The organism is Streptomyces sp. NPDC048696, from assembly GCF_043198895.1.
GTDB lineage: Bacteria > Actinomycetota > Actinomycetes > Streptomycetales > Streptomycetaceae > Streptomyces.
In genome coordinates this window covers 226,953-339,618 of record NZ_JBICVJ010000001.1, presented here as the reverse complement: position 1 = coordinate 339,618, position 112,666 = coordinate 226,953, and the positions used below count along the sequence as shown (strand labels likewise).

The 112,666-nt window shown below is 69.4% G+C and carries 101 protein-coding genes and 5 pseudogenes (2 of these 106 only partly in view); 37 read left to right on the top strand and 69 right to left on the bottom strand.

Features of this window, described 5'->3' with window-relative positions:
* The 4 genes from ACGFRG_RS01580 to ACGFRG_RS01565 form a co-directional block, all read right to left on the bottom strand.
* Positions 1 to 302 carry the 5' end (the start) of an MIP/aquaporin family protein gene (locus ACGFRG_RS01580; protein WP_393260798.1) on the bottom strand. 436 nt of this gene lie to the left of the window's left edge, so the window shows 302 of its 738 coding nt (coding positions 1-302); it begins with the start codon at positions 300 to 302; its stop codon lies beyond the left edge, outside the window.
* Between the two features lie 211 nt (positions 303 to 513).
* The gene (locus ACGFRG_RS01575) at positions 514 to 972 is read right to left on the bottom strand and encodes a VOC family protein (protein WP_361416821.1); all 459 of its coding nucleotides are present in this window, start codon (positions 970 to 972) and stop codon (positions 514 to 516) included.
* Positions 973 to 1,111: 139 nt separating this feature from the next.
* Positions 1,112 to 2,224: an acyltransferase family protein gene (locus ACGFRG_RS01570; protein ID WP_393260234.1), complete on the bottom strand. Its 1,113-nt coding sequence runs from the start codon at positions 2,222 to 2,224 to the stop codon at positions 1,112 to 1,114.
* A 274-nt stretch (positions 2,225 to 2,498) separates the two neighbouring features.
* The gene (locus ACGFRG_RS01565; protein WP_361416812.1) at positions 2,499 to 2,999 is read right to left on the bottom strand and encodes a VOC family protein; all 501 of its coding nucleotides are present in this window, start codon (positions 2,997 to 2,999) and stop codon (positions 2,499 to 2,501) included.
* Positions 3,000 to 3,399: 400 nt separating this feature from the next.
* Between ACGFRG_RS01565 and ACGFRG_RS01560 the strand changes: the two genes are divergently transcribed.
* A complete protein-coding gene (locus ACGFRG_RS01560; protein WP_393260232.1) occupies positions 3,400 to 3,843 on the top strand; it encodes a hypothetical protein in 444 nt (147 codons plus the stop codon).
* 131 nt (positions 3,844 to 3,974) lie between these two features.
* Positions 3,975 to 4,361 (top strand): peptidoglycan-binding protein, encoded by a 387-nt coding sequence (locus ACGFRG_RS01555; RefSeq protein ID WP_393260229.1) that lies wholly within the window; start codon positions 3,975 to 3,977, stop codon positions 4,359 to 4,361.
* Positions 4,362 to 4,500: 139 nt separating this feature from the next.
* On the opposite strand, the gene ACGFRG_RS01550 is transcribed toward ACGFRG_RS01555, so the two are convergent.
* From ACGFRG_RS01550 to ACGFRG_RS01530, 5 genes are all read right to left on the bottom strand, one after another.
* Positions 4,501 to 4,959 (bottom strand): hypothetical protein, encoded by a 459-nt coding sequence (locus tag ACGFRG_RS01550; protein ID WP_393260226.1) that lies wholly within the window; start codon positions 4,957 to 4,959, stop codon positions 4,501 to 4,503.
* A gap of 124 nt (positions 4,960 to 5,083) precedes the next feature.
* Complete coding sequence (locus tag ACGFRG_RS01545) at positions 5,084 to 6,562, bottom strand: LCP family protein (protein ID WP_393260223.1); 1,479 nt, start codon at positions 6,560 to 6,562, stop codon at positions 5,084 to 5,086.
* 165 nt (positions 6,563 to 6,727) lie between these two features.
* Positions 6,728 to 7,192 (bottom strand): sec-independent translocase, encoded by a 465-nt coding sequence (locus tag ACGFRG_RS01540; RefSeq protein ID WP_361416797.1) that lies wholly within the window; start codon positions 7,190 to 7,192, stop codon positions 6,728 to 6,730.
* Positions 7,193 to 7,310: 118 nt separating this feature from the next.
* Positions 7,311 to 7,739, bottom strand: a complete 429-nt coding sequence (locus tag ACGFRG_RS01535) for a hypothetical protein (protein WP_361416793.1) — start codon at positions 7,737 to 7,739, stop codon at positions 7,311 to 7,313.
* A 144-nt stretch (positions 7,740 to 7,883) separates the two neighbouring features.
* Positions 7,884 to 9,611: a TIGR03767 family metallophosphoesterase gene (locus ACGFRG_RS01530; protein ID WP_393260219.1), complete on the bottom strand. Its 1,728-nt coding sequence runs from the start codon at positions 9,609 to 9,611 to the stop codon at positions 7,884 to 7,886.
* 577 nt (positions 9,612 to 10,188) lie between these two features.
* Between ACGFRG_RS01530 and ACGFRG_RS01525 the strand changes: the two genes are divergently transcribed.
* Positions 10,189 to 10,920 (top strand): phosphatase PAP2 family protein, encoded by a 732-nt coding sequence (locus tag ACGFRG_RS01525; protein WP_393260796.1) that lies wholly within the window; start codon positions 10,189 to 10,191, stop codon positions 10,918 to 10,920.
* 12 nt (positions 10,921 to 10,932) lie between these two features.
* Here ACGFRG_RS01525 and ACGFRG_RS01520 read toward each other — a convergent pair whose 3' ends face one another.
* The 21 genes from ACGFRG_RS01520 to ACGFRG_RS01420 form a co-directional block, all read right to left on the bottom strand.
* Positions 10,933 to 12,267 (bottom strand): glutamate-1-semialdehyde 2,1-aminomutase, encoded by a 1,335-nt coding sequence (locus ACGFRG_RS01520; protein WP_393260217.1) that lies wholly within the window; start codon positions 12,265 to 12,267, stop codon positions 10,933 to 10,935.
* Positions 12,268 to 12,274: 7 nt separating this feature from the next.
* Positions 12,275 to 12,826, bottom strand: coding sequence for a dTDP-4-dehydrorhamnose 3,5-epimerase (gene rfbC, locus ACGFRG_RS01515; protein WP_393260215.1), 552 nt, complete (start codon positions 12,824 to 12,826; stop codon positions 12,275 to 12,277).
* Positions 12,823 to 14,061 (bottom strand): polysaccharide pyruvyl transferase family protein, encoded by a 1,239-nt coding sequence (locus tag ACGFRG_RS01510; RefSeq protein WP_393260212.1) that lies wholly within the window; start codon positions 14,059 to 14,061, stop codon positions 12,823 to 12,825. The genes rfbC and ACGFRG_RS01510 overlap by 4 nt, the downstream gene beginning before the upstream one ends.
* A complete protein-coding gene (locus ACGFRG_RS01505; RefSeq protein WP_361416778.1) occupies positions 14,058 to 15,023 on the bottom strand; it encodes a glycosyltransferase family 2 protein in 966 nt (321 codons plus the stop codon). The genes ACGFRG_RS01510 and ACGFRG_RS01505 overlap by 4 nt, the downstream gene beginning before the upstream one ends.
* Positions 15,020 to 16,306: a hypothetical protein gene (locus ACGFRG_RS01500; RefSeq protein ID WP_361418266.1), complete on the bottom strand. Its 1,287-nt coding sequence runs from the start codon at positions 16,304 to 16,306 to the stop codon at positions 15,020 to 15,022. The genes ACGFRG_RS01505 and ACGFRG_RS01500 overlap by 4 nt, the downstream gene beginning before the upstream one ends.
* Before the next feature lie 5 nt (positions 16,307 to 16,311).
* Positions 16,312 to 17,595 carry a DUF4910 domain-containing protein gene (locus ACGFRG_RS01495; protein ID WP_393260210.1) on the bottom strand — a complete coding sequence of 428 codons (1,284 nt, stop codon included), beginning with the start codon at positions 17,593 to 17,595 and terminating at the stop codon, positions 16,312 to 16,314.
* Positions 17,583 to 18,608: an SDR family oxidoreductase gene (locus ACGFRG_RS01490; RefSeq protein ID WP_361416772.1), complete on the bottom strand. Its 1,026-nt coding sequence runs from the start codon at positions 18,606 to 18,608 to the stop codon at positions 17,583 to 17,585. Before ACGFRG_RS01490 ends, ACGFRG_RS01495 begins: the two co-directional genes overlap by 13 nt.
* Positions 18,609 to 18,611: 3 nt before the next feature.
* The gene (locus tag ACGFRG_RS01485; protein ID WP_393260208.1) at positions 18,612 to 19,262 is read right to left on the bottom strand and encodes a PIG-L deacetylase family protein; all 651 of its coding nucleotides are present in this window, start codon (positions 19,260 to 19,262) and stop codon (positions 18,612 to 18,614) included.
* On the bottom strand, positions 19,259 to 20,056 hold the full coding sequence (locus ACGFRG_RS01480; protein ID WP_393260206.1) for a glucose-1-phosphate cytidylyltransferase: 798 nt from the start codon (positions 20,054 to 20,056) through the stop codon (positions 19,259 to 19,261). Before ACGFRG_RS01480 ends, ACGFRG_RS01485 begins: the two co-directional genes overlap by 4 nt.
* On the bottom strand, positions 20,053 to 21,288 hold the full coding sequence (locus ACGFRG_RS01475) for a class I SAM-dependent methyltransferase (RefSeq protein WP_393260203.1): 1,236 nt from the start codon (positions 21,286 to 21,288) through the stop codon (positions 20,053 to 20,055). Before ACGFRG_RS01475 ends, ACGFRG_RS01480 begins: the two co-directional genes overlap by 4 nt.
* Entirely contained in the window at positions 21,285 to 22,493 is a 1,209-nt protein-coding gene (locus ACGFRG_RS01470; RefSeq protein ID WP_361416760.1) for a glycosyltransferase, read from the bottom strand. Before ACGFRG_RS01470 ends, ACGFRG_RS01475 begins: the two co-directional genes overlap by 4 nt.
* Positions 22,494 to 22,501: 8 nt before the next feature.
* Positions 22,502 to 23,800, bottom strand: coding sequence for an O-antigen ligase domain-containing protein (locus tag ACGFRG_RS01465; RefSeq protein ID WP_393260201.1), 1,299 nt, complete (start codon positions 23,798 to 23,800; stop codon positions 22,502 to 22,504).
* Between the two features lies 1 nt (position 23,801).
* Entirely contained in the window at positions 23,802 to 25,328 is a 1,527-nt protein-coding gene (locus ACGFRG_RS01460) for a right-handed parallel beta-helix repeat-containing protein (RefSeq protein ID WP_361416754.1), read from the bottom strand.
* A gap of 8 nt (positions 25,329 to 25,336) precedes the next feature.
* A complete protein-coding gene (locus ACGFRG_RS01455) occupies positions 25,337 to 27,295 on the bottom strand; it encodes an alginate lyase family protein (protein WP_393260198.1) in 1,959 nt (652 codons plus the stop codon).
* Complete coding sequence (locus tag ACGFRG_RS01450) at positions 27,292 to 29,481, bottom strand: bi-domain-containing oxidoreductase (RefSeq protein ID WP_393260196.1); 2,190 nt, start codon at positions 29,479 to 29,481, stop codon at positions 27,292 to 27,294. Before ACGFRG_RS01450 ends, ACGFRG_RS01455 begins: the two co-directional genes overlap by 4 nt.
* Before the next feature lie 16 nt (positions 29,482 to 29,497).
* Positions 29,498 to 31,432 carry an asparagine synthase (glutamine-hydrolyzing) gene (gene asnB, locus ACGFRG_RS01445; RefSeq protein ID WP_393260193.1) on the bottom strand — a complete coding sequence of 645 codons (1,935 nt, stop codon included), beginning with the start codon at positions 31,430 to 31,432 and terminating at the stop codon, positions 29,498 to 29,500.
* Positions 31,433 to 31,435: 3 nt separating this feature from the next.
* On the bottom strand, positions 31,436 to 32,998 hold the full coding sequence (locus ACGFRG_RS01440) for a Wzz/FepE/Etk N-terminal domain-containing protein (protein ID WP_393260191.1): 1,563 nt from the start codon (positions 32,996 to 32,998) through the stop codon (positions 31,436 to 31,438).
* On the bottom strand, positions 32,995 to 34,380 hold the full coding sequence (locus tag ACGFRG_RS01435; protein WP_361416739.1) for a Wzz/FepE/Etk N-terminal domain-containing protein: 1,386 nt from the start codon (positions 34,378 to 34,380) through the stop codon (positions 32,995 to 32,997). Before ACGFRG_RS01435 ends, ACGFRG_RS01440 begins: the two co-directional genes overlap by 4 nt.
* Positions 34,377 to 35,633, bottom strand: a complete 1,257-nt coding sequence (locus ACGFRG_RS01430) for a glycosyltransferase family 4 protein (RefSeq protein ID WP_393260189.1) — start codon at positions 35,631 to 35,633, stop codon at positions 34,377 to 34,379. Before ACGFRG_RS01430 ends, ACGFRG_RS01435 begins: the two co-directional genes overlap by 4 nt.
* Entirely contained in the window at positions 35,623 to 36,939 is a 1,317-nt protein-coding gene (locus ACGFRG_RS01425) for a nucleotide sugar dehydrogenase (RefSeq protein ID WP_393260187.1), read from the bottom strand. Before ACGFRG_RS01425 ends, ACGFRG_RS01430 begins: the two co-directional genes overlap by 11 nt.
* A gap of 76 nt (positions 36,940 to 37,015) precedes the next feature.
* On the bottom strand, positions 37,016 to 38,494 hold the full coding sequence (locus ACGFRG_RS01420) for a sugar transferase (RefSeq protein WP_393260184.1): 1,479 nt from the start codon (positions 38,492 to 38,494) through the stop codon (positions 37,016 to 37,018).
* Positions 38,495 to 39,045: 551 nt separating this feature from the next.
* Here ACGFRG_RS01420 and ACGFRG_RS01415 point away from each other — a divergent pair.
* The gene (locus ACGFRG_RS01415) at positions 39,046 to 39,186 is read left to right on the top strand and encodes a hypothetical protein (protein WP_393260181.1); all 141 of its coding nucleotides are present in this window, start codon (positions 39,046 to 39,048) and stop codon (positions 39,184 to 39,186) included.
* 323 nt (positions 39,187 to 39,509) lie between these two features.
* A pseudogene (locus tag ACGFRG_RS01410) lies at positions 39,510 to 39,806 on the top strand (aldo/keto reductase); the annotation flags it as partial.
* 83 nt (positions 39,807 to 39,889) lie between these two features.
* On the opposite strand, the gene ACGFRG_RS01405 reads toward ACGFRG_RS01410, so the two are convergent.
* Complete coding sequence (locus tag ACGFRG_RS01405; RefSeq protein ID WP_393260793.1) at positions 39,890 to 40,606, bottom strand: GNAT family N-acetyltransferase; 717 nt, start codon at positions 40,604 to 40,606, stop codon at positions 39,890 to 39,892.
* Positions 40,607 to 40,862: 256 nt separating this feature from the next.
* Entirely contained in the window at positions 40,863 to 42,047 is a 1,185-nt protein-coding gene (locus tag ACGFRG_RS01400; protein WP_361416724.1) for an acyltransferase, read from the bottom strand.
* A 305-nt stretch (positions 42,048 to 42,352) separates the two neighbouring features.
* On the opposite strand from ACGFRG_RS01400, the gene ACGFRG_RS01395 reads away from it, so the two are divergent.
* Positions 42,353 to 43,393, top strand: a complete 1,041-nt coding sequence (locus ACGFRG_RS01395) for a helix-turn-helix domain-containing protein (RefSeq protein ID WP_393260178.1) — start codon at positions 42,353 to 42,355, stop codon at positions 43,391 to 43,393.
* Between the two features lie 430 nt (positions 43,394 to 43,823).
* The gene (locus tag ACGFRG_RS01390) at positions 43,824 to 44,612 is read left to right on the top strand and encodes a class I SAM-dependent methyltransferase (protein WP_393260175.1); all 789 of its coding nucleotides are present in this window, start codon (positions 43,824 to 43,826) and stop codon (positions 44,610 to 44,612) included.
* Positions 44,613 to 44,663: 51 nt separating this feature from the next.
* Here the strand turns inward: ACGFRG_RS01390 and ACGFRG_RS01385 are convergent, their stop codons facing one another.
* From ACGFRG_RS01385 to ACGFRG_RS01370, 4 genes are all read right to left on the bottom strand, one after another.
* Positions 44,664 to 45,365: a metal-dependent hydrolase gene (locus ACGFRG_RS01385; protein ID WP_361416716.1), complete on the bottom strand. Its 702-nt coding sequence runs from the start codon at positions 45,363 to 45,365 to the stop codon at positions 44,664 to 44,666.
* A 97-nt stretch (positions 45,366 to 45,462) separates the two neighbouring features.
* Positions 45,463 to 45,966 (bottom strand): LURP-one-related family protein, encoded by a 504-nt coding sequence (locus tag ACGFRG_RS01380; RefSeq protein WP_361416713.1) that lies wholly within the window; start codon positions 45,964 to 45,966, stop codon positions 45,463 to 45,465.
* A 162-nt stretch (positions 45,967 to 46,128) separates the two neighbouring features.
* Positions 46,129 to 46,755 (bottom strand): hypothetical protein, encoded by a 627-nt coding sequence (locus ACGFRG_RS01375; RefSeq protein ID WP_361416710.1) that lies wholly within the window; start codon positions 46,753 to 46,755, stop codon positions 46,129 to 46,131.
* Positions 46,756 to 46,792: 37 nt separating this feature from the next.
* Positions 46,793 to 48,226, bottom strand: a complete 1,434-nt coding sequence (locus ACGFRG_RS01370; RefSeq protein ID WP_393260170.1) for an alkaline phosphatase family protein — start codon at positions 48,224 to 48,226, stop codon at positions 46,793 to 46,795.
* Positions 48,227 to 48,564: 338 nt separating this feature from the next.
* Here ACGFRG_RS01370 and ACGFRG_RS01365 point away from each other — a divergent pair, with 338 nt between their 5' ends.
* On the top strand, positions 48,565 to 49,443 hold the full coding sequence (locus ACGFRG_RS01365) for an alkaline phosphatase family protein (RefSeq protein WP_393260167.1): 879 nt from the start codon (positions 48,565 to 48,567) through the stop codon (positions 49,441 to 49,443).
* 1 nt (position 49,444) lies between these two features.
* Here ACGFRG_RS01365 and eno read toward each other — a convergent pair whose 3' ends face one another.
* Entirely contained in the window at positions 49,445 to 50,752 is a 1,308-nt protein-coding gene (gene eno, locus ACGFRG_RS01360) for a phosphopyruvate hydratase (protein ID WP_393260165.1), read from the bottom strand.
* Positions 50,753 to 50,961: 209 nt separating this feature from the next.
* Here eno and ACGFRG_RS01355 point away from each other — a divergent pair, with 209 nt between their 5' ends.
* The 3 genes from ACGFRG_RS01355 to ACGFRG_RS01345 all read left to right on the top strand — a co-directional run bounded on the left by ACGFRG_RS01355 (position 50,962) and on the right by ACGFRG_RS01345 (position 53,246).
* Positions 50,962 to 51,384, top strand: a complete 423-nt coding sequence (locus ACGFRG_RS01355; RefSeq protein ID WP_361418260.1) for a MarR family transcriptional regulator — start codon at positions 50,962 to 50,964, stop codon at positions 51,382 to 51,384.
* Between the two features lie 387 nt (positions 51,385 to 51,771).
* Positions 51,772 to 52,380, top strand: coding sequence for an antibiotic biosynthesis monooxygenase (locus tag ACGFRG_RS01350; RefSeq protein ID WP_361416701.1), 609 nt, complete (start codon positions 51,772 to 51,774; stop codon positions 52,378 to 52,380).
* A gap of 218 nt (positions 52,381 to 52,598) precedes the next feature.
* Entirely contained in the window at positions 52,599 to 53,246 is a 648-nt protein-coding gene (locus ACGFRG_RS01345) for a hypothetical protein (protein WP_393260160.1), read from the top strand.
* 39 nt (positions 53,247 to 53,285) lie between these two features.
* Here ACGFRG_RS01345 and ACGFRG_RS01340 read toward each other — a convergent pair whose 3' ends face one another.
* The gene (locus ACGFRG_RS01340; protein ID WP_393260158.1) at positions 53,286 to 54,818 is read right to left on the bottom strand and encodes an ABC transporter substrate-binding protein; all 1,533 of its coding nucleotides are present in this window, start codon (positions 54,816 to 54,818) and stop codon (positions 53,286 to 53,288) included.
* Positions 54,818 to 56,857 (bottom strand): hypothetical protein, encoded by a 2,040-nt coding sequence (locus ACGFRG_RS01335; RefSeq protein ID WP_393260156.1) that lies wholly within the window; start codon positions 56,855 to 56,857, stop codon positions 54,818 to 54,820. The genes ACGFRG_RS01340 and ACGFRG_RS01335 overlap by 1 nt, the downstream gene beginning before the upstream one ends.
* A gap of 453 nt (positions 56,858 to 57,310) precedes the next feature.
* On the opposite strand from ACGFRG_RS01335, the gene ACGFRG_RS01330 reads away from it, so the two are divergent.
* Positions 57,311 to 58,033 carry a dienelactone hydrolase family protein gene (locus ACGFRG_RS01330; RefSeq protein ID WP_393260153.1) on the top strand — a complete coding sequence of 241 codons (723 nt, stop codon included), beginning with the start codon at positions 57,311 to 57,313 and terminating at the stop codon, positions 58,031 to 58,033.
* 10 nt (positions 58,034 to 58,043) lie between these two features.
* Here the strand turns inward: ACGFRG_RS01330 and ACGFRG_RS01325 are convergent, their stop codons facing one another.
* Entirely contained in the window at positions 58,044 to 58,172 is a 129-nt protein-coding gene (locus ACGFRG_RS01325) for a hypothetical protein (RefSeq protein WP_393260150.1), read from the bottom strand.
* Positions 58,173 to 58,240: 68 nt separating this feature from the next.
* Between ACGFRG_RS01325 and ACGFRG_RS01320 the strand changes: the two genes are divergently transcribed.
* Positions 58,241 to 59,137, top strand: coding sequence for an aminoglycoside phosphotransferase family protein (locus tag ACGFRG_RS01320; protein ID WP_393260147.1), 897 nt, complete (start codon positions 58,241 to 58,243; stop codon positions 59,135 to 59,137).
* On the opposite strand, the pseudogene ACGFRG_RS01315 reads toward ACGFRG_RS01320, so the two are convergent.
* Both ACGFRG_RS01315 and ACGFRG_RS01310 read right to left on the bottom strand, forming a co-directional pair.
* Positions 59,134 to 59,462: pseudogene (locus ACGFRG_RS01315) on the bottom strand (hypothetical protein). The gene ACGFRG_RS01320 and the pseudogene ACGFRG_RS01315 sit on opposite strands and share 4 nt — an antisense overlap.
* A gap of 137 nt (positions 59,463 to 59,599) precedes the next feature.
* On the bottom strand, positions 59,600 to 60,088 hold the full coding sequence (locus ACGFRG_RS01310; RefSeq protein WP_361418257.1) for a DinB family protein: 489 nt from the start codon (positions 60,086 to 60,088) through the stop codon (positions 59,600 to 59,602).
* Between ACGFRG_RS01310 and ACGFRG_RS01305 the strand changes: the two genes are divergently transcribed.
* Both ACGFRG_RS01305 and ACGFRG_RS01300 read left to right on the top strand, forming a co-directional pair.
* Positions 60,005 to 60,574 carry a cupin domain-containing protein gene (locus tag ACGFRG_RS01305; RefSeq protein WP_393260790.1) on the top strand — a complete coding sequence of 190 codons (570 nt, stop codon included), beginning with the start codon at positions 60,005 to 60,007 and terminating at the stop codon, positions 60,572 to 60,574. The two genes, ACGFRG_RS01310 and ACGFRG_RS01305, sit on opposite strands and share 84 nt — an antisense overlap.
* A 168-nt stretch (positions 60,575 to 60,742) precedes the next feature.
* Positions 60,743 to 61,090, top strand: coding sequence for a DoxX family protein (locus ACGFRG_RS01300; RefSeq protein WP_361416682.1), 348 nt, complete (start codon positions 60,743 to 60,745; stop codon positions 61,088 to 61,090).
* A 96-nt stretch (positions 61,091 to 61,186) separates the two neighbouring features.
* On the opposite strand, the gene ACGFRG_RS01295 is transcribed toward ACGFRG_RS01300, so the two are convergent.
* Together ACGFRG_RS01295 and ACGFRG_RS01290 are read right to left on the bottom strand one after the other, a co-directional pair.
* Positions 61,187 to 61,567 (bottom strand): YybH family protein, encoded by a 381-nt coding sequence (locus ACGFRG_RS01295; RefSeq protein ID WP_393260143.1) that lies wholly within the window; start codon positions 61,565 to 61,567, stop codon positions 61,187 to 61,189.
* 22 nt (positions 61,568 to 61,589) lie between these two features.
* The gene (locus ACGFRG_RS01290; protein WP_393260141.1) at positions 61,590 to 62,372 is read right to left on the bottom strand and encodes an alpha/beta fold hydrolase; all 783 of its coding nucleotides are present in this window, start codon (positions 62,370 to 62,372) and stop codon (positions 61,590 to 61,592) included.
* A 175-nt stretch (positions 62,373 to 62,547) separates the two neighbouring features.
* Between ACGFRG_RS01290 and ACGFRG_RS01285 the strand changes: the two genes are divergently transcribed.
* Positions 62,548 to 63,519 carry a helix-turn-helix domain-containing protein gene (locus ACGFRG_RS01285; protein WP_393260138.1) on the top strand — a complete coding sequence of 324 codons (972 nt, stop codon included), beginning with the start codon at positions 62,548 to 62,550 and terminating at the stop codon, positions 63,517 to 63,519.
* A 99-nt stretch (positions 63,520 to 63,618) separates the two neighbouring features.
* On the top strand, positions 63,619 to 63,852 hold the full coding sequence (locus ACGFRG_RS01280; RefSeq protein ID WP_393260136.1) for a hypothetical protein: 234 nt from the start codon (positions 63,619 to 63,621) through the stop codon (positions 63,850 to 63,852).
* Positions 63,853 to 63,924: 72 nt separating this feature from the next.
* Here ACGFRG_RS01280 and ACGFRG_RS01275 read toward each other — a convergent pair whose 3' ends face one another.
* The gene (locus tag ACGFRG_RS01275; RefSeq protein ID WP_393260133.1) at positions 63,925 to 64,518 is read right to left on the bottom strand and encodes an NAD(P)H-dependent oxidoreductase; all 594 of its coding nucleotides are present in this window, start codon (positions 64,516 to 64,518) and stop codon (positions 63,925 to 63,927) included.
* Positions 64,519 to 65,066: 548 nt separating this feature from the next.
* Complete coding sequence (locus ACGFRG_RS01270; RefSeq protein ID WP_393260131.1) at positions 65,067 to 65,546, bottom strand: hypothetical protein; 480 nt, start codon at positions 65,544 to 65,546, stop codon at positions 65,067 to 65,069.
* Positions 65,547 to 66,271: 725 nt separating this feature from the next.
* Between ACGFRG_RS01270 and ACGFRG_RS01265 the strand changes: the two genes are divergently transcribed.
* Complete coding sequence (locus ACGFRG_RS01265; RefSeq protein WP_393260129.1) at positions 66,272 to 67,045, top strand: maleylpyruvate isomerase family mycothiol-dependent enzyme; 774 nt, start codon at positions 66,272 to 66,274, stop codon at positions 67,043 to 67,045.
* A gap of 524 nt (positions 67,046 to 67,569) precedes the next feature.
* On the opposite strand, the gene ACGFRG_RS01260 is transcribed toward ACGFRG_RS01265, so the two are convergent.
* Positions 67,570 to 68,121: a helix-turn-helix domain-containing protein gene (locus tag ACGFRG_RS01260; protein ID WP_361416655.1), complete on the bottom strand. Its 552-nt coding sequence runs from the start codon at positions 68,119 to 68,121 to the stop codon at positions 67,570 to 67,572.
* A 63-nt stretch (positions 68,122 to 68,184) separates the two neighbouring features.
* On the opposite strand from ACGFRG_RS01260, the gene ACGFRG_RS01255 reads away from it, so the two are divergent.
* Complete coding sequence (locus tag ACGFRG_RS01255; RefSeq protein ID WP_393260126.1) at positions 68,185 to 69,051, top strand: alpha/beta fold hydrolase; 867 nt, start codon at positions 68,185 to 68,187, stop codon at positions 69,049 to 69,051.
* A 192-nt stretch (positions 69,052 to 69,243) separates the two neighbouring features.
* Here ACGFRG_RS01255 and ACGFRG_RS01250 read toward each other — a convergent pair whose 3' ends face one another.
* On the bottom strand, positions 69,244 to 70,206 hold the full coding sequence (locus tag ACGFRG_RS01250) for an alpha/beta hydrolase (protein ID WP_393260123.1): 963 nt from the start codon (positions 70,204 to 70,206) through the stop codon (positions 69,244 to 69,246).
* Between the two features lie 154 nt (positions 70,207 to 70,360).
* Here ACGFRG_RS01250 and ACGFRG_RS01245 point away from each other — a divergent pair, with 154 nt between their 5' ends.
* Complete coding sequence (locus ACGFRG_RS01245) at positions 70,361 to 71,014, top strand: TetR/AcrR family transcriptional regulator (RefSeq protein WP_361416646.1); 654 nt, start codon at positions 70,361 to 70,363, stop codon at positions 71,012 to 71,014.
* A 404-nt stretch (positions 71,015 to 71,418) separates the two neighbouring features.
* Positions 71,419 to 71,600: pseudogene (locus tag ACGFRG_RS01240) on the top strand (IS5/IS1182 family transposase); the annotation flags it as partial.
* A 101-nt stretch (positions 71,601 to 71,701) separates the two neighbouring features.
* On the opposite strand, the gene ACGFRG_RS01235 reads toward ACGFRG_RS01240, so the two are convergent.
* The gene (locus tag ACGFRG_RS01235; RefSeq protein WP_393260120.1) at positions 71,702 to 72,466 is read right to left on the bottom strand and encodes a maleylpyruvate isomerase family mycothiol-dependent enzyme; all 765 of its coding nucleotides are present in this window, start codon (positions 72,464 to 72,466) and stop codon (positions 71,702 to 71,704) included.
* A gap of 201 nt (positions 72,467 to 72,667) precedes the next feature.
* On the opposite strand from ACGFRG_RS01235, the gene ACGFRG_RS01230 reads away from it, so the two are divergent.
* The 4 genes from ACGFRG_RS01230 to ACGFRG_RS01215 all read left to right on the top strand — a co-directional run bounded on the left by ACGFRG_RS01230 (position 72,668) and on the right by ACGFRG_RS01215 (position 74,989).
* Positions 72,668 to 73,237 (top strand): GNAT family N-acetyltransferase, encoded by a 570-nt coding sequence (locus ACGFRG_RS01230; RefSeq protein ID WP_393260117.1) that lies wholly within the window; start codon positions 72,668 to 72,670, stop codon positions 73,235 to 73,237.
* 136 nt (positions 73,238 to 73,373) lie between these two features.
* Positions 73,374 to 73,808, top strand: a complete 435-nt coding sequence (locus ACGFRG_RS01225) for a hypothetical protein (RefSeq protein WP_393260114.1) — start codon at positions 73,374 to 73,376, stop codon at positions 73,806 to 73,808.
* Positions 73,781 to 74,158 (top strand): hypothetical protein, encoded by a 378-nt coding sequence (locus ACGFRG_RS01220; protein ID WP_393260112.1) that lies wholly within the window; start codon positions 73,781 to 73,783, stop codon positions 74,156 to 74,158. Before ACGFRG_RS01225 ends, ACGFRG_RS01220 begins: the two co-directional genes overlap by 28 nt.
* A gap of 258 nt (positions 74,159 to 74,416) precedes the next feature.
* On the top strand, positions 74,417 to 74,989 hold the full coding sequence (locus ACGFRG_RS01215; protein WP_393260109.1) for a dihydrofolate reductase family protein: 573 nt from the start codon (positions 74,417 to 74,419) through the stop codon (positions 74,987 to 74,989).
* Between the two features lie 108 nt (positions 74,990 to 75,097).
* On the opposite strand, the gene ACGFRG_RS01210 is transcribed toward ACGFRG_RS01215, so the two are convergent.
* From ACGFRG_RS01210 to ACGFRG_RS01190, 5 genes and pseudogenes are all read right to left on the bottom strand, one after another.
* The gene (locus tag ACGFRG_RS01210; protein WP_393260106.1) at positions 75,098 to 75,835 is read right to left on the bottom strand and encodes a phosphotransferase family protein; all 738 of its coding nucleotides are present in this window, start codon (positions 75,833 to 75,835) and stop codon (positions 75,098 to 75,100) included.
* Positions 75,836 to 76,172: 337 nt separating this feature from the next.
* Positions 76,173 to 76,940, bottom strand: a pseudogene (locus ACGFRG_RS01205) (phosphotransferase).
* A gap of 333 nt (positions 76,941 to 77,273) precedes the next feature.
* Positions 77,274 to 78,548: a hypothetical protein gene (locus tag ACGFRG_RS01200; protein WP_393260104.1), complete on the bottom strand. Its 1,275-nt coding sequence runs from the start codon at positions 78,546 to 78,548 to the stop codon at positions 77,274 to 77,276.
* Between the two features lie 39 nt (positions 78,549 to 78,587).
* Positions 78,588 to 79,856 (bottom strand): sensor histidine kinase, encoded by a 1,269-nt coding sequence (locus ACGFRG_RS01195; RefSeq protein WP_393260101.1) that lies wholly within the window; start codon positions 79,854 to 79,856, stop codon positions 78,588 to 78,590.
* Complete coding sequence (locus ACGFRG_RS01190) at positions 79,847 to 80,500, bottom strand: response regulator transcription factor (RefSeq protein ID WP_361416617.1); 654 nt, start codon at positions 80,498 to 80,500, stop codon at positions 79,847 to 79,849. The genes ACGFRG_RS01195 and ACGFRG_RS01190 overlap by 10 nt, the downstream gene beginning before the upstream one ends.
* A gap of 119 nt (positions 80,501 to 80,619) precedes the next feature.
* On the opposite strand from ACGFRG_RS01190, the gene ACGFRG_RS01185 reads away from it, so the two are divergent.
* Positions 80,620 to 80,958: a DUF1801 domain-containing protein gene (locus ACGFRG_RS01185; protein WP_393260099.1), complete on the top strand. Its 339-nt coding sequence runs from the start codon at positions 80,620 to 80,622 to the stop codon at positions 80,956 to 80,958.
* 172 nt (positions 80,959 to 81,130) lie between these two features.
* Here ACGFRG_RS01185 and ACGFRG_RS01180 read toward each other — a convergent pair whose 3' ends face one another.
* Complete coding sequence (locus ACGFRG_RS01180; protein WP_393260097.1) at positions 81,131 to 82,234, bottom strand: hypothetical protein; 1,104 nt, start codon at positions 82,232 to 82,234, stop codon at positions 81,131 to 81,133.
* A gap of 400 nt (positions 82,235 to 82,634) precedes the next feature.
* Here ACGFRG_RS01180 and ACGFRG_RS01175 point away from each other — a divergent pair.
* Positions 82,635 to 82,865: pseudogene (locus tag ACGFRG_RS01175) on the top strand (MerR family transcriptional regulator); the annotation flags it as partial.
* A gap of 281 nt (positions 82,866 to 83,146) precedes the next feature.
* Positions 83,147 to 83,809 carry a deoxynucleoside kinase gene (locus ACGFRG_RS01170; RefSeq protein WP_361416608.1) on the top strand — a complete coding sequence of 221 codons (663 nt, stop codon included), beginning with the start codon at positions 83,147 to 83,149 and terminating at the stop codon, positions 83,807 to 83,809.
* A gap of 67 nt (positions 83,810 to 83,876) precedes the next feature.
* Here the strand turns inward: ACGFRG_RS01170 and ACGFRG_RS01165 are convergent, their stop codons facing one another.
* Positions 83,877 to 84,803 carry a DMT family transporter gene (locus tag ACGFRG_RS01165; protein WP_393260094.1) on the bottom strand — a complete coding sequence of 309 codons (927 nt, stop codon included), beginning with the start codon at positions 84,801 to 84,803 and terminating at the stop codon, positions 83,877 to 83,879.
* A gap of 80 nt (positions 84,804 to 84,883) precedes the next feature.
* Between ACGFRG_RS01165 and ACGFRG_RS01160 the strand changes: the two genes are divergently transcribed.
* Positions 84,884 to 85,798, top strand: a complete 915-nt coding sequence (locus ACGFRG_RS01160; RefSeq protein ID WP_393260091.1) for a LysR family transcriptional regulator — start codon at positions 84,884 to 84,886, stop codon at positions 85,796 to 85,798.
* Positions 85,799 to 85,874: 76 nt separating this feature from the next.
* On the opposite strand, the gene ACGFRG_RS01155 is transcribed toward ACGFRG_RS01160, so the two are convergent.
* From ACGFRG_RS01155 to ACGFRG_RS01145, 3 genes are all read right to left on the bottom strand, one after another.
* Complete coding sequence (locus tag ACGFRG_RS01155) at positions 85,875 to 86,678, bottom strand: GNAT family N-acetyltransferase (RefSeq protein ID WP_393260088.1); 804 nt, start codon at positions 86,676 to 86,678, stop codon at positions 85,875 to 85,877.
* Between the two features lie 246 nt (positions 86,679 to 86,924).
* Positions 86,925 to 87,095, bottom strand: coding sequence for a hypothetical protein (locus ACGFRG_RS01150; RefSeq protein ID WP_361416596.1), 171 nt, complete (start codon positions 87,093 to 87,095; stop codon positions 86,925 to 86,927).
* A 109-nt stretch (positions 87,096 to 87,204) separates the two neighbouring features.
* Complete coding sequence (locus ACGFRG_RS01145; RefSeq protein ID WP_393260085.1) at positions 87,205 to 87,591, bottom strand: ArsR/SmtB family transcription factor; 387 nt, start codon at positions 87,589 to 87,591, stop codon at positions 87,205 to 87,207.
* Positions 87,592 to 87,685: 94 nt separating this feature from the next.
* Here ACGFRG_RS01145 and ACGFRG_RS01140 point away from each other — a divergent pair, with 94 nt between their 5' ends.
* Both ACGFRG_RS01140 and ACGFRG_RS01135 read left to right on the top strand, forming a co-directional pair.
* The gene (locus ACGFRG_RS01140; protein ID WP_393260082.1) at positions 87,686 to 89,665 is read left to right on the top strand and encodes a heavy metal translocating P-type ATPase; all 1,980 of its coding nucleotides are present in this window, start codon (positions 87,686 to 87,688) and stop codon (positions 89,663 to 89,665) included.
* The gene (locus tag ACGFRG_RS01135) at positions 89,662 to 90,069 is read left to right on the top strand and encodes a (2Fe-2S) ferredoxin domain-containing protein (RefSeq protein WP_393260079.1); all 408 of its coding nucleotides are present in this window, start codon (positions 89,662 to 89,664) and stop codon (positions 90,067 to 90,069) included. The genes ACGFRG_RS01140 and ACGFRG_RS01135 overlap by 4 nt, the downstream gene beginning before the upstream one ends.
* A 20-nt stretch (positions 90,070 to 90,089) precedes the next feature.
* On the opposite strand, the gene ACGFRG_RS01130 is transcribed toward ACGFRG_RS01135, so the two are convergent.
* From ACGFRG_RS01130 to ACGFRG_RS01100, 7 genes are all read right to left on the bottom strand, one after another.
* Positions 90,090 to 91,592 carry a hypothetical protein gene (locus ACGFRG_RS01130; RefSeq protein ID WP_393260076.1) on the bottom strand — a complete coding sequence of 501 codons (1,503 nt, stop codon included), beginning with the start codon at positions 91,590 to 91,592 and terminating at the stop codon, positions 90,090 to 90,092.
* Positions 91,593 to 91,798: 206 nt separating this feature from the next.
* Positions 91,799 to 92,707 (bottom strand): glutathione synthase, encoded by a 909-nt coding sequence (locus tag ACGFRG_RS01125; RefSeq protein WP_361416581.1) that lies wholly within the window; start codon positions 92,705 to 92,707, stop codon positions 91,799 to 91,801.
* Complete coding sequence (locus ACGFRG_RS01120) at positions 92,704 to 93,435, bottom strand: hypothetical protein (protein ID WP_361416579.1); 732 nt, start codon at positions 93,433 to 93,435, stop codon at positions 92,704 to 92,706. The genes ACGFRG_RS01125 and ACGFRG_RS01120 overlap by 4 nt, the downstream gene beginning before the upstream one ends.
* A gap of 9 nt (positions 93,436 to 93,444) precedes the next feature.
* On the bottom strand, positions 93,445 to 94,398 hold the full coding sequence (locus ACGFRG_RS01115; protein WP_361416576.1) for a hypothetical protein: 954 nt from the start codon (positions 94,396 to 94,398) through the stop codon (positions 93,445 to 93,447).
* A gap of 39 nt (positions 94,399 to 94,437) precedes the next feature.
* Positions 94,438 to 98,178, bottom strand: coding sequence for a hypothetical protein (locus tag ACGFRG_RS01110; protein ID WP_393260073.1), 3,741 nt, complete (start codon positions 98,176 to 98,178; stop codon positions 94,438 to 94,440).
* A 3-nt stretch (positions 98,179 to 98,181) separates the two neighbouring features.
* Entirely contained in the window at positions 98,182 to 101,814 is a 3,633-nt protein-coding gene (locus tag ACGFRG_RS01105; RefSeq protein ID WP_361416570.1) for a hypothetical protein, read from the bottom strand.
* A gap of 149 nt (positions 101,815 to 101,963) precedes the next feature.
* Positions 101,964 to 102,905 carry a trypsin-like peptidase domain-containing protein gene (locus tag ACGFRG_RS01100; protein WP_361416567.1) on the bottom strand — a complete coding sequence of 314 codons (942 nt, stop codon included), beginning with the start codon at positions 102,903 to 102,905 and terminating at the stop codon, positions 101,964 to 101,966.
* A 412-nt stretch (positions 102,906 to 103,317) separates the two neighbouring features.
* On the opposite strand from ACGFRG_RS01100, the gene ACGFRG_RS01095 reads away from it, so the two are divergent.
* Entirely contained in the window at positions 103,318 to 103,500 is a 183-nt protein-coding gene (locus ACGFRG_RS01095; protein WP_393260071.1) for a hypothetical protein, read from the top strand.
* 111 nt (positions 103,501 to 103,611) lie between these two features.
* Complete coding sequence (locus ACGFRG_RS01090) at positions 103,612 to 103,893, top strand: hypothetical protein (RefSeq protein ID WP_361416564.1); 282 nt, start codon at positions 103,612 to 103,614, stop codon at positions 103,891 to 103,893.
* 92 nt (positions 103,894 to 103,985) lie between these two features.
* On the opposite strand, the gene ACGFRG_RS01085 is transcribed toward ACGFRG_RS01090, so the two are convergent.
* Together ACGFRG_RS01085 and ACGFRG_RS01080 are read right to left on the bottom strand one after the other, a co-directional pair.
* Positions 103,986 to 105,725, bottom strand: coding sequence for an AIPR family protein (locus ACGFRG_RS01085; protein ID WP_361416561.1), 1,740 nt, complete (start codon positions 105,723 to 105,725; stop codon positions 103,986 to 103,988).
* Positions 105,726 to 106,040: 315 nt separating this feature from the next.
* Positions 106,041 to 106,910 carry a hypothetical protein gene (locus ACGFRG_RS01080; protein WP_393260068.1) on the bottom strand — a complete coding sequence of 290 codons (870 nt, stop codon included), beginning with the start codon at positions 106,908 to 106,910 and terminating at the stop codon, positions 106,041 to 106,043.
* A 216-nt stretch (positions 106,911 to 107,126) separates the two neighbouring features.
* On the opposite strand from ACGFRG_RS01080, the gene ACGFRG_RS01075 reads away from it, so the two are divergent.
* The 3 genes from ACGFRG_RS01075 (at position 107,127) to ACGFRG_RS01065 (ending at position 109,888) form a co-directional block, all read left to right on the top strand.
* Positions 107,127 to 107,831: a Clp protease N-terminal domain-containing protein gene (locus ACGFRG_RS01075; RefSeq protein ID WP_361416555.1), complete on the top strand. Its 705-nt coding sequence runs from the start codon at positions 107,127 to 107,129 to the stop codon at positions 107,829 to 107,831.
* Between the two features lie 197 nt (positions 107,832 to 108,028).
* Complete coding sequence (locus ACGFRG_RS01070; protein ID WP_393260065.1) at positions 108,029 to 108,463, top strand: VOC family protein; 435 nt, start codon at positions 108,029 to 108,031, stop codon at positions 108,461 to 108,463.
* Positions 108,464 to 108,748: 285 nt separating this feature from the next.
* On the top strand, positions 108,749 to 109,888 hold the full coding sequence (locus tag ACGFRG_RS01065; RefSeq protein WP_393260062.1) for an alpha/beta fold hydrolase: 1,140 nt from the start codon (positions 108,749 to 108,751) through the stop codon (positions 109,886 to 109,888).
* A 44-nt stretch (positions 109,889 to 109,932) separates the two neighbouring features.
* Here the strand turns inward: ACGFRG_RS01065 and ACGFRG_RS01060 are convergent, their stop codons facing one another.
* Positions 109,933 to 111,249 carry a cytochrome P450 gene (locus tag ACGFRG_RS01060; protein WP_393260059.1) on the bottom strand — a complete coding sequence of 439 codons (1,317 nt, stop codon included), beginning with the start codon at positions 111,247 to 111,249 and terminating at the stop codon, positions 109,933 to 109,935.
* Positions 111,250 to 111,861: 612 nt separating this feature from the next.
* Between ACGFRG_RS01060 and ACGFRG_RS01055 the strand changes: the two genes are divergently transcribed.
* Positions 111,862 to 112,666 carry the 5' portion of a SagB/ThcOx family dehydrogenase gene (locus ACGFRG_RS01055; RefSeq protein WP_393260057.1) on the top strand. 320 nt of this gene lie beyond the right edge of the window, so 805 of the gene's 1,125 nt are visible here — the first part of the coding sequence; it begins with the start codon at positions 111,862 to 111,864; the stop codon falls past the right edge of the window.

Below are 112,666 nucleotides of genomic sequence, written 5' to 3'. Positions count from 1 at the left end.
GCCAGGACGTATGGGAGTACGGAACGGCCCGGGAACACCCTCAGCAGCCAGAGCACCAGGGTCACCGTCGGGTTCAGATGCGCGCCGGACCGGCGGCCGAGCGGGCTCACGATCAGGGCCGCGAGGAGGACGGCCACCAGCGCCCCGATGACGGCGAGAGCGAGGTGCAGGTTCGCGACGAAGACGGGCGACCCCGGATCGAGCAGCCAGCGCACCGCCGTCACCACGACGAACATCTGGGCGACCATCAACAAGAACTCCACGGCGGCGTGCCGCCACGGCGCACACCCCGGCGCGACCATCGCAGCACGCCGCCCCCGTAACGCGGCCGTCCGGCCACCCTCCACCGTCAAAGCGTCCTCATGGGACACCGACATCCCCCTCCGCCACAGAACGCGGCCGCGTCTCCGGCTGCCCTGCCACCAGCCATTCCCACCCCAACGGCAGCCATTCCCCGCGCATGCCGACGAAAGCCCCTAGGTGTGGGTCACACACTGCCCGGCGGATCAGTGCTCAGTGAAAGAGTTCGCCGGCGCGGCGGGCGATCTCGTCCGGAGCGAGGTCTTCCAGGTGTGCGAGGAAGACCCAGACGTGGCCGTAGGGGTCGCGCAGTATGGTCGTGCGGTCGCCGTGGAACTGGTCGGTGGGGGGTTGCAGCAGTTCCGCGCCGGCCGCGACGGCCTGCTGTGCGAGCGCGTCGACGTCGTCGACGTAGACGTGCAGTCCCACGGTTGTGCCGCCGAGGCGGGTCGGTGCGCCGAAGACGGGTCCCTCGGCGTCGCCCAGCATGATGGTGGATCCGTGAATGCTGACCTCGGCGTGCACGACACGTCCGCCCGGCCCGTCGATACGGAACAACTCCTTGGCGCCGAACGCGGTGGCGTAGAAGTCGATCGCGGCGCCTGCGCCGTCGAGCATGATGTGGGCGATCACGGTCTTGCGGTAGTTGTCGGGAACGGTGTGCGCGGTCATGGGGTGCCTCCATGGTCGGTTGCTGCTGATGACCATGAAGGTAGAAGCTGAAGCGGACTTGAGGTCAACTGCCGTGCGGCGCACGGCGCGGAGGTGGGCGGCCGTCCGCCCCCCGCTCCCCGTCGACGCCCGTTCCCAGTCAGTGCACCAGGCTCTTCTCGTGTTCCGGCGCGGCCGCGGGGGTGGGTGCGCCTCCCGCGACCATGTCCGGTTTCCCGTCCGGCACCAGCCACCGCGGAAGTCGCGGCTCCACCAGGGGCCGGGCCAGAGCCCGTACGGGTGGGGTCGACAGCAGCACCACCGCGGCGACCACGGCGACGGTGAGCACCACCTGCCCGGCAAGGTTCCACTCCCGAAGCACCTGGAACACCCCCGCTTGCTCGGCGATCCGAATCAGGATCCCGTGCAGCAAGTACGGGTAGAGGGTGACCGCGCCCAGCGCCGTGAGCCACATCCGGCGACCGGGCACCAGCGCGAGGAACGACGCCACAAGAAGCGCGCTCACCGCGAAGAGCGCCAGCCGAAGCAGCAGATACCGTGCGGGCGACACATGGAGCGCGCCGTATCCGACGTCCATGGAGAGCCAGTCGTCACTGGGCTCCGGCGACAGCCAGTAGGCGAGCGCGAGGGCACCCGCGAAGACGGGCACCGCGCACCGGCGGGCCGTTCTCGTACGCAGCCGGGCGAAGTGCTCGGGGCGCAGTCGCAGACCGAGCACGAACCACGGCAGGAACATCAACACCCTCGGCAGCGCCAGGTCCCTGCCGATCACCGTGGTTCCGGCGGCGAGCGAGACAACTGTGGCGAGGACGACCGGGTGGCGGACGGCGTTCCAGATGGGCGTGGTGATCCGCCAGACGAACAGGGCGATCAGGAACCAGCACAGATATGTGGGCGAGGTGGGAGTGATCGAGAAGTCGGTGCCGTGGACCCAGTGGTTGACCGCGGTGTAGATGACCTCGAAGATCAGATAGGGCAGCAGCACTCCGGAGAGCAGCCGACGGATCTGGTCGGGTCTGCCGGTGAAGCGCCGGGAGAAGTAGCCGGACAGCAGAATGAACGCCGGCATGTGGAAGCCGTACACGAGGTTGTGCGCGGCTCGTAGCGCATGGGTGTTGCCGCTGAGGATCTGCTCCCAGCTGTGACCGAGCGCGACCAGTGCGATCAGCAGGAACTTGGCGTTGTCGAAGTAGGGCCTGCGATCGGTGGCGGGCGGGGTGTGGGGACCGGGACGAGGGGCGGGGCTGGTCATTCGCTCCAATGTAGGGGCGCATGCGGGGCCCGTGGTGCCCACTTCGCAGTGTGCACGGGACGTTCCCCGGGGCTTCACCCGCAGTCGCCTTCGAGGTCGGCATGGATGCCCTTGAACCCGGGTGTCCTCCGGAGCCTCCCCGTGGCGCCAGGACGGAGCCCGCCGGGCTGCCCAGTGGGCAGCGGTCTGCGGCTCACGGCCCGGAACTCCACGCCGCCCATCGGCGCGGGAGTCTGCGGCGGGCCGTGAGCTGCTGGGGGCTGTGGATCGCCGGTCAGGTGGCGGACCCGGCGGCGGCGCCCGTCTTGAGGTCGGGCCCCCAGCGCTTGAGGGACTCTTCGAGGTCGAGCGCGCCGGGGCGGGTCTCTTCGGTTGCGGTCGGCCAGTCCTCGCGCGGGACGCGCCACATGATCTCGAATTCGTTGCCGTCGGGGTCCTTGGCGTAGACGGACTTCGACACGTGGTGGTTCGTGGACCCGACCATGGCGCCGCGCTTGTTGATCTTGTCGGCGATCTCGGCCAGTTCGCCGAGCGTCCCCACCTCCCAGGCCAGGTGGTAGAGGCCAACGCGGCCCTGCTCGGGTCCGGGGGCGTCCGGTCCGACGGAGAACAGGCCGAGGTCGTGGTCGTTGAGCGTGCCCTCGGCGCTGAGGAACGCGGCGCGGCCCGGGATGTCGACGTCGAGCCGGAAGCCGAAGACGTCGGTGTAGAACTCGACGGCTCGGGCGACGTCGCGTACGTAGAGCACTGCGTGGTTGAGGCGGCGTACAGGCATGAGGGGCCTCTCTGAGGGACGGCGAGCATGGGGTGGCAGTCTCGCTTGCGACAATAAAACAATGTGAGACTTCAAGTAAATACTTCGAATGCGTGAGCGTGGCGATACGTACGGTGACTTTGGCTCAAATGATGCCTGCCGAGGCGCATACCGCTCAGTGCGAGCCCGCCGCCCGCAATCCCGCGCGTCGCGTACCGCCCGCGTCCTCCGCAACTGCGGGACGTCCCAATCCGCAGGTCAGGAGTCTGGGAGCGGGACGAGACGCTGAGACACCGGATCGAGGTTGCAAGCGCCGAGCGCAACCCGGCACGGTGGAGCCGCACTTCAGGGGCCGTCTGCGCCGTGTCAGGCCAGGGGTGCCATCCAGCCAGTGCATCCACTTCACCCACGGGGGACACCCATGCGCAAGATGATCAAAATAGCCGTAGCGGGCGCTGCTGCGGTGGCATCCGTCCTCGGCGTGAGCGGAACCGCTTCGGCCGACACCACGGGCGCCTTGTCCCGTGGCCAGACCCTCAACGTCGGGGACTCGGTCATCGGCGCCACCGGCACCAGCACGTGGTTCCAGCTGATCATGCAGTCGGACGGCAACCTCGTCGAGTACCGCTGGGACGGCGACCCGACCCAGGGATCCCAGAGCCGTTCGGTGTGCTGGGCATCGAACTCGTACGGGTCCGGCGCCAACCATGCGACGTACCAGGGTGACGGCAACTTCGTGGTCTACACCCCGGGCGGTTACGCGGTGTGGGCGTCGAACTCCGTGGGCGGAGGGGGTTCGACCGTCGACATCAACTCGCGCGGCGACCTGTACGTCGGCTACAAGCTGATCTCCAGCGGGTGCTGACCAACCCGCCGAGCTGACTGACGAGTTGGTGCCGTCCCGTGAACCGCGAGGCGGCACCGGCCCGGTCAACCCGATGGAGATCGGCCCAACTCCACCATGCTCGATCAACTTCCCCTGATAAGGATCCAAACATGTTCAAGAAGTACGCCTCCCGCGCGGCAGCAGTGGCCGGCGCCACGATCTTCGCCGTAGGGGCCATGGCCGGCAGTGCCAGCGCCTCCACCGGCGCGTCCTACGTCGGCTATGGCCACGTGACCAGTGGCACGCCGGTTTGGTGTGTGCAGCACCTCGTGAACGACTACCGGCGCGCGGCCGGTGAGACTCCCATCTCCGAGGACAACTCCTGGGGCCCGCAGACCGACGCAGCGGTCAGGGAGTTCCAGAGCGTGGTGAACGGCAATTTGCAGGTGGACGGAGTTGTGGGACCCCAGACGGGGAACAAGCTGCTCAACTACGACTGGACCGATCAGTACGCCAACAAGGGCTACTGCTACGGGTACGTGCCCACGACCTGGTGACGAGTGGCGCCTCGGCGCCGCGACCGGCCCGCCTCTGACCTTCAGGTGGACCGAGGGTGCAACCTGATGGTGGCTGCGGAACCGCGGACTGTGCGGTTCCGCAGCCACCATCATGTGAGCAGTGCTGCTGGGTGCGAGTTCAGGAGCGGCGGCGGGAGAAGATGCGCTTCACGGCGCGGACGAGCAGCCAGATGAGCAGCACGATGATGAGGATGATGACGATCAGCACGATCAGCAGTGCTATGCCGAGCTTCTTGAAGAACCCGGTCTTCTTCTTGGGCTTGTCCGGGCGCGCCTGGGCGGTCACGGTCCCCTGCGCGTAGGACGTGTGGGTGATCCCGGCGGCTGCTTGGGCCGTGCCGGTGTCCAGTGTCCGGATGCTCGCGGTGCCCGCCGTCGCTGTCGACCGGCCCATACCCTCCAGGCGGACGTCCGCCTGCGCGGATGCGGGCATCACCACCCAAGCCAGGCCCAGGAGCAGACCGAGCAGCATGGTCGCACCGCGCGCCCGCCCGGGCTGTCCGGGCCTGCGGCCGCGTCCTGCTCCCTGTCGGTCGCCGTACTCCTGGCAACCGCCGTGGTCCTGCCTGGTGTTCACCTGTATCTCCTCGCTGTATGCGCCTGCGCGAAGTTCTTTTATTGCGCAAGAACGCAACCATTATGCATGCGGCCGTGCGAGGCGATTCTCCGAAGGGGGGCAGGCAGGACGCGTGCGGACGGGCCTACCCGTACGAGAGGTTGGAGCAGGGGTCGTCGTCGCCGGACCGGGCTCCGCCTGCCACGTCGGAGGGCACCGTGGTCGGTGCGGGCGAGGCGGCGGGCGTACCGGTGGCGGGGGTCGCGGCATACGTCGTGCCGAGGATCACGCTGATGCCGGTGGCGGTCGGGGACTGTTCCACGTCCGCGCCGGGGAAGAGGCGGGCGACGGTGTCGGCCTGGTCCTTGTTGCCGGACGCGTACTTGATCGCGGTGTCCTGGTGGCTCTGGCTGACGGCCGTCGCGGTGCTGGTGACGGTGAAGCCGTGCTCGGTGAGGGTGTCGGCGGCGCGCGAGGCCAGGCCCGTCACCGTGGTCCCGTTGTAGACGGCGACCGAGATGCCCTTGCCGGAGAGCTGGCCGGTGGCGCCCGGTGAAGGAGAAGCGGAGGCCGCGGCCTGCTCGTCGTGGTGGCCGCTGGCGTCCTGTCCGTCCAGGGTGCGGTCGGCCTTCAGCGCGGCCCACAAGGCCTCGGCGTCCGGATGGACGATGGCGACTCTCTCGCCCTGGTAGCGCCAGGGAACGGTGACGAACTTGGTGTTGTGCAGGTCGACGCTCTTCAGTGACATCGCAAACGAGAGCATCTTCCGTGCGGAGCCGAGTCCGGGGTCCACGGTCAGCGACTTCGTCGCCGCGTCGGCGAGCGGCAGCAGCCGGGTGGGGTTCAGGCCGTCGCTCTTCACCTTCTTCAGCAGAGCCGCGACGAACGCCTGCTGGCGCTTTATGCGCCCTATGTCGGAGCCGTCGCCGATGCCGTGCCGGATCCGCACGTAGTCCAGGGCCTTCTGGCCGGCCACCGTCTGCGGACCCTTGGCGAATATCTGATCTCCCCGGGTGGCCCGGTTGGGGTTGAGATCCTTCTGGTAGACGTCCTGGGGCAGGCAGACCGGGACACCGCCGACGGCCTGGGTCATCTTCGCGAAGCCCTTGAAGTCGACGACGACCGTGTGGTCGACGCGCAGCCCGGTCAGCTTCTCCACCGTGTTCTGCGTGCACGCCGGATTGCCCTTGGCGGTCTCCCCGACCGAGTAGGCCGAGTTGAACATGGTGTTGTGCTGTTCCTTGGTCCAGCTTCCGTCGGGCAGCCTGCACGGCGGGATGTCGACCAGGGTGTCGCGGGGGATCGAGACCGCGATCGCGTGCTTCTGGTCGGCGTAGGTATGCAGCACGAACGCGGTGTCGGAGCGGCCGATGTCGTCCTTGTCGCCGCCGCCCAGGTCGCTGTTGCCGTCCGTGCGCGCGTCCGTCCCGATGACCAGTACGTTCGACCCGCTCGTGGCGGCGGGAGGCCGGTTGTCGGAGATGCCGTCCGCGCTGAAGGTGTCGATGTTCCCGTCGAGTTTGACGTAGATCCAGCCCGCCCCCGCGGCGAGCAGGACCAGCACCGAGAGCGCTATCGCGAGCCCGATCTTCACCTTGCTGCGTTTCTTGGGCCTGCCTGCCATGTGTGCGCCCCCTCGTCTACGTGACTTCACCTATGAGGAGAGACGGTCAGCCACGCCCAATAGTTGTACAGTTGCGCAATATAGCAAGTGTTTTTGAGGGTGCTGCCCTGGTGAGGCGGCAAGGCAGACCCGCTTTCGGCGAGAGAAGCGGCGGACCTGACGTGCCTACGTCGCGTCGGGATCGAAGGCGGGGTGTGCGGGCGGCGCCGCTTGCCCGTCCTTCGTGAGTCGAACGGGGGCCGGTGCCGTCCCGGCCTGATCGGGGCCGGCCGAGGAGCCGCGCCCCGCAGCGCCATCGGCAGCCCCCCGCACGGCGTCGGCGACCTCCGCGAGTTCCGGGCGCGGATCGAGGGCGCTGCGGATCTCGTCCAGGCCCAGCATGTCGCCCTCGCCGTTCAGGACGTGCTTGCGTACGAACGTCTTGGGGTGCAGGTCCTCGAAGTCGAAGTCCTTGAACTCCGGGCCCAGTTCGGAGCGGATTTCCTGCTTCGCGTTGTCGGAGAACTCCCGGATCTTGCGCAGGAATCCCGTGACGTTCTGGATGACCTCCGGCAGCTTGTCCGGGCCGAAGAGGAGGACCGCGAGGACCGCGATCGTGACGAGCTCCATCGGACCCACATCAGTGAACACCCTGCTACTCCTCGGCCCGCACTGTCCCTGGCGCCCGGCGTGGGGCCGGGCGGCCATTCCCCTCGTAACACTTTAGAGGTTGCGCAACTGATGGAACCATAGGGGGCGCCCGGCGTTGTCAGAGGGTCGCGGACTTCGACGCCTCGGCGTATACGTGACCGGCGGCGTCGCGGGTCTTCACCACGAGCTTGATCTTGTCGCCCTTGTGGAGGGCCGTCCCCGCCTTCGGGGCCAGCTTCACCTCGGCGACATGGTTGCGGTAGTCGCAGACCACCTTGTCACTGGCGACGACGCCGGTGGCGACGGCCTTCTTGTTGACGGTCCTGGTCGCCACGCCTTCGATGCGCAGGGAGTAGCCCGTGTCGCAGGAGTAGGTGACCTTGACCTTGATCACCGGCTTGGGCTTGGCGGTGAAGGTGGCCTTGCTGACGCTGATGGCGTTCGCCTTGGCGAACGCAGGGGACGCGATGGCCACCGCGCCCGCGGTGAGGGCGACGGCGGCGAGCGCGCCGGCGCCGATGCGGGTGCGGATACGGGACGGCTTCATGGTTTCCCCCAGCGGTGTCGGTGCGTGGTCTGCGGTCCTGCTCTACCTGACGCATGGGAGGCATCCGTCAGGGGCAGAGACTTATGGATCATCACAGGTGGCCGGGAGACCGTCCAGGGGATGACTGGCCATTCGTACGCCGCGTCACCTGCCGGGGCGGGTCAGCAGCAGCTCGGTGTTGTGGTCGGCGGAGGAGCCGATCCGGGTGGCCGGGGTGGCGTACGGGTCGTTGTACGACAGCTCGCGGTAGAGCGCCGCGAGTCCCTGGTCGGAGGTGTCGGCGAAGTCCGTCGCGTACGGCGCCGCGGACTCGATGAGGGTGGTGAAGAGCGACAGGGTGCCGTCGCCGTTGTCCGCGATCTCGATGATCCGGGCATGCTGCGGATAGTCGATGTGGGACGCGGTGTTGATCTCCCAGAAGGCGCGCTCGGGCACGGTGTGGCCGTGCGGGGTGATCTTGTTCTCGTGGGTGTGCCCGTTGACCCACGCCACCACGTTCGGATAGCGCTGCAGCAGTGACACCAGGGCGTTGCCGTCGTGCCGCCCCTCGAAGGGGTGGTACGGGTCGGGCAGCAGGTTGCCCATGGTGGTGCTGGTGTGGTGGCTGAACAGGACGATGAGCGAATCGCTGGAGCCACCGCGCACCACGTGCCCGTCGGTGTCGTACCAGTGGCCGCTGTGCGACTTGAGAACCGACTCCAGCCACTTGAGCTGCGCGGTGCCGAGTGAACCGTCCGCGAATCCGGCCCGGTTGGTGGTGTCCAGGCTGATGCCGAGGACACCGCTCGCCAGCGGGAAGGTGTAGTAGAGGTGCCCGCTGCTCGCCGCGTCCGAGGTGAAGCCGTGGCCGACCGGGCCGGCACCGGTGCAGGCGGGGTTGAGGTGCGCCTTCGCGAACTCGGCGGGGGTGAAGGGGCGTCGGCGTTCGTCGGGGGTGACCTTGCGGATCGCGCCACCGTTGCCGAGCAACTGCCCGAGCAGCAGTACCGCCTGGGCCGGGTCGTGCTTCAGCGCGTAGGCGAGCTTCGCCGCGGTGGCGTCGTCGCAGCCCTCGATCTTGCGGTCGCCCGTGTAGAGGTCGCCCAGGAGGCCGAGGTCGGGCAGGCTGCCCTCGATGCTGTCGTCGTGGTTGCCCACGGTCGTGTACCACGGAACGTTCAGGCCGGGGGCGTCGAAGGCGCGGCCCGCGCCCGCCAGGAAGCCGGGGATCTGCGGGAGCCCCTTGGTCTTGTAGGAGTCCTGGAAGGAGGACTCCGGGTTCCAGTAGGACGCGCTGCCGGAGTTCTGTACGCCCTCGTAGCGCGAGGGGTCGCCGCTGCTCGGCGTGATCCGGCCGCCGCTCATGACGGACAGGTACCAGTCGAGCTCGATGAGCTCGTGGTTGTCGGTGTTGTCGCCGGTGGCCATCACCATGCCGAACGGCATCCCGGTGTACGGGCCTTGGCGCACCGCGTTGACCCGCTCGACCAGGGCCGAGGCGCCGCGCACCGTCAGAGCCTCCTGCGGGCGGTGCGCGCTGTCGTTGTACTGGGCCAGGTACTCGAACCGTACCGGCGACTCGGTGTCCGCCAGGTGCAGGTCGGTGAACTGCACGAACGAGGCGAGCCCGGTGCGGCGGTCGTCGCGGCCCGCACCTGCCCCGGCCAGCTCCCCGCGCACCACGAGCGGCCAGCCCGGGCCCGCCACGAGGCGCTTGTACGGGCCGCTGCCGACGGGCATCGCGGCCTGCTCCAATGTCGTTCCGCCGATGCGCACGGCCCGCGCGGCGGTGGCCGCGAGGGCCCGGTCCTGCGCCGTCACCGACCACAGGGCGGCGCCTGCGGCCGCGGCGGACATCCTGGACACGAACTGACGGCGGCTCATCCCGCGCATGGCTGTCCCCCTGGTGACACTGGTCGTTGACGCGCGGACGACGTCGACGCGCGGCGCACACACTACTGATGGGTAGTTGTATGTACAGGGGGTCGGACGAAAACTTGGGGGAAACAAGAGATCTCAAGTGTGTCGCTGACACGTGAGTGGGTATTTCTGTGAGGTTCGGCGGTTGCATGGGGCTTGAAGGCGGGTTGTCCGGTTTTTTTGAGGGCTTCACCGGCGCCCAGCTCGCACTGACCCCGGATCAGTCTGCCGGTATCGGCTGCGGCGGGCCGCCGTGACAACCGGAGGCTCACCGACGAGCCACATCTCTCGATCTGCCGGTTCCCGTTGCCCTTGTCCATTTCGCAGCCAGGCCCACGTCGGTGGGGGGATGCCGTCGCCTCAACTACCGTACGGAATGCCGTAGTTCGGGCACGTTCCGCACCTGGCGGTTTGCGTGACGGCATGGTTGGTTAGGGTGGCAAGCGGAGACCCAGCCGCGCGCAACCCGTACGTCTGACGATCCCGGCCATGTCGGCGGGTGGCATGGAGTCGGCCCCGACGGGAGGGGGAGGTGCATCGCATCTACCGGATGGTCTGCGACAGACTGCGGTCGGCGCGCGCGGTGCTGCCCCCGGCGCTGCGCGCGGTGCTCGGGCTGATCGCGGTGCTCGCCGCGCTGGTGGTCGTCGTGCTCGGGGTCCTGTACGCCGGGCACAGTGAGCCCGGCAGGGTGGACAGGTGGATCTTCGCGCCGACGGCGGACAGTGTGCGGCCGCCGTGGCGGCGTGTGGCTCTGGTCTTGGACTTTCTGGGGGAGCCCGCCGGATCTGCGCTGGTGGTGGGGGCCGTCGTCACGGGCTGTCTGCTGCTTCGGCGTCCTCGCGCGGCGGTGTTCGTCGTTGCCGGGGTCGGCGTCACCGTGGGGACTGCGACGCTGCTCAAGTCCCTGGTGGGACGCACCATCCACGGCGCCGGCAACCTGTCCTATCCGAGCGGCCACACCGCCTTCTTCACCTCGCTCGCCCTCGTGGTGGCGCTGCCCGCGACCGGTCGGCTCGGCGTCGGCAGGGTGGCCCGCACGTTACTCGTGCTCGCCGCGGCGCTGGTTGCCGGCGCCGCCATGGGCTGGGCGGAGGTCGCCCTGGGCGCGCACTACCCGACCGACGTCCTCGGCGGCTGGTGCACCGCGCTTGCGGTGGTGCCGGTGACCGCGTGGCTGGTCGACCGGACGGCCGACCGGCTGGTCGATCGGACGTCCGATCAGACCGCTGATCGGACGGTCGACCGGACGGCCGACGCCGGTCGGCGGGAGCGCCGCTGACGTCACGTCATGTCACGCCAAGGGGCGGAACACCGGCTTCACCGGTCGCCCGCCCAGCCAGGGAGTGGGGTCGGCGGCGTCCAGTGCCTTGCGGTACACCGCACATGCCTGGGCCACCACATCGACGGTGTGATCGATGTCGGCGTCGTCGAGCGCGCTGCTCACCACGAACGACGGGGCCAGTACTCCGCCCGCGAGGAGTCGGCGCAGGAACAGGGTGCGGTACTGCTGCGACGGCTGCCGGTTCTCGTCGAGGGTGGCGAAGACCAGGTTGCTGGCCCGGCCCCGGACGACGATGTGGTCGCCGACGCCCATGCCGGCCGCGACGTCGCGGACACCGGCAGCCAACCGCTCGCCGAGGGCGTGCAGCCGTGCGGTGATGCCCTCCTCCACATACGTGGTCTGCACGGCCATCGCGGCTGCCAGGCAGTGCGTTTCCGCGCCGTGCGTGGTGGACAGCAGGAAGACCCGTTCGCCGGAGTGACGCAGGCCGCCCCGCTCCATCAGATCTCGGCGTCCGGCCAGTGCGGAGACGGCGAATCCGTTGCCCAGCGCCTTGCCGAAGGTGGAGAGGTCGGGGACGACGCCGTACAGGCCCTGGGCGCCCGCCTCGGACCAGCGGAGGCCGGTGATCATCTCATCGAAGATCAGTACGCAGCCGTGCCGGTCGGCCAGTTCGCGCAAGCCGGCGAGGTAGCCGGGCGGAGGCTCGGTGTGGGTGGCGGGTTCGAGGATCAGACAGGCTATCTCGTCCTGGTACCGGGTGAGCAGTTCCTCCGTCGCGGCCAGGTCCCCGTACGGGAACACCACGGTGAGTTCGGTGGTCGCGGCCGGAATGCCGGCGGGCATCGGTGTGGTGCCGATGAACCAGTCGTCGACGGAGAAGAACGGATGGTCGGCGCAGATGGCCACCCGCGCGCGCCCGGTGACGGCACGGGCGAGGCGCACCGCCGCGGTGGTGACGTCGGAGCCGTTCTTCGCGAACTTCACCATGTCGGCGGTCGGCACGGTGGCCAGGAAGCGTTCCGCGGCCTCGACCTCCATGATGGACGGCCGGACGAAGTTGCTGCCGCGGTCCAGTTCCCGCCGCACCGCCTCGATCACGCGTGGGTGGGCGTGGCCGAGGCTGACCGACCGCAGGCCGGAGCCGTACTCGATGTAGCGGTTGCCGTCGACGTCCCACACGTGGGCACCGCGGCCGTGGCTGATGACCGGAGCCAGGTCCTCGGGGTACTGGTCGTCGCCCTTGGCGTAGGTGTGCGCGCCCCCGGGGATCATGGCGTGCAGCCGCTCGTTGGCCTGCCGCGACCGGGGCAGGCGGAGCTCTTCGGTGTTTTCGGTGGCCACGCCGACCTCAACTCTCTATGTGCTGAAGGACCTTGGCGAGGCTCGGTGCCTCCCGGTCCCGCTGGGACATCGATGTGACCGGCAGCGGCCAGTCAATGGCGAGCTCCGGGTCGTCGAAGGCGATCGTCACGTCCTCGGCAGGATCGTGCGGGCGGTCGATCCGGTACGAGATGTCAGCGGTTTCGGTCAGTGCCTGGAAGCCGTGCGCGCACCCCGCCGGGATGTAGAGGGTCGTCTGCGTCTCGCCGGACAGCTCGAAGAAGGCCCGGCCCAGGTAGGTCGGCGAGTCCGTCCGCAGGTCCACGACGACGTCGAAGATCTTCCCGTACGAGCACCGCACCAGCTTGGCCTCACCCGCGCCGGAGCGCAGGTGCAGGCCGCGCAGCACGCCCCGGACCGAGCGGGACAGGCTGTCCTGGACGAAGGCGTCCGGGTCGAGGCCCACCGAGCGGACCACGTCGGCGTCGAAGGTGCGGCAGAAGAAGCCGCGTTCGTCGGCGTACGGGGTCGGCTCGAACAGGTATGCCCCGGCGATCGCCTGGACTTCGGTCGCTTTCATGGTGTCTCCCGCATGGCGTGGGCATGGGCGTGGTTGGCCGCCGGGAACAGGGCCGTGGTCAATTCCGTGAATTGGTGGGCGAGTTGCCGTGTCGCGGTCTCGTTCCGCTCGGCGAGGGTCCGGCGCAGCTCCGCCGACCGTTTCTCCAGGTCCCGGAAGTGTTCGAGCAGCCGTTCGGCGTCGACCTCGCGGGCCGGGTGGCAGTACGCGGCAAGGCCCATCCGGTCCATGAGCGCGTCGCTCTTCGCCGCGTAGCTGAGTGCGAGCGTCGGCGTGCCGACCTTCAGTGCGCAGATCAGGTTGTGGTACCGGGTCGCCACCACGGTGTCGGCGGCGGCCATCTCCGTCATCAGGTCGGCAAGCGAGGCCGCCTCGGCGGCGGTGACCAGCGGCGAGTCCACCGCGTCGAGGATCGCGGCGACCACCGGCGCATCGCACTCGTCGCCGGTGAGCAGTCGGACCGGTCTGCCGTCCTCGACGAGCGCGCGGACGAACCGGGTCGTCCCGTCGAGGTAGCGCCGGTGGATCTCGTCGGCCCGGGCGCGGTCGTCGTTGCCGCCGTGGAAGGCCATGACACCGACGCAGACCTGGCCCGGCGAGGCAGAGGGTGTGCTCGGCCGGGGCGTCGGCAGGGCGAAGGCGAGGTCCGGGTAGACCTGGTCGCGCGCGGTGCGCACGCCCATCGCCCGCATCGCGTCGCGGGACAGGGCGTCCCGGTAGGAGCGGTAGGTGGCCAGCCGCGCCGACCAGCGCACCAGGGCCCGGGTCGGCCGGTCACTGATCGCGTCCGCGCCGACGCCGACCAGCGCGACCCGGGTGCCGAACAGCCGGCCACTCGCACAGAGCAGGAACAGGGCGTACGGGAAGCCCCACGGCCGCAGCGGCAGTGTGGCCTCCAGGACGCCCATGCCCGGCACGATCACCACGTCGTGCCGGCGCACCCAGGCGGCGGTGCGGACGGCGTCGACGAGTTTGCCCAGACCCTTGGCCGCGATCGCGCCCGCGCGGGACGCGGTCCGGTACTCGCCGCGGTACCAGTGCAGCCGCGTCGCGGGGATCCGGTAGCGGGCCGAGACGACCTCGGGTCCGCCGCACAGCGCGTCCACGACCGCCTCCGGGTGCTCGGTGCGCAGGTACCCGAGCACGGCCTCCAGCGACCCGTCGTTGCCGAGGTTGCCGGAGCCGAGCAGGCCGAACACCCCGACGCGTGCCAGAGTTTCGTGCGTGGACGTCACGCCTGCCTCCTCTCGCGACCTTCGCGACCTTCACGCCCGGCGACGACGGCGTCGACGGAGACGGTGAGCCGGGCCGGGTCGACGGGGGCGCGGTCCTCGACCCGCTCGCCGGCGCCCGGCCGGACCCGGCTGGCCATCCACGCGGCGAGGTGGCGGTAGCACGCGCGCCGGTCGGCAGCGGACAACGGTGCCCGCCGGATCGCCGCGACGAAGCCCCAGACGTACTCGGCGAGCAGCCGGGGCGTCGGGTGCAGCGGGCCTGCCCGGCGCGGGTCGAGGTTGGCGCACCGCGAGCGCTTGGAAGGGTTCGCCCGCTCGGCGCGGGTGGGGTGGTCGCGGCGGAAGTACAGCAGCTCCGGCACCTGGTGGAAGGGGCCGTGCAGAACGATCTCGGCGACGAACGTGCGGTCCGCGTGGTGGTAGCTGTCGTGCGGTTTCACCCGGCGCAGCACGTCGGCCCGCATCACCCCGTAGAAGTCGTCGCCGCCGGGCTCGAACAGGAAACTGCGGAAGCGCTCCGGTGCGCGCGGCGAGTCGGTGGCGATTTTGTACTCGTACGGGACCTTCACCTGGCCGTCGCCGTCGATGACCGCCTGGCCGGAGTGCGCGAGGACCACGTCCGGCCGTTCGTCCAGTGCCTGGACGCAGCGCCGCAGCAGGTCCCGGGCGTACAGGTCGTCGTGCGAGGCCCACTTGAACAGCTCGCCGTGGCACTGGGTGAACACGTAGTTGTGGTTGGGTGCGGCGCCGATGTTGCGGGGCAGCCGGAGGTAGCGGATGCGCGAGTCCTGTGCGGCGTACTTGCGGCAGATCTCCTGGGTCCCGTCGGTCGAGGCGTTGTCGGAGATGACCAGCTCGAAGTCCTCGTAGGTCTGGCCGAGCAGGGCGTCGAGCGACTCGGCCAGGTACTCCTCGCCGTTGTAGACGGGCAGGCCGATGCTCAGCCGGGGATGGGCGGTCATGACGTCCTCACTTCGGGGATGGGATCTTGGTGGCGCTCGCGCAGGGCGGACCGCAGTTGCAGCCACCACACGCCCGAGGCGCAGCCGGTCGCGGTGGCGACGCCCCAGGCCGAGCCGGTCGTGCCGGCCAGGGCCGCTCCGCCGAGGCCGCCGATGACGTAACAGGTGGAGGCGAACAGCTGGCAGCGCAGGCTGCGCCGGGCGGCGGCGAGTGCGCGCAGCCCGGCCGCCGCGCCGGTGCCGAGGCCGGCGCCCGCGACGCCGAGCGTGACCGGCACGATGAGCTTCGCGGCGGAGCTCCAGACGTCGCCGAGCACGAACTCGCCGAGCCGGTCCGGCACAAGGAGCAGCGCCGCGCCCCAGAGCAGCGCGGCGACGGCCTGCGCGCCGCCCAGCAGGAAGCAGAACATGCCGAGGCGGTGCGGGGCCCGCCGCAGCACCCGTGCCGCCTCCGCGACGGTGACCAGCGAGAGACCCATCAGCAGTGCGAGGAACGGGCCGAGCAGCAGCTCGGCGCCCCGGATCACACCCACCGCGCTGACCCCGACGATCGCGCCGAGCCCGTACGCCCGCAGCTGGCTCGCGCCGCTGACGCCGACGTTCTCGGCCAGGTAGCGGTAGCCGAGGTCGTGGTGCGCGCGAAGCCACTCGCGCGCTCCGCTCACCTGGGGCCGGATGCCGGACTGGAAGCAGCCGTACACCGCGGCCACCGCGGCGGACCCGCCCCAGGCGAGCACGAAAGCGGGCACGCCGCCCACGTGGGCCGCCACCACCATGGCCGGGGCGAGCGCGACACCCCACACCACGTCGTTGACGAACGCCTTGCGCCCGGTGCCGGCGGCGAAGAACGCGTATCGCCAGGCGTCCTGCAGCAGCAGCCCGGGCAGCATGACGCCGAGGCAGGCGAACGCGGGCCCCACGCCGCCGCCGAGAGCCGACCCGACCACCAGACACGCCGCGCCGAGGGCGACACCGACGCCGAGCGCGGTACCCGACGACCGGGCCACCGCCCCGCGCCAGGACACCTCCGACACGCCACTGAAGCGCACCACGAGCGGGTCCGTGGCGAGCCCCCGCGAGACGCTGAGCACCACGCCGTAGGTCACCCACGCCAGACTGAACACACCGAACGCGGCCAGCCCCAGCGAGCGTGCCACATAGATGCCCACCGCGAAGTTGCTCACGCTGGAGGCCGCCTGGTCGGCCAGTCCCCAGGACAGCCGGCCGAGGATGGCCCGCCGGGCGGATCCGGCCGGTGCCGTCGTCTCCTCCTCGGTGGTCATCCGCGTCATGCCTTGATCAGTCCGGCGCCGTGCAGGGCTCCGGCCGCGGCGGCGACGGTGTCGAACGGCAGCCCGGACCGCTCGGCCACGTCCAGCAGACTGTGCTCGCCGTCGGAGAGGCTGAGCACCCAGAGCATGGCCATCTCGGTCTGCTTCGCGTCGCTGCGGCCGCCGAGCGAGTCGTACAACCCCCGTCGGCCCAGCTGCGGCTCGCCGTACGGGCTGAGGTTGACGTACCGCCGGTTGCGGTCCAGGACGACGAACGCCTCGCGGCAGACGGCGAGCGTGTCCGCCATCGCCCGCGGGGAGACGAAGTCCGGGTTGTCCGCCGAGGTGTGATACTCGGGATAACCGGCGTACGGGGTCCGGCTGAGCGAGCCCACGCCGAGATCGAACCCGGGCGAGCAGTACTGCCGCTCGTCATAGCCGTACGGAGTGAACTCGGCGACGCGGTGCGGGCGTTCGGACGCGCGCAGCACGTGCCGCATGACCCGGTCGATCTCCGCGTCGCCGCGCCTGCTCTGCTTGTACGTCAGTCGGCCCCGGTCGCCGGCGCAGGCCAGCACAAGGCCGTGCTTGACCCGGTCGATCCGTTCCGCGTTGCGAGCCAGCCAGGTGATCGCCCCGATGGTGCCGGGCGCGAAGATGAACCGGTAGGTGTAGTGCGGCGTTTGCTCCGCGAGCGCACGCGCCAGGAACGTCGCCACCGCGATGCCGGCCAGGTTGTCGTTGGCCAGCGACGGGTGGCAGACGTGGCAGGAGACGATCACCTCGTCGGTGACCTGCCCGGGGACGACGTGCTCGGCGTAGGTGAGGTGGCCGTCGGCGAGTGTGGAGTCGACGCACACCTCGTACTCGCCGTCGGGCAGCGCGTCCAAGGTCTCCTGAGCGAGGCAGAATCCCCATCGCGGCTTGTAGTAGCTGGTGCGGTAGGGCACCCAGGTGGGGTGGTCCGGCAGGGTGTGCAGGTGTGCGCGCAGCTCGGCCAGCGGCAGGGTCGCGGACACCGGCACGCTGTAGCCGAGTACGTGCAGGTTGGACGCGGCGAAGTCGACGACACGGTTGCCCGCGCTGTCGGCGATGTACGCGTCCTTGATGTTCCACTCCTGCGGCACCGTCCAGTCGAGCACCTGCGTCCCGGTCGGCACCTCGTGCACCTGCAACGGGACGTACTCGCCGACGATGTCCAGGGTGGCGCGCACACCGTCGCCGGTGATGCTCCGGCACAGCGGGTACAGCCGCTCCACCAGCGCGTGCATCTCTTCGCCGATCGAGGTCACCGGCGCCACCGCAGGGTGTCGTCGACGGTGCCGGCGTCGGAGGCGGCGCGCAGCACGGCGAGGCGGGTGAAGCGCCGCTCGAAGTCCTCCCGGGTCAGGCCGTGTTCGCGGTAGGCGTCGGCGAGTTCGAGCGCGCCCTTCTTCACCGTCCACTCGCAGTCGAAGCCGGGTATCGCGGCACGGAACCGGGAGAAGTCCACCCGGTACGAGCGCGGATCGGCACCGGTCTCCCCGGTGATCACCACCTTCGAGCCGGATACCGCCTCGGCGACCTGCTCGGCGATCTCGGCGACCGTCACGTTGTTGATCTCGCTGCCGATGTTGAACGCCCGGTCGTGCACCGCCTCGCGCGGCGCGGTCAGCGCGGCCGCGAAGGCCCGTGCGATGTCGGCGGCGTGCACCAGCGGGCGCCAGGGGGTGCCGTCGGAGAGCACCAGCACCTCGCCGGACAGCAGGGCGTGGCCCACCAGGTTGTTCAGGACGATGTCGGCGCGCAGCCGGGGGGAGTAGCCGAAGGCGGTGGCGTTGCGCATGAACACCGGGCTGAAGTCGCCGTCGCACAGCGCGTGCAGGTCGTCCTCCACCCGCACCTTGGACTCCGCGTACGGCGTCACCGGGCGCAGCGGGGCGTCCTCGCTCACCAGCTCGTCGCCGCCGGCGGCGCCGTAGACCGAGCACGTCGACGCGTACAGAAAGCGCCGCACTCCGGCGTCGCGGGCCAGCCGGGCCAGGCGTACGGACGCGTGGTGGTTGATGTCGTAGGTGAGCTCCGGTGCCAGCGATCCCAACGGGTCGTTGGACAGTGCGGCCAGGTGGATCACGGCGTCCACCCCGGCCACGTGCTCGGCCGTGACGTCGCGCAGGTCCACCCGGTGCCCGGCCGGGTCCGCGGGCGGCGGCCCGAGGACGCAGTCGGCGAACAGGCCGGAGTCAAGGCCGACGACTTCGTGTCCGGCGGCCGTGAGGACCGGGGCCATCACGGTGCCCAGGTAGCCCTGGTGTCCGGTCAGCAGTACGCGCAAGGTTCATTCCCCCAGGTCGAGAGTGAGTTTGGTGACGGCGAACGCCTCGGCGTAGCGCGCGTGGCATTCGATGCCGCGGATGCGTGCGAGACCGAGGAAGGCCTCCCGGTCGTACCAGGGCCGGTGCCGCTGCGAGGGGTAGTGCTCCTGCAGCAGCCGCACCTTTTCCTCGGCGATCTGCGGCGACAGCGGCTGGTACGCCGCCGGGCGGCCCAGATCGCCGTCCCATTTGACGATCTCGTAGCCGAGTACGAGGTGGTCGCGGAACGCGGTGGGTATCAGCTGCGCCAGGCCGCGGTGGTCCTGGTGCGCGTCATCGGTGCGCGGGGCCAGCACGAGATCCGGCTCGGTCTCAGCGCGCAGCTCCTCGACCGCGGCCTTGGCCTCGTCCCAGTGCGTCGGCATCCGGCCGTCCGGCAACTTGAGCACGGTCAGCCGCAGTTCGGCGTCCGGGCAGAACGCGGCGAGCGCGGCCTGCTCCTCCTGCTCCCGCTCGCTGCCGCCGCCGGAGAGCACCAGCGCGTCGATACGCATACCCGGCCGCGCGCGGCACAGCGTGAGCAGCGCGCCGCCGGCGCCGATGGCGATGTCGTCGCAGTGCGCGCCCACCGCGACGATCCGGTCCAGGGGCCGCCCGGCCCCGAGCCGGATCACCTGGACCCCACTGCCGCGCCGTCCCGTTCCCACACGGCCCACGGGCGGTCGCCCCGGGCGTAGGCGTCGTCGAGCGCGGCCCGCTCCTTGACGGTGTCGGTCGGCTTCCAGAAGCCGCGGTGCTGGTGCGCCACCAGCCGTCCGCGCTTGGCCAGTTGGGCGCAGCCGTCGGCGACCAGGTCCCCGTTCTCCGGTATGTGGTCGAAGACCTCCTGGCGGAGCACGAAGTAGCCGCCGTTCTCCCACAGCGGCATGTCGCTCACCGCGGTGATGCCCCCCACCAGGCCGTCCTCGCCCAGGTCCACGCAGTGGAACGAGGACTGCGGCGGCACCACCATCATCGACGCACCGGCGTCGCGCCGGGCGAAGGAGTCGATCATCTGCGGCAGTGGGGCATCGGTGAGCACGTCGGCGTAGTTGGCGAGGAACATCTCGTCGCCGTCCAGGTGCTGGCGCACCCGGCGCAGCCGCTCGCCGATGGGAGACTCGACGCCGGTCTGGGCGAAGGTGATCGTCCAGTCCGAGATGTCGGTGGAAAGGAGCTCGGTCCGCCCGCCCCGCAGCACGAAGTCGTTGGACGTCGTCTCTTCGTAGTTGAGGAAGAAGTTCTTGATGTGGTGGGCCCCGTAGCCCAGGCACAGGATGAACTCGGTGTGCCCGAAGTGCGCGTAGTAGCGCATGACGTGCCAGATCAGCGGTCTCGGGCCGACCATCGCCATCGGCTTGGGCACGTCGTCGGAGGCACCGTTGCGCATCCGCATCCCGTAGCCGCCGCAGAACAGTACGACCTTCATCGCTCGACCTCGACAATGCTCAGTTCCGGGATGGGGAAGACAAGGCGGCCGCCCCAGTCGTGCACGAAGGACAGCTGCTCGACCAGCTCGGCCCGCAGGTTCCACGGGAGGACGAGGACGTAGTCGGGTCGGTCGGCGGCTATCTGGTCGGGGTGCAGGATCGGGATGCGGGTGCCCGGGGTGTACCTGCCGTGCTTGTAGGGGTTGCGGTCGACCGTGTACGCGAGCAGGTCGGGCCGGATGCCGCAGTGGTTGAGCAGGGTGTTGCCCTTGCCCGGCGCGCCGTAGCCGACCACCGTCTCGCCGCGCTCGGCCGCCTCGATGAGGAACCGCAGCAGGTCCCGGCGCACCTTGGCCACCCGGGCGGAGAACTCGGTGTACCCGGACAGCTCCTGCAGCCCGGCGGCCTTCTCCCGGGCCAGCACGTCGGCCACTCGGGAGGTCGGCTCTCCGGCGACCTCAGTCGGCCGGGCCCACAGCCGTATGGAGCCGCCGTGCGTGGGCAGCAACTCGACGTCCACGAGCGCGAGTCCGCCGCTGGCGAGCGCCCGGATCGCGGAGGCGACCGTGTAGTACTGGAAGTGCTCGTGGTAGATCGTGTCGTACTGGTTCTCCTCGATCAGGGTCAGCAGGTGCTGCACCTCGATGGAGACCCAGCCGTCGTCGGCGACCAGGGCGCGCAGCCCCTGGGTGAACCCGACCACGTCGGGGATGTGCGCGTACACGTTGTTGGCCACGACCAGGTCCGCCGGGCCGTGTTCGGCGCGGACGGCCGAGCCGGTGTCCGGGCTCAGGAACTCCGTGAGCGTGGGCACACCCGCGTCGCGCGCCGCGGCGCCGACGTTCACCGACGGCTCGATGCCCAGGCAGCGGATCCCACGGTCCACCACGTGCCTCAGCAGGTAGCCGTCGTTGCTCGCGACCTCGACCACGAACGGGTCGGGGCCGAGACCCACCCGCTCGATGGCGTCGGCGACGAAGGCGCGCGCGTGCTCCACCCAGGAGGTCGAGTAGGAGGAGAAGTACGCGTACTCGCTGAACGTCTCCTCCGGCGTGATCAGCGGAGGGATCTGCGCGAGCCAGCAGTCGGTGCAGACCCGCAGGTGCAGCGGGTACGCAGGCTCCGGCTTGTCCAGTTGGTCGGCGGCGAGAAAGCTCTCACACGGTGGCGTCGCCCCGAGATCGACGACGCTCGCCATCGCTTCCGAGCCGCAGAGTCGGCATTGTGTCATTTACTGCCCCCCATTGTTTCCGTCCGACCCGCGATCGCGGTGCGGTACTCCTCCACCAGGCGATCGAGCCCGACGGCCGGGCTGAACCCCTGCTCGTAACGGCGCCGGGCCGCCTGGCCCATCTCCCGGCCCACGGCGGGCTCGGCCGTGATCCGGCGTATGCAGGACGCGAGCGAGGCGGGCTCGCCCGGCCGGTGCAGCAGCCCCGTCACGCCGTCCTCGACGAGTTCGACGAAGGCGCCGTGACCGGCGGCGACGGCCGGGACACCGGCCGCCATCGCCTCCACGACCACCAGGCCGAACGCCTCCAGCCACGTCGAGGGAGCCACCACGGCGACCGATCGCGCGATGGCCTTCCGGCACTCCGCCGTGTCGTACAGGCCGACGTATCGCACGTCGTCGCGGCCCGCCGCCCAGGCGGTCACCTCCGGCTCCAGCGGTCCCGCGCCGGCGACCACGAGCGGCACGCCCACACCGCCGCTCGCCGCGATCTCGTCCCACGCGGCCATGAGCAGCCGTACGCCCTTGGCCTCCGCGAGCCGGCCGAGATAGAGCAGATGCTCGCCGTCGCCCTCGCGGCGGGCGCCCGGTTCGGGCACGAAGTTGTGCTTCACCGCCAGCCGTTCGGGCGGCATACCGGCCCGCACCAGGACGTCGCGCTGCGCCGCGGAGATGCAGAGGAACCGCTCCACGCCGGACCACCAACGCCGCCGGTTGACCGACAGGCTGACGGCGAGCGGCACCGTCGCGAGGCGGGAGCCCCGGTAGCAGCCGTGCCGGACGGCGGGCAGTGGTGCGGACCCGACGCACTCGGCGCACGGCCGGCCGTCCCGCTGCAGTGTGCCGGGCGGGCAGACCTGGGTGTAGTTGTGCAGCGTGGCAACGGCGGGCACATCGGCGTCGGCACAGGCGGCCAGCACCGCGGGCGACAGGAGCGGGAAGACGTTGTGGACGTGCACGACGTCCGGCCGCTCGGCGCGCAGCCGGGCGGCGAGCTCGGTGCGGACCGCCGGGTTCCACGGCACGAGCAGCGGCAGTGCGGCCTTGCTCAGCAGGGACCGCGCGGCGATGTCGTCGCTGCGCCGCTCGAACACCTCGACCCGGTGGCCTGCCGCGCGCAGCAGCTCCACCTCCTGGTCGACGACCTTGTTCTCGCCGCTCGGCTGCGCCGAGGAGTAGCGGTTGTGCACCACGAGGACGTGCATGCTTGGGGTCACCTCCGATCCCGGGCCCAGCGCGGGACATGTCGTCGGGGAACTGCGGGGGCGGCCAGGGGCGTTGCCTCGGCAGGTGCCGCGAGGAGCGCGGCGGCCACGGCCAGATGCAGTAGATACGGCGAGGCGTCGCCCAGCCCGGCCTCGGTGTAGGAGGCGATCGCGCAGTAACTGATCAGGAAGATCGCGCAGGCCCTGGAGAGCGACGGTGGCCGCAGCAACGCGACGCCGCCCAGCACGATGATGATCGCCGCCACCAAGGAGACGCCGATGACGCCCTGCTCGTTGTAGACGGCCAGCCAGCTGTTGTCGATCGGCAGCCCGCCGAACGACTTGTCGCCCAGGCCCACGCCGAACCACTGCTCCACCGTCGTACGGGGGGCTGCCAGCAGGGCGTCCCAGACCTTGGCCCGGCCGGTGAGGCTGGAGAAGTTCTCCTTGCTCTGGCCGCGCAGGAACCACGCCTGCAGCAAGGAGCCGAGAGCCACCGTGGCCACCAGGGCGCACAGCACCGTCCAGCTGAAGAACCGGCGGGCCGCGGCACTGGTCAGGACGAGCGAGCCGATCGCCAGCAGCAGCCCGATGATCAGGCCGAGCGTGGCCGTGCGGGTATGGGTCAGCGCGAGCAGGACGAGCGACGGCACGATGACCACCACCGCGCTGGTCCGGTCGACCCGGCGGCCCAGGACGAGCAGCACGGTGAGCCCGATGATCACCGCGGCGTACTGTCCTATCTGCGGTGGAGTGAGCGGCCACAACGCGCCGACAAGGCGTCCGCCGTAGAGCCCGGGCATGGCCGCGCCCGGTGAGACGAGCAATCCGGCGGCCACCGACCCGAGCACCGCGAAGTACATCCGGATGTGATGGCGCACGAACGTCAGGCCACCGTCCCACCAGCGGCTGAGCAGCCACAGCGTGCCGACGAAGAGCGTCAGGCGGAAGCACCGGAACAGCGCGCCGAAGCCCGACTCCAGGTGCGCGCTGGAGATCACGCTCGTCACCAGCAGCAGGGTGAGCAGGAGCACGAAGGCGCTGGCCCGGATGCGCAGCCGGAGATTGATGGCGAGCGCCAGCGCGAACGCGGAGACCAGCGCACCCATCGTGACCAGCTGGATGAGGGAGCGGGGCAGCGGGATGATCGTCTTCGCCCCGGTGGAGCCGAGCGTGTTGAGGATCAGCAGCCCCCAGATGGTCCCGACGAGCCTCGGCGCGCCGGCCGGGCGCGGTTCGGCGCCGGACCGCGTGTCCGCCGTATCCGGTCCGCCCGGCAGCCCGCCGCGCATCAGGTCGCCGCTCATCTCAACCACCTGCCCGTGGGGCCAGGGTGCTGCCCGCGTCCTGCTGGTACGGCGCGCCCTGCCACTGCCCGAAGTCGAGCACCTTGCTCGGGTCGTGGGCGACGAATTCCCAGGGTCCGACGTAGACGTTGTCGTGCCAGCGGTTGCTCTGCTTGAGGGTGATCGCCTCGGCCACCCGTTCGCCCTGGTACGGCGACCAGTCCGGATACGTGCCGTAGTTGGCCAGCACCGCCATGCGGTCGCACTTCACCGTGCAGTCGATGACGGAGGTGTCCAGCAGGAAGCGGTTGTGGTGGATGTCCACCCGCTGGGTCTTCCACCGGCAGTCGGCGTACAGCGGTGTGGAGGCGATCGCGGGCTTCGCGCAGCGGTGGATGTCGCGCACCAGCAACGTGCAGTCGCCGGAGGAGGTGTTGGCCGCGCTGTTGCAGAACCGGTCGGCGTTCTCCCACAGGGTGATCCCGGACCAGTTGTTCTCCAGCACGTTCCCGTAGATCTCGACCTTGTCCGTACGGGCTCGGATCCGTGGTTCGCCGCCGGACTCGGAGAGGTAGATGGTCGCGTACGGGAAGTTGTCGCCGTGGTCGGCGAACTTGCGGCCCTCGACCCAGTTGTTCCGCAGGATGGTGTTGTCGCGGATGACGGCGTTGTAGCTGGTCTCGTAGATCAGCGCGGCACCGTCGTTGGCCTCCAGCACGTTGTTCTCGATACGGAAGTCGTTGTTGTTGGTGTCCGCCCACAACCCGGGTCCGCGGTTGTCGTGCACCCAGTTGCCGCGTATGTCGGCGCCGTTGACGGCCCAGAACTTCACGCCTCCGGTGCAGCCGCAGCCCTGCTGTCGTGTCTCCCAGTCGTCGGTGTTGTTGGCCTCGATCTCGTTGCCCTCGACCACCAGGCCGGTGATGGGGTCGCCGGTCTTGTACGCGTTCATGCCGTACTGGCCGTTGCCTCGCAGGCAGTTGGCGCGGACCTGCTGGTGGGCACCGGCCATCAGACCGGCGCCGGAGTTGTGCTGGATCGTCGTGTGCTCGACCACCCATCCGTCGGCCGAATCGTGGTTGACCACGCCCTCGTTCTGCGGCGCGACGAAGCCCTGCACGGTCAGGTAGCGGATGGAGACGTTGCGGGCGGTGCCACCGAACGCGTACTGGTTGGTCTTCTTGCCGTCGAGCACCGCGCCCGGCGCGCCGAGGTAGCTGTCCCCCTCCTTGGGGATCACCTGGGCGTAGCGGTCCGATGCGAGGCTGTGCGTGCCCGGTCGCAGCCAGAAGGTGGTGTTCGGGGGGCTGTTCTTGGTCTTCTCGGACAAGTCACCGGCCACCGCGGGGTCGATCGTCACCGCACCCGCCGGCGCCGTCGCCGGTCCGGCCGGGGGTTTGGCGCACACCCGGGCCACGGACCGGGATGTGGACGCGGACGTGGATGGCCGGCCGGTCGGCTCCGTCCGGGTGTCCGACGAGCTCACACAGCCGGTCGCCAGCAGGGCCAGCGCCGCCGGTAACGCCCAGGTCCGCCACTTGATCCTCACGTGTCCCCCTAGCCGCGGAACGTGAGTACGGTGGTGAACCCGGCAGCGCCGTCGGCGAAGCCGGTGCCGATCAGCGCTGTGGCGGGTTCCTTGCGCCCGAAGCCGGGGGAGTACCAGCCCAGCGGCGGGTTGCTCTCGCCGCGATGCGCCCGCCAGGACAACTGCCCGGGCAGATCGAGCACCGCCGAGCGGTCCTCGCCGTCCCGGGTCCAGGTGAGCACCGCCCGGTCGCCCACCAGGTCCGCGGCGATCGCCGGGCCGAGGTGGAACGCCAGGCGCACGGCCCGGCGCGGCCCGCGCACCTCGTCGACCACCCGCAGCTCCTGGCTCGCGGCGGTCAGCTCCACCCGGCGGCGGTGCACGGAGGACTGGTAGCCGTCGTGCTCGGCACACCAGCGGGCCACGCCCTCCTCGGACGTGTCCGCGACCAGGACGCGGCTGCGGGCATGCCGGGTCCACAGGAACGGGCCGCCGGAGACGGACTGGTCGGCGCCGTCCAGTTGCAGGGTGTTGTGGCCGAGGGTCGAGCGGAAGTACTGCCGCCACTCGGGCTGCCCGTGGTAGCAGAACGTCCCCGGGTCGGCGAGCACGTCGACCCCGTCGTGGCGGACCTCCACCGACAGCGCGTCCGCGTGGGCGTGCGCGGCGATGGACAGGAAGCCGTGCGGACCGCCGTCGCAGCGGCACCAGATCTTCGCCGGACCGCGCAGGATGGTCATGCCCGCGTCGGCGAAGTGACCCGGTCGGCTTGCCGGGCGGGTCACGGCCGATGCCGCGCCGTCTTTCGCGTACGGCCGGATGAGCGCGGCCAGCAGTGGGGTGCGCACATCGGTGCCGGTCACTGTCGGCCACCAGTCGAGGCGGCCGAACACGGCGTCCCCGGTGGCAAGGAGCGAGGCCCAGCGGTCGGTGCCCGCGCCGTCCAGGATCAGACCGTGGCCGTCGTCCGCGTCCCCCTGGCGCGGCGGCCGCAGCCGGTTGTCCACGATGGCCGCGAGCGCGTCGGTCATCCGCAGCAGCACCAGCCGCACGGTCGCGGGGACCGGCACGCCTGCGGCGTCCGCCTCGGCCACCGCGGCCAGACCGAGCTCCAGGACAAGCCCGTGGTACTCGGTGGCCAGTTCGCGGTTGAGGCCACTGGCGAAGGTGTTGCCCCGCAGATGCCGCTCCAGCGAGCGCAGCGCGTCGGCCCGCCAGCGCGGCGAGGAGGGGAACCACCCGAACGCGCAGGCCGCGGCGAACTGCCCGGCGGCCTCGGCGATGACGTGGTTGTTCGCCGAGGACCCCCGACTGGGGAAGGCGGCCAGCCAGCGCTGGTGGTGCCAGATCTGGTTGCGCGCCACCGGGTTGTGCTCGAACAGTCGGGCCGCGCCCGGCCAGCCGTCGAGCAGTCGGCGGATCCACACCCAGGAGAGCAGCCGGATGCCCAGCTCGATGCCGCTGATCCAGTGCACACCGCGCAGCGATGGGTTGGCCGCCCACCACAGCCGCAGATGCTTGGCGACCCGCTCGGCGTACCGCTCGTCGCCGCTGAGCGCGTAGGCGGCGGCGAGCTGGGTGAGGTACTGATGCCGGGACAGCTCCCAGATCTGCTTGATGTCCCCGACCGCTTCCTCGTCGCGGTACGGCACGTCGAAGGCGTAGCCCCACGGCGCACGGCGCCCGGTCTTCGGGTCGCACCACCAGTCCGGGTCGGCCAGGTCGTCGCGGTGCACCCCGAAGAACTCGGCGTGCCCGTCCATCAGTCGGTCCGCCTCGGCGATGAGACGTTTCGCGGCGTCCGGTGGCACGGCGGCGAGTGCCCCGGCGGGCAGCACGGCGGTGAACCGGGCGCCGCTCACGCGCGGGCAGTCGGGCCGCGCCGAGCGCCACCGCCGCCTGCGCACCGCGTCGCCCACCCGGCCGCCGACCTCGCGCGGTTCCATCCGGGAAAGCCGCCGCAGGTACCAGCCCGCGCTCAGCGTCATCGCGCCCGCTCCAACGTCACCGGCGCGCCGCTGACCAGGCCCGTCTGCACGGCGAGGGTGGCCGCCGTGGTGGCGACCAGCGACTGAAGCGGCACCGGCATGGGCCCGCCGGTCCGCACGGCCCTGATGAACGCGGCCAGTTCGGCGTTCTGACCCTTGTCCCGGGCCTTGGGCAGCCGCGAGCTGACCCACTTCTCGGGGCCGTGGACCGAGGCGCGGACGAAGTCGTCGAGCCGCAGCACCTTGCCGTCCGCGACGAGGTCCAGCGTCTCCTTGGGGAAGCCTGGCGCGCCGGTGGTGACGTAGCTGACGGTGGCGGTGGATCCGTCCGGGTAGCGCAGTACGACCTGAAGGTCCTCGTTGCCGGACGTGGCGAGCGCGTACACCGAGACCGGGTCGGCGCCGAGGAGCCAGCTCGCCGTGTCGATGAAGTGTCCGCCCTCGCCCGCGAACCGCGAGCCCTCGGTGCCCTGTTGGAGGTACCAGCTGCCGTGCTGGAGGCGGCCCGCGTTGACCAGGTAGCGCAGGCTCGCCGGACCGCTCCGGGCGCCGAACCGCTGCTTGGCCTCGCGCAGCAGCGGCGCGAAGCGGCGGTTGAAGCCCACCTGCAGCCGGTCGTTGCCGGACTCCTCGACCGCCGCGAGCACGCTTGCCAGCTCGTCCTCGGAGAGCGCCAACGGCTTCTCCACGAACACCGTCTTGCCTGCCAGCAGTGCCCTGCGGGTCAGTTCGGCGTGCGAGCTGTGCCGGGTGACCACGAACACGGCGTCGATGGACTTGTCGCCGAGCACGCCGTCGAGATCGGTGGTCGCCGAGGCGAAGCCGAACTTCCGCTTCGCGTTGGCCGCGGACAGCGCCGTCGTGGTGACCACCGTCGACAACTCGACGCCGTCACGCTGTGCCAGGTGCGGCAGCAGCATCGACGTCGCGTAGTTCCCCGCCCCGACGAAGGCGAGCCGCACCGGCGTCTTGACCGCCCGGGCCGGGGCGGACACCGCGCTTGCGCGCTTCACCGCGGGCACGGCCACCGCCGGGGCCACCACCTGCGCCGGCTCTCCCGCGTGCTCGGGGTAGCGGAACAGCACGGCCACGGCCTTCAGTTCGCCGTCCTTCAGACGCTGGTACGTCTCGACGGCGTCATCGAAGTCGGCGATGTGGGAGACCAACGGGTCCACGTCGACGCGGCCTCGGGCGACGAGATCGAGGAAGCACGCCAGGTTGCGGCGCTCGGTCCAGCGCACGTAACCGATCGGGTAATCGCGCCCGTCGAGCTCGTACTCCGGGTCGTAGCGCCCGGGGCCGTAACTGCGGGAGAACCGGACGTCCAGTTCCTTCTCGTAGTACGCGTTCCACGGCAGGTCCAGACGGCACTTGCCGATGTCGACGACCCGGCCGCGGTCCCGGCAGAGCCGGGCGGCCAGCTCGACGGGCTGGTTGCTGCCGCCGCCGGCGGCCAGATACACCTGGTCCACGCCGTGACCGCCGGTGAGCTCGGCGACGGCCGCCTCCACGGCCGCGGACGCGGGATCGCCGCAGGCCGCGGCGCCCAGGCGCTCGGCGAGCTCGCAGCGCACCGGGTCGGGGTCGACCCCGACGACGCGGACTCCCGACGCGGTGAGGAGCTGCGCCACCAGCTGCCCGATCAGCCCGAGGCCGATGACCAGCGCCACCTCGCCGAGCCGTGACTCGCCCTGGCGGACGCCCTGCAACGCGATCGACCCGACGGTGCCGAAGGCCGCGTGCCGTGGCGCGAGGCCGTCCGGCACCGGGGCGTAGAGGTTCTTCGGCACCCAGTTCAACTCGGCGTGCAAGGCGTGCTCGTTGCCGGCGCAGGCCACGAGGTCGCCGACCTTCACATCGTCGATCCCGGCGCCGACCTGCTCGACCACCCCGCACAGCGAGTAGCCCAGCGGCGTATAGGAGTCCAGCTTGCCCATCACCTTGCGGTAGGTGGCGGGCACCCCGTTGGTGGCCACGCTCTGCATGACCTTGGCCACCTGGTCCGGCCGGGAGCGGGCCTTGCCGAGCATCGACATGCCGGCCTCGGACACCTTCATGAGCTCGGTCCCGGTGGATATCAGCGAGTAGGCGCTGCGCACCAGCACACCGCCCGGCTTGCACCCCGGCACCGGCACGTCGAGCACCGCCAGCTCGCCGCTCTTGTAGTTCTGCACAACCTGTTTCACCGAAGTCCTCTTGTCTCTACGCAGTCAACAAAGAGTTCTCGCCGGACCCGGAGGTCGCGCCGCGATACCAGTACTCAAGGGTCAGCACATGCCACAGATGTTTGGAGAAGTCCCGCTGCCCGGCCGCGTCCTCGGCGACCATCCGCGCCAGCGCCTCGCGGCGCAGGAGCCCGGAGTTGACGAGCACGCCGTCGTTGACCACCTCGCGCACCAGCGGTGCCAGATCCCGGCTCATCCAGGCCCGCAGCGGGGCGCTGAACAGGCCCTTGGGCCGGTACACGATCTCCCGGGGCAGGATCGAGGTGGCCGCCTCCTTGAGGACGGCCTTGCCCTGCCGTCCGACGATCTTGCGATCGCCGGGCACCGCGAACGCCGCCTTGACCACCTCGACGTCCACGTACGGCACCCGCACCTCGGTGGAGGCGGCCATGCTCGACCTGTCCGTGTACGTGAGGTTGAGGCCCGGCAGGAACATCCGGGCGTCGCCCAGGCACATGCGGTTGACGAAGTCGTCGAGGTCGTTGTCCTGGTAGATGTCCGCGTGCTCGGTCACCACGTCCTCGACCGTCCCGGCCAGGTCCGGATGGACAAGGGCGAGCAGTTCGTCCTGGTCGTACATGGTGTAGCTGCGCCGGAACGCGGTCTCCTCCGGCAGATCGGCGAAGGAGAGGAACCGCTTGGCGAAGCGCACCGACCGGTAGCCCCGGCGGGAGGTGGCGACCGGCAGCCGGTCCACGGCCCTGGACAGGCCGCGCCGCAGGGGGCGCGGGACGCGCTGGTAGCGCAGCGCGAGCAGGTTGGCCAGGTGCTTGCGGTAACCGGCGAACAGCTCGTCGGCGCCCATCCCCGAGAGCATCACCTTGACCCCGGCCTCCCGGGCGGCCGAGCAGATCAGGTAGGTGTTGATCGCGGCGGGGTCGCCGATCGGCTCGTCCAGGTGGTACGTCATCTGCGGCAGCAGGTCGAGCACGTTCGGAGCGATCTCGATCTCGTGCAGGTCGACGCCGAACCGCTCGGCCACCTGCCGGGCATAGCGCAGGTCGTCCGGCATCGCCTCGAACTTGGCGTCCTCGGCGCGGAATCCGATCGTGTAGGCGGAGATCCCGGGTTGGTGGCGGGCCGCCAGCGCGGTCAGGTAGCTGGAGTCGAGACCGCCGGAGAGGAAGGTCGCCACGGGTACGTCGGAGAGCAGGTGCTGCCGCGTCGACTCCTCGACGATGGCCGCCAGGTCCGGCCGCTCACCGGCTCGGGCCCGCTCCTGCCCCTCGGCGGCGATGTCCTTCAGGTTCCAGTACCGGCCGCGCTCCACCCGGCCGTCGGCGTGGCACCTGAGCCAGCTGCCCGGCGGCAGCTTCTCCGCTTCGCGGAAGGCGCAGCGCGAGTCCGGCACCCAGTAGTACAGCAGCGAGGACACCAGCGCCGCGTGGTCCACCTGCAGCGAGCCGCCGGTCACGGCGGCGAGCGCCTTGAGCTCGGAGGCGAACACCAGGCCCGTACCGCGCCGGAGCAGGAACAGCGGTTTGATGCCGAGCTGGTCGCGGGCGAGCACCAGCTCACCGGTTCGCTCGTCGAAGACCGCGAACGCGAACATGCCGCGCAGCCGGGGCAGACAGTCCGTGCCCCAGCGCCGCCAGGCCTCAAGCAGCACCTCGGTGTCGGAGGTACCGCGAAAGCGCACCCCGGCGGCTGTCAGTTCGGCGCGCAGTTCGGGCGCGTTGTACAGCTCGCCGTTGTACGTGAGGGCGAGGCCGCCCGAGACCATCGGCTGGGCGCCGGTCTCGGACAGGTCGATGATGGCGAGGCGGCGGTGCCCGAGGTGCACTTCGCCGTCACCGGCGGGGTGGCTGTAGCGGCCAGCCCCGTCCGGACCGCGGTGGGCGAGGGTGTCGGTGAGCCGGTCGGCGACGGCCTTCCCGTCCGGCCATTGGTAAGTGCCTGCGATGCCACACATGTTCTACCGCGCCTCCTGGTCGCTGTCCGGTACCCGTGCGGCCCACATCGGCAGCTGCTCCGCGCGCCCCGAGCCCTCCTTCACTGCCTCAACGGCGTGGGAGGTACCCCCACCGCTCTGCCGGGCCAGCCGCTCGTTGTGGCCGCGCAGCGCGGTGTGCAAGCCGTCCCAGAGCGTGCCGTCGGTGCGGTCACGCGGATCGGGGTCGATCAGCACCACACCGATCACCGGAATGCTCAGGTCCGCGAGCTGCCGCGCCACGGTGTGCAGCCATGCGGCGCTGCCGTGCCCGGCGCGCACGATCAGCACGGTCTGGGTACCGAGGTGGGGGAGGTCGGTCCACGCCGCGCCGGGCGCGACCGAGCCGACACCGAACCGGTGCTCGTCGGGCGACGCGGCCGCGTCGCCCTCGCCGCGGACCACGGTCGGGCCTCCGGGCTGCTCGCGGCGGTTGGCGAGCTGCCCGCCGGGCAGACCATCGATGATCACCACCGGCCCCTCCGGCGCCAGCGCCTCGGCGAGGTCCAGGGCGATCACGCTCGTGCTGCGCGCACAGCCCAGTTCCAGCAGTGACACCGGTTCCGTGGTGCCGCGCACGGTGCGGGCCAGGATCGTGGTGAGCCGTTCGCGTGCCGCCCGGGTGCGGCGGAGCTGCCACGGCCTGCGAGAGCGCAAGGACGTGCGGCGCAGCTCCGCGATGACCGAGGCGCCCAGGTTCGCCGCGATGTCCCGGCGCAGCACGGGGCGGTCCGCCACCAGCGTGCCGAGCGCGGCCACCACGAGCCCGAGGACGAGGCCGAGGACGAGCCCGATCACGGCGTTGGTGACAGCGGCCTTGGACGGGGAGTGCTTCACCGCGCGCGGGGCGTCGACGATCTGCGTGCCGGTGATGAGCCTGGGCGTGCCGGTGCGCGCCTCGGCTGCGCGCTGGTCGAAGTCGGCGATCCGCGAGTTGAGCTCGGCCCGGCGGGCGTAGAGCGACTCGATGCTCGCCGACGCTTTGGGGTCCTTGCCCGGTGTCTGGTTCCCGATCGACTTGTTGACCTGGGCGAGCTCGTCCCGCATGCGGTCGCGTTGGTCGAGCAGGGCCTTGGCCTCGGCCTGCGCGGTGTCCTGCATGCGTTTCACATGGTCGGCGACGAACGCGTCGGCCAGCGCCTTGGCCCGGGCCACCGCTTGCGCGTCGCTGGTACCCGTCACATCGATCTGCATCAGGTTGTTGGTCAAGCCGGTGCCACGGTAGGTCCCTATGAAGTCTTCTGGTTTTTCTGCTGACTTGAGGGATTTCAGGGCCTCGGTGGCGATCCGTGTGGTCCCCAGCAGCGCGACATCGGTGCGCATGAGCGTGCCGGTGTCGTTGGGCTGGTCCGCTTGATGCGCGACCAGTACCTTGGCCATCGCGCTCGGCGGCGGCGGCATCAGGACCGCCATCGCCGCGCCGATCAGCAGCCCCAGCAGTGCCATGGAGCACCACAGGCGGCGGCGCCTGCGCACCGCCACCACCAGCGACTGCAGGTCCAGCAGCGGAGCCTCGGCCGACGACTGCGAAGTCTTGCCCGTCGTCACACAGAACCTCCGCTCGCGTGGCCGCGACCCGCGCCGTGCCCGGCACGCTGGTCACCGTCGAGCGCCAAAGTGGCGTCGTCCGCGGGGTCGCCGGCGGTCCGCGTCGTACGGGCCCGGACCGTGCCGGCGACGACGATGCCGACGACCTCGTGCCGTGCGTCCGCACAGGCCTCGGCGATGCCGGCGAGCTCCTCCGCGGTCCAGCTGCCCGCGCTGAGCACGACCAGGGCACCGGACTCGGTGTCGCGGTCCGGCACCATCGGCTGGGACACCGACACTCCCACCACCCGCAGCAGCGGACCGCTCTTGGCCTCGGCCACGAGCTGCCCGGCGGCCCGGCGGGCGATCTCGTCGCCGTCCGGTACCACGACCAGCAGCCGCCGGGGAGCTGGCAGTTGGTCCCGCAGGCGATCGCACACCCGCCGGTAGCGGATCCGTCTGTCGGCCTCGTCGCCGGACACCCGCGGAGTCGGCATGTCCCACCGGGTGTCGACGCCGAGGAGCCGGCGGATCCGGGCCCGCGGGCCACGGCCTTCCGGCCGGTGCGCGCTCCGTTCATCGGATACGTCGACGGTGCCGAGCAGCGCCGAGCCCAGCGCCGCGGCGATCTCCGACTCGGTGCGCAGTCGGCGGTTCATCCGTGCGGCGGTGAGATGGCCGATGACCGCGAGCAGGAAGAACAGCAGTGCCCCGCCGACGATGAGCTGCGTCCTCGTCGGCGGTGCCTCGCCGGTCGGCCGGGCCGCCGGCCCCATGACGACCATGCCGGCCTTGTTGGTCGTCGGGTCGGCCTGGTCCAGCTTCTTCATGGCCTCCTGCAGCGCGGTACGCAGCTTCTCCAGATCGGTACGGGCCTGCACGCTCTCCACTGTCTGCCCCGGATCGGCCGCGTTGGCCAGGTCGGTGATGCGGCGGTTGGTCTGCTCCACCTTCTGCCGCAGCGCCTCGGGCCCGGTCACCGTGCCGGAGTCGGTGCTGTCGCCGGCGATCCGCGCGGCGAAGGTGACGAATTGCTGGGCCACCTGGTCGGAGAGCCGCTGCGCGCGCTCCGGGGTGCTGGCCGTACCCGAGATCTTGATGATGTTGCCGTCGGCGGCCTTGGCGCTCACTCGGCCGCGCAGCTCGCCACCGCTCCAGCCGAGCGTGGCGGCCGCCCGGTCGACCACCGCCGAACTGGTCGCGATCTCCGCCTGGGTCAGCAGCGCGCGCTCCTCCCACTGCCCCGGCAGCAGGACCGATGCCGACGCCGTGTACTGCGGCGGGAACAGCACCGAGGTGCCGTAGCCCACGAGTGCGCCCACCACGGCGAGGAGGGTGAGAAGCCGCCAGCGCCGACGGAGGATCCGGCCGATCGTGACCAGACGTATCGTTTCATCGCTCAACGGCGCGGCCTCCTACCGGTCCTGGCCGGGGCGCCCCGAGTGTGCTCACGGCCGGCGACGGCATAGGCGGCGAGCAGCGACGCCTGCGAGTTCCGCCAGGACAGCTCCCCGCTGATCCGCTCCTGGCCGATCTTGCCCATCCGGGCCCGCTTCTCCGGATCGTCCAGCAACAGTGCGATGAGCCCGGCGAATTCGGCCTCGTCGTTGGCGGGCGCGTAGACGGCGGCGTCACCGGCGGAGACGCGCGCCTCGCGGAGGTCGAAGGAGACGATCGGGCGGCCCATCGCCATGTACTCCAGGACCTTGTTCATGGTCGACACGTCGTTGAGCGGATTGCGCGGGTCGGGGGAGAGGCACACGTCCGCGGTGGACAGATAACGCACCAGATCGGCGTCCGGGATGCGCCCCGTGAACTGCACCTGCTCATCGAGCCCGAGCCGCCGGGACAACTCCACCATCGCGTCGAAGGCGTCGCCGGCGCCGACGAACACCGCGTGCCAGTCGGTGCGGCCGAGTTCGTCGCGCAGCTTGGCGAGGGCCCGCAAGGCGTAGTCGACGCCGTCCTGCGGTCCCATCACGCCGAGGTAGCACAGCAGATGAGGCTTGCCGCGCTTCAACTCCGGCTCCGGCGGCACCGGTTGGAACCGGTCCGTGGCGGGCGCGCTGCGCACCACGAAGACGTCGGCCGGCCGCTTGCCGCCGCGGCGCAGCGCGACGTCCCGGTAGCTCTCGTTCGTGGCGAGCACGACGTTCGCGGCGCGGTAGGTGAGCCGTTCCAGCGCGCACACGCCGCGGTAGAGCAGATCCTCGCCGCGGTCGAACCGGGACAGGTACAGCTCGGGCACCAGGTCGTGCTGGTCGAAGACGAACCGCGCGCCGCGCCGCTTCAGCCACAGCGCCGGCAGGAACAGCAGGTCGGGCGGGTTGCAGGCGTGGACCACGTCGACCGGGCCGACCTTGCGGGCCAGCCGGGCCGTGTGCCACAGCGCCGATCCGTACTCCCGCAGATAGCCCGCCGGCCCTCCGGTGGCCGCGCGCAACGGGTAGCGGTGGATCCGCACCCCGTCGACCACGGCCTCCGGCTCGGTGTCCCGCTTGCTCCCCTGCGGGCAGATCACGTGCACCGTCCAGCCCGCGTCGCGCAGCGTCGTGCACTCCTGCCACACCCGCCGGTCGAAGGGCACCGACAGGTTCTCCACCAGGATCAGCGCGGTCCGGCCCGGCCGGTTGTTACTGGTCGTGTTACCAAGCAAGGCCCATGTACCCCGGTTCGGTCCGGCGCGTCTCGGCGTCGGGAAGATGGATGAGGTCGACGATCGCCGGTCCTTCGCCATGCGGCAGCGCGGACAGGACCGCCGGATCCCTGGTCCCGACCAGGCACACCTCGGCGTGCTCCAGCACCTCGTCGACGGATTCCGCGAGCAGCTGCGCGAGGTGCGGCAGCCGCGTCTCGATGTACTCGCGGTTCGCGCCGATCAGCCGGGACAGACTCACATTGGCGTCATAGATCCGCAGGTCGTACCCCTTGCCGAAGAGTCTTTCCGCCAGCTCGACGAGTGGGCTCTCGCGCAGGTCGTCGGTGCCGGGTTTGAAGGACAGCCCGAACAGGCCCACCCGGCGCTTGCCGGTGCGCTCGACGAGGTCCACCGCGCGCTGCAGATGGTCGGAGTTGGAGGGCAGCACATGGGAGAGGATGGGCACCGAGATGTCGGCCCGCTGTGCCGCGTGGACCAGGCTGCGCAGGTCCTTGGGCAGGCAGGAGCCACCGAAGGCGAAGCCGGGCCGCAGATAGGCGGGGCTGATGTTCAGCTTGCGGTCGGCCAGGAAGACGTCCATCACCTGGTGCGAGTCCACCCCGAGTGCCTGGCACACCGCGCCCAGCTCGTTCGCGAAGCCGATCTTGAGGCCGTGGAACGCGTTGTCCGCGTACTTGATCGCCTCGGCCGTCGGGACCGGCACCCGGAACACCTCGCCGGGCAAGCCGTCGTACAGCGCCGCCACCATGTCGCCGCTCGCTTCGTCGAGCTCGCCGATGACGGTCTTGGGCGGGTCGAAGAAGTCCCGCACGCTCGTGCCCTCGCGCAGGAACTCCGGGTTGACCGTGACCCCGAAGTCCACCCCGGCAGTGCCGCCGATGTACTTCTCCAGGATCGGTACCAGCAGGTTCAGGCACGTGCCCGGGAGCATGGTGCTGCGGAACACGACGGTGTGGCGTCCGCCCCGCTCGGCGAGCACGGCGCCGATCTGCTCGGTGACCCGCTCCAAGTACGTGGTGCACAGGCTGCCGTTGGGCTCCGACGGCGTGCCCACGCAGATCAGTGACACCTCGCTGCCCATGATCGCTTCGCGGACGTCGCGGGTGGCGCGTAAGGCTCCGGTCCGTACGACCTCGGCGGTGAGCTCGCCTATTCGCTCCTCGACCACCGGGGCCTTGCCGTCGTTGACCAGGTCGACCTTGACCTGGTTCACGTCCACCCCGATGACCTCGTGCCCCATGCTGGCCAGGCACGCGGCCGATACGCAGCCCACGTAGCCGAGCCCGAAAACGCTGACTCTCATGCCCTGTTCCTCCCCCCAGGCAGGCCCTTGCGGCCTGCGGTCCACGCGCCTTCGGCCCTACGGCGACCCCCGCGCATCAATACGCCCCCTGCCCGTAGAGCACCGCACGCAGCGTCTTCCACAAGATCACCGTGTCCAGGGCGAGCGACCAGTCCTCCACATAGCGCAGGTCGAGGCGGACCGCCTCCTCCCACGGCAGATCACTGCGTCCGCTGATCTGCCACAGGCCGGTGAGCCCGGGCTTGACCAGCAACCGCCGCCGGATGTCGGGGCCGTACGCGGCGGACTCCTCCGGCAGCGGAGGCCGCGGCCCGACGAGCGACATCGATCCGGTCAGTACGTTGAAAAGCTGCGGGAGCTCGTCGATCGAGTACCGGCGCAGGACCGCTCCCACGCGGGTCACCCGCGGATCCCGGCGGAGCTTGAACAGCAGGCCGGCGCCCTCGTTGCGGTCGGCCAGCTCGGCACGTGCCCGGTCGGCCCCGGCGACCATCGTGCGGAACTTGAGGATGGTGAACTCGCGGCCGTCCTTGCCGACCCTGCGCTGGCGGTAGAACGCCCCGCCCCGGCTGTCCACCAGCACGAGCAGCCCGACGATCGCCATCAGCGGGGCGAACACCATCAGCAGGATCACCGCGCCCAGCCGGTCGACGACTTCCTTGACCGCCCGGCGGCCACCGGTGAACGTCGGCATGCTGACCCGTAGCAGCGGTATCCCGAGCACCGCGTCGACGTGCAGTCGCGGTCCGGCCACCTCCATCAGTACGGGGGCCACGACCATCTCGGCGTCGCTGCCTTCGAGGTTCCAGGCCAGCCGTTGCAGCCGGTCCGGTGACCAGTGCGGATCCGGTGTGACCGCGACGACGCGATAGCCGTCGCGGCGCACATGGCCCGCGACGTCCGCGAGTTGGCCGACGACCGGCACTCCGTCCAGTTCGTCCTCGTCGAGCCCGAGACCGTCCGTCGTGCACACCGCGTCCACCCGCCAGCCGAGGTGCGGGAACTTGCGGGTGCGGGTGATCAGGTCGCGTACGGTGGCCGGGCTCCCGGCGGCGAGCACCGGTCGCAGGCACCGTCCTTCTTTACGCTGTTTGTGCAGCCACAGGCGCAGCAGATACCGCGCGGTCATGGTGACGATCGCGATCGCGGGGATCGCGACGAAGATCCAGAGCTTGATGTTGCGCGAGGTGAGGGCGATCCCGCCGAGCGCCAGGACGACGGCCGCCGTGAACAGTGAGCGTCCGAGCCTGCGGAACTCCTCGGCGCCCTGGCCGAGTACGGCCGGAGCCCATGCCCGGCTCACGGCGAGCGCTCCCAGCACCAGCAGTTCGGTGCCGAAGGAGAGAATGCCCCACTTCTCATGCCAGTTGGTCGCGTCCCGGGCCCCGAAGAAGATCCCGATCGACCCCACCACGAAGGCGGTGGCCAGGGTGTCGGTGGTGATCACGGTGCGGCGGTACCGCTGCTCCCAGTCGGTCTCGGGCTGGCTGATCGGCCCGTCCGCCGGACGTCTTCGCGCCGACGGAAACGCGCTGACTAATCCCCCCTGCCGCACAGGCCCCCCCAGGTCGCCAGTGGTTCGACGAGTTCGCCTATCACTGTTCCTCCCCCCGGGAGGCCCCCGCCCCCCACACTGTTTCTCCCCCCGGGAGACCCATGCGCCCCGCGCATGACGTCCCGGCCATTGCAGTGCTGGTTGAACAACCCACCCTGGCGCGAGCCGACTCGCATGTCCGGCCAGACTTTCGAGATGCGCGGAAACCCGTCGAATCCCCGGGTGCTCCCCGCACCCAAGGCCCCCTCCCGGGCTCCAAGAATTGATCACCCCCACGTCTGGCGACGGGCAGGCGGCTGCTGGCTGTCCGTAGCGTCGGACCCATAGATCATTTATGCCGACCCATAGATCGTTAATTGGTTGCCTCGTGCCCGAGGCGGCTGAAGCACGCACAATCTAGACCATGGGAGCCGTCATGTAGAGGGGATGTGTGTAATTTGTGTTCAGCTTTGAGACTGGAATACACCGGTCGGCGATCGTCTTGAGACGCCTCGACGTCAACGCGCGCTCCAGCGGCTCGCCCGGCCCCAGGGCGCGGCGTCTGTACGGCAGTGATTGCCGACCTGCAACGGACCGCCTGCGGCGCCCAGTTCGGTGACGACATTCCGCTGTTCGTGGACTGCGGCGTGCCGCTGTGGGCGCCCGGGGCCGGCGGGGCGATCGACCTTCACAACGAGGCGCACACGACTTGATCGTGTTGGTGTTCGGGACATGTCCAAAAGCGACCGCAACCGCCTCAAGGTCCGCGTGTATGGCGCGATATCGGCCCCAGGGGGTGATCGAGGGGATGGGCGCGGACAAGATCAGCTCGTGCTCGAAGTGAGGGGGCAGCCTGGGCCTGGACAATATGCCGGATGGCTACTTTCCGATGGTCGAACATGATCGGCAACCCGGCCATTCGACAACGTCGGGAGCCAGGACGATGAAACACATCGCGTTGGGGGACCTGGAGGTCTCCCGCATCGGCCTGGGGGCCATGAGGATGTCGTTCGGCTACACCGGATCCGGCAGCGACGACGCCATCCGCCGCGCGCACGCCGTCCACCCGATCACCGCGGTGCAGTCGGAGTACTCCCTGTGGACGCGCGACCCCGAGGACGGGCTGCTGACGGTGTTGCGGGAGCTGGGGATCGGGTTCGTGGCCTACTCCCCGCTGGGCCGCGGCTTCCTCACCGGCCGGATCCGCTCGACCGACGCGTGGGACGACAGCGACTGGCGCAGGACGAGCCCGCGGTTCGTGGGCGAGAACTTCCGGTGCAACCTGCGCATCGCCGACGAGGTGCAGGCCGTCGTCGCCGAGGTCGGCGCCACCGCGTCGCCCAGCAGCAGCCGCCGGTGTGAGGGCGGCCGGGCCCCCAGTAGACGGGCCGGCCGACAGTCAACGGCTCTGGCGGGTCAGAGGAAGTGCCCGCTGGCGAGGTACGGCGCCGGGACGGGCATGTCGCGGACGGCGATGTAGCCCTCCTGGCCGATGTCGAGGTGGGCGGCCAGGCCGACATCGACCGCCCACTCGTTGGGCGTGGTGATGCAGTTGACCAGGGTGTTTCCCTGCGCCGAAGCCAGGGCCTCCCACAACAGCCGCTGAGCGGTTTCCCTTTCCGCGGCTGCCAGCAGCGACGCGCGTCCCCGGTCGTCGATATAGACGTATCCCGGCCGGGCCCGGTCCCGGGACACGACCAGCCGGAGGGTGTCGAGCATGTAGCCGTGGTCGGGGCCGTGCCCCGCGACACGCAGGTCCTGGTCCAACCCGTCCATCCACTCGAAGTCGTCGGCCCGGCCCTCCCGCAGGCCGTCGACCGCAGGGAGGGTGGACCGGTCGACGACGCCGACCATCCGCATCTGCGGGTGGAGTGAGAAGCCCGCCAGCCGGTACCGCCGGGTGGCGCCGGGGTGGACGCTGGAGGAGAAGATGCCGGGGCGCCCGTCGGCATGGGCGAGGGCGGCGTCCATCAGACGCTTGCCGATGCCCTGCCCCTGATGGCTCGGCAACACACCGTAGGTCGCGAGGAACCACAGACCACCTCGGTTCTGCGAGATGGCGAACCCGACTGTTCGGTCGGCGCCCTCGTCTGTCTCGACGGCGACCCAGCACCCCGCTGGGTCGACGCCCAGGCAGAATCACATCCGGTCGATCCACTGCTTGGAAGCGACCGACGACCGTGGCTCGACTTCCGGCTCGCTGACCCGCCTGGTGCCTCGGTCCGCCTCGAAGAAGGTGACCGCCGAAGCCCGTTCAGCCGAGGGGAGGTCGTCTTCCCGCATGAGTCTGACCCGTACAGAGTCCATCACGTCAGCGTAAGGATCAGGCAGACCGTGCCGCATCCGGTTTTACGGGCCGGAGCATCCAGGCGTTGGTCAGTTCTCCCGCTCAGGCCGCCGCGGCCTTCGCCCGCCGGGATGTCGACCAGCGGCGGGTGATCGGCCGCTCGACGAGTGCGTAGAGCGCCCAGGACGCCAGGATGGTGACCGCGAACAGCATGGCCAGCAGCGCCATTGCCACGGGTGTCGAGTACAGATCGTGTCCCAGGAGTTTGCGGCCGTAGATGAGCACGATGGAGTGCATGAGGTAGAAGGCGAAGGATATCTCGCCGAGCCACACCATCGTGCGGTTGCGGAAGACGGTGAACTTGCCCTTCGCGTCGGCCATCGCGGCCGCCGCGATCAGGAGGACGATCGGGATGATCGAGGTGGAGCGCTGGGCGTAGAGCAAGTTCGACTCCTGGGCGAGCCAGTAGCTGCCCGCCAGGAGCAGGCCCGACCAGGCGAGGCCGATGTTGCGCCAGCGCCCGTTGAGCACCGCGTGCGCGACCAGCATGCCGAGCGCGAAATCGAGCAGGCGCACCGGCGGGAGGTCGTACGCGAACCACAACTGCTTCACCGAGGTGTTCCCCGACGTCGAGGTGTTGAGCTGGAGCGCCGGCGAGTCGGGCAGCACCTGGTAGGCGAACAGGGGCGTGAGCATGATCGCCGCGAGCACTCCGCCGATCCAGTACTTCAGGCGAGCCGGATCGATGCGCAGGAACAGACGGTGCAGCAGCGGGAACGAGGCGTAGAAGAAAAGTTCGCACGCCAGCGACCAGCTGGGCATGTCCACGCTCAGAAGGTACTGGAGGTCGGGTATCCACACGTGGACCATGAAGAGGTTGGCGAGCGCCACCCGGGTCGGGGTGTAGGCGGAGGCGAACAGGAGCATCGCCAGGCCCCAGGTGATCACGTAGTTCGGGTAGACCTTGGCGAACCGGCGGCGCCAGAATGCCCGGGCGGTGTCCGTCGGGCGGGCCGACCAGGTCAGTACGAAGCCGCTGAGCACGAAGAAGAAGGTGACGCCCAGCGCGCCGGCCTTTTCCGTGGCCCTGTTGAGGTCCATGACCAGCTTGTCGTCTCCCAACAGGCGCACCTGGGGGAGGGGCAGTCCGGCATGGCTGATGAAGACCAGGAACGCGGCGGGGAACCGCAGTCCGGTCAGCGAGGGCAGCCGGGAGCGCCGGGAAACGGGCAGCCTGCCCTGCTCGGAGGGCGCCTCACCGGACGCCCGCAGCATGATGTTTGTCATGGACAACCTTCCTGAACGCGTGGGGGAGTCGGCCCTTGGGAGGCTGAGGGCCGGCGAAGCTGGGCAGGGCCCGCTGTGGTCGGGCCGGGCGCCGCACCCGGGTCATGGGCGCGGGCCCGCTGTTGGCGGGGCTATGGGTACGACATGATCGTTTTCGAGGACGTCCTCATTCTGGCCGTGGGGCTGGTACGCGTCGTTGGCTCCCAGCGCATGGTTGTTGGCGTGGAACGCACTGCCAGTTCTCAAGGTCACTGCACTTTGCTGGCTGTTTTGGATCACTGTTGCCAGGATGTGTGGGAGTAAGGATGCGTTCTACAGTCGTCGACACCGCCGATTTCCCCGTCAGCGAGCGGCCGGGGGCGTGGGCCGGGGCCATGGCCAGGGCGCAGGTGCCCCAGCGCGTCAAGTCCCTTGAGACGGGTACCTTCGCAGCGCGGATCGAGATGATGCCCCTGGGCGCGGGCCAGGTATCCGTCCTGTCCTCCTACGCCTCCGTGGCCGCGCAGCGGACACCCCGCCACGTCCGGCAGTCCGACCCGGAGATGTACCGGGTCGTCCTCGTCACGGCCGGAGAGGTAGGTATCGAGCAGTGCCGACAGCAGTTCCTGCTCAGGGACGGGGAGATGGGTTTCGGCGACAGCTCTCAGCCCATCGACATCCATGCCGGTGACACCCCGGGCAGGCATCTCGTCTTCCAGTTCCCGAAGAAGCTCCTGGCGCTTCCGCACGAGCGGTTGAACCGGCTGTGCGGCCAGTCCCTGCCGTGGACGCAGGGCATCGGCCGCCTGTTCGGCCAGTTCCTGGCGGGACTTGCCGACGGGTACGCCCAGTACACACCGCAGGACGCCAGCCGCCTGGAAGTCACCGCGCTCGACCTGCTGTCGGCCGTGCTGGCGCACCATCTCGACCACGACGCTTCGTCAGGCGGCCCTGCGGTGTCCGGTGCGTCCGGCCAGCAGGCGTTGTTCCTGCAGATCAGCGCCTTCATCATCGAGCATCTGTCGGACCCCGACCTCGGGCCGGAAGCCATCGCCGCGGCCCACCACCTCTCCCTGCGGTACCTGCACCGCGTCTTCGAGGTCCACGGCACCACACCCCGGGCCTTCATCCGACAGCAACGGCTCGACCGCTGTCGCAGGGACCTGGTCAACCCGGCGCTGGACCACCTCACGATCCACACCATCGCCGCCCGCTGGGGCTACCCCCAGCCCGCCGGTTTCTCCCGGGCCTTCCGCGCGGCCACCGGAATGTCTCCCAGCGAATACCGCGCCACCCAACGCCGCTTCACGCTGCGCAGCCTCGCGCATGGTGAAGAAGCCGCGCCGGGCAGAGGCCTGTGCGCCTGAAGGATCCGCGGGGCTACTACGTCCAGGCGAGGTGTGGAACGGGGATGTCAGGCTCCGGGCGGCGGCCGGGTGCGGTTGTCTGGTTTGCAGGGTTGCAGCTGACCGGTATTGCTGTGTGCTGGAGGCGTGGCTGAGAGGCAGCCATATCCGAGTGGTCTGTTGGACGAGGCGCGGAAGCTGATGTCCTTTCCCGTCGGCCGTCACGGTCAGCCGACGGTCCCACCCTGTGTGCTCACTCATCAGCAAGGTGCCTCGACCTCGCACTGGACTCAGTACTCGAATCCTTGCAGGTCAGCCGTGCCATTTCGGCTGTGGGGGCGCCAGGTCACCGGATCGGTGGAATACCCGAGGTTGAAGAGGAGTAGCGATGGTGCCTTCCAGGATGGCAGGGGCGAATCGTGGCACCCGAAGAACGACACGAGAGGCCGCCGTGGCCGCGCAGTATCTGACCCTGGACGACGCGACCAATTATGCCGCGTCGTATGAGGGTTGGCGGCCGGCGGCACGGTACTACTGCTCCCGGCTGCATGTGGTGGACGAGGCGCTACGTACGCGCCCGCGCGGTCGTCTGCTGGACGTGGGGTGCGGGCCCGGCATGCTGGTGCGGCATCTTCTGGACACCCGCCCCGGGGATTTCCGGATCACCGGATGTGATCTGTCTCCGGCGATGATCGACGCCGCCACCGCTCGGGCGAAGGACTCCGGCGACGTCGAGTGGAGCGTGGCGCGTGTCGAGGCGATGCCCTTTCCCGACAACCACTTCGATGTCGTCGTCTCGATGGGCGCCCTGGAGTACGCCGACGCGGATTCCGGGTTACGCGAGATCGCCCGGGTGGTGCGGCCGGGCGGGCTGGTCGTGGTGACGATGCTCAACCCGCTCAGCCCGTACCGCCTGGTCGAATGGTGCCTGTACTGGCCGCTGCTGCGCGTGCTCGGCCGCATCGAGGGGCTGTTCGGGACCCCGCGGCACGCCGCGGACGTGTCCGGCATCCGCGCGATCCGACTGGCCCGACTGCGCCGGATGATGCGTGAGACCGGACTGAACCCCCAGGACGCGGTCCACTACGACGTGACACCCCTGGTCCCGCCACTGGACCGGCTGATCCGCCGCTGGAGCCGGCAGTGGCGCGACCGTCCGGAAAGGACCGTGAGCAGAGGAGCCCGCCGCTGGCTGGGCACCGCCTACCTGCTCACGGCGCGGCGCGAAGGCGACGCGTAGCGGGAGAGCGACCCCGACTGCGTCAACTGGCCTACCCCGTAAGACAGTTGCTCAGGTGAGGGGGTGCGGTGAGAGGACGGTGAACCACAGCAGAACGATGGTGGCGACCCCCATCAGCGGGGTGAGTATCTCGGTCTCCAGCTTGTTGCCGCTGCGCTTGATCACGACGATCTCGTAGCGGGTCTTCAGCGGCCACAGCCACGGGGCACCACGTTTGGTGATGGAGTCACCGAGCAGATGAGCCACACAGCCCAGACCGACGGTGTACGGAAGCCAACCTGGCGCGGAGGGAATGAACTTGGCGATCGCCGCGGTACCCAGGGTGGCCATCGCCACGATGGTGCCCCAGGCATGGAAACCGTGCCCGGGCGGGCAGAGGTTGAGCGCCCGCACGGCGAGCGCCAGCAGGAAGAAGGTCATGGCGAGGGTGAACGGCCGTCCCAGATAGGCGATTCCGGCCCAGCTGCCCAGCACCATGAAGGCCACGAAGAACAGCGAGTGCGTAGCGTGCCGGTGCCCGCCGGAGATCCATGCGACGAACCGGCAGAGTAGCCGGGAGACCGGGCCGAGGAAGTTGGCGATGGTCCCGTCGTGGTGATCGAGATCGGGCAGCAGCGCGGCACCGGCACACAGCACCGTTCCCATCAGGATCTCCTGGGGTGCCAGATGCGTGTGGAACATCAGCGGAGGTAGATAGGGAGCGGTGCCCGCAAAGAGCAGCGCGCCGCTGACGGCATGCGAATGACCCATCATGGTGTGGTTGTTCTCCCCCGGTTCGGCGGCGCGGCAGTGGCGCGCGCCCTGTGCCTGTGCCTGTGCGTCAGAAGCTGTGTCTTGGAAGCCCTGTGCGTCAGAGATTGGTGAGCTGTTCGCCCTTGCGGTCCTCAAGGATGTGGTCCACGCACACGGCAAGGATGATCAGCTCGGTCGCGTCCCGCTCGCTCATCACGTCGACCGCGTAGGCGTCGCGGATGGTGAACCAGCGGCGCGAGATGTGCGCCAGGGTGTTGCCGTCGTGCTGGATGTCGAACTCGCGGTCCCAGAGGTTGCCCACGACGCGCAGCCTGCGACCGTCCTGAAGACGGACTTTGAAACGGTCGCCGAAGAGCCGGAACGTCCGCTTGCTGATCAGGCCGACCGTCTCGCCGTCCTGTTTGATCAGGATGGTGTGGTGGAACGTGAAGACCTTCTTGACGATGCTGGCGACCTGGTTGCCCTGGGTGTCCACGAAGTCGAAGGTCGTGCGCAGCCGGAGCAGCTTGCGGTTGACCTTGAACAGCTTCTCCCGGTGCTCGGTCTCCACCCAGGCTTCCTCGTGGAAGGCCAGCATGCGATCGCGTACCAGGTAGCGCATGGTAAATCCCCGTTCGGACCGTTCGTGTTCCCCGCCGGCGCGGCGCGTGAGGGCGCGCCCCGCGGGAAGCGGAAGCCCTCACCCGGCATCATACTTGCATGCTTGCGCAAGCCAACGGAACGGTCCGGCCGGACGATCGGCGTCAGCCGACCGGTTCGCGCGTCAGTCGAGTTCGATGTTGAAATCCCAGACGGCGACGGTCTTGCCGTCGTGGCGCCAGGTGAGTGCGGCGGCACCGGCCTTGTAGGTGCCGACCAGGGTCAGCGTCACCGGCTGTCCGGGGCGGGCGGTGATGGTCTCGGGTCCGCGGGCGGACAGGTCGACGGCCGTGCCGTTCTCGTCGCGGGCCGTGAAGTCGCCGGCGTGGAGGGTGAGCGAGCCGGTGGCTTCGCGGACGGTCACGGTGATCGTGCCGGTGGCGTGGTCGGGGACACCGCCGTGTGTGGCGATCGGTTCCTCCGTCGGGCCGCCTGCGGTCACCACCGCACTTCCGCCGGGCAGTTGGGCGTTCACGGAGTAGCCCATGGCCAGCAGTTGCAGGTGCTTGTCGGTGGCGGTGGGGGTGGCCTGGGCGGTCGGCGGGCTGGGGATGGGGACAGCGCCCAGGCTCTTGACGGTGTTCGCCGCGTCGTCGGTCGCCTTCGGCGTGGAGTGCCCGCCGCATCCGGCCAGGGCCAGAGCGAGGGCGGTGCCGGCGAGGGCCGCCAGGGCGGTCTTGGAGTTGGTGCGCCACGCGCCGGGCCGGCGGAAGCCGGCCCGGCGGGGTGCCGCAGTATGCACAGCGGTCATCAGCGGCAGGTCTTTCCTTTCCGATCTGCTGCCCGGGTCAGGGCTTCTTGACGATGGGGTGCTCGGGGTCGTCGGCGCGGGCCACGGCCGGGTAGACGATGCTGCCCGAGGGCGCCGGGGCAAGAGCCTTGCCGGAGGGGTTGTTGTAGACGTCCGCTCCGAACGGGCGCAGGCCGTCGGCGCCCGCGTAACCCAGGTGTCCGTGGCCGTCGGCGCCGCCGCTGCGGATGCCGAACAGGTCCTCCATGCTGCGCAGCCACGAGTAGTGGTTGTAGGGCTGCTGGCTGACGGATCCCGGCTTGATGTACCGGGAGAGGAACACGGCACCGGTGATGCCGCCGCCGGGGGTGGTGTCCTGGCCGAACGCCTGGAAGCCGGGCTGGGTGGTGTTCGGGCCGGGCAGCTCGTTGCAGCACGCCACGACCGACTGGGCGGTGTCGGTCGGGGTGTTCAGCGTCTTGTCCGAGTTGCCGCTGTAGTCGGCGATGGAGTTGCCGTACATCTTGTAGGGCGGGAACGCCTCGTCGAAGATGATCTGGATCAGGCCGTCGTGCTGGTACGCCGGGGAGGCCATGATCTGGGGGACGACCTTCTCCAGGAACTTGTCCGAGGCGTACAGGCCGCCCTGGTGGTTGTTCGGGTCACCGGAGAGGTTGTCGCCCTTGCAGGTGGCGTCGTGGGCGTCGGAGCAGTTGTTCGGGCTGATCCACGAGAAGCGCGGCGTGGTCTTCTCGCTCTTCAGGTCCTGGGCCAGGCCGGAGACGGCCCGGTGCCCCGCCGTGGCGGCGAGCCCGTTCAACGGGGCCACCCTGGCGCAGTCCTTGGGGTTGTCGATCAGCGAGTGGAACCAGGGCGCCGGGTTGTGCTTGGCCACGTACTGGTCGCTCGGGGTCGAGCCGCCGGGGAGCGGGACACCCTTGCCGTCCGGGCTGCCGGGGATGCCGCACTGGTAGGCGTCCTCGCGGGTGGGGGTGTTGCCCATGTCCTGGGCGTACACCTTCCACGGGAGCTTCTTCGTGTCGAGCTGGTTGAAGAGCGTCTTCACCGAGGACGGATACACGCAGCCCTTGCCGGCGTTGACCTGGCCGTCGGCGGCCGGGGTGCCCGGGGAGACGTTCGTGTACTGCGGACAGTCCTCCTGGTTGTCCGGCGCCGGAGCCTGTCCGGACACCAGGCTGATGTAGTTGTCCAGGCTGTAGTGGCCGGTGCCGTAGTACTGGGTGAGCAGCTCGCCGTAGGACGGGAGCGTCTTCCACAGGTAGCTGTTCTGGTTGAGGCCGGTGAAGGTGGCCTCGTACGACTTGTTCTCCAGGATGATCGTCCACACGTGGCCGATCTTGTGGGCCGTGGGGCGGTGCTCGTCCTGGGCCGACGCCGAGTTGGGCGTCAGGGTGACCGCGGCGAGCGCGCCGACGGCCGCCGCCCCCGCCGCAAGACGCCAGTGTCTGCGCCCGCGTATGAAACCTGCCATGTCGCTCCTTCACACAAGGCAACGCGGCGAGGACTTCCCCCGCCGCCCGACGCACTGTCTACCCGCAGCCAACACGCATCTCAACTCCAAACCCAACTCGGCGTAATGCAACGGTGAACAGTGACGGTACGGAGTGTCATCCAATGGTCAAGAGAGGGTAGTGGTGTGTTAAATGAGGCGCCCGGTAACCCCCGCCCTTCCTTCGCGTAGGCGGGGTCGGCTCCCGACACCGAGACGTTCGCCCGGACTTCACCCGCCGCGACCTTTCAAGTTGGCATGGACACCTCTAACCTCCTGGTGCACCGCCGCCAATCTCCCCCTCATCTCCGGAGGTAGCCGTGTCCGGCGAACCCCAACGCCGTACCCGCACCGCGTTCCTGACCGCTCTGGGCATGGTCGCCGCGTCGGCCGGGCTCTGGCTCGGCCTCGGCGGTACGTCGCACGCCGCGGCGGGGGTTCCGACCCCCGACCACGTGGTGGTCGTGGTCTTCGAGAACCACGCGTACGGCCAGGTCATCGGCAGCTCCGACGCGCCGTACATCAACTCGCTGGTGTCGGGCGGTGCCAATCTGACGGCCTCGTACGCCGAGACGCACCCGAGTCAGCCGAACTACTACGCGATGTTCTCGGGCTCGACGCAGGGCATCACGGACGACAGCTGCGTCACGCCCGGCTTCTCTTCCGCGCCCAACCTCGCCTCCGAGCTGATCGACGCCGGTAAGACGTGGGCGAGCTACAACGAGTCGCTGCCCGGCCAGGGAGCGACCGACTGCCGGAGCGGCGACTACGCGCAGAAGCACAACCCGTGGTTCGGCTTCTCCAACGTACCCACGGACTCGGCCTACACCTTCGACCAGTTCCCCACCGACTACAGCACGTTGCCGCAGGTGTCGTACGTCGTGCCGAACCTGTGCAGCGACATGCACGACTGCTCGGTGTCGACCGGCGACGACTGGCTGCAGAACAACCTGGGCGCGTACGCGGACTGGGCGCGGAGCCACAACAGCCTGCTGGTGGTCACCTTCGACGAGGACAACCGGCTGGCGGGCAACAGGATCCCGACCGTCCTCTACGGCCAGCAGGTCACACCGGGCTCCTCGTCCTCGGCGACGTACAGCCACTACGACCTGCTGCGCACGATCGAGGACATGTACGGCACCGCGCACGCGGGGCGGGCTGCCAACTCCTCCGACATCACGGGGATCTGGAGCTCCTGAGTCAGGCCGCGTGTGATCTGCTGGAACGGCCCTGGCGGCGCAGCGCTTCCGTGCCCGCGTACCGGGCGCTGTCGCCCAGCTCTTCCTCGATGCGGATGAGTTGGTTGTACTTGGCGGTGCGGTCGGAGCGGGACAGGGATCCGGTCTTGATCTGGCCGCAGCCCGTGGCCACCGCCAGGTCCGCGATCGTCGTGTCCTCCGTCTCTCCCGAGCGGTGCGACATGACGACGGTGTAGCCCGCCCGGTGCGCGGCGTTCACGGTGGCGAGGGACTCCGTCAGCGTGCCGATCTGATTGACCTTCACCAGGACCGAGTTGGCGACGCCGGAGCCGATGCCCTCGCGCAGCAGGGTCTCGTTCGTGCAGAACACGTCGTCGCCGGTGAGCTGGCAGCGCGCACCGACCCGTGCCGTCAGGTCCTGCCACCCCGTCAGGTCGTCCTCGGCCATCGGGTCCTCGATCGACACGATGGGGTAGGCGTCGATCAACTTGACCAGGTAGTCGGCGTGTTCGGCGGGTGTGCGCCGTACGCCCTCGCCGGTGTAGTCGTACACGCCCTCGCGGAAGAACTCGGACGACGCCGGGTCCATGACCAGACCGATGTCCGTGCCCGGCCGGTAACCCGCGCGCTCGACGGCGGCGACGACGAAGTCGAGGGCTTCTTCGGCGGTGCGCAGGGAGGGTGCGAAGCCGCCCTCGTCGCCGACGCCCGTGGAGTGCCCGGCGGCGAGCAGGTCGCGGCGCAGGGTGTGGAAGATCTCGGAGCCCATCCGCACGGCCTCGGCGAAGGTCGCCGCGCCGATCGGGGCGATCATGAACTCCTGGAAGTCCAGCGGATTGTCGGCGTGCGCGCCCCCGTTGACGATGTTCATCATCGGTACGGGCAGCAGCCGGGCGTCCGAGCCGCCGAGGTAGCGGTAGAGCGGCAGTCGGTGGGCGGCCGCCGCGGCCTTGGCGGTGGCCAGGGAGATCCCGAGGATCGCGTTGGCACCGAGCCGGGACTTGGTGGGGGTGCCGTCCGTGGCGACGAGGGCGGCGTCGAGCCCGGCCTGGTCCTCGGCCTCGCGGCCGATGACGGCGGCGGCGAGCTCGGTGTTGACGTGGCGTACCGCGTGGTCGACGCCCTTGCCGTGCCAGCGGGCCGGATCGCCGTCGCGGAGTTCGACGGCTTCGCGGGCGCCGGTCGAGGCGCCGGAGGGTACTGCGGCCCGGCCTATGGATCCGTCGGCCAGTTCCACGTCCACCTCGACGGTGGGGTTGCCCCTGCTGTCGAGGACGCGGCGGCCGGTGATGGAAGTGATGGCGGTCATGGGAGTCCTTCCCGTTGTCGCATGCGTGCCGGGGTCCGGCTGCGGCGACGGTGGCGCTGGACCCGACACAGCAGACTGTACAGCAATGCTGCGCAGTTGTGCTGTTTAGCTTTGCTGTTCAGTTCTACTGTTCAGTTCCGCTGCTCAGTCCTGCTGTAAAGTTCACCTGCGCAGTTCTGCTGTTCAGCAGGGCTGCGTTAAAATTCGGCATGCCCCTTCCGGAATCCGCCGCCATCGCGGCCGAACTGCGCATCGCGATGGGAAAGCTCACGCGGCGCGTGAAGCTCGAAGACCAGATGCCGCACGGTCAGGTGGCCGTCCTCGGTGCGCTGGACCGCAGCGGTGCGATGACGACCAGCGAACTGGCGGCCGACCAGCGGGTGCGCCCGCAGTCCATGGCCCGAGCCGTCGGGCTGCTCATGGAGCAGGGGCTGATCACGCGCCGGGCGCATCCGACCGACGGCCGCAAGAGTCTGGTCGAGCTCTCCTCCGCCGGGCAGGCGCTGCTGGAGGAGGAGCGGGGGCGCAGGGCGGATTGGCTGGCGCGGGCGATTGAGGCGGAACTGACGGGGGAGGAGCGGGAGTCGCTGGCGCGGGCGATTGCGCTGGTGGAAAGGCTCGCGGCGCACTGACGCCTGCCCGTCCATTCCTCGATCTGCGCGTCCGGCAGGCGGGGCGGGCCAGGCGCTCGCGCTCGCCGTCGGTGGCCGGCTGTCCGAACACCGCCAGGCAGGGGACTCGGAGCCCGGCCACCTTGCCGTCGATCCACGCCTGAAGGTCGGCCGGATCGGTCTCCAGGACCTGGCCCCAATATCCGAGCACCACCGAGCTCGATCCGGAGCGGCTGTGGCGCGATGCCTTCCGGGCCCTGCTGACCGGGCTTCGCCGACTGAGCCGACTGAAAGGGCGGGCCGCCGCGAAGCTCTCCCGGGGCGCGCCCCCTTGTCCCGGGTTGCGACGGCGTTTCCTTCGGAGGAGCGTCGTAATCAGGTACACGGAAACAGGAATGGGGGCCGCTCATGTACGTACGTACGGCTTACGTGACGGGCGATCCGGGAAAGATCGACCAGGCCCTGGACGGGTTGCTGGCGGAGGCCGTCAAGCTGCTCTCCGACCAGCCGGGCTACCAAGGCTACGGACTCTTCGCCGACCGCGAGATCGGCAAGATCGCCATGGGCAGCTGGTGGGACACCGTCGAAAACGCCCACACCAGCAACGAGCACCTGCAGCAGCGCCGGGCGGAGCTCTTGGCGCCCTTCGCGTCGTCGCAGTTCGTGATGACCTCGGAGGCGCTGGCCTACACACCGAGCCCGAAGGTGGACGCGGGCGGCGGCTTCCGGCTCGCGCGCTTCCGGATCCCACCGGACAAGCTCGACGAGATGGCCGAGGTGTTCCGGTCCAGCGCACTGCCCACCCTCGAAACGACGCCGGGCTTCGCCGGAGCCGCGCTGCTCGCCGACCGCAACACCGGGTTCGGCTCGGTCGGCACCTTGTGGCAGACCCGCGACGCTCTGGCCGGCTCCCGTAGCGCCCAGGCCGCGAGCAGGGCGAAGGCGGCAGCGGCGACATCGATGAGCGTCATCGCGCTGGAGGAGTTCGAGGTGGTCCTCCTCGACCGCCGCGACTGACGACAGCCCGACTCACACCCAGGGCCCGGTAGGTTTCCGGGCCCTGGTGCACCGCTTCCCGACGTTGGAGCACCGATCGTCAATCATGGGTGGTCCCTTCGTTTCGGTGCCCCAGTTGCCGCTCTGGCGGCTGCAATCGCCTGGGAGAGGGGAATCTGAGTACGTGGCTGAGTATCAGCGCTCATTCCCCGGCCAGGCGCGCGGCCGATGCTGGAGCCATGACCACACCGACCTTCGTCACCCCGCCGCCCTTCCCGCCCGCGCCCCCGGTTCCGCCCGCTCGCCCGCGTGTCCGGCGCGCGTGGCTGGTGGGGGCCGTCGCGGCGCTCGCCCTCATCGCCGGGGCGGCCGCATGGTGCTTCACCCGGGTCGGGGACGAGGGGCCGCTGGCCGGTCGGCCGCGTGTGACGGACGAGGCGGCCGGGCTGTCGTACGCCGTGCCCGAGGGCTGGAAGCGTAACGACGGCAAGCACCTGATCCAGGCGTTCACCTCGTCCGTCACGGCCAAATCCGACGTGGTGCTCGCCGGGCGGGGCCCGGCCGTCGAGGAGTCCTCACTGAAGGCGCGGACGGAGCTGTACGCGCGGTCCAACACGGAGTTCTTCTACCCGGACGGCCAGGCGACGGTCGAGGAGTCCCGGGCGACCATGGTGAGTGGCCGTCCGGCGCACACGGTCACGCTGCGGGTCGCCGACAGCACGGGTCGGCCGGGCCGACTGCGCATGACGCTGATCGCCGAGAGCGACAGCCGCTCGGGGTTCCTGCTCGGCATCACGCTCGGCGCCGCGTCGTCCAGCGGCGCGACGGACGGTACGGACGACGGGCGGACCGTGGACGCGGTGCTGGAGAGCGCGGAAGTGAGCTAGCGGTCGTCGGGCTCCGCACCCGCGCGGCTCCTCACCGTCTCAGGGTGCCGGCGGCAGGCAGCTAGGTTGCGGGGGACGGCCCTCCGGCCAGGCGACGCGGAGGAGGTGCGGGGTGCCGTCGGGGTTCAGCTCCACCACCGGCACCGCCTTGTCGTACGGGTTTCCCTCGTTGCCCAGGCAGATCCAGCCGCTGGCTCCCTCCACCCGCAGCGAGCCCTTCATCAGAGGCCACTGCGTCGCCACGTCGGCGATGAGCGGCATTGTCTGGTCCTTCACCGTGGCTTGCCGGATCGCGGTGACGGCGCTCTCCAGTGAGTCGTACGCGGCGATGGCCTCCCCGTCGAGCAGCGAGAGCGGGCCGATGGGGCCGACGTCCGGGCGCCGCGCCTGGGTCACCAGGTCGGCGAACGTCCGGTACGCGGTCGGGGAGCCGCCCGTGGCCGGGGTGCCGGGGCCACCGGTCCACGCGTCCGGGTGAGCGAGGGCCGCGTAGCGCACCGACACCTTCCGCTTGAGGGCGCCCTTGTCGAATTTCGGGTCCGCGGAGAGCAGGGCGCCCTCGTCCCCGGTGGTGACGGTGAACGCCCTTTGCTGGCAGCCGCGTTCACCGAGGGCGTTCACGAACTGGCGCAGCTGGGGGTGGCGTCCGGCGAAGAAGACCGTGTCCGCGTCGGAGTCGCACAGCAGATGGGTGATCTGCTGGAAGGTGTTGGCGGTGGTGCCGTCGTCGGCCGGGTCGGGCGGTGAGGTGAACAGGCCTGGCTCGTACGGGGAACCGGCGAGGAACCGGGAGAAGGCGGTGCCGAGGGTGTCGGTGTACTCGTCGGTGGTGCGGGTGTCCTTCACCAGGACGGCCTTCTTGGCGTCCGGCCGCCCGAAGTCGATCAGAGCGCGGGCCTCGTCCTGGTTGGTGGGGGACACCCGGGCGAGGCCGGGATAACGCGGCGGCCCCGTCCTGGCGTTGGCGAGGGAGTCGGCGGTCATGGTGGAACCGACCACAGGGATGCCCGCCTGGGTGAGCTGGGTGACCGCCGCCTGGGTGGGGGCGTTGCTGAAGGCGACCCCGGCGACGGCCCGCAACTGGTCGGGCGCCCCCGTCATGCCCTTGAGACGCCTCACCGTGATGTCCCAATGGGCGGTGTTCGCACCGACGTTGGCGAGGACCAGACGGATCTTGGGCGACTGGTCGTTGGACTGACGATTGGCCTTGTACTGGGAGAGATAAGCCCCCTGCGCCTGCTCCACCGTCGAGGTGCGGGTGGCGGCGTCCTGCGCGGTGAACGGTTGCAACAGTGCGACCGTGACGTATGAACCGGGCTTGAGGCTGTCGTTCTCGCGGCTGATCGCGGCGGTCACTTGGTGCAGTTGCGGCACGTCGAAGTCGTAGCCGTCGCCCGCGACTCCGATGCACTCCTTGCTGCCCTTGGGTCTCTCGCCCGCCGGGCAGGACCGGTCGGTATGGGTTTTGTCCCACACCGCGTACGCCGCCCCGAAGGCCAGGACCAGGGTGAGCGCCGAGGACAGAGCCCGGCGCAGCAGGGTGCGCCAGAAGAGGTCGTACACTCGCCCCATCAGGTGCTCCTCTGCGGTAACGGGCGCCATTCCAGGACGGCCGCGGGCCAGGACCGCGAGGCCTGCCACAGCGTCCGGTTGCCGGTCGGGTGGGCCTCCGACAGCCAGCGCAGCTCGTCCCGCAGCTTCTCCACCACTTCGTCGTCGGGCAGCGCCAGTGGATCGCTCAACTGCCACGCGGCGTACAGGAGTCGGCGGATACGCAGGTGCAGCGCGAGGTCCACGCCCGGCGGGTGCGGCTGGTCCGCGTCGGTCTCACCGAGGGCCACCGCGCGCCGCTCGTCGGGCACGGCGAAGCAGGGCGCCGATGCGATGAACCGCAGCTCGTCGAGCCAGGCGGCGGTGTTCGGCGCGGCGAAGGTCTCGCGCAGCCGCGCCACCGCGTTGCCCGTCTCACCGAGGGCGAGCTCATGGTGCAGGCGGCGCGCCGGATCGTCGCGGTAGTGCCCGATCAACGTGGTGTGCACGGCGTTCCAGACCGCCGGGACGGGCCCGGCGTCCAGGTGGCGGAGACGGTGCAGCAGCAGTGTCCGCAGCAGTACGTCGCCGACGAAGTACTCCGGGTCGGCGGGCCAGCGCTGCTCGGTGAGTTCCGCCGCCAGGTCGTACACGCCGCTGGTGCCGCCGTCGCCGCGTAGCCGTATCGAGGCGAGGGCGGCCGCCGACACGGTGTCGTGGGCCGCCGCGAGGACGGTCAGGCGGCTGAGCCGACCGGCGGGCACCAACCGGGCCAGGAGCAGGTCCCTGGTGATGCCGCCCAACTCTCCTTCAAATGAAGGGAGTCGGGTGGCCAGCAGGGTGCCGGGCGTGAGCAGCCGCGGCTGCTCGTGGTGCTGCCCGGCGGCCCGGGCGAGCAGGCTCACGCCGGTGGGCTGACCCCCGGTCAGTCGGTGTATGGCGCGGGCCAGCCGGGGAGGGGTGTCCGGGTCGGGCGCCTCGGCGTCGACCATACGGCGCACATGCGCCGGCTCCAGAGGCGTCAGCCGCACTTCCAGGAGGCCGTGGGACGGATCGCCCGCGTCGTGGTCCTGCCGGGCAGGGCGTGCCCACGGGGTTACGTATCGCACGGCGGCCACCGAGCAGTGCTGCACCTGCGGCGGCAGCAGCACCTCGTCGTGGGCGCGCAGCGCGGCGAGGATCACTGTGCGGTCCGGGCGGCCGTCGGCGCGGTCGCGCAGTATCGGCTGGAGCAGGGCCCGGCCGAGCGGATGGTGGGCGTTGTCGATGAGCACCAGCGGCCGGGTCGCCGTCCGGCGCCAGCCGCTCAGGCCCTGGTAGGCGGCCTCCAGATCGGCTCGCAGCGCCCGGGCCAGATGGTGCTCGGCCTGGGTGCGGTAGTCGCCGCCCCGCCGGAAGTCCTGGGCCAGCAGCACCAGCCCGCGGTGGGCGTCGCCGCCCGCGTGGGGATAGTCGCCGAACCCCTTGATGACGGCTCGCTTCTGCCGGTCGAACAGCTCCTGGAGAAGGGAGTCGACGGCGGTGCTCACGACCGACTCGAAGGGCGGCGGCACCCCCGCGAACTCGGTGGCGAGCTGGGTCAGCACCTGGGTGACCCACGTACGGGCCCGCTCTCTCCCGCGTGGGTCCGGGGCGGCGAGCAGCGCGATCCGCTGCCAGTGCTCGCTCAGGCGCTCGTCGTCGGAGGGCCAGCCACCGCTCGCCACCGCGAGCAGCCCGGCCAGCAGCCGCAGAAACCCGATGGCACGTGCTTCCCTGGGCGCGCCCGTCGGTCTGGGCCCCAACTGGATGCCGAGCGAGAGCAGCGCCTCGGCCGCCGCCGACCAGGTGTCCTCGAACGGCCCCGCGAACTCGTCGCTCTCACAGTCCAGGAAGCCGACCGGGGCATGTGGCCGGTAGTCCTCCGCGATCCGCCGCAGCAGCACTGTCTTGCCGAGCCCCCGGCCGCCGGTGAGCGCGATGACGGGCAGGTCCTCGGCGTGCTCGGGGCGCGCCTTGGACCGGGCGGCGGGGGAGTAGCCGGTGAGTCTGGGCACGAGAGCGGCGAGAACCGGCTCTCTGCCATGGAGTTCCCCGCCCACGGAGCCTCCCCCAGCACCAAGGGACTACGGTTTGCGCCGTGCCAACTCCATTGTAGCCACTGGCGGTTGAGGTGGAGGTCCTTTCTGTGGTGGCTTCCTGAAGGTTTTTCAGGGGGCTTTGGACTTCCTTCGGCTATGGGGTGGTTGAGGAGTGGCGTGAGTGCGGCGGACTCGACGCCCTTTGCGGCGTATGGGCGGGGCTCGGCCGCTCGAAGCCCTGACTGCACGGCTCTGGCCTTGAGGCGAGTGGCTCCGGGGCATCCGGCCGCGGAGCCTTCGTAAAAACCCGTTTGGCGGACCACGGCGGCCACTGCTACCTTTCCGGAGGCCGTGCGAGAGAACGAGGAGGTGGTACCCGTGAACAAAACGACATGGGTGCTCTCCTCCGGGGTCACGGTCGGGCGATAGGTCGTCCGGGAGCGCCGTTCAGCAGCACTCCCGAAAGGCACGACCATGCAATTCACTTCCGAACAGCGCCTCGACGACGGCGTCCTCGAACGCGAATTCACCCTCGGCGAGATCCCCGGCACCCTGTGGACGCCTGAGTCCGCCGAACCGGCCCCGCTGATCCTGATGGCTCACAACAACGGCCTGCCCAAGAGGGAACCCCGGCTGGTGGCCCGGGCCCGGTACTCCGCGGCGTGCGGCTACGCGGTGGCCTCCATCGACGCCGCCGGGTGCGGTGACCGGCCCCGTTCCGCCGCCGACGAGCAGACCCGCGCCGACCTCCGGCGGGCGATGCAGGCGGGCGAGCCGGTCGACGAGATCTTCGAGTCCCTCGTCGGCCCGCTGGTCGAAAAGGCGGCCCCGGAATGGCGGACCACCTTGGACGCCCTCCTCGCGCTGCCCGAGATCGGCGGCCCGGTCGGGTACTCGGGGTGGACTGCCCTCGGCATCCGACTGGCGACGGTCGAGCCGCGCATCAAGGCCGCCGGTTTCTTCGCCGGGGGTTACGTGCCCCACGCCCAGCGCGAGGAGGCCCGGCAGGTCACCATTCCCCTGCTGTTCCTGCTGCAGTGGGACGACGAAGGGAACCCCCGGCAGCGAGCCTTGGACCTGTTCGACGCCTTCGGCACCAAGGAGAAAACCGTGCACGCCAATCTGGGCGGGCACACCGGCACCCCGTGGTTCGAGGTGGAAGACGGGGACCGGTTCTTCGGTCGGCACCTGAAGTGAGGCCGGGCCGTCAGGCCGCCAGCACACAGTAGGCGGTGTCGGCCAGGCCGCCGCTCATCGAGGACGGGTCCCGGCCCTCCTCGATGAGTGCGGCGGCCGACAGATGCACAACCGCCGTGCTCGCGGCGCTACCAGCCATCGGCGGTACCGGCCCACGGATTTGTCGCAGTGAAGGTTGAGCGGTCTCATCGATGGTTGAGTGAGATCATGGACAGCTTCGAGATCGATGAGAACTTGGTGCGCTCTCTGGTGCGTGAGCAGCATCCGGACCTGGCCGGACTGGACCTGCGTGAGGTGGTCGGCGGCTGGGACAACCAACTGTGGCGTCTCGGAGACGAGTTGGCCGTGCGGATGCCACGCACGGAGCGCGCGCCGTCTCTCCTGCGCAAGGAGCACCAGTGGCTGCCGACCCTGGCCCCACATCTACCACTTCCCGTCCCGACCCCCGTGCGGATCGGTGAACCGTCCGCACGCTTCCCCAAGCCATGGACAATCGCGAAATGGGTCCCCGGCAACCCAGCCGACCACGCTCCCATCAGCCACGCCAGCGCGGCCGACACCTTGGCGGGTTTCCTCAAGGCACTCCATATGAAGGCGCCTGCAGACGCACCGGTCAGTCAGGATCGCGGTGTTCCCCTCAAAACGCTCTCGGACGGTTTCGAAAAGGGACTTGAGGAGGTCACCTCCGAAGGCGATGCCGCTGACCTCCAAAAGGTCCGGGATGTATGGGACGAGGCCGTTGCCGCTCCCGATTGGGAGGGCCCGCCCGTATGGCTGCACGGCGACCTTCATCCAGCGAATGTCGTCGTCTCAGACGGAACCCTCTCGGGCGTGATCGACTTCGGCGACATGTGCGCCGGTGATCCGGCGGCCGATCTCGCGGCTGCTTGGGTGCTCCTTCCCGCAGGGGCGGCTGCACGGTTCTTCGACGCGTACGCATACGCGGACGAGTCGATGATCCGGCGCGCACGAGGATTGGCGGCCGCGAAGAGCCTTTTCCTCATCCTCATGGGCCGCGCCGGGGAGCGGGGTTTGCCAGGCGGCAAGCCGACGTGGGGACCCGCTGGCCGGGCGGCGCTCGACCGTGTTCTGGCATCGATCTAGGAGGCAGACCGCCTGCTCGGTCGCCACTGCGAGGGGTCGAGGGGAGCGAGTCGGACCGTGGAGCGTCCGCCAGGGCCCAGGGAGGGTGTGAACTCCGCCCAGAGCCGGGCGATGTTCAGAGTCGGCTCGCCCGTCGGGGGGGGGGCTCCCAGAAGCCCAGCGGAGGCGGATGGACGTCGCCGAGTTCTTCCAGCAGGTCGAGGGCCAGTTCCCACTCGTCGTGGATGAGGTAGTCCCAGACATCGTTGACCGTGATGTCGTTCTCGGTGGCGATGTCTTCGGGAACCAGCAGGGAAGCGGCTTCGAGCAGCTTGGGGACGTCCATGCCCTGATTCTGGACCACCGCTTCCTGGCTGCGTCCGCAGGTCCCCGGTGGTGACGATCGGGCCCATCGCGACATGGGCAACGTTGGGGGTGGTGTGGGCAGTTCTGGCCGTTGCCGCGACCCGGCGGACGCGCGGATCAGCGGCCGGTCGCACCGTCGATGAGTTCGCGGATGATGTCCGCATGCCCCGCGTGACGGCCGGTCTCCTCGATCATGTGGGTCAGCGCCCAGCGGAGGCTGGGAGCGGGGCGCTTGGGTTGCCGTCGAGGGATGGGTGCGCCGAGGTCCGTACACCCGTCGAGTACGACATTGGCGCGCTCGACAGTGTCGCGGTAGCTGGCGATGACATCGGCCACGCTGTCACCGGGCGGGGCCTGGAAGGTCGCCTGCCAGTCGCCGACCTCATCCCCGAGGAACACCGAACGCTCCACGAATGTCAGGTGGTTGAGCAGGCCGAGCAGATTCGTGCCCGACGGCACGGCTGCCGCTCGTACGTGCGGCTCGGGCGCGCCCTCGGCCTTCGCGGCGACCGACGTGCGCAGATAGTCGAGGAACCCGCGCAGGACCTCGGTCTCGCTGCTCCCGGTACGCGGTGGCGGGGTGTCACGGCGGCGGCCGCGGGGCATGGTGCTGGACAACAGGTATCCCTTCCCCTACGCCTGGGCGGCGGCGGTACGGCGGATGACGAGCACATGGTCGGTGACCTCGTCGGCGCCCCGCGCACCGGCGATCCCCGGATCCACCTCAAGCCGATCAGCCGGCACGGGATGACGTTCGTCCCGCTGTCCCGGCGCCCCGGCGGGGTCCACGCCTTCAAGCTGATCATCCCCGCCCGCCCGACACCGCTCGCACCGACCCCGAAGACCCACGAAGGCGTCGAATGGCTCTACGTGCTGAGCGGCCGCCTGCGCCTGGTCATCGGCGACCGCGACCTGACGCTGCCATCCGGCGAGGCGGCCGAGTTCGACACGTCCTTGCCGCACTGGCTGGGCAGCGCCGACGGTGAGGCGGTCGAACTCCTCGTACTGTTCGGCCTGCAGGGGGTGCGGGCGCACGTACACCCCGACCTCCAACGGCCCGACGGTTCGTTCCGGGCCGAGTCTCAGCGGTGAGCGAAGCCGGTGAGTTTGCCGCTGACGAACTTTTCTGAGATTTCCGCGCCGACGCTGTCACACATCGGGGCCGAGGCGGTTCAGCCAGGTGTGAGGGTGCGCGGCGATGCCGACGCCGTCACTCCAGATCGTCCGCTGAATCTGCATCACCACGCATAGGAGTGTCCGATGTCCATCACCTACGTCATCGTTGCCGTTCTCACCGCCGCCTGGGTCGGCTTTTCCGGGTTCTCGCTGCTGCGCCGGGCCGACTTCGTCACCCAGCCGCTCATCGAGTACGGCGTCCCGCGTTCGTCGTGGACCCTGCTGGGGCTGGCCAAGTCGGCCGGGGCGATCGGCCTGCTGGTCGGTCTGGCGGTCCCCGCGATAGGTGTGACGGCCGGGGTCGCCCTGGTGCTGTACTTCCTGGGCGCGGTCGTCACGGTGCTGCGGGCCCGCTCGTACAAGACCGTCGCCTTCCCCGTCCTGTATCTCGCGCCCATCGTGGCGACGCTGGTCCTCGGTTACGCCGCCTGAACGGGAGCGGGGGTGCCCGGTTCCGTAGCGCCGGTAGGCGAGCACTCTCGCCTACCGGCGGCAGAGCCGGCCGGACCAGCGGCCGGCTGGAGTGCGTCAGGCCGTGCCGGTCGGGTTGAGGATGGTGAAGCGCCAGGTGCCGTCGGTGTTGCGGCCCGCCACGTTCGCGGTGGTGCCCGACGCGGCGACGCGGTGGCCGTCCGGCGTCGTCAGCTGCATGCTCCAGTCGACGATCACCAGAGCGGTACCGTCGCCGATGAGGACATGGCGGGTGGTGTTGGTGATGTGCGGGTGGGCGGCGATCGTCTGCTCAACCTCCTGCCGCAGTGCGGTGCTTCCGCTGATCACCTCGCCGGTGACCGTGCGCATCGTCGCGTTCGGCGCGTACAGCGCGAGCACCCGGTCGGCGTCATGAGCGTTGAGCGCGTCCTCGAAGGCGATGGGCAGCAGCGCCGGATCCGTGGGCGTGGGTTTCATGGTTCGGTTCCTTTGGCAGGGCTCAGGCGTGCTGGTGAAGGAAGGCGGTCAGTGGGCCGTTGACCTGGTCGGGGTGGGTCAGACTCGGGGTGTGTCCCGCGCCCGGCACCACGATCAGGTCCGTGGCCCCGGGCAGGTTGTCGCGCAGCATCTGCCCGAGCGGCAGTGGGACCGGTTGGTCGGCCTCGCCGTGCACGATCAGGGTCGGCTGACCGATCTGTCCGAGGCGGGCGAAGACGTTGTCGACGCCCATGAGCACGGCCACCGCGTCAGCCAGCCGCTCCCGAGGTTCCTCATGCCACACGCGCAGCCATTCCTCATGGATCTCGGGTTTGCCGAGCAATATGTCGAGCAGAACCGGAGCCACCGCATCGGGGCCGTTCGCACGGAAACCTTCGCTGATACCGCTCATCTGGGCCAGGGCCTCCTGGGGCCAGGCCACCGCGGCGCTGTCGATCAGGACCAGGGCCGTGACGCGTTCGGGGGCGCGCAGCGCGGCGCGGAGCGAGAGGAACCCGCCCTGGGAGTGACCGACCAGGGCTGCCCGCTCGACACCGAGATGGTCGAGCAGGCCCAGCAGGTCGTCGGCGGAGTCCCAGTAGGTGTGCAGGGCCCCACCGTCCTTGGTACGGCCGTGCAGCCGCTCGTCCCACACCACGCAGCGCAACTCGCCTCGCAACGCCTCGACTTGCGGCGACCACATCCGGCGGTTCATCAGGTTGCCGTGGCTGAAGACGACCACCGGCCCGTCGCCTCCCGTGTCCTCGAAGTACAACTGCTGGCCGTTGACTGGCGCGTAGGGCATTTGTCATCTCCCGTCGGGGTAGCTGGTGGGTTCCAAGGTGCCCGGTGCGGGCATGGTTGGTTTGTTCGCAGGCGCACGCGCGCTTGTCGGTACGCGCACGGGACGTACGGGAATGGGGCATCGGCCCGATGTGTTGCCCTGCCATGTGCGGCGGACAGAAACGAACGAGCAGGCCATGACCGTCCTCTTGCGCACGCAAGACCATGCACCGGGGGAGCGGCGGGCCTTCTGGCAGGACGTCGTGTGCGACAGCTTCGTGCCCGTCCACGTCGAGCCGCTTGTCGAGCCGCTTCAGGACGAGCCGTTCCGCGGCGAGATCACGGCAGACCGCCTCGGCGCGGTCCAGATCGCCAGAGTGTCGGCAGCTCCCAGCCGCGTCGACCGGACGCCACGGCTGATCAGCCGTTCAGACGCCGAGTACCTGCTGGTCGGCATGGTGCAGCGCGGCAGCGCGGTGGTCCTCCAGGACGGCCGCGAAACAATCTTGGGCCCCGGGGACATCGCCTGTTACGACACCACCCGGCCCTACACACTCGTATGCCGCGAGGCCTTCTCCATGCTGGAGTTCATGCTTCCGCACCGCCTGGCCCACCTGGACAGCAGCCGGACCGGCGAGGTGACGGCGACCCGCTTTTCGGCGACCGAAGGGGTCGGTGCACTGGTCGCCCCCTTCCTCACCCGCCTGGCCGGACATCCCCACGACTACGCGGACAGCGCGGAGAGCCTGTCGCGGACCACCGGTGACCTGCTCGCCACCATGTTCGCCGAGCGGCGGCGACCATGCCCGGAGAGCGACCTGCAAGCAGTTCGCCGCACCACCCTCCTGCGCGTCCGCGCCTACATCGACCAGCACTTGGCCGACCCGGACCTGTCCCCGGGGCAGATCGCGAAGGCACACCACGTTTCCCTGCGCTATCTGCAGAAGCTCTTCGCCGAGGAGCAGACGACGATCACGGCCTGGATCAGACAACGTCGGCTGGATGGCTGCCGCCGTGACCTGACCGGCCCGTATGCGACCGACCGCACGGTGGCTTCGATAGCAGCCCGCTGGGGGTTCATGGACCCGGCCAACTTCAGCCGCCTCTTCAAGACCACCCACGGCCTGAGCCCCAGCGACTACCGGGCTGCCCACGGCGACGGACACTGAGGGCTCACCCAAACGAAGGTCCTAGGCCATCCGTGCGTACGCATGAGCATGCGTGGCGGAGAAGCGGGAAGTGATGCCGGGACACGATCGGAGGCAGTCATGGCAGGTTTTCTCGACCGGGCCAAGGAGCAGGCGCAGAGCGCTCTGAACCAGGGCAAGCAGAAGGTGGACGAAGTGCAGGCGCAGCGCGCCGGCAACGATCTGCTGAAGCGACTCGGCGCGGCGTACTTCGCCGAGAGGCGCGGCAGCGGGTCGGCACAGGCCACTCAGGATGCCCTGTCCGCTTTGGAAGCCCACATCGCCGCTCATGGGGATGGATTCCTGCGAGCCTGAGCCGCTGGCGTCTCGCGCGTACGCACGCGATCCGGCGCGCGGCCCCCACCACAACGTCAAAGCCGCCCCGCGTCAGTCCATCAGCGCGGCGGCTTGCTGACGTGCCTCGTGCAGCCAGGACGAACGGGTCTCATCGGCCGAGTCGGTGACCGTACGGAACACGACCCGGCGGACGTCGGTGACCCCGACGTAGGGCAGGACGCACGCTGCCCAGATCCTTTGCAGAGGGTCGCCGAACTCGCTCTCCTCGCGGTCGGCGGGCGTGTCGGAGGTGTTCAGGATGAGGGCCCGGCCGGCCTTGAGCAGCCCCGCGGGCTCCCCGTCCGCGCTGCCCAGCTTGTACGCGACGCCGGGCGCGAGTACGCGCTGCACCCAGCCGGTGAGGACCGCGGGCGGCATGCCCCACCAGTTCGGATGCACGAACACCAGGGCATCGAGGGTGGCCACTTCCCGCCGGTGCAGCTCAACCTGCGGGTCACCGGCGGAGGTTACCGACTGGACCGTCTCCGTCTCGTCGGAGGTCAGCAGGGGAGCGAACTCTTCGGCGTACAGGTCATGCGCGAGAACGTGGCACCCTCGGTCGCGCAGCTCTTCCACCACGGCATCGAACACGGCGTGGTTGAAGCTGTTCGGACGCGGATGCGCGAGATAGACCCCGATGCGCACTGTTCCTCCCCGGTCGAAGTGTCGGCCTCAATAATGATCTACCGGGTCCGTGGGGGGAACTGCTGACGGGGTGCGCACGTCGTGGTCGCCTTGAACGGGGCCGGCGGGTGACTGCCCGAGCCGGCCCCGCCGTATCAGCGCGCCGGCGCTATGCGTGGGTGAACCATCGCTGGTCCGGGTGGTAGTGGCAGTCCCACAGGACGAGCGGGGTCCCGTTGGCGGTGCTGCCGTTGTTGGCCGGCCCGACGCACTTGTTTCCGTCCGGGCTGGCCGCGCTCCGTAAGCTCGACGAGATCGAGTCCCCGGCACACCGACGCCGCCGCTTCACCATGGGGTACTGACCCGTACGGGCCGCAGCGACCACGAGCAGCGCTGATCAAGCAAGTCGCCGTACGCGGCAGTTGCTGGGCGGAGATCGGCCCGCCGGTGCCCGAGGGCTGATCCGGTCCCCAGGCTCCGTCCAGCAGGAACACCGTGCCTATCAGCGACTGTTACTCGGCGCTCTCGCGTACGCGCAGGAGATCCACATACACCTTTCCAGAACCTGATCAACCGGGGTGGATCTCGAAACTTCCGAAACCCCCGCTCGACCTGTTCCAGATCGTCATCCTGAGAGACTTTCCGTCGCCTTCTCCGCGCCAGATGATGAACTCTCCTTGGGAACCGGTTCCGCTCGCGAGGAATTGAACCCGGTACGCGTCGGATATCGCCGCGCCGAAGTATCGGTTCCCCGCATCGTCGATGGCGATGGAACTGCCCTCGTGGACCAGCGAGAGCCCCAGCTCTCCATCGGTCCAACGTCCTGTCAGGTTCGTCGGGGAGGGCGCCATGGCGGCCTGGTGGCTGGGCTGATTCGCGGATCCCCAGTTGTGGATCTTGCCTGCCAGGTCGATGACGTTGGCGGCGTAGTTGGCGGTGCTCGGGCCGATCGGCTCGTTGTTCCTCGCCTTGTTCTCCATCTCCATGAGGTTGGCGAACGCGCGGAACGCCGACTCCAGTATGGGATAGATGTCTTCACGTGCTGACACATTTCCCCCAGTTGATCGCCGTGACTGGGCCCGTGAGGGAACGCGGCACAACGGATTCGTCCGTTCACCGGCGGAGGCCGCAATCCCCCCAACGACTGCGCGCCAAAAGTAGCAGTCCACCGCAACAGCGGAAGTTGAAAGCATGAAACTGGTACCAACGAGGTGCGAGTGAACCCGAATCCATCGACATGATTCCAGGGCCCCGGATGTGTCCAGTCGCGAGGTGCCGATCAGGCGGGTCATGACCACACTGTCCTCGCCACCGGTTCAGGACCGTCTTGGCCCATCCGGCGGTGCTCCCACCTACCGCCGCACGACCGACGGCATCCTCTGACGCCCGCCCTGCATTCGGTTACGGGCTCTCTCGCGGCTCTGGATCCGCCGGTGTGCCCTTGGCTGCGCACTGATCGTCGGTGAGCGCGACCAGGCGATGCGGGGCAGCGTGGACGCTCATGGGTTGGCACCGAGGCCTGCGGCGCGCTCCATCGGGGGCATGGCCCGGGCCGTGGCAGGGGCAGGACTCAAGGAGGGTTGGTTGACATCCTCAACCATTGAGGTTTACCTTCATTGTATTGCTTGAGGATATGAATCATCCAGCCCCTTCAGCATCCCCGTCGGGCCTCTGCAGGGGTTGTTCGGTGGATCTGTCCATGTCTCGGTCGCCGCACCGGGAGGCTCGGGCGGTCCGGGGATGTCAGGGGCGTCGCCGTTGAAAGGACACCAGCATGCACCCCGCCCAGCACGGCGCGGCCGTCGTAGCCGAGACCGCCGCATTCGTCGCCACGGTCAAGGCTGCCGATCTCTCCACCCCGGTGCCGTCCTGCCCGGGCTGGACCCTGGCCGACCTGACTCGGCACACCGGCCACGTGCACCGCTGGTTCACCGAGCTGCTGCGTCAGCGCGTCCAGCAGCCGCCCACCAGCCGTAACGTCGACCTGCGTCTGCCGGAGAACTCCGACGGCTACCCGGACTGGCTGACCGACGGCGCGGCTCAGGCCGCTGAGGTATTCGCCGCTGCCGACCTGGACGCGCCGATGTGGGCCTGGGGGCTCGACCAGCATGCCCGGTTCTGGGTGCGCCGCATGCTCTTCGAGACCCTCGTCCACCGGGCCGACGCTGAACGCGCCCTCGGGCTCACCCCGCACATCGACCGCGACCTGGCGGTGGACGGCATCGATGAGTTCCTCACCAACCTGCCGTTCGCGGCCTTTTTCGCGCCGCTGACCGCCGAACTGCGCGGCCCCGACCGGACCATCCGGTTCCGTTGCACTGACGTTGACGGCGACGGCTCCGGCGACTGGCTGATCGGCCTGCGCCCCGACGGCTTCGGGCTGGTGGCCGACAGCACCGCACCCCGCACTGCGGACGCCACGGTGACGGGAACAGCGGCGGACCTGCTCCTGCTCCTCTACGGCCGCCTGGACCGCGAAAGCGACGCCTTCCACCTGCTGGGCGACCCGGACTTGCTCGCCCACTGGTTCAGCCACTCTGCGTTCTGACGCGGACTCGTGGAAGTCAGTGGTGGTTCCGCGCGCCTGAAGGGGCGCGGAACCGCGCGCATCGCCACGCACAGTCCGCAGCCCGATCACTGACGGCGTCCGTACGGCCCGTGACATGAGATAGCCGGCCAACCTGGTCTTCCGGGTTGTCTCCAAGCGCCACGACGAAGTCGCCTGATGCGGAGCCTCAAACCTGCCCCAGTTCCTCGCCCGGTGGGATGAAAGCGTCGGCGCTGTCGGGATCGTCAACATGCCCATGAGCGTTCATGGTGATGGCTGTTGGCCGTCCCTGTTGCCGTCCCTGCGCGGTGATCAGCCATGCGAGTGCCTGTTCCGTGAGCGCGGTCGTCCCCGAGCCTCCGGCCTTCCAGTAGGCCCGCCGCCCGCCACCGGGCACTGCGGCGGACGGAGACCGACGCCTCGTCACCGCGCGGCCGGGCGCAGGGTCCGCCGTGGTGCCGGGCGTGCGCCCGGTGGGTGCTGCGTAGCAGTCGCCGAGACAGCGGAGGTGCGATACCGGTGCCTCATGGCCGAGTCTCGTCGGGGGTCGGCGGACCGACGGGGAAGAGGATGGGGCTGAGCAGATAAGGTGCGCGGCCTGGTGTCGGCTGGTTGGTCAGCCGAGGGCTCAACACCGCGCGCAACTGAGCTGTCATCTCGGTGAGTTCGTCCGGGCTGAGCCAGAGCGTGCCTTGGCGATAGGAGACCGCGTCGGCCACCGGGTCGGCGCCGTCGCGGTCGAGGTAGGCGTTGAACTCCGCGATGAGCACGGCCATGGCGGCGGCGAAGCCCCGGCGGTGGTCATCCGGCGTCATGGCGGCGGCGTCGTCGGCATCGACGACCGGGCGGTCCTGGCGTAGCCGGTAGTGCCGTTCGACCGTGCCGCGCACTCGCTGCTCTGCGGCCACCTCCAGGAAACCAGACTCGGCCAGCAGGGCGACGTGCCGGTACATGGTCACCTTCGGCACATCGGGCAGGCGCTCGCACAACTGGGCGGTGGTCAGCGCCTGGTCGCCGGCGAGGGCGTGCACCACGCGCAGGCGCACCGGGTGGAGAAGTACGTCGGTCGTGTCCATGGCTTCACAATTCCATACTCGATACTATTTCCAAAAGTGGAAACAATGAGGCTGGGAGGGGACATGCGTCAGGCAACGGGGCGGGCGGTGCAGGTGAACGGCCGGACTGTCCATGTCGAGGAGTCCGGCAGTGGCGTGGACTGGGTGGTCTTCGAGGCGGGCGGGGGAATGGGGCGTACCAGCTGGGACCCGGTGGTCGCACTGCTCGCGGACCGGACGAGACTTGTCGCCTACGACCGCGCCGGCTTCGGCCGCAGCGGCCGAACGGCGACCCAGCTGAGCATCGACGACCTGGCCGCGGACCTGGTCGCGTTGGTCGAGGCGGTCGTGCCCGCCAGTTTCGTGCTCGTCGCGCACAGCATGGGCGGGCTGGTCGCCCGCCGCGCCTTGGCGGGACTGGGGCCGCGGCTGCAGGGGCTGTTACTGCTCGATCCGGCAGCGGAGAGCGCGCCCGTTTACGACACCTTCGACCGGACCGCGGCGAAGGTCGACCGATCCCTGGGCGTAACGCAGGCGCTGTTCCGCTCCCGTTCGCTGGCCCGTCTGGCCAGCAGGGACATCCGGCGCCTCTTTCCGGCGGACACCTACGCGACCATGCTCGCCGAAGACTTCGTCCCCGCAGGCATCGCGCAGACACGGAAGGAGATCAGAGCCGTGGCCGAAGCCATCCGCGGCTTCCGCGCCGAGCCGCCCGACCTACCGACGTGCCCGACCATCCTCCTCTCGGCCTCCCGTTCCCAGAGGGGCCGGGCGCGGCACCACGCCGCTCTGACCGAGCATCGGCGCCGCTGGGCCGAGTCACTGCCCGACGGCCGGTTCGAAACAGTCGACTCCGGCCACCTCATCCAGGCCGAGCAGCCGGGAATCGTCGCCGACTGGGTCGAACGCCTCGGTGGCCGGACCACCTGGATAAGCGCCGGGAGAGTCTGAAGGAGCCGCGCCACCCGCTGGGGCGGCTGAGCCTGTCCCACACGGTGGCATCAATCCCTCGGCTTCCCCGCCTCGTTGGCGGATACGGATGTCGCGGAGGTCGGTGGCGGTCAGGTGCAGGTCGAGAGCGGCCAGGTTGGCGGGCGGGCAGGCGGGCGCGGTGGGAAGTGCCGGGGATGGGAAGGACGCCCGTCACCTCTCCAGGGCCGTGCGGAGAAACGCGAGGATCTCCGCCTGGGCGGCCTCGGCCTGGGGTTCCACGCCGGGCAGGGTGAGGAACGCGTGCCTCGCGCCCGGGTATTCGGTGAGCCGCACCGAGGTTCCGGCCGCGCGCAGCTGCTCGGCGTAACGGCGGCCGTGGTCGGCGAGCGCGTCCTGGGTGGGTACCACCACGAGTGCGGGGGCGAGCCCGCTCAGGTCGTTGGCGTACAGCGGCGAGACCAGGCGGGCGTCGGCTCCCGGCGGGACGGCGAGCCGCTGGACGAGCCGCAGTTGGGGCAGGGTCAGGGTCGGGGTGTATGCGTACTCGGCCATCGAGGGGTAGTCGAACATCGTCCCGGTGACGTCGACCGCCGGGTTGACCAGCACCTGCGCCTTGAGTTCCAGGCCGACCTCCCTGGCCCGGATGGCCGTCAGCGCGCTGATCAGCGCGCCGCAGCTCTCACCGAAGACGGCCGCGCGCGTCGGGTCGGCGCCCCACTGCGGCGCGTGCCGCACCACGTGCTGGAGCACGTCCCAGCCGTCGTCGGCGGCATTCGCGAGCGGGCTGTCGGGGGCGAGGAGGCGGTGCTCGACCGAGACGACGAGGGCGGGCAGCGCTGCGGCGAGGTGGCTGTTGGTCCAGTCGCACTGCGCCGCCGTGCCCACGAAGCCGCCTCCGTGGACATGGACCACGAGCGGCAGGTCGGTTCGGGCTGCGGCTTCGGCGTCTCCCGTCGGGGCCGGACGGTAGACCCGGACCGGTAGGTCGCGGCCGGGCAGCGCGATCTCCTGCCAAGCGATCGCGGCGCCGGTGTCCGGCTCTCCGAGGATCGTCCGCGCCGCACTGGAGGCCCGGAAACGGTTCTCCGCGTCACGGTAGGCACGCAGTTCCTCGGCTGTGATCGCCGAGAAGTCCGGCTCGGCCGGCCGTGGCGCGGTAGCGGTCTCGCTCATGTGTCCTTCTCCCCCTCCCGGCCGGAGCCGGGTGTAGTTGTGGCCGTGGCCGGACATGCGTTGCGCGTTGCCCTCATTATGCACGCACTGCGTGCATCAACAAGTGCATAAGTGAGTGCGTGCGTTACGCTGACGTCCGGACGAGAGGGGCGAGATGACTGGCCGACGGCGATGGTCGACCGAGGAGATCCTGGACACGGCGGCGGAACTGCTGCGTACGAGCGACGCCGAGTCGTTCAGCGTGCGCAAGCTCGCCGCAGCGCTCGGGACCGACTCCTCCAGCCTCTACCGGCACTTCCGCAACAAGACCGAACTGCTGCGCGCGGTTGCCGACCGGATCCTGCTGGCCGCCATGGACGGCTACCGCCCCGAGGGCGACTGGAAGCAGCGCATCACCGCCTTGGCCCTGCGCCTGCGCGAGGCCTTCGGCGAACAGCCCCAACTCGCCGCGATCTGGGGACGTTACGCGTCCGGCGGTACCGGATCCCGATTGGTCATGGAAGAGCTGCTGCAGGCCCTGCGCGCGTCCGGCCTGCCCGACAAGGAGGTCCCGGTGCGCTACCACCGCATCGTGATCCTCCTCGCCGCGCTGATCGCCTCCGAGGGCGGTATCAGCACCCTCACCCCCCAGGAGTACGAACAGGGCTTGGAGCAGTTCCGCGTCGCGGTACTCGGCGCCGACCCCGAACGCTTCCCCGCCCTGGCCCACTTCGCCCGCGACGTCCGCCCCCTCGGAGCAGACCGCCGCGCCGCGTTCGAAGAAGTGCTCGCCGCTCAACTCGCCCACATCGAGGCCCAGATCCCCTGACGCGCGTTCATGGGCGGACGGCCCCTGCGCGCCGGTGTCGCCGAGGTCACCTGAACCGCAGTGGCTGCCCGGGCCGGACAAGGCTGGCGCGGTTCCGGGCGGGCGCGAAAGGGGACGATGGGCGCGAAGTGCCGTTCCCTGTCAAAGGGATACGTCGTCACGCCTGCATCGGCTGACGACATGGGTCACGGGCGCACCACGCGAGCGCCGCGACTTTCCCAGGCGCCCCACAACGCACTTCACCCCCGCCGCGCAAGTCCGGACGTCCCCTGCCGAAGCGGTTCACAATGAGGCTCTTCAATTCGTCCTCGATCGGGTGACGTGGGCCCTGGTGGAAACGGACGAGGCCCCAGCGCCGTTGGTCGAGATGTTCGACGTCTCAAGTCCACGGCGATGGAGCCTCGTTGGTTCCCTGCCCTGCCGCACTCGACCTGCCGCACGCGCTGGTCGAGTGGGTCACCATGCTCATCGTCACGCCAGATTCGGCATCTCCATCGACACCGCCCACACCTACGCCGCCACCGTCGTCGACCTCCTCATCGCGAGAGCACCGGGCCTATTGAAGGTCCTGGGGGAGAACGATCCGGCGGCTCTCGCCGGCCCTGCCCGGCCGCACACACCGTCCTCGCCCTTGAGAGGCAGCGTTGAAGAGGCTCACCGAACCATGAGCCGAAACTCGGGCGGGCCCTAGTCCTGGCCCTGCAGCTGCCGGAGCAGGTCGGCGTCGCCCTCCATCCGCAGAGAGTCGTTCGGGATGCGCATGTACATGAGCAGGGCCATCTCGCTCGCCGTGCCGTAGATGGCGGCGGTGGGCTTGCTCTCGGCGGCCTCCGCCGCGGTGAGGCGGGTGAAGCGGGAACCGGCGGCGTCCACCGTCTGGCGCCAGCAGCCGACCTCGGCTGCGTGGTAGTCCATGGTGGCGGGCTCGCCCGGCCACGGGGTCGTGACGGTGCAGACGGTGGCGAGGAACTCCTCGATGGCGTCGACCGCCTCGGTCGTCGGCAGCTCCTGCGGGGTACCGGAGGCCAGTTGGGCGTCGTAGGTGTGGATCAGCGACTCCGGGACGCGGCGGCGGGTCACGGCGGCCACCGTGTGCGGCGAGGCCAGCGGCTCCCACCAGGCCCAGCAGCCCCGGTCCGGGCCGGCCTCGCGCAGAGCAGCAAGCAGTTGCTCCGTCGAGTCGGCCAGCCAGGTTATGAGGGCCTCGCGCTCCCTGGGCGCCGCCAGCCCGTCCTTGCTCGGCCGCTCGTCGCCCGGCGCGGTGTTCAGCACGATGTAGGCCCAGAAGCGGTCCCCCTCACTGAGGTGGTTCGCCAGGTCGTACAGCGTCCAGCCCGGGCAGGACGGGACGTCGGCGTCGAGGCTGGGGGCCGCGGCGACGGCAGCGCGGAACGCGGCGGACCGCTCGTCGATCATCCGCAGCAGGGTGGGGAAGGGGAGATATTCAGTCACAGAGACCTTGTATCACCCGGCTCGGGACTCCAGCACTCGATTAATTGGCTCGGGGAGAGATGCTCGGGGAGCGATAGAGGCAGGTCCTCGGCCGTGACGTGAAGGCGGCCGTGCCGTGCTGCTCCTCCAGCACCCCACCCGGTGACGGACGCGGCCCGAAACTCCGTGGACCGTCCGCCCCGTCTCGGCCATGATCCTCGCGTGACCACCTACCTCGCGTCCGAGCGCCTGACCCTGCGCCCCTTCGCCGCCACCGACGCGGACCTGCTGATCGAGTTGGACAGCGACCCGGCGGTGATGCGCTACCTGACCGGCGGCGCTCCGACCCCGCCGGAGGAGGTCCGCGACCTCGCCATCCCCAGCATCCTTGCCGGCTACGAGCGTTGGGACCACGACCTCGGCCTGTTCGCGGCGTACGAGAAGGACGGCGGCGCGTTCGTCGGCTGGTTCTGCCTGCGTCCGCTGCGCAGCGGCCCGCGTGAGGAGGCCGAACTCGGCTACCGCCTGCGCCAGGCGGCCTGGGGCCGGGGCTACGCCACGGAGGTCTCACAGGCGCTGCTGGCGAAGGGGTTCGCCGAGCTCGGCATCCGCATGGTCTGGGCCGAGACGATGACCGTGAACCGCCCTTCGCGCAATGTCATGGAGAAGCTCGGGATGACGCTCGCGGAGAGCATCCCCACACCGGACGACATGATGGCGGTCGAGGGTTCCGAGCACGGGGGTGTGCGGTACGAGATCACGAAGGAGCAGTGGGAGCGGCGGCAGGCGTAGGCGGCGCGAGGCGCGGCGCCCGTGGATGTGAAGTCATCAGCCCTCACGGCCTTGCCTCATCAAGCCCTATCTGAGCTTGTTCCGTTTTGACGGACATCGTTGATGTGTAGTCAGGCTGTGTGGTTGGTGGTGCTCGGTGTGGGCCAAGGGCCACGACGACGGGCCGGTCCTGCGACTCCAGATCCGGCCCCGGGCCGCCTACCGGGCGAACGGCGCCGGTGACGAGGCCGACGCGGCCCCCATCGGATACGGGTGGAACGGCTCGTTCACCACCCGGCCCGAACCGCAGGCCGCCGTCCTGCTCGACTGCGCACCCGTGCCGGGCAAGGGCCTGTACGTCATGGCCGACACCACCGCCCCCATCGAACGGCTCTCGGCCGAGCAGATGCCCAAGTCGCCCGCCTCGCCACCGAAACGGCCCGCCGGGCGGCCACCGCCCACTCCTGCGAGGGCAAGCCGGGCGAGCGCCCCGCCACCATCGACCGTACGAGGGACACGACCCAACGCCCCGCCACCCAGGCGACCGGCACCTGCACTCACGTCGTGGACGCCCGCACGGCAGCCCGGCTGACGGTGACGACGGTCTCCGAGCGGCCCGCCGGACGCGCACTGACCGAACAGTGCGCGCTGCGGCGGGCCGACCTGGGCCTGTTCCACATGACCGCCTACTACGGCCCGTCGGCCGAACAGGAGATGCGCCTGGACGGCCGCTACCCCGGCACCGCGAAGGACGCCTTCAAGCGGAGTATGGAGTGCAAAGGCGCCCTCGGGACCGCGTACTTCAAGCTCGTCCGCACCAACGACCGTGCCCCGGACGGCACGTCCGGTCCACACGGCACCAGCGATCCCAAGGAACTGAACCAGCTCCTCGACTCCTTCGCCACGGCCTCGGCCGCCCGCCACGGCTGCTCCGGCGCGTAGGAGCGGTCGTCTGCGGGGGCGGCATCCCGCCCGGGCTCGGGCCCGGCAGGCTTCGGTATTGCGCTGGCCGGGCGCCTGTATGGCTCCCCGAGACGGTCCGGACGGCCGAGCCGTAGGAAGGGTCCGGCGACGACCGATGAGTTTCTCCGCGATCCGCAGTCATAGATTCTGGTTGGTGCGCCGCAGCCGCCAGTGTGGTCACAGGGCGCGCCGGCCGAACCTGCCGCGAACCGGTCACGAAACATTGAGGAGCCTTAAATGCGCACCCTGATCAGCTCTGCCTTCATCTCGCTCGACGGCGTCATGGAGGCGCCGGGCGGTGAGCCCGGTTACCGCAACTCCGGGTGGACCTTCAAGGACGTCGAGTTCCTGCCCGAGGCCTTCGAGATCAAGGGCCGGGAGCAGCAGGAGGCGACCGCGATGCTGCTGGGCCGTGCCAGTTACGAGGCGTTCAGCCCGGTGTGGCCCGGCATGGCGGAGTTCGCCGAGTACAAGGTGATGCCGAAGTACGTCGTCTCCACCACCCTCACCGAGGACGACCTGGTGACGAACTGGGGCGAGACCACCATCCTGCGCTCGCTCGACGAGGTCGCCGCGCTGAAGCAGACCGAGGGCGGCCCGATCATCGTCCACGGCAGCGCCGCCCTCAACCAGGCCCTGTCGGACGCCGGCCTGATCGACCGCTACCACCTGCTCGTCTTCCCGCTCCTGCTCGGCGCGGGCAAGCGGCTGTTCAGCGCCACCGACAAGGACACGCAGAAGCTGAAGCTCGTCGAGCACGAGGCCTACGCCAACGGCCTGCAGAAGAACGTGTTCGACGTCGTCCACTGACAAGAGGGCCCGCCTCCGTGCTGCCGTCGCGTCCCCCGGACACGGCACTCGTCGTGAGCACCTGCTCGGTGAGCGTTGGATCGCCGAGCCGGCCATCGACGGACAGGCTTACAGCCGGGATCTCAGCACGTCGACCTCACAGCCCGGCGCGGACGGGTCGAAGCCGTGCTCGACCAGCCATCGAACCACCAGCAGGCTTCGCACCGACCACCACGCGCGGATGACGTCGAGGTCGACGTCGGTGCCGTAGCCGGAGACGACGTCGCCGAGGTGATCCTCGTGTCCGAGCGTCAAGATGGCGAGGTCGAACAGCGCGTCACCCTGGCTCGCCTCGGACCAGTCGATGATGCCGGTGATCTCGTCGCCGTCGACGAAAACGTGGCTGATCTGCAGGTCGCCGTGCGTGAACACCGGAGTCCATGGCCGCAGCGCGGCCTCGGCGATCTGGCGGTTGCGGGTGACCAGGTCGGCGGGCAGGACGCCGTTCCTCACGAGCCACTCGCACTCGTCGTCGAGATCCGCTGCCAACTTGTCGAGGCCTCGGCCGGGCCAGGGCGGCAATGGCGCGTCGTGCAACTTCCGGATGGCGGCACCCGCCGCGGCCCACGCCTGCGGCGACGCCGTCGACGGCTCGCCGAGGCGGCCGAGTGCCGTCCCCGGGACCGCGGCGATCGCGAGCACGGGCGGCTTGCGCCACAGGACCTCCGGGGTCGGGACGGGCGCCAGGGCCATCGCCTGGACCTCGACGTCGATGCGCGCCTGATCCGCGTCCACCTTCAGGAACACGTCGCCGACGCGCAGGGTCGCCCGCTCGGAATGGGCGACGACGACCTTGACCTCATCCATGACGACCAGTATCCGGGGATGACCGTCGCTGTCGCCGGGTTTATCGCGTGCGATTGCCGGGATGAGTGCGTCGCGGGGCCCAGTTGAGGTGCGCCGCACCGGCTGGCTCATCCGGCCGTGCCGGGCGACCGTCTCGGCGAGGGCGAGGACCCGGCAGTGGCGGCCGCGCACGAGTTCGGGGAGGGGGCCGGGTGGCGACCCGGGCCGATGCGACGCCTCCTCGCCGTCGATCCGATGCCGGGCATCTCGACATCGCACCACCGGGTGTACTGGGCGGACAGCGCTGAGCACGTTGGGCATCCCGAGGACGGCACTTGTTCTTCAACCTCATAGCCAGTCATCCCAACAGGGCAGCCGTGAACATCTCGTGGTGAGCCACCAGCCACTCCTGGATGCGGTCCCAACGCTGCCAACCACCGTGCTCGGACAGCGCCCGGGTGTAGACGGGGTCACCATCGGCCACGCGATCAGCGACGAAGGCTCGGCAGGATGCGGTGGCCTGTTCGATGACGTCGGGCAGTTCAGCGCGCTGCTGCGGGGAGAGGCCGTAGCCGTCGGCGAGGATGCGCAGTCGTGTCGGGGCGTCCAGCCCCGCGGGGTAGAAAACTGCCGCGGACGTGGGATCGAGCATGGGAGCTCAGTAGCGGGCGGTCATGGCCACGTCCCACACTGCCCGGCCGGGGGCCGCCAGGTCGAAATCGATCAGGGCTGCGGCATGGCCGTCGCGGAAGACGACGTTGTCCGGGCACACATCGTTGTGGCACAGCATCGTTCCTCCCGCCGGGTCGGCCAGGGATCGGGGCCACTCGACGCCTGCGTCGACCGCGATGGCCGCGCTGGCGTCGTGCAGGCGTCGCAGTAGGCTCCCCACCGATCTCAACGCGGTCTCGGTCATCGCCCAGCGCGGAAACGGTGGTAGAGCGACGTCGCCGGGGATGAAGGTCAGCTCCTCGCGGCCGTCTGCGGTGAGACGGATCGGCCTCGGAGCCGCGTCGAACCCGTGCTCTTTGAGCGCGAGGAGATGGGCATGGAGGGCGGGCGCGGTGCGCGGCGCCGGGCGTTCCACCAGGGCACCGTGGCGGAAGACCGCGCCCGTGTTCACCATGCCGCCGACCAGGGCTTCGCCCTCTGCCTTCTCGCCCTCAGCCGTCACGTCGATCACGCTACCGTCAGGTCGGTCGCGTGTGGGAGGGCCCTGAAATGCGCTTCGAACCAGGTCGCTCACTTGGGTATTTGCCAGCCGAGCGAAGCGTCACGCTTGCGGGAGGACCTGTTCGCCTCTCCGCCTGCTCGCGGGGACGAACTGTGCCGACGCCATGGCCACGGCCCTAGTCGAAGCCTGCCACCGACTCCACGGCCGTCGTCCGCAGCTGTCCACTCGCCTGGCTCAGCGCTTAGCGCGTCACCGTCCGCACTGGCCAGGCGTTGTGACGGGTTGTCAGCCCAGGTCCGCCAGGAGGGTGTTCAGTTCGCTCTCCTGCTGTGCCGGCGACATCGGCGGGTTCGAGTGGTCGATGCCGAAGGTCTTGAGCACCGTGTCCATCTGGGCGTCGATGGAGGTCCAGCCGGTGTCGTCGAGCGGCTGCAGCGAGTCCTGGTCGGCATCCCACAGGTCACGCAACGACTGGGCGGCCGCGTGGGCCCCGGCCGCGTCCCCCGCGCGTGCGTCCTTGAGCGAGGTGGACGCGAGGGTCCGCAGCGCGGCGACCTTCGCGGGCGGGAACTTCTTCACCGCCTGACCGGGAGGCAGCTGGACGGCGGAGGTTGCGTCGGCCTCCGGCGCCGGGCCGACGTGCGGCTGACCGTGGGCCCAGACCAGCAGGGCCGCGGTGGCGACGGCCAGCAGTCCGAAGCCGGCCAGCGCGATGCGCTCCTTGCGCGGGTCGCCGGTGACCTGTGCGGCGTGGGTCGCCTCGTACGTCTCGGTCACATCCGAGCGCGTCACCGTCAGGTAGACCACCGTCGCCAGGATCAGGCCGAGGAAGATGAGGCTGGTGGTGAACGTGCCCAGCGCGAGACCGGTCGGGTCGCCCGGGCTCTGGGCGACCTTGGGGGAGGCGAGCCAGTCGCCGATGTTCGCGCCCAGCGGGCGGGTCAGGATGTAGGCGAGCCAGAAGGAGAGCACGGGGTTCGCGCCGAACCTCCACAGCGCCGTGATCGCCGCGATGAGGCCGAGCGGCAGCAGCACGGAGACGGCCGGGCTCCAGCCGGTCAGCTCCAGGGTCCAGTCGCCGGTCGCCGTGCCGAGCGCGAAGGTGACCAGGACGGTCAGCCAGTAGAACGACTCCCGCGAGAAGGTGGTGACCGAGTGGATCGACAGCGTGCGCTCACGCAGCCACCACACGCCGAAGACCACCGCGAGCAGCACCGAGAAGACCGCGGAACTGACCCACAGCTGCACGTCCAGCTGGTCGGTCAGGATGTCGGTGTACAAGGTGCCCGTGACGCTGACAACGACCACCGTCAGCCAGTAGACGAACGGGACGTACCGCTTCAGCCGCAGCTGTACGGCCAGGACCACCACCAGGACCGCGGTGAAGATCCAGGCCGTGTTCACCAGACCGACGCCCAGTTGGGTGTTGATCCAGTCGGCGAAGCTCTCACCGACCGTCGTGCACAGGACCTTGATCACCCAGAACCAGATGGTGACCTCGGGAACCCTGTTGAGCATGAGCCGCCCGCTGCGCGTGCGTGCTTCGGTTGTCGTTGTCATGAAGGGAGGTCTACGCGGCGGAACCTGCACGCAACCTGACTACGTAACCGCCCGCGCGGCCGGGAGCGTCACCTCGACGTGACCACGGCCGTCCGCGATCGCGCGGACCTCCACACCGGCCGAGGCGGCGATGCGCCGGACCACCGGCAGCCCCAGGCCGTACCCACCGCCGCCGCTCACACCCGCTTCGAAGACCCGGTCGACCTCCGCGGGATCGAACCCGGGGCCGTCGTCCAGGACATCGACCACGATTGCCTCACCGTGGCTGCGCGCGGTGATCCACACACGCGACCGCGCATGCCGCAAGGCGTTCTCCACCAGGGGAGACAGCAGCGCCACGGCGACTTCGGCCGCCACGGCGACTTCCACCTTCGGGGGAAAGGCGACGTCGACGGCGCGGTCGGCGATCGCCTGTCGCGCGGCGGAGCGCAGATCGCACCGGGTGCCGGCGTCTGTCCGTGCACGTGCGGCGCCCAGAATCGTCGTGATCGCCGCAGTGAGGCGGTCGACCTCGCTCAGCACCGCCTCCGGCGCCACCGGCTCGCCGGACAACTGCGCGAGCTGCGCCTCGCCCCGCAGGACCGTGAGCGGTGTCCGCAGCTCGTGGGCGATCTCATCGGTGAGCCGGCGCTCGTCCGCCAGCGCGTTGTCGACGCGCTCCAGGAGGTGGTCCAGGGTCCGCCCCAGTTCCCCGAACTCGTCGCGCGGGACTCCGAGGTCGAAACGGCGCCCGGGTTCGTGATGGCCCCAGTCGTCGGCGAGGGCGGCCATCTCGTGCACGACCCGCAGCGCGCGGCGCACCACGAGGTGCGCGACACCACCGGCGAGGAGGATGGCGAGGCCGCCCAGGATCAGCGACAAGGTCAGACTGTGCTGCTCGGACGTCTCGTAGGGCGTGAGGTCCACCCGGACGATCACCATGACGTGGTGGCCGTCGACCGGGACCTGCTGCGCGTACAGGAGGTAGTGCCCGACGGTGGCGGTCTGCGATCGCCCTGAGCCTGCCAGCGCCTCGACGCGCCCGACCATGCTGCCCGGTACGTTCCCGTCGACCAGGCGGCCGTCGGCGTAGACCCAGGCGACCGCGTCCAGCGCCTCGCTGTCGTTCTCGGTCAGCACGACGCGGCCGCCGACGGTGGTGACGTTCGCCGCGACGGCCTCGGCACGGGTACGCGCCAGATCGTGCGCGTCGGCGTCCGTCACCCGGCTCAGCAGTACGTGCGAGACCACGACCAGAATCGCGACCACGGCGGTGGCGACCAGCACAGTGAGCGCGACGACCCTCCTGCGGAATCGCGTCACTGCCATCGGTAGCCCACGCCGCGCACGGTCGCCAGACGCTCGGCCACACCCAGCGGACCGAGCTTGGTCCGCAGCCGGCGCACGAAGGAGTCGAGGGTGTTGTCGCTGACCTGCGCTCCGTGCGGCCAGCCGGCGGCGATCAGGGCGTGGCGGCGTACCGCGTCGCCCTGCGAGGCGATCAGGCGGCCCAGCAGCCGGAACTCGGTCGGGGTCAGGCTCTCGCTCACCGAGTCGTAGGTCACCACGTGCTTCGCCGGGTCGAGGACGACTTCGCATGGTGCGGGCGCCACGGTGGCCCGACGCAGCAGTGCTCGAACGCGCACCAGCAGTTCCGGGATATCGAAGGGTTTGGTCATGTAGTCGTCGGCGCCGGCCTCGAAGCCGCCCACCTTGTGATGCAGGCCGTCCAAGGCGGTGAGCATCAACACCGGCACGTCGACGCCGCGAGCCCGCAGGGCCAGGCAGACGTCGCGGCCGTCGGCGTCCGGGAGCCCGAGATCCAGAACGACCAGATGGGGAGCCGGTGTGAGCCGGCACAACAGGCTGTCGGCCGTGGCGGCGGTGGAGACGGTGTGACCGTCGTGCTCCAGGGCGCGCTTGAGGACGCCGCGGACCGCCGCGTCGTCTTCGCACACCATGATGAGAGCCACGCGCTGACCCTAGATACTCCTGCCCCAGTTCTCCATCTGCCCTGGTCAGCCGCCTGACAGCCGGGATCGGTCGGTCGATCCCTGGCAGCGGGGGTTCGCGGGGGACGACAATGGGCCGCATGGACGCTGTCCAGGAGTACATCGACGCCATCGCGCCAGGTCACCGCGCGCTCTTCGACCGTGTGAGCGGGCTGATCCTGACGGAATTCCCGCAGGCGAGCGTGGCGCTGTCCTACGGAATGCCCACCTACCGGGTCGACAAGCGCAGACTGCACATCGGTGTCTGGCAGCACGGCGTCTCGATCTACGGGTGGGGAGCAGACCGGGATGGCGGCTTCAGCTCCCGCCAGCCCACGCTCATCAGCGGAAAGGCCACCATTCGACTGCGGTCCACGGACATGGCGGCCGTCACTGACGATGAGCTGCGCGCCCTCATCCGTGCCGCGCTGAAGGCTTGACCCGAGGCGGGTCATGACGTTGTCGACGTGGCATCGGCCAGCGGTTTGTGAGGGTGGGCGCGAGGCACGAGGGATGTGGTGACAGGGCCCCACGGTGCTCGGTCGCCTTTCGACAGCGCGGGCGTACGCCTCGGGTTTGCAGGTCGGTGGCCCTCCTCGACGGCCTGCTCTGTTACGGGTGGCGCAGTGATCGGTCGAAGTGGCGGACGAAGACGTCCGACTTGCCGTTGGTGTCGCCCGGCACGATGTCGTCGGCCGTGGACTCGAAGATCACATCCCGCCCACCGGCGCTGACCGCGTTGGTCCCGGCCGAGGCGGGCTGGTCCGAGACGACCTGGTCGGTGTCCGTCTGCAGGTCGCGCAGAGTGAGCGACGGCCTGGTCGTGTCGTTCGGGGCGTACAGCAGGTAGCGGCCGGTGGGATCGATGGCCACGCCCCGCGCGTTCGGCACCAGCTGGGTGGTGCCCGAGGGTACGTCGTAGACGTAGGTGTCGGAGTCCGAGAGGTAGACGACCTTGGTGCCGTCGCTGCTGAGCTGGACGAGCGTCGCCCCGTTGGAGGAGTCTTCGATCGGGCCGGAGGTGGTGCCGTCCGTGCGGTCCCACACGAAGACGTCCCCGGCCTGGCTGTCCTGGTAGGCGACATAGCGGCCGTCGCCGCTGATGGACGGCCGGGAGGGCTCGGTGTGATCGAGGGTGGCGACGGTTGCCCTGGTGCCCCCGTGGTTCCAGTCCTGAACCTCGATGCGCTGGCCGGGCGACGGTCGCTGGTAGAAGATGGTGAGGGCGATGTGCAGGCCGTCCGCGTTCAGCGACGACTCGTTGCAACTGTAGGCCGAGCAGTCGGGGGAAGCCTCCCTTCCCGTGCCCACCTGGTACTGGTGAAGCCGCACGTTTTTCATCCACCGCACCGGATAGACGACGTACTCTCCGTCACCGCTGATCACGGGAGGCTGGAGCGCGGTCAGGTCCCCGATGCGCTTGATCGCTCTCGTCTGCTGGTCGCGGACGAATACCTTGTTGCCTCCCGTCGTTTGATCGGGCGTGAGGTTTTTCGCCGACGACGAGAAGACGATGTGGCGGCCGTCGGGCGTGATCGAGGCGTCGCCGGAGTTGTCATCGGCCTGGGTGCCGTCGGCCGCGACACTGACCCTCTCGACACCGGCTGAGCGGATGCCCGCGAGGCCCGCCACGGCCGTGGGCTCGGCCCAGGCGGCTGCGGGCAGCACCGTCGTGACCGCGCAGACCACGACCGCCGCGCTCAGGGCGGCCCGCACACGTCTGGTGGTGCTCCGGTTCGTTTTTACCCTCATTTTCCCCCCAGAAAGGACATGGTCTCTTCTCCGGCTCCCCACCGGAGGACCACAAGCATGCAGCCGCAACGGCGCTGTGGGAGGCGGGGTTTCGGTCATATAGGAGCGGTTCGCTTCTCCACCACGCGGCGTTCCCCGCGACCGGCATCCGCGGCACCGACATCTGCCAAATCTGTTAGTGATCACTAAGCTCGCTGTCACCCGCGCGTGCGACCGGCTGGGCCGGCACCGGCACGCCCCGGCGCCCAACGGCTTCTCAACGCCCTCTGAGAGCGAGGCTTGAAGCCGCCGCAGCGGAAGCCTCTACCGTCGTGAGCAGGGCCGGAGAATCCGGCTCGGTGAAGTACGTGTGAGGGAGACGGCGATGGCCGGGCCGATCGCGGAGGTCGCCCGGATGTCGGGTGTGACGGCCCGGACACTGCGCCACTACGACGAGATCGGCTTGCTGGCGCCGGCCTGGATCGGGGCCAACGGCCACCGCTACTACGAGGAGCGCCAACCGCTGCGGCTGCAGCAGGTCCTCGTGTTGCGGGCGCTGGGCGTGGGACTGCCTGAAATCGGGCGGATCCTGGCCGCGCAGGTCGTCGCGGCGGAGCCGGGAGAGCAGCGGGTGGGAAGGGGAGCGTGGATCGCCACTTATGATTCAAGGCGGCTGCGGCAGGGTGGGCCCGTCGGCGTATGCGGCACTTGCAGAGCGGTCGGTCCGGCCGGTTGTGGGCGGCGGCCTGCGCAGGGGCCTTGGCTTGGCCGAGGACCAGGCGAGTACCACATGGTGCTGAGCGCGAGGGTTTGGGGGGATCGGGTGACCCCGCTGGTTGCGTCTCGGCGATGTGGGCTGCCCGCCCGCGCACAGATGACCCCGGGGAGAAGTGAGGTATGGCAGTGATCTGCGTCGGTGGCATGATCGGGATCGGCAAGACGAGCGTGGCCGAGCTGCTCGCCAAGGAGCTGGGCAGCAACGTCTTCTACGAGAGTGTGGACGACAACCCGATCCTTCCGCTGTTCTACACGGCGAGCCCCGAAGAGATCCAGGCGAAGCGCTACCCCTTCCTGCTCCAGCTCTACTTCCTGCAGACGCGGTTCGCCTCGATCAAGGAGGCCTACAAGCAGGGCGACAACGTCCTGGACCGGTCGATCTACGAGGACTGGTACTTCGCCAAGGTCAATCACGATCTCGGCCGGATCAGCTCCCTTGAGATGCGGGTGTACGAGGGACTGCTTGAGGAGATGATGCGCGAGATCGACGGCCTGCCGTACCGCAAGGCGCCCGATCTCATGGTCTACCTCAAGGCGGACTTCGAGACGGTCCTGCACCGCATCGGGCTGCGAGGCCGCGATTTCGAGCAGGACAGCGCTCTCGTCGAGTACTACCGCACCCTGTGGTCCGGCTACGACGACTGGGTGCACCAGCACTACTCGGCCAGCGACGTCCTCGTCGTCGACATGAACCACACCGACGTGGTGAACAACCCCGAGGACGCGGCCCGCGTGGCGCGGGAGGTCAAGGACGCCCTGGCCGCGGCCAAGCACCGGATCTGAGCACGTTCCGCCCGGCTGCCTTTCTGCCTGAGTTCGTACGCGGTTGCCGTGCTGCCGAGCAGTTTGATCAGACGCCGGTAGGTGTCGCTGTCCGGCGGGGGGATTCCTCTTCGCGGGTGGTGCGGTGAGTTCGTTCGATGCTCTGTCCCCAGTACGTTCCGGTGACCATGAGCGCGGCCCCGAGGCCGGCCAGGGCGGTGACCTTTTCGCCGCCGAGGCCGATGCCGACCGCGACGGCCCACACCGGTTCGGTGCCCAGGAGCAGACTGGCCCGGCTCGCGGAGCTGTTCTGCACCGCCCAGGTCTGGGCGAGAAAGGCGAACACGCTGCAGAACAGGGCCAGATAGAGAAGCTGGCCCCAGACAGCGGCATCGACCTGAGTCACCCTCGGCAGGCCGCTTGAGGCCGCCGGCACGGCGAACAACACCGTGCCGAGAACGGTCTGGACGGCCGTGAGCGGCAACGGCCGCAGCACACGGCCCTTCGTCAGTCGCCCCACCAACGCAACGTGCACGGCGCGCACCACCGCGGCGGCGAGCATCAGCAGGTCGCCGACGCGGGGAGTGTGGAAGCCGCTGCCGGACATGAGCAGCGTCACCGCCAGCAGGCACACGCCGGTGGCAGCGAAGAAGCGCGGAGGCAGTGAGCCGTTGCCCGCGGTTCGGTCCAGCAGTGGCGTGAGCACGATGGTGAGGCTGATGATCAGGCCCGCGTTGGCCGCGCTGGTGTGCGCGACGCCGTACGTCTCCAGAACCAGGACGGCGGCCTGGGTGACGCCCAAGAGGGACCCGATACGTATCTCATCGCGCGTGTAGCGCCCCTTGCGCCGGGTGGCAACGAGGGCGAGGCAGGCGAGCGCCGAGATCGCATACCGGGCGAACAGCACGACAAGGACGGGCACGGCGTCGGTGGCCGTCTTCGCGGCCAGGTAGCTGGAGCCCCAGACGATGGCGACAAGCAGAAGCACTGCGTCAGTGCGGCGGGCGTAGAACACGCACTTACGCTCCAGTGTTTTCACAGTGAAGCCAAGAGCGAGCTTCTTAAGGGATCTTGAAGTATCACTACACTACGCGGGTGAATGAACGGCAGTTGCAGATCTTGCGGGAGCTCGGCGAACTGGGAAGCGTCACCGCGACCGCCGAGGCGCTGTTGATGACTCCCTCGGCGGTCTCCCAGCAACTACGACTGCTGCAACGCTCGATCCCCGTCCCGCTCACCGAGCGAGAGGGACGGCGGTTGGTGCTCACCGACGCCGGGAAGGCGCTGGCCGACGCGGCCATCGAGGTGGAGACCGCGCTGGCCAAGGCGCGGCACACCATCGAGGAGTTCATCGACCGGCCGGACTTGGGCGTGTCGGTGGCGGCTTTCCACAGCGCGGCCGCCGCGTTCTTCCCCCTGCTGCTGCGTGGCCGGACCAGCTCCGGGCGCCCACAGCTCTCGCTCGCCGACGAGGACGTCGCGCAGGACCACTTCCCACGACTGACGCGGGACTACGATCTCGTACTCGCCCACCGACTCGACCAGGCGCCACCCTGGCCGACTTCGGTGGCCGCCGGCACGCTGCTGCGCGAACCGCTCGACATCGCCCTGCCGGCCGACCACCCCCTCGCCGCCAAACCGCACCTCACCCCGCAAGACGTCGCCGATGAACCCTGGATCACCGTTCACGACGGCTTTCCCCTGATGGCGACCATCGACGCGATCGCGATCGCCGCGAACCGGCGGCTCAACATCGTCCATCGCATCAACGAATTCGCGGTGGTAGCCGAAGCCGTGGCCGCCGGAGGCGGTCTGGCTCTGATGCCACGCTGGACCACTCGTCCGCACCCCGCACTGATTTTCAAGCCGCTCACCGGCGTGCACACCCGACGCCATATCGATGTGCTCCACCGCCCTGAACGTTCGGCACGGCGAGCCGTACGAATGGTGCTCGACGAACTCCACCATGCAGCCGCGACGATCCAGAACCGAGACGGCAACGCGGGTTGAGGTGCGCATGAGTCGCTCCCTGACGACGTCTGAAGCGGCGAGCGGTCGGAGGCGTGCAGTCACGCCCCGGTGGTGGTCATCGTGAGGACCACCAGGTCGACGGGGTGACGGCGGTGAAGCCCAGCGACTCGTACAGCGGCCGTCCGAGCCGTGAGGCGGTGAGTGTCACCGGCAGGTTCGCCATGGGCGCGAGAGAGCCGAGCATGACGGCCCGTCCGGCGCCGCGCGAGCGCTGCGTCGGCGGTGTGCCGACCCAGTAGTGGCTGCCGAACCCGTCGCTGACGACGGTGACACAGGCTCCGACCGCCTCGCCGTCGAGGACGGCGAGGAACACGTCCACGCCCGGCTGCTCGATCAGCGCCGTCGGGAACAGCTCGCCGGGACGGTAGGGGGCGAATCTGGTCAGTTCGAAGCCCGCGATCACGATCCGCTCGGCAGCCTGCAGCTCTTGCGTCCGTTGGGCCGGGATCACCTCCATCGCGGGGGCGGAGACAGGGCCGGGCGGGCGCACCATGATGGGCATCTGCCAGTTGCGCATGCCCAGGTGACCGAGGTCGGTGGAACTGAACGGGTCCTCGGCATCCACCGGGCCGGTGGATCGGCCGGCCAGCTCGGTCAACTCGGCGAGCTCTTGCGCGTCCAAGTCGGGTTCCTGCAGCAGGATTCGCGTTCCGGCGCGCTCGCCGCCGAGCACGGCGAGGAAGCCGCGCCGGTGGATCACCTCGTGACCGCGGGATTTTCCGGTTGCGGCCCAGAACGCGGCGGAGTTACGGGCCTGACGTATCGCCGCATCGTCGAGGGCCAGGGGGTGATCCGGACGGTCCTGCCTGCTCCGATCCTCGACATGAGCGTCGGGGGTGGGGTGCGGCGTGTCGGCCATGGGTGCTCCTGTTCGGTAACTGTGCGGTGATCCGGGCGAAGTGGGCAGGTGGGGGCCGGAGGAGAAGCCGACCCGGGTCTTCTTCAGGCCTCCAACCTAACGACGCAATGTCCCGGATAACTGGGCCAGATTCAACCGAGATTCCTGGGCCATTCGCCTGCTGCGATCCCGCCCGAGTCCGACGTGGCGTATGTCGCCCACGGGCCGGGTTTCTACCGCCGGTGAGCCGCGGCGCGGCGGCTGCGCTCAGGAACCCTTCAGGAACCTCAAATAGAAGGCACCGAACACCAGGACGATGCCGACGTTCACCATCAGCCGCTCCCAGAACTGGTGCCTGAAGAACAGGACGTCCACGCCCACCACGACGACCACCAGCGCGAGCACGCAGAGCACGACGACGACCGTCTGTCTTCCCATCCTCCCGTTCTACTACGGGCGGTCGCGACGGGAGGGAGTGAGCCGGAGCGACACACTCTCTGAACACCGGCGGGGCAATGCGCCGGGCCGCGGTGCGGGGGCTGTCTGGCTACTGCCCGGCGGTGGTTGGCAGGTGCTCGGCAGGGGTGTCGCGGACGCCGAGGCGGAGGTGTTCTACGTGGTAGAGAGCTTGGTCGAGAAGCTCGGCGACGTGGTTGTCGTAGAGGGCGTAGATGATCGACCGGCCGTGGCGCTCGCCGGTGACCAGGCCGAGGTTGCGCAGCAGGCGTAGCTGGTGGGAGCAGGCGGAGGCTTCCATGCCGACGGCTTCGGAGAGTTCGCCGACCGAGCAGGGGCCTTCTTGGAGGCGGGCCAGGATGTACAGCCGGGAGGGCGTGGCGAGGGCCTGGAGGGTGGCGGCGACGTCGGCGGTGCCGACGGCGTCGAGGCGCTCGCGGGTGGTGGCGCTGCTGGCGGTGTCGGTTCCGTGGCCCATGACTGCATGATACCCACGACACCTGAAGACCTATTCAGATGTTCCTGTATGGTGAAGACGTTGCCCCGGTCCGCCCGTGAAGGGTTGTTTTGTCATGTCTTCTGTCCTGGATCAGCGGCCTGCGGCTGCCGCCACGGAGCCGCGTCCGCCGGTACCGAAGCGGCGCACGCGGGTTCTGGCGCTGCCGGAAGCCCGGTGGGCGCTCGCGGCCCTGATCCTGTTCGTCCTCGCCCTGCCCGTCTATCTGCTCGGGGGCCCGGCGTGGCTGTGGGGAGCGCTCTTCGCCGCCACCTACGTCACCGGCGGCTGGGAGCCGGGTTGGGAGGGGTGCAAGGCCCTGAAGGGCAGGACGCTGGACGTGGACCTGCTGATGGTGGTCGCCGCGCTCGGGGCCGCCGCGATCGGGCAGGTCTTCGACGGTGCACTGCTGATCGTCATCTTCGCCACCTCCGGTGCCCTGGAGGCCGTCGCGACCGCCCGGACCGCGGATTCGGTGCGCGGCCTGCTCAACCTCGCCCCGGCAACGGCGACCCGGCTGCTGCCGGGAGGCACCGAGGAGACCGTCGGGGCCGCCACGCTCGCTGTCGGGGACACCATCCTGGTGCGGCCGGGGGAGCGGGTGGGCGCCGACGGCAAGGTCGTCGACGGGGCCAGCGACGTCGATCAGGCCACTATCACCGGCGAACCGCTGCCGGTGGCCAAGCAGGCGGGGGACGAGGTGTTCGCCGGCACCGTCAACGGGACCGGTGCGCTGCGGGTGCGCGTGGAACGGGATCCGTCGGACTCGGTGATCGCACGGATCGTACGGATGGTCGAGGAAGCCTCCGAGACCAAGGCTCCCACCCAGTTGTTCATCGAGAAGGTCGAGCAGCGGTATTCCCTCGGCATGGTCATCGCGACCCTCGCCGTCTTCGCTGTTCCCCTCGCCTTCGGTGACACCCTCTCGGCCGCGCTGCTGCGGGCGATGACGTTCATGATCGTCGCCTCGCCGTGCGCGGTGGTGCTCTCCACCATGCCGCCGCTGCTGTCCGCGATCGCCAACGCCGGGCGCCATGGCGTACTTGCCAAGTCCGCCGTCGTCATGGAACGGCTCGGGCAGATCGACACCGTCGCCCTGGACAAGACCGGCACCCTCACCGAGGGCACGCCCTACGTCACCGACCTGCGGCCGCTGCCCGGCAGCGACCTGAACGAGGCTGGTCTGCTGGCGTTGGCGGCTTCCGCGGAACACCCCAGTGAGCACCCCCTCGCCCGCGCCCTGGTCGCCGCGGCCCGCGAGAGGAACCTGCGCCTGAGCGAGGCCGTCGACTTCGCCTCCGTGCCGGGGCAGGGCGTCACCGCCACTGTCGAGGGACACACCGTCCAGGTCGGCTCGCCCTCGCGACTGCTGAACGGCGCCGCTCACCCACCCCAACGGACCGTGGTGGCCGAGCTGGAGAACGTCGGCCGAACCGCTGTGGCCGTCCTGCGCGACGGGGTACCCGTAGGGGTACTGGGAATCGCGGACCGGCTCCGTCCGGACGCGGCGGCCACGGTCGCCGCCCTCGCCGCGCTCGCAGGACGTACTCCGGTGCTGCTGACCGGCGACAACGAGCGCGCCGCGAAGCACTTGGCCGACCAGGTCGGCATCACCGAGGTCCGCGCCGCACTGTTGCCCCAGGACAAGGTCCGTGCGGTGAGGGAATGGGAAGGTGAGGGCAAGCGGGTCCTGGTCGTCGGCGACGGTGTCAACGACGCACCCGCCCTGGCCGCCGCCCACACCGGCATCGCCATGGGCAAGGCAGGCTCCGACCTCGCGCTGGAGACCGCCGACGCCGTCGTGGTCCGCGACGAACTCGCCGCCATCCCCGCCGTCGTGCAACTGTCCCGCGCGGCCCGCCGCCTCGTCATCCAGAACCTGTCCATCGCCGCGCTGTTCATCACCGCTCTGGTGATCTGGGACCTGGCCGCTACCCTTCCCCTGCCGCTCGGCGTGGCCGGGCACGAGGGCTCCACCGTCATCGTCGGCCTCAACGGCCTGCGCCTGCTGCGCGAGGCCGCATGGCCCCGACTCGCCAAGGACACCACCGTATGAGCAAACGCGGCCGCCGTGCGGCCCCCGGCCCAGGGGCCACCCAGCCCACGGTCACGGTCTGCCGCGGCTGTTGCTGCGGCAGCCCCAAGGTCCCCGGCCTCGACCACGCCGCCCAGCTTCGCGACCTGCGCCAGGGGCTCGTCGGAACCGCGACCGTACGGGTGACCGACTGCCTCGACGCGTGCGAGCGCGCCAACGTCATCGTCGTCCAGCCCTCTGCCGAGGGCCGCCGCAAGGGCGGACGCCCGGTCTGGCTCGGCCTGGTCAACGACCCCGACGCCACCTCCGACATCACCACCTGGATCAAGGACGGCGGCCCCGGAATCACCGACCCACCCGCCATCCTCGACCTCTACGCCTTCCGCCCGTCCCGCCGCGTTCAGGCGGAACTCCACGACGGATGACCCGACGTATCGATGTGCACTCAGAACTCGCTGCGTCGCAGTGCGTCCGTGAGCATCAGGGCCGACATCACCTGGTGCACCTGACCGGTGTTCGCGTAGGGCACACCACTCCCGAGCTGCGTGGCCAGGCTGTTCCACGCCGCCAGGGGCAGTGAGGTCAGCGACTTCCGGCCGTCCGGTGTCTGCGCGTGGAACGGTGCGACGCCGCCCGTCACACCGAGCTGGGCGAGCAGCGGCGCGAGCTGGGCCGGGTCGTTCTGCGTGTACAGGCGGGCGTTCTTCGTCCCGGACGTCCCGCGCGCGGCCCATGCGGTGACCTGGGTCAGTGGGGGGAGCGTCTCGGAAACCAGGTCGGCGTGCGGGTCGAACAGGTAGATCTCCTGGAGAGTGTCCAGGTAGAGCGGGTGGGCCTGGTTGTTGGTGTCTCCGAGGAAACAGGTCAGCGCGGCGTGACCACTGCTGAACGACGCCATGCCGAGCCGACCGATCGGGCCGAACTGGAAGTTGCCCCTGCGCCGGAACATGAAGGCCTGGATCTCTGGCAGGTACTCCTGCAGGAAGACGGCGTCTGCGAAGGATACGACCTCGTCGCACGGGGTGTTGGCGACCCGCATCAGCGGAAGCACGAGCACGACGTTCCGGCCGGAGCCCTCGATCTGGAGGGCAAGGCCCTTGGCGAAGGGGTTGGTCAGGAAGGGATCGTCGATGTACCGCAGGTAGTTGAGCAAGCCGAAGAACTGGTAGTCCCAGCCGAACGGATAGGTCTGGTTCGTCGTCTGGTCGTGGCGGTCCCGGGGGTCGTCGTAGAAGGTCGGGGAGTTCTGAGCCATGCCCGAGTGGAAGTAGATGAGGAAGGGTGCGGGCGAAGCGCCGGGGTCTCGCGGTACGTCGGCGGGCCAGTGGACGGCGACGAGCTGTGGCGCGGTGACGCCGGGAATCTGCAGGACGACGGTCTCGCCGGAGGGCGTCACGGTCCGTGTCTCGACCTGGATCTTGCCACTGGCGATCGGTGGCGAGGCGATGAAGGTCGCGTCGGTGGCTGGCGGCAGCGGGGAGTAGTTCGTCGGCGGCAGTGCCACGCCGGGCGCGCGGAAGCTCATGTCGCCGGGCGTCGGGGCCGGCGGACTGCCGGGGTAGTCGTTGCCGGTCTGCGCCAGGCTGAGGCGTGCCTGCTCCGTGGCGTCACGCAGCGGAGTGAAGTGGACCGTCATCATGACGGTCTGGCCGACCGCCGAGGACGTGATGGTAGGCGGCGGCCAGTTGCTGGTCCCTGCCGGGAAGGTGGGCGTGATGGTGCCGGTGGCGTCGATACCGAGGTGGGCGGTGAGCGTTCCGTACTTGGTCTGGTCGAGCGCGGCCGCGTTGATGTCGATCTGCGCGTCGGCGTCCGGGATGGTGAAGATCGACTGGTCCAGAACGACGGTGTCCGGCGGAACGGGACTGCCGCCGTCAATTGATATCGTGAAGTTGCAGAGCGTCGTGGTCTGGCCTTGGATCTGGCCGGTGAGGACGAGCTGGGCCATCGGAAGTCTCCTCCCGCCCGTGCTGCTCACGGCCCCGCACACGGCCCCCGTCGCGGACAATCCGCAAGCTGGAGAGCGAACTTCGATCCTCTTTGACCATACTCTTCGGTCCCCCCAGTCGCACCTCGTCACTCCCGTCACCGGCTGTGCGCATCACCGGCTGGGAGAACAGGGTTTACGGACCCGCGCGCCCGGCCACGCGGACCTCAGCGGAGCGCGAGAGCGATGGCGCGGGCGATCGGCTGACCGGTGTGGGACTCGAAGTAGTCGAAGGCCGGGCTGGGGTTGACCTCGAAGCAGTAGGCCTCGCTGTCGTCGGCCAGCATCAGATCGACGCCCGCCAGGGCCAGTCCCAGCCCCTCAGCCAGGTGCAGGCACCGTTCGGCGAGGTCGTCGGGCAGCGGCCATGGGGTGAGTTCGGCCCGGCCGCCGTCACGGTGGGCGTAGCGGTAGTCCACCCGGTCGGTGTCGATCCGGGTGGCGTACACCGCGCCCGGGACGGTGTGCACGCGGATGTTGGTGCCCGCGATGCGCCGCTGGAACTGCACCGGGCAGGAGCGGATAAGAGGCAGCCGGTCCATCGCCGCCCGGTCGAGGACGCGGACGATGGATCGCTGGCAGCTGATCGACTTGTAGACCAACTCGCCGTGGAGCGACCGGAATTCGTGGACGAGCTCGGGGTTGTTGGTCACCAAGGTCTCCGGCACGCGGAATCCGGCCTCCTGGATGAGCTGCGCCTGGTAGGGCTTCGACAGGTTCGACGCGGTCGCGGCCGCCCGGTTCATCACGCATCCCGGGGCGAGTTCGATCCAGGTGCCCAGGGCCTCGTGCCAGGACTGGCACCTGCGCACAGTGTCCTCGTCCGCCTCACGGGCCTCGGGCAGCCGGCGCCAGTCCATCAACCGGGCATAGATGCCGGTGACCGTGGCGCAGTCGATGGATCCGCCGTTCGTCGTCAGCCGTCCCCGGATCCCGGTGCCGGTGGCCTCCAGTTCGAACGGCAGGTCCAGGAAACGCCGTTGGTGAAGAACCGTGCAGGGCAGGCCCAACCTGTCGAGTGCGGCGGTCACCCGGGCGATCGGTGACTCGCTCGCGATGCCGCAGACGATGATCATCGGGTTCCCGCCGAAAGCCCGGTGAGGTGGTTGAGCAGGCGGTCGAGGAAGGCGTCGCCGCCTGGGCGGAGGTCGGGCAGCGGGTTCGCTCCTGCGAAGACCACTCGCTGTCCGCCGTCGCGATGCAGGCCGATCCCGAGCAGATCCGTGTCGGCGAGCCGTGCGAGTCGTACGCACGCCTCCTCGTCCCGGGCCGTGGACGCGCCGAAGACGTGCTCGCCGAGCACCAGGACGTTGCAGGAGCCCGGCGTATCCCGTCGCGGCTCGATGCCCGGGCTGCTGGAGATCCGGGCCGGTGAGACCGGCAGTCCCGCCCTCGCCGCGAGCACGGTCCATTCCGCGGCCGAGCGCCAGGCTCCGCACAGGCCGGTCGCGCAAGGTCGGTTGACCGAGACCGGGGCGAGGCACGTGAGCAGGCTGAGCAGGAGGGCGCTCAACTCCTCCCAGGCGTACCGGGCATCGGCCTGTGTGGCGAACGGGAGGAACCCGAAGGGCGCCCAGGCCACCCGGTTGAGCACGCCGTCGATGTCCTGGCTGGCCAGGACGTGTCCGTCGGGCAGACCGATCTCGAAGCCCGCCCCGAGGCGGCCGACGCGATGCGCGGACCTGGAGGAGCTGAGGAGGGTTTGCGGGGAGAGCAGTTCGAGCGGGTCCAGTCCGCGATCCCGCAGTCCCTCGTAGGCCCACAGTGCCGCTCGGTCGCCAGGATCGCAGAGCACCAGCCACATGCGCCGCGCCTACCTTCCGCTCCGGTCCGCCCCCGGGTCCTCTTCCATGAGAGCGCTGTCCGCCAGATCGGGCCGCAGAGCCGGGGGGATGAAGTGCTCGGACGTCCGACCGGTCGAAGGATCGCCGAGCGTCCCCGCGAGTGCTTCGAGTTCCTTGGAGATGTCCTTGTGCTCTTTGTCCTTGCCCTCCTTCTCCTTCTCCTTGTGCTCCTTGCCCTCCTTCCCCGTCTTCACCTGGAGGCGCTGGAGCTGGAGCGTCTTCTCCTGATCCGCGGCGTCGTTGCAGTCCAGTGTGAAAGCGGCGTTCTGGGTGGGTTCGGCGAACGGGCCGCCAGGGGCGACCCCGAGCACGAGTTCACCGCACGCATTGGGCGCGAGGACGGCCGGGAAACTCTTCAGAGTGAAGCCGGCCCCCATGGGCACGTCGCCCGATCCGTTGAAGGTCAGCGCACCCGGGCCGATGTTGGCGATGGGCACGTGCATATCGGGCGCGGTGCCCTGCACCTTCACCTGGACAGAGGTGTTCATCACGAGGCGCGGCTGCTGCCCGTCCGTCACCGACCCCGCCGAGGTCCAGACGAAGCTGAGCTGCTGGGGGTCGTTGTTCGTGATCCGTACGTTCCAGGCGCGGTTGTCGGGGCTGGAGATGTCCACTTGCACCGTGAAGACGTCGGTGTGATCACGGGTCCAGGACGCGGTCGCGACCTGGTTCCCGGTCTCGTCCGCGATGGCCGCCGTGGCCGGGCTCTGGGGGAGAGCGGTGATCAGCCCTTTGCCCGCCCTCAGCTCGATATCCGGCGCTCTCCCGCCCAGCGGCTCGCAGTTCGGCCCGATGGCCACCACCTGAAGGAACCAGGTGGACGCCGTGGTGTCTACGAGGAAGGGGACCAGCCCCGTGGTGGCTTGGTTCCCGAGCGTGACGCGGTCGGCGGTGGGGAACATCTGGAACACGGCTACGGACATGAGGGCCTCCTCCGGTTGTCGAGTTGCGGCGCCGGTCGTTCACCACGTCCCCAGCGGGACGACGTCGACATAGACCGGGCGCCCCGTTCCGTCGCTGTTCGTGGGAGCGGGTTGGGTCTCGAACTCACGGACGACGAGCCGCTGGGGCCGTTGCCCGGTGTCGGGAATGCCGAGGGTGCTGGTCTGCCCGAGGGTGGCCGTGGCCTTCAAGACCGTGGACCAGCCCGTGACGTCGGCCTGTGTGGTCACGGCGGTGTCGCGGGTCTGGAGCTCGGCCCGGACGGTGTTCCCCGGGCCGCCGGGCCCGAGGCCGTCCAGGACCACGGTCGCCTGCGCCGTGCTCCGAGTGACCGTCAGCCGCCGGTGCGGCGGGAGTTGGACGGGTTCCGTCAGAACCACTTGCGACACGTCGGGGACGTCGGAGACGGTGTACTTCTGGTAGCGGGCCAGGGCGAGCCGGACGAACGGGAAGTAGGACGAGGCGACGACCGGGGCCAGGTCGAGGTCGGTGAACCAGCGGTCGCCCTGCGCGTCGAACTCGACCGGGTACAGGCCCGCGTTGAGCAGGCGCTGCGCTTCGGGCACGGACACCTGCACCCAGTTGGGCGCGTTGACCTGGCCCGGGGTCAGGATGCCGGGTGGCGCTGCGGTGTCCCGGATCGGGTCGCGCCCGGCGACACTCACGTACAGCGGGGCCTCGTCGGGTGCCAGTGCGGTGGGGCAGGTGAGTACGGCCAGGGCCTCGTCGTCCCCGGAGGCGAACCAGGGCCGTTCGAGGAAGACGCGCACGCCGCCGCCCTGGCGCAGCCGGGTGAGCTTCTGCTGTCCGTCGACGGTCTGGGTCCAGCGGAACGTCGGCATGCAGTAGAGGAGCTTCGGGGCGGGGGGCCGCACAGAGCTCGGCACGTCGGTGTCGGCGAGCGCTCCGGTGGCGAGGCAGGCGTCGGGGTCGGCGGCGAGGGCGTGCCCGAAGCAGTCCTCGAACCGGGAGACGGCCGTCACGGTGTAGCTCACATGGTGATGGCGGGTGTCCCCGAACTCCTGGCGGATCACGGGGAGGGCCTCTCTCGGTGGCAGGTGCTGGACCTCGTAGGAGCCGACGTGCGCGGTCCGCTTCACCGGTGTCGGCGCCGCGGGCGGGCTGTCCTCGTGGTCGGTCCACTCGGCGTGGAGGTCGATCCGGCCCGTGCTCGCGATGTCGAGGGCCAGGCCGTCCGTCCCGAGGACGGTGTCGTGGTCACCGGACGTGCGCTGGGCGGTCAGCTGCCCGCTCGGGTCGGTCAGGGGCCGTTGCACCGCGTGGATCATGGTGACCGTTCGGGGTGGAGTGATCAGGCGGTTCTTCCCGAAGACGATGTCCTGGAAGGTCGCCGGGTCCGCCGGGTTGATGCCCAGCCAGAGCGCGATGCCGAAGAGCTGGACATGCCCGTACTGCATGCACGACGGGATGTCGAAGGTCACCTGCTCCGCCTGGCCGAGGGCGACTGTGAGATGACGGGGGTCCGGCCGGGCCACGGTGCAGCCGCTCGCGGCCGGGACCAGTTTCACGGACGCGCTGTGGGTGTCGGGCCAGGTGCCCTGCCAGATGGCGGTCAGGGATTTGTCGGACGGGACGATCGGCCCGGGCTGCCCGTTAGGGCCGATGGGCCGTGGGCGCGCGTTCATGGCGATGAAGGAGCTGCTCGGGTCGGTCAGCCACGGCAGCACCACGTCCGTCTCGGGCACGATGACGTACGGGGACGGCACGCCTGATGCGGGGTCGGCTCCGATGGTCTGGGCGTGCGGGATGTCCGTCAGCTCGCGGTCCGCGCGCTTGGCGGCCTCGAAGAGCCTGGTCACCTCGGTGGCGGGCGCGGTGGGGCCCAGGGCCTTGTCGAACCCGGGGTCGTACTGCATCGCCAGGGCGAGCGAACACTTCGGGGGCAGGAGATGGCGCAGGTCGTAGGCGCGGTACCCGTGGAGGGCCGCGTAGTCGGCCACCGATACGCCGCGGTCACTGCGGATGATCATGCGGGCCTGGCCGTCGCCATCGCTGAACTCCCGGGTCGGCACCAGTTCCGGCGGCGGCAACGGCTCGAAGCGCCAGTACGTGAGCTTGTCGGTCCGCTCTTCGGTGGCACCGACCTCGTCGGCGTGCAGGCCACCCCCTGACAGGTCAGCGATCCTGACCCGCAGCCAGTAGTCGCGGCCGAAGCGCAGTCGCGGCAGGGAGCCGATGTCGCACGCCACGACCGCTTCCAGGGCCGACGCGACCGGGACCGGCAGGGTGTCCCCGGTGTGGACGACCCGCTCGGGCCGCTGGGTCACCAGGCTCCAGCCGTCCCACCGGGCCACCGTCTGGTGCAGGTACAGCACGTCGGCCGGGCCGGCGCCGGTGGCTGCCCCGCCGGGCCTGAGATACCCCTCGTCGATCAGCCCTGCCGAGGTGCTCGCTCCGAGCGGCACGCCGCCGATCGTGTAGGACACCTTGCGTCGGCACAGTGAGTGCCACGTCCTGCTCGTGTCGTCGAACACGTCCACCCGGTAGCCGCCCAGGAGGGAATCGGCCAGCAGGGCGGACGAGAGCAGACCGGCGTCCGTCGCGCGCTGCTGTGCCCGCTGGAGCTCCTTGTGGTGCTCCTTCTCACGGTCCCGGTCCACGAGGGCGAATCCCATCGAGTGCAGTGCGGGCAGCGCGCCGACCGGGGTCGGCCCTCCGGCCGGCTGCGAGGTGGCTGCCGCGTCCGACCGGGCTGTGCTGACCAGCCGCAGGGCGGCGCCGTCCACGTCGAAGGGCATGACCTCGAAACGGGCGTTGGGGGAGGGGGCGAGACTGGCGCCGGTCAGGGGGAGCAGCCCCTGGCTGAAACCGGTGGAGGTCGGCCCGTCGACGGAGGCCGGCACGAACCGCGTCCCGTTCAGCGTGTAGGCCGTGGACGGCGACAGGTCGCTCTGCGCCGCGTCGGTCCAGCCGGGCGGCGGGTTCGGCTCGGGACTCGGCCACCGCGGCACCACATGCAGCTCCGCCGGGTTCGCCTGGCCCAGGGAGGAGGCCGTAACGGCGAGATCCGTCAGCAGCCCGAGCGCACGCAGGACGACAGGGTGGTCGGCGAGGTGTGCGACGGTGTCGTGGAACTCTCTCTCGGGCGGGGCGCCGCGGTGGTCCAGCGGGGTGAACTCGGCCGGGTCACGCCGGTAGAAGGCGTACGCCTGGGCGAGCGCCGGCTGGTCCTCGGCGGCGTGGGCCGGTTCGGCGTCGGATGACAGCAGCCCGGTCTGCCACAGATCGGTGATCGCCCGCAGGGCGTTCTGGAGTTGGTAATCGCTCTCCGGTGCGGCTCCCTGGTGCGCGCCGTGGGCCTGGGCGGTGGCCGTGTAGATGCTGCGGACCTCCGCACCGGCCTCGCCCGCGGGGAACGTCCTGGTGTCCCGTCCCTCGTATGAGGTGGCCTGGTAGGGCTCGACCAGCATGTCGGCGGCGAACAACGCATGCCAGGCGGCGAGTTGCTCGGTGAGCGTGAACTGGACTGTGGTCCCGTCGAGGGCGATGTACGGGACTTTCCGCGACGTGAGCGGCTGCTCGGCGCGGAAGACGTCGAAGGGCAGGGCGGTGAACCGCTCCGGCCAGCTCTGCATCCCGAAGTCCGCCACTGTGAGCCGGCCTTGGCCCGGGCCGATCAGGCGCGGCGTCAGCAGCACCGAGAACACCGCCATCGGCTCGGACCCGCCGGGCACGGTTGCCACCCGGCCCGCCGGGATCACCGTCCAGACGAACTGCCTCTCCAGGCCGGTCGACGACATGAGTTACTCCCCTGCGAACGCCTGGCAGTACGTCTGCCAGGGGAACGACTGCCCCTGCGGCCCGAGCGCGGCCTCGACCGACGAAGGGTCCGGGCCGCTCGCCAGGGCGGGTCCGCCGTGGGCGGAAGTGGCCGCGAGCGAGGCACCGTTGAAGCTCTTGTGGCACTCCAGCGTCACGGTCTTAGAGAAGAACGTCAGATCCACCGTGATGACGAGCTTGGCCGAACCGCTCAGCACGTTGGTAGTGGTGTCGTACGCCAGGCTGAGCGTCAGCTCGATCGAGACACTGATCAGTCCCAGCACGGAGACGCTGCCGCCGATCCGCAGATAGCCGGTGATCTCGGTGTCGCTGCCGTTCTTGGCGAAGACCACCCCGCCGAAGACGTGCACCTCCGCGGATGCGATGGTGAAGTCCATGACGACAGCGGCGCCGAACTCGATGCCGCCGGTCAACCGCTGCAGGCCGCTGTCCGGACCGCCGGCGCCCAGCCCCAGTTCCAGGTATCCGCCGCCGCCGAAGCCGGAAACCGTGACCAGGAACGGTCGCTCCCGGGTGCCGAAGGTGAAATCCAGAACGATGGGCTCGTTCGTCAGCGACAGCGTGACGGCGATCTCGATGGTGAGGTTCTGCAGACTGAACACCATCAAGCCGGCGCTGGGAACGGCGAGGGTATACGACGCCGTGATCGCCTTCGCCGACACGTCGATGTGCGGCCCGCTGCGCCCCGCCTGCGGGATCAACTCCTGCAGTGTGCGCAGGAACTGGAGGTTTCCGTTGAGTTCGACCTTGGACAGCGTGACGTCGAGGTTCAGGCGCTTGCCGGCGTCGGCGGTGAAGACCACGCCCGCGAAGGTGAGCGTGACCAGCGCGTCCGGCCCTTGCGAGGGGATCACCAGTTGGAAATCGTTGATCTTCCCGGTGGCGTGCATCTCGGGTTTTCCGCCTACCAGTTGCGCCAGCGCTTCGATGTACACCGACGACGTGGCACCGGGACAGAACGGCCCGACCGCCTTGTCGAGCCCCTGCTTCCAGGTCAGCTTCGCGGACGGGGTGTCGGTGCCCTCCCCGAGCCAGAGGAGTTTCGGCTGGTCGGTGACGACGGAGATGAGGTCACGCAGGGGGACCACGCCGAACAGGGTCGCGTCCGGGGCGAACAGCTTGCCGGGGTCCGTCGGGAGTGCGTCGCCGACGGACGGCCCGAGTGTGCGTGAGATCTGCGTCATCGTCATGTCGGGGGCGGCCAGCGACCCCACACGTGCCCCGGCGGCCCCGAAGTCGAGCGGTTGCGGGGTCACGAGGTCGAGCAGCGCGTCGGCCGGCGGTTGGCCCCACGGGGTGTTGACGAGTGCCTTCGAGATCGTCGCGGGCAGCGCCGGCAGGGGGCCGAGCAGCTGTCGGGCGGCTGGTAGTCCCACGGCCAGCTGGGTCACCTGTGGGTAGAAGCCGACTCCGGTGGGGGAGAGCCCGGCTCCGAGACCACCGAAGGTCATCGACTGCACTTCCTGCACCGCGCCCTCGGCCGCCTGGGTCGGCGCCACCATGGCGAGCGGGATGCGGCTGCCGACGTCGGAGACGGGTCGCCCCAGGCCGGCGAAGGCTCCAGTGCCGGGGCCGTGTCCGTAGATCGTGTCGAGCGCCGTGGCATAGGCGGAGCCGGTCGCCCTGTCCTCGACGAACAGCAGCGGCAGACGCAGTTCCACGTCCTGCTGGCCCGCCCGGGCCCAAAGGGTGAACAGCACGCGCGCTCCGCCCCGCATCGGCCAGAAGCACCTCGGGTCGTCGGACGCGGGGCCCAGCGGGATCCAGGAGGCGTCCTCCAGGTCCGATGTCTGCCCGGGGTCGATCGCGATGCGCTGGAATGGGAAGCTCCGCTCGTGCGAGCCGCCCTTGCCGATGCCGTAGTCGTCGCGGACGGGCTCGGTGACGATCAGGAAGCTCTGCCGGTGCAGCGCGGCTATGGCGGGTTCGGTCCCGTCGAACCGCCGGTCGGTCACTTCCACATAGGCCGCGCGGTGGCCGAACGGGAACAGCGCGCCGGTGACGGCGATCTTGACGTGGAAGTCCCGGCCCAGTGCGGCGTCATGGGTCCATTCCAGCTGGGGCCAGTTGGCGGAGGCGGAGAACCGGGCTCCGTAGGCGCTCAGGATCAGCCGTTCGACCGTCACCGAGAGGTCCGGATTCTTGCCTGCGGCCGCGACGATCTGGTCCAGCCAGGCGTCCAGTGGCGTGCCCAGGCTGGTTCCGTCGGGCAGGGCCTGGACGGGGCGCGCCGCGAGGCGGCCGTCCGGGCCCGAGATACGGCTGTGCCACAGCTCGGTGCCGCCACCCGTGCTCGTGGCGGGCAGAGTGCGGTGGGCACAGTGGATGCACTGGGCCCCCTGCTGCAGGGCGAGTACGAGGCGCCACGGGAGTTCGAGTCGGGTGACCTCGTCTCCTGCGGAAACCGCGCTGGTGACGAGGCAGAGCTGGTTCATCGCGTCGAGCAGGCCGTCCACGGTGAGGGTGATCGGATCCTGGCCGACGGCGAAGCACAATGTCGACGGTCCGGCGAGGTAGCCCTGGAGCGTCAAGCCGGATTCCACCACGGTCTCGGCCAGGTGCTGCGCGGGGACGTCCACGATCAGGCGTCCGCCGCCCGGGTCGGCCACCAGCTGCACCGTGCCGTCGGTCCGGGTCTGTTCGTGCAGTCCCTGGCCCCTGACGGTCAGCGTGACGAGGTCGTCGGGGCGCAGCACGGTGTAGCTGTTCGACGCGGTGCTCGGCAGGTCGACCAGGTGCCAGTCGGACCATGCGGTGTCGAAGCGTCGGTGCATGAGTGCGCCACCGGCCCAGATGGCGAGTACGTCGGTCCGGCCGCTCCCGGCCGCGACGGCAGCCAGCCGGGGGCGATCCGTGCCATGGGCGCAGAGGTCGCCGCCGAGGTGCTCCCAGCCGAGCCACGGTGCCAGGGCGGAGTGCCGCAGGCCATGCTCGCCGCCCAGGAAGACGTCGCGTTCCGTGGCGGCGAGGCAGGTGAAGGTCTGCCCGTCTCCGTCGGGCAGGGTTCCGAGCACCTCCCATATCGGTGGTTCGTCGACCGGTGACCCCTCCATCGCGAAGCGCCCCCGGATCAGGCGCCGCTCAAGGGTGTCCGTGACCAGGAGATTGACCTGTCCCCGTGCGATCGTCACCGCGGTCTGCGCGGGTGTTCGGTCGCCCGCGCGGAGCAGCATCGGCCCGCCGACCGGATGCCAGTGAACGATCTCCCAGTCCGGCGCGCCCGTGCTCAGGAAGACGTGCAGATCACCAGGCTTCGTCGTCACAGCGGTGAAACCCGTCACCGCGGAACTGTGGGCGAGTACGCCGAGCGGCGTCCACTCCGGTCGGTCCTCACCGCCCAGGCGCATGAGCCGGAGCTCGTCGGCGGCATTGAGCGCGAAGATCTCGACCGGGCCGCCCTCGGCTGCCGTTGCGCTCAACCAGTCGAAGTCGGGAACCCTCGGCGAGAGCCAGGGACGGCCGAGCTCGTGCCATGCGCTCCAGATACCGTCGAACGACCTGTGCCGCACACTGCCGTCGTGTGCGCCGACGAAGAGGTGAAGTCTGCCGTGCCCTGGAGAACAGACGGCCAGGGCCCGCGCCGAGTGGTTCTGCATGGGGTACCCCCAGCAAATGAACGGCGACGGTCGAGGGTGCCGAACCTTCCGGCAACTGCTGGCTCTCGGTCATTTCAGGCTATTGCTGGTCCGATCGCGCATCAAATTTTGGCACTGTGTGTAGGGTCCAGAGTGAAGGTACCATCGATTTATGAGGCGACATCAATCTGGAGTGCTTCCTGCACGTTATAGATCGGCTGGGCGATGCCACCGCTACTCAGCTTGGGCCCAAGGTCCTCGTTCGGTATCGCAAAGAGGAGGCCGATCACCTGGTTGCTTGAATTGAGCACCACGGATCCGGAGTCACCCCCTCCGGCGAACAGAGTCACGGAGGGAACCGCGCCGCTCATCTCGAACTCGTCGATCGCCGGTACAAATGCTGAAGAGATCAGCCTGACTACGAAGCCGTTCGTCAGCAGGGTCCGCTTGCCACGTTTCTTCACAACTTCGCCCAGGGGCGGCACATCGGTCAATGCGCCCTGCACCGGACCGATATCCTCGATGGTTGCCTTCCAACTGCGAGACCCATTGAGATCGATGACCGCGCAGTCGAGGAACAAGGGATTGAACTCGCTTCGCAGAGCCAAAATGGTTCCTACTATGTCCGTTGTGGGCGACGTGGACACCTGTCCGGGCTGATAGACATTGAGGTCGGTCCGCTGTACCACATGGGCACAAGTGAGCAACTGTGCTGCACCGTCCACGCGGCTGGTGACGATTGCCCCCAATGTTCCCGTCGGCGGAGCGAAGATACCGTCGTCGATTATGCGCTCTCTGGAGATCTCAATTCCTCCGTGCAGGGGATCGTATCGCGCGGAGTCCTCTATGAGCGTCGGCTGTACCTCGACCACGTCCGTGACATAGCCTCCGAACTCGGATGGGACGAGTTCCCCTTCCGTAACGTCCTCTGGGGGCCTCTTCAGCGGGACGTAGACGAACAGTGAGATCTGGTCGGTGAACACTCCTCCTGTCTGCTTCAGGCCAACGCCGGTCGTGTATTTCCCGGCCTCGCGAGCATTGAGTCTATTACGCAGTGCCACTGACGCCTCAATAGCGTCTTGGGGAACCGAAATCGGTCGCTCCGGGATCATCTGACTCTCTCCTTTCCTTCCAGATTCCCGAGATGAGGGGACCACTCTCTATTGCAGCGGATTGGATGTTCCCTCGCCGGACGAGTCGCTCCAACTGTGCCCCTCTGGACTGCAATTGGGTATCAAAAGGAAGAGTGATCGAGCAATGACGAAATGGTCGTCTGATCTGGGATATTTCTCGGCGGGCGGATCTCCTTGAAGCCCTGAGATCATTCCCCGTCACCCGTATCGCATCTAAAGTGCCCAGACATTTAGCGAGTTCTGTTCCTGCCCCCGCCTCGCTCAGATCAACAGCGCACCCGGACAAACCAATATCTGGCTCGCAGGCCGCGCACAGTTCTACTTCCAGCCTTGCGCGGCCACCTCGCGTCCGCAACTCGGCGGCGCCTCATGGACCGTTGGCCCAGACAGTTTGCTGTTCATGGTTGTCGCGCTATCGGCCGCGGGCTCTGATCGCGCTCAACTGCACGATCCGCACGAGGCGATGTTGGGGCGGGCGGTGGCTGGCATGACGGTCGTCGCGATCGACGTGACAGGTTCTGTCGTGATCGTCAAGCCTCGAGCGCGTGACGAAGGCGCTGAGCTATTGCCTTGACCTTCCGCGAGAGTACTGGGTGTCGCTCTGAGTGGTTACTCGCAGCGGCTTCCGTAGGGGGTAGCCGACCATACCTCCACCGTACGCCGCCCGGTGGGCGATGTACCTCGTGTGCCTGACCAGCTCGTCACCGGCGAACATCCGACCCTGGCGGGAGTCATGCGCGAGGACCAGGACGCGATGGTCCACCGCGATGCCACTCCCTGCAGCTTCGCGATGAACGAAGGCCGTGTCACCGACGTGAAGCTCCAGGAGCGGATCACGAGCGGCCGCGCCGGGCGTCACACTGCAACGCAATGCGTCATCCTGATCGTGCACTTGAGACGCCACTACGCCAACCAGGCCGCGTCGCAGGGTGATCGAGCATCTCGCGAGAGCCACGTTCACGTATAGGTCGCCACCAGGGCGTTCTCGCCAGCACGTTCCGGTCTTGAGCGAGTTCGGTGTCGGGCTGTGCGGCGAGCCTGCGGCATTGCCGGGACGGATCACCTTTCGATGCGGTAGCGGATTTGGGTGATGACGGCTTGCCGGAGCTTGGTGGTGAAGTCGGGTGTGCGGGCGATGCGGTCGACGCCGCCGGCTTTGCTGTGGCGCAGGGCGGTTTTGAAGTTCTGTTCCAGGGTGCCGGTCATGCGCGTCATGAGCGTTTCGTTGAGGTGGTCCAGGTCGATGTTGAGTAGATCGCGTGGGGATGGCTGGCGCAGCCGGGTCAGGGTGTAGGCCGACATGGAGGCCAGTGGGTAGAGCCAGTTCTCGAGGGTCTCTCCGAGCAGCGGGCGGTCTTCGGCGTACTGGGCCAGGAAGGCACGAAGCTGGGTGTGGACGTCGAGGCAGAGCCGGTAGATGTCGAGGTCGTGCCGGGTGGAGAAGATCTGGGCGTAGTGCTGGTCGTCCAGGAGTAGGGCGTCCGAGTGGCGGAGGGCGACGTGGGGTTCTCGGAGTGCGAAGGCGGTGAACTCTCTGGCCAGCCGGGCCATACTGACGACGCGGCCGAGAGGAAAGCCGAGGTTGCGGTAGTAGCTGGCTCGGCGCTCATAGTAGTAGCCGCCGGATTGGTGGAGGCTCTCCTCGATGTCTTTCTGGATGGATTCGGTGGCACGCAGAGCCCCAGCGGGTAGCTGGGTCTGGCTGTTGGTGGCGCGGATGATGCGGTCGCGAGCGGTGCCGGAATCGGGCGCCACGACGATCTTCACTAAGAGAGAGCGGTCGCGGTGCTGGCCGCCGTTTTGTACGTAACTGTAGATCTCGTGGCTGGTCTGCAAGCCGTTGACGATCTGGGGCTCTTTGACCACGATCCGCTTGCCAGCGATCTGGGCGGCGTCGGCGACCACAGTGACGCCGTTGTTGAACCACCAGAAGTCCTCGCCCGTACCGGACTTGAGGGTTTCGCCGATGGCGTTGTTGACCACAGTCGAACCAGCGTAGTCGCGCACGTTGGACTCGAACAGCTCCAGTCGCAGGGCCTGATTGTCCGACGTGATGAACCGGTAGTACTCGTCCAGACGCGCCAGGCACACGTACCCCTCGCCGAGTGAGGTGCTCATGGGTGTTTCGGTGAAGACAAGTTGAGCGACGGCTTTCGCACCGCGTGCGGTGCGCTCGCGCAGATCCGCCGCGTTGACGTACTCGATGTCGGCGGCGGTGTCCGAGGTGATCTTGGTGAGCTCCCTGCGGAGTCGGTCGCCCTTGGACTTAACGTTGGGGTGTGGGGTCTCTGCCGCCTTGCTGGTGTAGATGACCTTGATGCGGACCTGCGGGAAGGAGGAGGCCAACTCCTCCAGCACGCGCAGGAACCGGCGAGTGCGGTTCAGTAGCTTGGCGTTGGTGTGGTCGATCAGGCTGTCTTCCTCGCGTCCCATGTCGAGGAGCGTGGGGAGATGGAAGTGGAGCTTCTCGATCACTGTCTCCTGGTAGCCCGAAGTGTTCTTCGCCTGGAGGATCACCAGCTCGATCTTGTTGGCGCGGGAGGGCAGGTACTGATGGGCGTCAGCGGTGATGTAGCGCTCGTCGACGAAGGTCCAGATGCCGTCGATGCCGCAGTCGTGGGCACCGTCCACGATTCCGTCCGTGATCTCGTCGATGTCGAGGTCCCAGTCCTGCAGTGCTTTGTCGGCCGCGAAGAAGGTGAAGAAGTCGTCCCTGCTCTTTTCGGGCGCGAGCTTGCGGTGCTGGTCTTCCAGGATCCGGTCGAGCAGTCGCTGGTCGTTGTTCTGCGCCGGTGCCATGCAACACCCCCACTGATGCATTGGAACGTAGACAGAAGATGCTGACACTGACCGCCGTGGGTGAACACCCGGCGCATTAAGGTGTGTGGAAGCGCGCGAGGGGGCGCGGATGTGACGGGCCATCGGCGACGATGCCCACTGTAGCGCCGCGAGGCATAGACCCTGGAGGATCTGAACGCGGCCAGGGTCATAGACGACGAGATCGCTCCCGGTCTGCTTCGTTGCCGATGACATGCCCGGCCGTCCGCTGTGCGGGCGTGACCGGTCGCCGACGGTCCGCGGGCGGGATATCCGCGCGTCCCCTCAAGCGTTCGCTCAGCCCTCGGCGGAGCGGCGGCGGGCGGCTATCAGCAGGCCCGCGCCTCCGACGAGTGCGACGGCGGTGCCGCCCGCGGCCCACGGCAGCGCGGAACCGGCTCCGGTGGAGGCGAGGGAGGTGCCGGCGGAGGTGGGTGCCGGGTCGTTCTTGGCCGCGGTGGTCACGGGCTTACCGCTGCTGTCGGTCGTGGGGGTGGTACTGGCGTCCTTGGAGGCGTCGGGCTTCGGCTTGTCCTTGCCCTCGTCCTTCGTGTCCTTGTCCTTCTTGTCCTTCGCGGCAGCGGCGTCGGCCTCGTCCTTCTTGCGGGCCTCGTACTGGCCCTTGTCGATGAACGCCTGCACGTCCTCGGGCGTGCCCCGGAGCGCTTTGATTCCAGCCTCCTTCACCCCCGGGCCACCAGCGTTGATGATCTGGCTGACGAGGACGCGGTTGTCGATGATGCGCTGCTCGAACTGCCCCTTCTCCAGGAACCGCACCCGGTCCTCGGGGGTGCCCAGGAGGGCTTTCTCGCCCGCCTCTCGCACACCCCGGCCGCCCTTGTTGATGATCTGGGAGATCAGCACCTGGTTGTCCGCGTCGCGAGCCTCGTACTGGCCCACCTCAAGGAACTTCCGCACGGCGGCCGCACCCTCGTCGAGCGCCTTGCCCGCGGCCTTCTTGAACCCCGGCCCCGCATCCTTGGCCGCCATCATGCGAAGGAGCTCGACGCGGTCGTCGTCCGCCTGCTGGGACGGGGTCTTCGTCCCGGCGTCGGGCGCCGAGACGCCAGGCGCCTTCACGTCGGCGGCGTATGCCGGAGAGGTGAGCAGAACGCCCGGCGCGACGGCCGCGGACGCGAGGAGTACTGATATACGCGTGAACTTCATGTGATTGCCCCGGTTACCCAAGAAAGTCAGAAATAGTCACCCGCATCCTATGTCGCCCTTGACTTTCTCTTTACGCAGGCCCCCCTCTCGCGGAGGCCTTCTGTGTGCCGTGGGTTGGGCAGGCGCCCTGGCAAGGAGGTGCTGGTGCCAGGGCGCACCCCGAATGGGCGTCAATTACAAGTTGACGATGCGTCATCGTCAACTTAAGGTTGACGCATGAGCCCACTCGACATCAGCCTCGCCGACTTGATCGCACGGCTCGACGAGGAACTCCCCGACGCCAACGAACTGGCCCGTATCAGCGAGGCGCGACTTCGCGCGCAGACGCTGTCCGACCTCGGTGACCAGCTCATCGACCACTACGTCAGCAAGGCCAAGCAGACCGGCGCGTCCTGGACCGAGATCGGCGACGCCATCGGCGTGACCAAGCAGGCCGCCCAGCAACGCCACGCGCCCGCCGCGTTCGAGCGGTTCACCAATCTGAACCGGCACAGCATCGTGCTGGCACAGGAAGTCGCCCGCACGCACAAGCACGACTTCATCGGCACCGAACACATGCTGCTGGGCCTGCTCGGCGAACCGCAGGGCCTGGCGTACGAGGTGCTGGTGGCGAAAACCGAGTCGGAGCAACGCATCCGCGACGCGATCGGGGAAGCGATGCCGCCGGCGGGGGAGAAGGCGCTGCGGGGGCACATCGCGTTCCGGCCGGAGAGCAAGGAGGCCATTGGGCAGGCGCGTCGCGTGTCGGCCGACCTCGGCCACGACTGGGTCGGCACGGAACACACACTGCTGGGCCTGATCCGCGTCGAGGAGAGCCCGGCCGCGCAGATCCTGCGCAGCCTCGGCTTCACGTCGGACGAGCTGCACGAGACGGTCAAGACCGAGATCGCCAAACGTCTCGCCGTGCGCGACAAGCAGTAACTGAACGATCAGCAGCCGTGGGGGACCGGACTGACGTGGCTTTTCCCACCCGGCGTCGCCGAGCGGTCGCGTCGTTCTCGCGACTATGCGGTTTGGTCACTTGGTGTCCAAAGTGTCTCAAGGCGCGACCGGCGGCGGGCGGATCCGTCTGGGGAAAGGAGCGGCAGAGTCCCACGTCTCCTTGGTACGGTGCGCCGATGTCAGTGATCAAGAAGTTCCAAGTCACCTTTGACTGCGCGGACCCTGAGCGCGTCGCTCGTTTTTGGTGCGAGGTGTTGGGGTATGTCATGCCGCCGCCACCGGAGGGGTTCGCCACCTGGGACGACTTCAACCGCACCCTGCCTCCTGAGAAGCGGGGTGCGTGGTCCGCCTGCAGTGATCCCTCGGGTGTGGGCCCGCGCCTGTACTTCCAGCGTGTCCCCGAAGGCAAGGTCGTAAAGAATCGGGTGCATCTCGACGTCCGGGTCGGCACCGGGCTCGTGGGGGACGAGCGTCTCGCCGCGCTCGAAGCCGAGTGCGCACGACTGGTCGCTCTCGGCGCCACCCACGTGCAAACTCTGTATGCCGATGAGGAGAACGAGTCGTGCATCCCGATGCTGGACATCGAGGGCAACGAGTTCTGTATCGACTGAGCATTCTGCGAGCCAGAGAGGCCCAGGGGAGCCGCCTCCCCTGGGCCTCTCTGGCTCCGCTTACCGACTCGGTTCCCGTGTGCGGTCGGGACCGAAGCCTCGTATGCCGCGCTGGGACAGCACCGCCGAGCGGGCATGCGCGGGGATTCCCACGCCCCTCACCTGATCCGAGATCCGGTGGTTCAGGGCAGCGGTCCTCCGGTGGCGGTCGGCGCACGGCTCCCTGAGTCTGGCCTGGACGAGGCTCCGCGCTTGCATCCGGGCCGTCCGGAAGGATTGACTCCCATGGCTGTCACCACGACCGACCACATGGTCCCCCATAAGTCGACCGTCCCCGCCACGGACGGCCAGCAGGTCGACCTCTTCGTACGAGAGCACGACGGCACACCCTCCGGCCCCCCTGCGGCCCGCGAGGTCGTCCTCATGCTGCATGGCAGGAGTATTCCGGTCCTGGCCGGCTACGACCTTCAGTACACCTCGTACGGGTGGGCCGATGCGTTGGCCCAGGCCGGTTACGACGTCTTCATGATGGACCTCCAGGGCTCTGGCCGGTCGCCGCGTCCCCGGATGGAGGACCCGTGCAACGTCAATCCCAACGAGCAGGGCGCCATCAACCCCCCGCTGTCGGGCGCGCGCACCGCGAGCTACCCCTTCGTACTGACCAACTCCCAGAGCGACCAGGACGAGCTCGGCACCGTGGTCGACTACATCCGGAGCATTCGCAACGTCTCGAAGGTCTCTTTCATCGGCTGGTCGGCGGCCGCGTTCGCCATGGGGCCGTACGCGATCAAGAATCCGGGGAAAGTGGAGAGCCTGTTCCTGCTCGCGCCGATCTTCCCGCCGCTGGGCCCCTCGAACCCGCCGACGCTGCCGGCGCCCGGATTTCCCACCCACGTGCTCACGCGCACGGGCTTCGAACAGGCGTGGACCAATGAGGTGCACTGTACGAACCAGCGCGAGCCCGGCATCGTCGACGTCGTGTGGGGCGCCCTCATGGAGGAAGACCCGATCGGCCGTACGTGGGGGAAGGTCCTGCCCGCGACCGGAAGGCCCGAGGGCGTCAGCCGGTTCCGGAACTTCGTGACGTGGGGCTGGAACAAGACCACCGCGGGACAGGGCGGTGTCCTGGGCGGAAGCGTGCCCGTGCTCATCGTGCACGGCGAGTTCGACAAGACCGCCAACACCACACCGCCCAGCTCCAACGCTGTGCTCGACTTCCATGTCCCCGCGCTCTACGACGCCATCACGGGGGCGCACAAGCTCCTGGTCACGGTGGCGTGCGCCGGCCACTCCATGCCCTGGGAAGGGCAGCACAGCAACCTGCACGCCCTGTCGAAGCACTGGCTCAAGCACACCAGCGTCGACGGCAACACTCAGGGCCGCTTCACCATGGACGAGAACGGCAACATCACTCCGGCGCCTTAGCTTCGGGCATGCCGGCGCTGCGGCGGGGGAGTCCGTCGGACTGTTCAGCCGCGTGGCCGCACCGTCATCCGGATCCCGTCCCGTGCCCACAGTACGAACCGTTCCACCGGTGTCACCTCGTGGCCCGGCGCGGGCCAAAAGCGCAGGCGCTTGAGGAGCACGGCCAGGACGAGCTGGGCCTCGACCGTTGCCAGGGCGGCGCCCTCGCAGCTGCGCGGTCCGATCCCGAAGGGGACGTACGCGTACCGTGGCCGCTTGGCCACTTCCTGCGGTGTGAAGCGCTCGGGGTCGAAGCGTTCTGGGTTGGGCCAGTGTTCGGGGTTCAGGTGTAGCGCCCAGAACGGATAGAACACCGTTGTGCCGGCGGGGATCTCGTACGGGCCCAGGACCAGGTCGTCGGTCGTCTCGCGCGCACCGTAGGGGCCGGGCGGGAACAGCCGCATCGACTCCTTGAGCACCATGTCCAGATACGTGAGCCGCCGCAGATCGCTGAAATCGGGCGCGGCGCGCTCGCCGAGCACCTGGTCCAGCTCGGCGGCGACGCGGTCGGCCGCGTCGGGGTGGCGGCCCAGCAGGTGCAGCGTCCAGGAGACGGCGACGCCGGTGGTGTGGTGGGCGGCGAGCAGGGTCATCATCACGGTGTCCCGGATCCGTGCCGGACGCTCACCCGCCTCGACCAGCGCCCCGATCAGGTCGCTGCGGTCGGTGCGACCGCCCGAGCGGTGCGCCGCCACCACGCGGTCGACCGTCCCCCGCAGATACGCGAGAGCCTCGTCGGCCCGGTCGGCCGAGCGCGGGTCGGCTCGCGGTACCTGATAGAGCCGCCCGAGGTGCTCGGTGAGCACCTCCTCGAACGCGGCGACGATACGGTCCACGTCCGCCTCGGCCTCCGCGCCGCCGAGGGCGAACCCGCAGATCATGCGAAGCGACAGAGCGGTCAACTCCCTTTGCAGCTCGACTGGTTCGCCTCCGTCCCGCCCGGCCCAGCGGTCCGCGAGCTCCAGCGCCAGCTGAGTGAAGCGTGCGAAGTGCCGCTCGTGGGCCGGGCGTCCGGCGAGCACCGAGAGCATCAGCCGACGCCAGGGTGTGTGCTCGTCGGCGGGGAGCACTTGCAGGTTGCCCGCCTCGCACAGCGGGTCCAGGAAGGCGAAGAGCTTGTCGGGGCGCTCGTCGAGGTGCGCCGTGGCCTCCAGGAGCACGGGATCGGCGACCGACACCGCCGTGTCCGCGCCGGGGAGTTGGAAGCGCACGACGGGTCCGTACGTGTCGTGCAGACGTAATTGGTACTGATGCAGCCCGCCCGCGGCGGCCACGGCGCTCAGCCCGCCGTCCGCCTGGTGCTCGGGCCCGGGGACGTGCATGACGGTGCCTCCTGTCCGGGCGAGGGCTCACGGGTCCGTCCGAGGGCCCGCCCGTCCCTCAACTCGCCTTTACCATCCGCAGCTTCCCCTGTTCCCGTGTCCTACCCATGACGGGCCCCGTGCGGCACCGGTCTCACCGGCCTCGGCGAGCACTTCGCGGATCAGGTGGACCACGGACAGTGCGTCCTGGGCTGGTCTTGCGGGATCGCGGTTGGAGGTCTCTCGGCGGGTGTTCTGCGAGTGCTTGGCGGACTCGATTCAGGAAAGAGGAGCATGTGAGCACCGCGAGTTGGAGCGGGTGCTCTGCCGCTCCCGCAGTGTCGCATTACTACAAGATGAGCGGCAGCGCCGGTGGGGATAGTTGCGCCGTGGGCGCGGTTCCTCGCCTCGGGAGAGTCGGGTCCGCTGTCCTGCACGAGAGATTCCTGCATGAGAGATGAGGACGCCATGCGCAAGATCAGCCTGAAGACGCGCGAGCTGCCCCGCGAGGACCGCACGGTGCCGCCCTGGGACGTGTAAGGGCTCATCCACCTCAGCTATTGCGCCATGTGCCGGGGCCGGCTTCGGCTGGTCCCGGCACTTCTTCGTCCACCACCCAGACGGGAGCGGTCTGTGCAACTGAGGCGCGCGGTCACCCTGGTGTGCTACTGGCACCACGACGACTTCGTGATCCACGACTACCTGCGGCGGACCACCACCGTGTTCGACCCGGTCGCCGCCGAAATCCTGAGCCTGTTCGACGACTGGACCGACAGCGAACAAGCCGTCAAGAACCTCGACGGCTGCGACCCCGAGTCCGTCGGCCAGGCCATCGCCGCACTGCGCGAGCGTGGACTACTGCTCACCCCAAAGGAGTTCGGTGCCGACGGGGGCATGTTGGAGCGGGCGTGGGGGACGTGGGCACCCGAGGCGGACATGTTCCACTTCGCGACCCGTGACGCGTCCTTTGAGGAGCCCACCCCCGAGTCCCGCCAGGAGCGGGTACGTGAAGGGCGACCCGCTATTTTCAAGAACTACCCCGGGGCCGACCGGATACTGCTGCCTCGCCGACCGGCCCGTCTGACCGACGAGTTCGGAAAAGTCCTGTACACCCGGCGCACTCACCGCGCCTTCACCGGCGAGCCCGTACCGCTGGATGTGTTCGCCGCCCTGCTGAGCACGGTGTTCGGGCCGGCGGGTTTCATCGATGCCGACGCCTTCGGCACCTTGATGCTGCGCACCAGCGCCTCCGGCGGTGCCCGGCACGAACTGGAGGCCTATGTCGCTGTCTTCGATGTCACGGGCATCGAATCCGGCGTGTACCACTACAACGTGCTGGAGCACTCACTGGAACTGCTCCGCCAGGACTGTTCCCGCGAACACGCCGCCCGTCTGTGTGCCGACCAGAGTGCGATCAGGGACGCCGCGTTCGTCGTCT

Bases quoted from the DNA above. Each gene is read 5' to 3' on its own strand.
- ACGFRG_RS01280 (WP_393260136.1), top strand. From the start codon at position 63,619: ATGGCAGGTTTTCTCGACCGGGCCAAGGAGCAGGCGCAGAGCGCTCTG.
- ACGFRG_RS01525 (WP_393260796.1), top strand. From the start codon at position 10,189: ATGGTCTGCGACAGACTGCGGTCGGCGCGCGCGGTGCTGCCCCCGGCG.
- ACGFRG_RS01260 (WP_361416655.1), bottom strand. From the start codon at position 68,121: ATGGACACGACCGACGTACTTCTCCACCCGGTGCGCCTGCGCGTGGTG.
- ACGFRG_RS01500 (WP_361418266.1), bottom strand. From the start codon at position 16,306: ATGACCACCGAGGAGGAGACGACGGCACCGGCCGGATCCGCCCGGCGG.
- ACGFRG_RS01345 (WP_393260160.1), top strand. From the start codon at position 52,599: ATGACCACACCGACCTTCGTCACCCCGCCGCCCTTCCCGCCCGCGCCC.
- ACGFRG_RS01140 (WP_393260082.1), top strand. From the start codon at position 87,686: ATGTCTTCTGTCCTGGATCAGCGGCCTGCGGCTGCCGCCACGGAGCCG.
- ACGFRG_RS01285 (WP_393260138.1), top strand. From the start codon at position 62,548: ATGACCGTCCTCTTGCGCACGCAAGACCATGCACCGGGGGAGCGGCGG.
- ACGFRG_RS01325 (WP_393260150.1), bottom strand. From the start codon at position 58,172: ATGGCTGGTAGCGCCGCGAGCACGGCGGTTGTGCATCTGTCGGCCGCC.
- ACGFRG_RS01125 (WP_361416581.1), bottom strand. From the start codon at position 92,707: ATGATCATCGTCTGCGGCATCGCGAGCGAGTCACCGATCGCCCGGGTG.
- ACGFRG_RS01395 (WP_393260178.1), top strand. From the start codon at position 42,353: ATGCGTTCTACAGTCGTCGACACCGCCGATTTCCCCGTCAGCGAGCGG.
- ACGFRG_RS01480 (WP_393260206.1), bottom strand. From the start codon at position 20,056: ATGAAGGTCGTACTGTTCTGCGGCGGCTACGGGATGCGGATGCGCAAC.
- ACGFRG_RS01375 (WP_361416710.1), bottom strand. From the start codon at position 46,755: ATGACCGCTGTGCATACTGCGGCACCCCGCCGGGCCGGCTTCCGCCGG.
- ACGFRG_RS01150 (WP_361416596.1), bottom strand. From the start codon at position 87,095: ATGGGAAGACAGACGGTCGTCGTCGTGCTCTGCGTGCTCGCGCTGGTG.
- ACGFRG_RS01350 (WP_361416701.1), top strand. From the start codon at position 51,772: ATGTACGTACGTACGGCTTACGTGACGGGCGATCCGGGAAAGATCGAC.
- ACGFRG_RS01295 (WP_393260143.1), bottom strand. From the start codon at position 61,567: ATGAAACCCACGCCCACGGATCCGGCGCTGCTGCCCATCGCCTTCGAG.
- ACGFRG_RS01245 (WP_361416646.1), top strand. From the start codon at position 70,361: ATGACTGGCCGACGGCGATGGTCGACCGAGGAGATCCTGGACACGGCG.
- ACGFRG_RS01070 (WP_393260065.1), top strand. From the start codon at position 108,029: ATGTCAGTGATCAAGAAGTTCCAAGTCACCTTTGACTGCGCGGACCCT.
- ACGFRG_RS01545 (WP_393260223.1), bottom strand. From the start codon at position 6,562: ATGGCAGGCAGGCCCAAGAAACGCAGCAAGGTGAAGATCGGGCTCGCG.
- ACGFRG_RS01340 (WP_393260158.1), bottom strand. From the start codon at position 54,818: ATGGGGCGAGTGTACGACCTCTTCTGGCGCACCCTGCTGCGCCGGGCT.
- ACGFRG_RS01570 (WP_393260234.1), bottom strand. From the start codon at position 2,224: ATGACCAGCCCCGCCCCTCGTCCCGGTCCCCACACCCCGCCCGCCACC.
- ACGFRG_RS01080 (WP_393260068.1), bottom strand. From the start codon at position 106,910: ATGAAGTTCACGCGTATATCAGTACTCCTCGCGTCCGCGGCCGTCGCG.
- ACGFRG_RS01310 (WP_361418257.1), bottom strand. From the start codon at position 60,088: ATGCCCCGCGGCCGCCGCCGTGACACCCCGCCACCGCGTACCGGGAGC.
- ACGFRG_RS01085 (WP_361416561.1), bottom strand. From the start codon at position 105,725: ATGGCACCGGCGCAGAACAACGACCAGCGACTGCTCGACCGGATCCTG.
- ACGFRG_RS01465 (WP_393260201.1), bottom strand. From the start codon at position 23,800: ATGAGCGGCGACCTGATGCGCGGCGGGCTGCCGGGCGGACCGGATACG.
- ACGFRG_RS01130 (WP_393260076.1), bottom strand. From the start codon at position 91,592: ATGGCCCAGCTCGTCCTCACCGGCCAGATCCAAGGCCAGACCACGACG.
- ACGFRG_RS01475 (WP_393260203.1), bottom strand. From the start codon at position 21,288: ATGACACAATGCCGACTCTGCGGCTCGGAAGCGATGGCGAGCGTCGTC.
- ACGFRG_RS01200 (WP_393260104.1), bottom strand. From the start codon at position 78,548: ATGACAACGACAACCGAAGCACGCACGCGCAGCGGGCGGCTCATGCTC.
- ACGFRG_RS01530 (WP_393260219.1), bottom strand. From the start codon at position 9,611: ATGCGCGGGATGAGCCGCCGTCAGTTCGTGTCCAGGATGTCCGCCGCG.
- ACGFRG_RS01250 (WP_393260123.1), bottom strand. From the start codon at position 70,206: ATGAGCGAGACCGCTACCGCGCCACGGCCGGCCGAGCCGGACTTCTCG.
- ACGFRG_RS01455 (WP_393260198.1), bottom strand. From the start codon at position 27,295: ATGACGCTGAGCGCGGGCTGGTACCTGCGGCGGCTTTCCCGGATGGAA.
- ACGFRG_RS01105 (WP_361416570.1), bottom strand. From the start codon at position 101,814: ATGCAGAACCACTCGGCGCGGGCCCTGGCCGTCTGTTCTCCAGGGCAC.
- ACGFRG_RS01290 (WP_393260141.1), bottom strand. From the start codon at position 62,372: ATGCCCTACGCGCCAGTCAACGGCCAGCAGTTGTACTTCGAGGACACG.
- ACGFRG_RS01560 (WP_393260232.1), top strand. From the start codon at position 3,400: ATGCGCAAGATGATCAAAATAGCCGTAGCGGGCGCTGCTGCGGTGGCA.
- ACGFRG_RS01215 (WP_393260109.1), top strand. From the start codon at position 74,417: ATGCGCACCCTGATCAGCTCTGCCTTCATCTCGCTCGACGGCGTCATG.
- ACGFRG_RS01470 (WP_361416760.1), bottom strand. From the start codon at position 22,493: ATGCACGTCCTCGTGGTGCACAACCGCTACTCCTCGGCGCAGCCGAGC.
- asnB (WP_393260193.1), bottom strand. From the start codon at position 31,432: ATGTGTGGCATCGCAGGCACTTACCAATGGCCGGACGGGAAGGCCGTC.
- eno (WP_393260165.1), bottom strand. From the start codon at position 50,752: ATGACCGCCATCACTTCCATCACCGGCCGCCGCGTCCTCGACAGCAGG.
- ACGFRG_RS01300 (WP_361416682.1), top strand. From the start codon at position 60,743: ATGTCCATCACCTACGTCATCGTTGCCGTTCTCACCGCCGCCTGGGTC.
- ACGFRG_RS01255 (WP_393260126.1), top strand. From the start codon at position 68,185: ATGCGTCAGGCAACGGGGCGGGCGGTGCAGGTGAACGGCCGGACTGTC.
- ACGFRG_RS01110 (WP_393260073.1), bottom strand. From the start codon at position 98,178: ATGTCGTCGACCGGCCTGGAGAGGCAGTTCGTCTGGACGGTGATCCCG.
- ACGFRG_RS01075 (WP_361416555.1), top strand. From the start codon at position 107,127: ATGAGCCCACTCGACATCAGCCTCGCCGACTTGATCGCACGGCTCGAC.
- ACGFRG_RS01060 (WP_393260059.1), bottom strand. From the start codon at position 111,249: ATGCACGTCCCCGGGCCCGAGCACCAGGCGGACGGCGGGCTGAGCGCC.
- ACGFRG_RS01115 (WP_361416576.1), bottom strand. From the start codon at position 94,398: ATGTCCGTAGCCGTGTTCCAGATGTTCCCCACCGCCGACCGCGTCACG.
- ACGFRG_RS01385 (WP_361416716.1), bottom strand. From the start codon at position 45,365: ATGATGGGTCATTCGCATGCCGTCAGCGGCGCGCTGCTCTTTGCGGGC.
- ACGFRG_RS01505 (WP_361416778.1), bottom strand. From the start codon at position 15,023: ATGACCGCCCATCCCCGGCTGAGCATCGGCCTGCCCGTCTACAACGGC.
- ACGFRG_RS01135 (WP_393260079.1), top strand. From the start codon at position 89,662: ATGAGCAAACGCGGCCGCCGTGCGGCCCCCGGCCCAGGGGCCACCCAG.
- ACGFRG_RS01355 (WP_361418260.1), top strand. From the start codon at position 50,962: ATGCCCCTTCCGGAATCCGCCGCCATCGCGGCCGAACTGCGCATCGCG.
- ACGFRG_RS01565 (WP_361416812.1), bottom strand. From the start codon at position 2,999: ATGCCTGTACGCCGCCTCAACCACGCAGTGCTCTACGTACGCGACGTC.
- ACGFRG_RS01145 (WP_393260085.1), bottom strand. From the start codon at position 87,591: ATGGGCCACGGAACCGACACCGCCAGCAGCGCCACCACCCGCGAGCGC.
- ACGFRG_RS01170 (WP_361416608.1), top strand. From the start codon at position 83,147: ATGGCAGTGATCTGCGTCGGTGGCATGATCGGGATCGGCAAGACGAGC.
- ACGFRG_RS01120 (WP_361416579.1), bottom strand. From the start codon at position 93,435: ATGTGGCTGGTGCTCTGCGATCCTGGCGACCGAGCGGCACTGTGGGCC.
- ACGFRG_RS01575 (WP_361416821.1), bottom strand. From the start codon at position 972: ATGACCGCGCACACCGTTCCCGACAACTACCGCAAGACCGTGATCGCC.
- ACGFRG_RS01320 (WP_393260147.1), top strand. From the start codon at position 58,241: ATGGACAGCTTCGAGATCGATGAGAACTTGGTGCGCTCTCTGGTGCGT.
- ACGFRG_RS01195 (WP_393260101.1), bottom strand. From the start codon at position 79,856: ATGGCAGTGACGCGATTCCGCAGGAGGGTCGTCGCGCTCACTGTGCTG.
- rfbC (WP_393260215.1), bottom strand. From the start codon at position 12,826: ATGAAAGCGACCGAAGTCCAGGCGATCGCCGGGGCATACCTGTTCGAG.
- ACGFRG_RS01185 (WP_393260099.1), top strand. From the start codon at position 80,620: ATGGACGCTGTCCAGGAGTACATCGACGCCATCGCGCCAGGTCACCGC.
- ACGFRG_RS01425 (WP_393260187.1), bottom strand. From the start codon at position 36,939: ATGAGAGTCAGCGTTTTCGGGCTCGGCTACGTGGGCTGCGTATCGGCC.
- ACGFRG_RS01555 (WP_393260229.1), top strand. From the start codon at position 3,975: ATGTTCAAGAAGTACGCCTCCCGCGCGGCAGCAGTGGCCGGCGCCACG.
- ACGFRG_RS01100 (WP_361416567.1), bottom strand. From the start codon at position 102,905: ATGATCCCGGAGCGACCGATTTCGGTTCCCCAAGACGCTATTGAGGCG.
- ACGFRG_RS01330 (WP_393260153.1), top strand. From the start codon at position 57,311: ATGCAATTCACTTCCGAACAGCGCCTCGACGACGGCGTCCTCGAACGC.
- ACGFRG_RS01265 (WP_393260129.1), top strand. From the start codon at position 66,272: ATGCACCCCGCCCAGCACGGCGCGGCCGTCGTAGCCGAGACCGCCGCA.
- ACGFRG_RS01065 (WP_393260062.1), top strand. From the start codon at position 108,749: ATGGCTGTCACCACGACCGACCACATGGTCCCCCATAAGTCGACCGTC.
- ACGFRG_RS01210 (WP_393260106.1), bottom strand. From the start codon at position 75,835: ATGGATGAGGTCAAGGTCGTCGTCGCCCATTCCGAGCGGGCGACCCTG.
- ACGFRG_RS01380 (WP_361416713.1), bottom strand. From the start codon at position 45,966: ATGCGCTACCTGGTACGCGATCGCATGCTGGCCTTCCACGAGGAAGCC.
- ACGFRG_RS01535 (WP_361416793.1), bottom strand. From the start codon at position 7,739: ATGAAGCCGTCCCGTATCCGCACCCGCATCGGCGCCGGCGCGCTCGCC.
- ACGFRG_RS01155 (WP_393260088.1), bottom strand. From the start codon at position 86,678: ATGGCCGACACGCCGCACCCCACCCCCGACGCTCATGTCGAGGATCGG.
- ACGFRG_RS01400 (WP_361416724.1), bottom strand. From the start codon at position 42,047: ATGACAAACATCATGCTGCGGGCGTCCGGTGAGGCGCCCTCCGAGCAG.
- ACGFRG_RS01370 (WP_393260170.1), bottom strand. From the start codon at position 48,226: ATGGCAGGTTTCATACGCGGGCGCAGACACTGGCGTCTTGCGGCGGGG.